This window comes from Streptococcus iniae (assembly GCF_030732225.1).
GTDB lineage: Bacteria > Bacillota > Bacilli > Lactobacillales > Streptococcaceae > Streptococcus > Streptococcus iniae.
On record NZ_CP132230.1, the window covers coordinates 724,386 to 839,728 of the forward strand.

Below are 115,343 nucleotides of genomic sequence, written 5' to 3' on the forward strand. Positions count from 1 at the left end.
TGCCATTTTTGGCGGCCTATGACAATGATAAACCTGTAGGATTTATTGCCTTAAAAGCAACAAGTCCGGCTTGTGCCGAGATTTTTGTCATGGGAATTATTAAAGAATATCATAGACAAGGGATAGGAAAAAAATTGCATCTAGCTTATGAAAAGTTGGCAAGAGGTCTAGGATATAGCTACTCACAAGTCAAAACAATTGCTCTTGGCAAATACGAGACTTACAATCAGTCCAATTATTTTTACCGAGCTATGGGCTATGAGGCATTGGAAATTTTTCCAGAATTATGGCATGTTAACAATCCCTGTCAGATTTATATTAAATATTTAGGCAACCATAGATGTAAAAGATTCAGATTTAAAGCACGATGATGTTTGCAAGATATTGTTGTAAAACTCACGGTATTATTTGGGATTATTATAGTGGAAAAGACTGTTTATGTACGGATCTCCATAAGTTGGACATAATATCTAACGATTGGGGTGCAGTTCATTACAGTTTTTTTATTGTTAAAAGATGCTCAAGCACTTTCGTAGTTTAAACATTAAATTGATGCTATACTTAATGTAAGTGCTTACAAATAAAAAAAGGAGATGAACCATGGATGTTGATTTCTTAAAAACTCGAGCCAGATTTAGTTCACAGCAAGTTGCTATAAGGGACCCATTAAAAGGTAAAGAATGGACTTACGAGGACTTGAACCAACGTGCTGTTAATTTGGCTCATTATTTATTAGCCTATGGCATTAGTAAAGGTGACCGTGTTGCCTTATTTTGTCCTAACGACATTGCTTATTTTGACCTATTATTTGCATGTACTAAAATTGGGGCAGTATTAGTTCCTATCAATTGGCGTTTGAAACCTATTGAGATAAAGAAAATACTTGAAGACTGTCACCCAAAGATTGTTTTCTTTGCCAGCAATCATAAAGATCGATTGGAAAAATTAGTTCCAGATAGTCAAATGGTTGATGTCGATGATATGGAATATGATCTTATTTGTGAAACAAAAATAGAAAAAGAACTTCCCTTTGTTAAGGTTGATAAATACAGTCCAGCTTTTATCATGTATACCAGTGGCTCTACTGGAATGCCAAAGGGGGTTATGATTAGTCACAATGGCATGATTCAAAATGCCATGAATGGTATTGTCAATTGGAATTTTAAAATGTCTGATCGTACCTTGGTTAGTGCACCTATGTTTCATATCGCAGCCTTGTGTGGTTTTGCAATTCCATTTATTTTAAACGGGTCACAATTGATTATTGAACGTTATTTCAATCCTAGAGAAGCCATCGAACTCATTAGTGATTACAAGATTACACATCTCTTTATGGTGCCAACAATGTATTATACTCTTTTGACCCATGAAAGTTTTTACCCCCAAGCTTTGGAATCTGTCAAAGTGTTTATTTCAGGAGGAGCTCCTGCTTCTGACTTTGTGCAAAAAGCCTTTAAAAAAATGGGGCATACCATTATCAATTCCTATGGTTTAACAGAAGTTGGACCAAATAATTTTAGAATTTTACCAGAAGAGGTTGCTGATCATCCCAAAAGTATCGGCAAACCAATCATGTTTGTGAGAGCTCGTATTGTAGATAAAGAATTTCAAGATGTCAAACGAGGTGATATTGGAGAACTTATTTTATCTGGTGAGCATGTTTGTTTAGGGTATTGGGAAAATTCTGCCGAAACGCAAAAAGCCTTTCACGGAAACTATTTTTGTACGGGTGATTTAGCTCGACAAGATCAAGAAGGATTTTATTATATCGTTAACCGCAAAAAAGAGTTGATTATTACAGGTGGTGAAAATGTCTTACCATCAGAGGTTGAAGCAGTGCTTAATAGACATCCTTTAATAAAAGACTCTATTGTTGTGGGCTTTGATAATGCTGAATTTGGTGAATCCGTTGGAGCTGCTATTCAATTAGAGGCTGATTTTGCTGATTACTCTAAAGAACTCAATCGTTATTGTCTGGAACATTTAGCTGGCTATAAGGCACCAAAAGCTTATCTTGTATTGGAAGACTTTCCAAGAAATGCAATCGGCAAAATTGATAAAGGCCAAATACAAAAATGGTTAACGGATTATGTCAAACGGCATGGTCAAGACATTATTTAAGTTCAAAAAAGTTGCTTAAAAAGCAACTTTTTTTGAGATTTTCACAAAGATTATTTTTCTATAAACGCCTTCAATAAAGGGTTTTAAAAGTTTTTTGCAAACTATTAAGTTACATAATACTTACTATTATCAAGCTTAATTTGTATTTTAGAGCTGGCTAACTTATAATGACATTGTAAGCGCTTAACTAATATTTTTAAGCACAGCCATTAAAAAAAGAAAAGGAGACATGCCATGTCTACAAAACAAGAAATGCTCAAAGAACTTTACCCTGAAGATGTTATGGGCTATTCCCAAGAATTAACTGAAGGAGAAGTTAAAAAATTAGCTCAAATTCGTGAACTTTTGGAAACAAAATACCGTCCACTTGTCAATGATTGTTGGATGAATGCAGAAGTTCCAGAAGGCTTCTTTCAAGATATGGGGAAAATGAATTATTTAAATGATCCACTCTTATTTGAAGGACGTCCAGGTGCCAAACGTCGCAGTGAAATGTACTTCGCCTTTATGTGTTATGAATTATCACGTTTTGACATTTCAATGAATACTTTTATAGGTGTTCATATCGGTCTTGGACATAACACTTTCTTATTTGGTGGGAGTGAAGAACAGGTTAACTATTATGTTCCAAAACTACAATCACATGAATTAATGACTTGTTTTGCATTAACAGAGCCAGAACATGGATCAGACGTTGCAGGTGGTCTTGCAACCACAGCAAAATTCGACGGGGAAAACTGGGTTATCAATGGTGAAAAACGTTGGATTGGTGGCGGTGCTGTAGCAGATGTTGTTCCAGTATTTGCACGTGACCTTGATACAAATGATGTCAAATGTTTCATTGTTGAAAAAGGTCAAGAAGGCTTCACAGCAGATGTGATTGAAAATAAAATTGCACTTCGCATCGTCCCAAATGCTAATCTTCATTTTAAAGATGTTAAGGTCCCAGAATCAAAACGTCTTCAAAAAATCAATGGCTTTAAAGACGTTGCTAAAATTCTTTATTCCACACGTGCTGGTGTAGCTGCGATGGCAGCAGGCGGTATGGGTGGTGCTTTACAAGCAACATTAAAATATGTCACCCAACGTAAACAGTTTGGCAAAGAAATTTCACAATACCAACTAATACAAGAAAAACTGGCAGTAATGCAGGCAAATACCATGTCAGGACTTGGCTATGCGACTCAATTAGCTCGTATGCAAGAATCAGGACAATACAGTGAAATTGCAACATCAATGGCTAAAATGTTTAATGCAACTCGCCTTCGTGAAACAGTTGCACTAGGACGTGGTGTCTGTGGTGGTAATGGAATTACTGTAGATTATGATATCGCTCGTTTCTTCTGTGATGCTGAAGCCATCTACACTTATGAAGGAACTCACGAAATCAATGCCTTGGTAATTGGACGTGCCTTAACTGGAAAACAAGCCTTTATCTAAGCAAAATAAGTCAAGTAAAGTTTGGGATATCTTATTCCAGCTTTACTTTTATATGTAAAAACTAGTAAAGAGGAGTAATCAATGACTGATAAGCAAGAATATAAAAAGAAAGTACTTGATATGCAAGAAGCTGTTAAACTGATTGCATCCAATGACCGTGTTATGGTCAGCCCTGCAGCTCAAATGCCAATTGAATTCCTAACACTTTTAGCTCAAAGATATGAAGAACTCGAAAATGTTAAGGTGTCCTCATCTTTCCCATTAGCTCCCTTACCATTTTTAATGGATCCAAGAGTTGCTGAAAAAATACATTTCACAGGATTTTTCATGGGGCCAGTGGATCGTAAGGTTTATCCTTTAGGCTTTGAATCCATGATGTCAGTGAATTTTTCAAATATCGGTAAGGCTATCAAAGAAGTTATTAAACCTAATGTCTACGTGACAACAGTTTCTCCAATGGATGATGATGGCTATTTTAATTTTGGACCAATGGGAACTTCAATTGGACGGGAATGTACAGAGTTTTGTGAGAAAATCATTGTTCAAGTGTCTCAGAAAGTTCCACGTGTCAATGGTGAGAACACACGCATTCATCTATCAGAAATTGATTATATCATTGAAAAAGATTTTGAAATGATGCCATTACCAGAGCCAAAACCTAAAGATGTGGATCAAGAAATTGCAAAATTAATTGTTCCTAAAATCAAAGATGGATCCACCATCCAAATTGGTTTCGGTGGCCTGTCAGGGGCAGTATCCTATGGGCTTAAATCTAAGAAGAACTTGTCTGTTCATACGGAAATGATCACAGAATCCATGAAATACTTAGCAGAAGTAGGAGCAATAACTGGTAAAATCAAGGGAGGTTTCGCCTTTGGATCCAATGAGCTCTACAATTGGACAGGAGATAACCCACAAGTTGAGGTTGATTTAGTATCTCACGTTAATCAGGCATTTGAAGTAGGAAAGTATGATGATTTTGTTTCCATTAATGCTTGTCTAATGGTTGACCTTACAGGTCAAGTGGTCTCAGAAGGTTCAGGTCATCGCATCGTTAGTTCAGTTGGAGGGGCTAGTGATTTTGTCCGTGGAGCTGGTGCTTCAAATGGTGGACAAAGCTTCATTTGTGTTGCCTCAACAAGAATCGATGAAGAAACCGGCCAAGTCTATTCAAATATTGTCTCGGAATTTGAGCCAGGAACACCTATTTCTGTTCCTAGAGCTGATGTGATGACCATTGTTACAGAATATGGTATCGCAGACCTTTACAATAAAACAATGGAAGAGCGTGCTATGGCCTTGATTGAGGTTGCTCATCCAGATTTTCGTGCAGAGCTCAGGGATAAAGCAGCAAAAGCTGGTATCTTACGACAATTCCAAGATAAATTTCACAATTAAAAGGAGGAAAAAGAATGACTATTTCTAAAGCAAGCGTCTTAGGCGCTGGAGTAATGGGTAGCCAAATTGCTGCTTTGTTAGTTAATGCAGGGCTGCAAGTTGAATTGCTCGATATTGTTATTGATGACAATGATAAAAATAAATTATCAAAAGGCGCATACGACCGTATCACACACCCTAAAAAAGGCCTCCTATATGATCCGTCATTTGCTTCAAATTTAAGCTATAGTAATTTTACAGATGCTCTTGAAAAAGAAAGTGATTCTGACTTATTTATTGAGGCAGTAGCAGAAAAAATCGATATCAAACATGACCTTTGGTCAAAAGTAGCAAAAATCGCTAAAAAAGATGCCATTCTTGCTACCAATACTTCTGGCATTCCAATTGAATTTATTGCCAAGGTATTGGATGACACAACTCGTCAACGCTTTATTGGCATGCACTTCTTTAACCCACCACGTTTTATGAAATTGGTTGAATTGATTCCAAACACAAAAACTTCCCAAGAAACGATTGATCGTTTGACAGAATTCACAGTCAACTGCTTAGGTAAAGGAATTGTTCCTGCTAATGATGTTCCAGGTTTTATTGCTAACCGTATCGGAACTTACACGTCAAATGATGTCATGTTACGTGCTCAGAAATCTGGTTTATCTATTCAAGAAGTGGACACTTTAACAGGAGAATACATTGGTCGACCAAAACTTGGAACCTTTAAACTTGGTGACATGGTTGGCTTAGATATTGCTTACAATGTTATTCGTGGTATGTTGCAAGACCCATCGGAACAAGATTTCTTCAAAGTTCCCGAAACACTTGAAAAAATGGTTGCTGCTAAAATGCTTGGAAATAAAACCAAACAAGGTTTCTATAAAAAAGAAGGCCGGGAGCGTTTTGTCATTGACCCTGAAAGCTTAACCTATAAACCTCTGGAAAAAATTCATCTTCCTATTCAAGAAAAATTGGGCCGTAAGTTGAAAGAGAATTTAAAAGTTATCTTTGATGCTGAAGACAAAGAGGGGATTTTCCTTTGGGAAACCTTGCGTAATGTCTTTTATTATTCAGCAGTTAATGTCCCAAAAGCAGCCAATGATTATAAAAACATTGACCGAGCAATTGTTTGGGGCTATAACTGGAAATTAGGACCTTTCCAACTTTGGGATTTAATGGGCTTTGAACAGGTTAAAGAACGTATGCAAAGGGAACTTGGTCAATTGCCGCAATGGATTGAAAAACGCACAGAAAACTTCTATCAAAGAGGTGAAACAATCAATCATATCAGCCCTATAGAAACTAAGATTGAAAGAGAAATTTGGAATAAGCCAGATACTAATCTTTCTGTCATAAATGGGCAACAGTTGCTTCTTAGAATGCAGACACCTGCTAATTCTATTACTCCGGGATTCTCACAAGATTTGGCTGATGCTGTTGATAGGCTTGAAAACGAAAATTACACTAGCATGGTTCTTTATTCAAATGGTGCAAACTTCTGTGTTGGTGCAAACTTAATGGGCATGAAACAAGCCATTGAAGAAAATAAGGTTACTGAATTTATTGCACCTGGAGTAGATGTCCTTCAAAATGCAGTGAAACGTGTGCGTTACTCATCAAAACCCATTGTAACGGCTGCTCAAGGTCGTGCATTAGGTGGAGGGGCAGAGCTTCTTTTAGCATCACCATTTGTTGTAGCTGCTGCTGAAACCTATATGGGTCTTGTTGAGGTAGGTGTTGGCTTGATTCCATCTGGTGGTGGCGTTGCAGAATTGACTGAGCGTATTCTTAAGGTGACTGAGACACCTGCAAACCGTTTTGCACGACTTGCCAAATTGGTTCAACAAATTTCTTCTGCCTATGTCTCAATGAATGCCTATGAGGCAAAAGCTGAAGGCTTCCTTCGTGAACGAGATGTTATTGTTCAAAATGAAGAATTACGGGTGTATGCAGCACTTGAATTAGCTCAATTTTATTCAGAATATGGTTATCAAGCAGCTAAAAAATATACCTACATTGCACCAGGACGAGACTTCAAGGCAGTAGTAGAGTCCAACTTGGATGCCATGAGACTAGGCCACTTTATCAGTGATTATGATATGGAAATTGGAATGGCTGTGGCTGATATAGTAGCAGGTGGTGATCTTCCGCGTAATACTTATATTAATCATGATTACCTACTTGGTTTAGAAAAGAAAAACTTTTTAACATTAAGTGCTAATCAAAAAACATATGAACGTATTACTCATATGCTTGCTACAAAACGCCCACTTCGTAATTAAACAGTGTGGTATAGAATGGAATTGAGAAGGAGAAAATAATATGCATGAAGCTTATATTGTAGCCTACGGCCGTTCTGCAATTGGCAAGGGCAATGCTAAGGGAGCATATGCTCATAGTCGTCCAGATGATGTTGCAGCGGACGTTTTAAAAGGTGTCATTGCCCGTGTTGAAGGTGATTTTGATCCCAAATATATTGAAGATGTTATCGTTGGTTGTTCATTCCCAGAAGCTATGCAAGGAATTAACTTTGCAAGAACAATCGCCTTGAGAGCAGGCCTACCACATAGTGTAGCAGGTCAAACCGTTAACCGTTTTTGTTCCTCAGGACTTCAAACCATTGCAACAGCAGCAAATGCTATTATGGCAGGACAAGCTAATTGTATGGTAGCAGGTGGAGTTGAGTTTATGTCTGCTGTTCCAATGGGTGGAGGTGAACCAACTGTGAATCCAACACTCCAAAAACAAGATGTCGGTGCGTCCTATCCAATGGGACTTACAGCTGAAAACGTTGCTGAAAAATATCATATTAGCCGTGAAGATCAAGATTATTTTGGTGCACAAAGTCATCAAAAGGCCCATCTTGCTCAAATCAATGGCAAATTTGAAAACGAAATTGTCCCCGTTGAAATCGAGCAAGTTAAATACACTGCTAAGGGACCAGAAGTGTACAAAGAAGAATTTAAGACTGACCAAGGTATTCGTCCAGAGTCTACACCTGAATCTTTAGGAAAACTAAGAACAGTCTTTAAAGCAGACGGCTCAGTGACAGCAGCAACTTCATCACAAATTTCTGATGGAGCAGCCTTTGTGGTTTTAATGTCTAAAGAAATGATTGAGCAATTGCATATTAAACCAATTGCACGTTTTGTAGGTTTTAAAGCAGTAGGTGTTGACCCTAAAGTTATGGGTATTGGACCAGCCTATGCTATTCCAGAAGTTTTAGAAAGTGCTAATCTTGACTTAAAAGATATTGATTTGATTGAACTTAATGAAGCATTTGCTGCACAAGCTTTAGCATCAGCGCGTGAGCTTGGCATCAATATGGACATTACTAACGTAAATGGGGGCGCAATTGCACTAGGACACCCATTAGGAGCAACTGGAGCAATTTTAACATCGCGTCTACTTTCTGAAATGAGCAAACGTCCAGAAACAAGATATGGTTTAGTGTCAATGTGTATTGGTGTAGGTATGGGTGCTGCTGGTATCTATGAGTATGTTGGCGATCGTTAAATTAAGATTAAAATCCTATGGTAGTTATTATTAAAAGCCTTTCTAGTTTTTTAGAGAGGCTTTTAATGTTCAGAAAAAAAGAATTTATTTCCTTGAAGGCTGTTCTACTTTCCACTATAATTAGGGAAAAGACCCAAAGTTTAGAATAAGAGGACACAATGAAACTAGATATTCCCCAGATGAATTATTTAATAGCCATCGTTGATGCAGATTTTAACCTTTCAGATGCAGCCAAACAGATTTATGTGACCCAATCAACGCTAAGTCAGTTTATTTCTAACTTTGAAAAAAGTGAAAATGTCCAATTGTTTAACCGAAAAAATGGTCGACTAACCAGCTTAACGCCAATTGGGAAACACATGTATAAAGAAGTCTTAGCAATTGTGACAAAATTTGATGCCATTGATAACATGATAACTAATGAAGGAAAAAAACGTAAAGGCATGATTCGGATTGGTATTCCAACAACCTTATTACGAATCTTGTTTACCAGATTTTTCCCCAATTTTTTAATGCAAAATCCTGACATTCAAATCGAAATAGTTGAAGAAGATACCAAAAAATTAAGGCAAATGCTTTTGGACAATGAATTGCATTTTGCAATGATTGAAGAACCAACAAAATTAGATGAGAAAAAATTTGAACAACACCTGGTTCTCTTATCTGAGATTGCAGCATTTATGAGACCACAAAGTCCACTAGCTAAAAAAAATAAGCTAAGCTGGTCGGACTTAGATGATCAATTTATTACCATTTTAAATGAGGACTTTGCTTCAAATGCACAAATTGTTGAAAAATTGGAAAGTGTTCATTCAAAGGCCAAGCTGTTAATGACCTCATCGAGTTGGGATTATCTGGTAGAATCAAGTGCTATCAACGATGTGATTGCAATCTTGCCAACAGCTCGCTTTAACCGTTACATCGAGCGCCTTAATTACATAGGTATTGTCGAAAAACGCTTTGAGGATCCCATACCCGTAAAACCGATGCTTTGTCGTCCTATTAAAACTAAATATAGCGTAGCTGAACATTATGTTTTTGAAACCATGCTTAAAGGCTTTTACCATTTGACAGACACCAAATAAGGTATCAGACAGTAAGAATTCACAAAATTTAAGAGCTTTCAAGCATGGAAGATAGTAAGAGATGCCATTTGTAGTATAATAAAACATAGCAAAAGCTAAAATAGTCAGTTAAAAGGTAGGAAGATGAAAGAATTTAAAATGAAAGAAATTAAGGTTTTTGAAAACTATCAAGCTGTAACCTTAGAAACAGGACATGTTATTGTGACAACAGAAGTGGTTGAAGATTCCCTCAACTACCATCAAACAGCACACGGAGGTTACCTCTTTACCTTAGCAGATCAGATTTCTGGCGCTGTCTGTGTGTCAACGGGCTATGACGCAGTAACGCAACAAGCCAATATTAATTACCTTAAGCCTGCTCTTATAGGAGAAGTCTTAACCATTGATGGCAAATGCATTCATAATGGGAAATCAACCAAGGTTAATGAAGTGATTATTCGAAACCAAAAAGGCCAAGATGTGATTAAAGCGACCTTCACCATGTTTGTCCTTGGAAAAAGAGAAGCCTAACAGTTAGTCCAACTAACTGTTTTTTTAAGCCTTTCATCTGACATTTTCTCTAAGAAGTGGTAAACTAGTAAATAAGAATGATTATAATTAAGAAACATGTATTAGAGGGAATGAAAGGAGACGACCATGTCGTTATTAGTATTTGATCATGTCTGTTTCACATCAGATGGAAAAGATATTATTAAAGATGTCACTTTTGCTGTTGAAAAAGGAGATTTTATTTCCATTGTTGGTCCATCAGGAGGAGGAAAGAGTACCCTACTCAAACTAGCTAGTCATCTCTTGAGTCCAAGTCAAGGAAAAATAGTATTTGAGGGGAAAGACAGTGCATCTGTTGATCCTATCATATTACGTCAAGCTATTTCTTATTGTTTTCAAACACCCTATCTTTTTGGAAAAGTTGTTAAAGATGATATTGCTTATCCCTTTAGTATTAGACATCAAGCTTATGATGATAAGCGCGTCAAGGAACTTTTTGAGCTCTTTCAAATGGACTTAGCTTACTTAGAACAGGATGTTAAAAAACTTTCAGGTGGTGAAAAACAACGCATTGCCTTAATTCGTCAACTCTTATTTATGCCTCAAATATTACTTCTAGATGAGGTCACATCAGCTTTAGATGCTCAAAATAAAGTCTTAGTTGAAGAAGTTATTAAAACCTTACATGACCAAGGGATTACAATTCTTTGGATAACGCATGATGAAGCACAGAGTCGTAAATATGCTAATAAAATCCTGACCCTTGTTTCGGGGCAGTTGGAATCAATGGAGGTCATCAAATGAGTGGTGCAGATAATATTTCCCTTACATCTTTGCTAATTGCATCGTCCTTAGTTCTCATCACCCTTTTCTTTTCTTATTGGCAAAAGCTCAAACTTGAAAAAGAAATTGTGATTAGTGCCATTAGAGCAGTCCTTCAATTATTAGTGGTTGGTTTTGTTCTGGATTATATCTTTGGCTATAACAATCCTATTTTTACAGCTCTATTATTACTTTTTATGATTGTTAATGCCTCGCAAAATGCCTCTAAAAGAGGTCAGGGGATTAAAAATGGTTTTAAAATTTCCTTTATTGCCATTTCCTTAGGAGCTTTTACAACTCTTGCTATTTTAATTGCTTCGGGTATCCTAAGCTTTGTTCCGGGGCAAATGATTCCAGTTGGTGGCATGATAATTAGCAATTCAATGGTTGCTATTGGTCTTTGCTATAAGCAACTCTTGTCTGATTTTCAAGGGAAACAAGAAGAAGTAGAGACAAAATTAGCATTAGGAGCAGATATTTTACCAGCTTCCATTGATATTATTAGAGACGTTATTAAAACAGGCATGATTCCAACCATTGATTCAGCAAAAACCTTAGGGATTGTTTCTCTTCCAGGGATGATGACGGGGTTAATTCTAGCAGGGACCTCTCCTATTCAAGCGGTTAAATATCAAATGATGGTCACCTTTATGCTTTTAGCTACAACGTCGATTGCATCATTTGTAGCAACTTACCTTTCCTATAAGGGCTTCTTTAATCAGCGCAAGCAATTAGTCGTCAAAAGAAGCTAATAGAGTAAAAAAATCGGAATTCATAGGAATCCCGGTTTTCTTTTATTTATGATAAAGTTTATTTTGTTGATAAACAGGATCGAAAGTCACATTCACGCCTAATTTCCGCAGAACATTTTTGTCTTCGTCTGTAAGGGTCACTGTTGAATGGGCTTCGCTGCCATTTAGTTTTCCAAGTTCTTTCATGGCTAAGTCAGCTTCAGGACTATTCATTGCAGTAATAGCTAGCGCAATCAGAATCTCGTTAGAGTGTAAACGCGGGTTTTGACTGCCCAAATGCTCAACCTTAAGACCTTGGATAGGTTTAACATATTCTGGTTCAATTAAGTGAGTTTGTTTATCAATATGAGCTAATTTTTTAATGGCATTGATAACCACTGCAGCAGTTGGACCAAACAATTCTGATGTTTTTCCAGTTACGATTTGGCCATCTGGTAATTCTAGGGCAAGTGCAGGTGCGCCTGTTTTTTCAGCTTTTTCACGAGCCACAACCGTTACTTTTCGGTCTTCTGGACTCACACCAATATCATTCATTAAAAGTTCAATTTTCTTAACAGCAGAAGCTGAGACACGTTCAGCCTTAAAATCAACCAAAGTTTGGTAGTATCGTCTAATAATTTCTTGTTTTGAAGCTTCAATGGCTGCTTTTTCATCAACAATAGAGTAGCCCACCATATTAACCCCCATATCCGTTGGTGAGGCATATGGTGATTGTTTTAAGATGCGTTCAAAAGTACGATTTAAAACGGGGAACACTTCAATATCACGGTTGTAGTTAACAGCAGTTTTACCATAAGTTTCCAAGTGGAAAGGGTCAATCATGTTAACATCGTCCAAGTCAGCAGTTGCAGCTTCATAGGCAAGGTTAACAGGGTGGTGCAGTGGTAGATTCCATACGGGGAAGGTTTCAAATTTAGCATAACCAGATGTGATACCATTGATTTGGTCATGGTAAATTTGTGACATGCAAGTCGCAAGTTTACCAGAACCAGGTCCAGGGGCAGTTACCACAATTAAATTTCGACTTGTTTTGATGTAATCATTTTTCCCCATACCTTCTGCTGAAATGATATGATTGATATCAGTTGGATAGCCCTTAATTGGGTAGTGGAGGTAAGAAGCAATATCGTTTTTATCTAATTGCTTGCGGAAAAGGTCGGCTGCAGCTTGGTTATTGTATTGTGTGATAACCACTGAACCAACATAGATATCTAAAGCATTGAAAGTATCAATTAAACGAAAAACTTCTTGATCGTAGGAAATACCAAGGTCCCCACGTGCTTTAGAGTGTTCAATATTATTAGCGTTAATGGTAATGACAATTTCAACTTGATCTTTGAGTTCTTTTAATAATTTGATTTTATTATCAGGTTCATAACCAGGAAGCACACGGGCAGCGTGGTAATCTTCCAACATTTTGCCTCCAAATTCCATATAGAGTTTGCCATCAAATTGACTAATACGCTCTAGAATATGGTCACGTTGTAATGTTAAATATTTTTCAGAATCAAATGCTTTTTGTGTCATGTCTTTTTTCACCTCTGATAAGCATTATACCAAAGATGTAGAGTCTTGTGAAAGGTTTTAAGTAAAATAAGATGAATTTCTAGTTCAAATTGTTCTTGACAATCTCAAGCAGGTATTTTATACTAGGTACAATTAAATACTGCTTTAAACATGTCCCGTGAGTCATGAAAGTCCTTAAAGAAGAGATACCCTAGGTAGACTCTCATTTTTTGCAGACCTGAACTGACTCCGTGACCATGTGCCGGAGTCTTTTTTGGCCTTAAAGGGTGTTCAATTAATTAAGGTAGTCAGAGAGCTACTATTAAAAGGAGAGACTTATGTCAAACATGTCTTTAGACAAGAACAACCGTCGTGCTCTTGTCAGTGCAATTGTCGCTTCCGGAACGGATGATTTGAATGTTATGTTCTTGGCATTTTCCATGTCATCTATTATCACTGAATTGGGCATAACAGGAGCTCAAGGTGGATGGATCGCAACCATTACAAACTTAGGAATGTTACTTGGAGGCTTGGTTTTTGGTCTTTTGGCTGATAGGCACCATAAGTTCACTGTTTTTAAGTGGACAATTGTAGTATTCTCGTTAGCAACGGGCTTGATTTACTTTACCAAATCTTTGGAATATTTGTATTTGATGCGTTTTATTGCTGGAATAGGAGTTGGTGGTGAATATGGTGTTGCTATTGCTATAATGGCTGGGATTGTTCCTTCTGAAAAAATGGGTCGCATTTCCTCTCTTAATGGCATAGCAGGACAAATTGGCTCCATCAGTTCAGCCTTACTGGCAGGATGGTTAGCTCCAACCCTAGGTTGGAAAGGGCTCTTCTTATTTGGATTAGCCCCAATCTTATTGGTTATTTGGATGAGTCTTTTTATTGATGATAGCAAGATTTGGGATCATGGTGTCTTAGATGGTGATGAGACAAGCCAGCCTGTCAAAATAAGTCAACTCTTTAAAACGCCAGCGCTGACAGCACAAACTTTAGCCCTTATGGTGATGACAACTGTTCAAATTGCTGGTTATTTCGGTATGATGAACTGGTTGCCAACAATTATTCAAACCAGTTTAAACATTTCAGTAAAAGATTCATCACTGTGGATGGTATCCACCATCTTAGGGATGTGTCTGGGAATGTTAACTTTTGGTCAAATCTTAGACAAATTTGGGCCAAGGTTAGTTTACTCAGTTTTCCTTCTTTCATCATCAGTTTGTGTTTACCTCTTTCAATTTGCCAATTCAATGCCTAGCATGTTAATTGGTGGAGCGATTGTTGGCTTCTTTGTAAATGGTATGTTTGCTGGTTATGGAGCTATGATTACACGCCTTTATCCACACCATATTAGGGCAACGGCAAATAATCTTATTTTAAATGTCGGACGAGCAGTGGGTGGTTTTTCATCAGTAATTATTGGCAAAATATTGGATATATCTGGAATTCCCATGGTAATGCTTTTTCTTGCCTCACTCTACCTCATCAGTTTTATAGCTATGCTAACTATCAAAAGCTTGTCATCACAGTATTATCAAAAATTACAATAAGCAAAAAAGGACAATCAAATGACTGATAGATGTGTTCGTGCTAGTATTAGTCAAATGGAAGAAAAATGGAATACAGAAATTGCTAACCATCCTAATAATCCTAATTGGATCAATTGGAAGGCAGAATTTATTGAGGCACAAGTTAATGGCGAGCCTTGTTATTATTACGGTATTTTAAATGGTAAGATTATAACAGAAGCTACTGCAGCTTTTAGCCCTAAAGGAATTCAAAATGCTGATGGACTTATTTCAAATCATAGGGCTTATGTAATGGCCTTTCGAACAGTGGCAGAAGAAGAAGGCAAGGGCTATTTTTCACAACTTTTTCAATTTATCTTATCTGATTTGAAAAAGCGAGGTTATCAAGAAGTCACTCTTGGTGTTGAGCCAAGAGAAAAACGAAACAATGCCATATATAAAAAATGGGGTTTCAACAAACACATTAAAACAGCAATTGAGTATTATGGAAATGACTTAAAAAATGGTGTTGAGGTCAATTATTATTTGAAAGGAATAGAAAGTTGATGACAGAATAACAGGACTGTCTCACTAACAAAATCACCAAAAAGTCCTTAGTGTAAACTGAGGACTTTTAAAGGTTATTCATAAATCTTTCTTTTATGACTTTGACACGTCTATGACTAGCTTTACCTATAAGTTCATGATTAACATAGGCTTCTAAAAGGAAGTCATATTTTCGACCTTCCTCTTTGAATTCTGTGATAATAACTGTTACCTTTTCTCCAATTTTTGAAGCTTTGCAGTGCTCAAGCGACATCTCAACACCAACAGTTGTTGCACAATCCTCATTAATAGTTTCTTGAGCAAAGTGATAAGCTGTATTTTCCATAAAACATATCAGAGCTGGTGAAGCAAGGACCTGTAACTCTCCTGACCCCATTTCCTTGGCAGAATGTTTAGATTCTGTATCAAATAGTTGTGAATACTGTTGCATATCAAATCTCCTTTTGCAACTATTATAATACATAAGATTATTCCAGTCATGAAGGAAGCGTGATTTATGCTATACTAAACTAAAGAGAAATAGATAAGTATCAGGAGTAAGGGATGCGTTTAGATAAATTTTTAGTGGATGCTGGAGTAGGTAGTCGTAGTCAGGTTAAAGAACTTTTGAAGAAAAAGAAAATCACTGTTAATGGCAAAGTTATCACTTCTGCAAAAGAACAAATTAAGGAAAAGGAAGATCATGTGGTCTACAAAGACCAAACAATTATGTATGAGGATTTTCTTTATTATATGCTCAATAAACCAGCAGGAGTCATCTCAGCTACTGAAGATAAAGAGCATCAAACAGTAGTAGACCTACTAGATCAAAGAGCAGTCCAAAAGAAAGTTTTTCCAGTTGGTCGTCTTGATAAAGATACCCATGGTTTATTGCTTTTGACAAATAATGGTGGTCTTGCTCATGAGCTTTTATCTCCTAAAAAACATGTGGATAAGGTTTATATAGCTAAAGTTTCTGGGATAATGACATCAAAAGACCAAGAAGCATTCGCTAATGGTATAGAGTTATCAGACCATCATTGTCTTCCAGCAAAGTTAGAGATATTAAGTTCTAACAGTGATCAACACGTTTCTGAGGTGAAAATTACTATCAAAGAAGGGAAATTTCACCAAATCAAACGAATGGTAAAAGCCTGTGGAAAAGAAGTCACAGACTTACAGCGGCTTAGCATGGGACCAGTGACCTTGGACCCTAAACTTGCTTTAGGGCATTTTAGACGATTAACAGAAGATGAAGTCGCAGCCTTATGCCAAAATCAAGCAAAAAACTGAGAACTTAAATTCTCAGTTTTTTAGAGCCATTTTTTTAATTTGACAAATAAAATGGAAGAAATAAAGAGGGTTATGGCAAAGCCAATTACAAAAGGATAACCCCAAACACTATTAAGTTCAGGCATATACTTAAAATTCATACCATACCAGCCAACTAAGATGGTTAAGGGCATGCAAGAAGTGGTTACGATGGTTAAAGTTGCCATAATCTTATTTTGTTTCATTTCCAGTTGAGATTTGGACAACTCTCTGATTTGAATAATGGTTTCTCTCAAGGTTAAAACAGTTGACTCTAAACGAGAAACTCTCTGGGAAAACAAGTGGAAAAAACGCAATTGATCCTCTTGAAAAAAATTATTATCATTCTCATAAAATTCTTGAGAAAGATCAATCAACTGCCCATAGTGTAGGTTGAGCTTAGTTAATTTCCGACGCAGTTGGTTTAAAGAAGGGTCACTTTGAAAAGCCTTACCATTTAAAATATCCTCCTCAAGTTGATCCAAAACTTTATCGTAGGATTCTAACAATTCTAAATCACCTTTTATTAAATACTCTAAAAAATCATATAAAAAACGTTCTAGACTAGGATGTTTCCACTTTTTGGTTTTTTGGATAGCTTTAACAATATGCCCGGCGTCATTATGCTGATCAATGAAAATGATGCCTCTTTGATCTAAAACAAATGAAAAATCACTGGCTTCGCCTAAGAGATCGTCTTTCTTAGGAATTTTAAAAGTCCCGGTGAGAGAATCCAAATTCACTTCGGCCTTTGTTGAACTGGCATGATGAACATTAAAATCGATATCAATGCCCATTCCAAAATCATGCTGTAAGGCTAACCATTCTTCAGGATTTAAGACCGCAACAAAAGGCTCTTTATTTTTTAGGCAATGGTCAAAAGTAGTTGGTGTTAATTTTTCGGATAGTTGATAATACATAGGCTCATTATAATATAAAATAGTCAGAAAGTGTAATAAATAGTCAATGATTGAAGTAATACTTCAAAAAAATGAAACAAGTGAAGAAATTGATGAGGAGAAAGCATATTTAGGTTTGAGCATTTTGCATGTTAAAGTAAACACCTTTTAAAGCCATCAATTGATCATGATTTCCTTGTTCAACAATGCCGCCATTAACCATGACTAAAATTAAATCGGCTGTTTTAATAGTTGAGAGGCGATGGGCGATGATAAAACTTGTTTTATCTGCCATTAGTTTGTTAAAAGCCTTCTGAATAAGAAGTTCAGTCCGGGTATCAATGGATGAAGTGGCTTCGTCTAAGATAAGGATTGAAGGATCTTTTAGGAATACTCTTGCAATGGTTAATAATTGTCGCTGTCCTTGTGAAAGATTGCTGCCACCATCAGTAAGAACAGTATCATAGCCATCGGGCAACTGCTTGATAAAGAAGTCTGCTTTAGCCGCTTTAGCCGCTTTGATAACTTCTTGTCTAGTGGCTTTTGGTTTTCCGTAAGCAATATTATCATGAATGCTTGCTTCTTTTAACCAAGTTTCCTGAAGAACCATCCCTATACCCTCTCTTAAACTTGCGCGTCTATAACTTGTAATTGGGTGACCATCAAGTAATATACTTCCGGATTGAGGGTCATAAAAACCTAGTAAGAGGTTTATAAGTGTGGACTTACCAGCACCAGTTGGTCCAACAATGGCCACTTTAGAGCCTGCAGGAACAGAAATGTTAACATCAGTCATTAATGGCTGATCAGCCTGGTAAGAAAAACTTAGGGCTTTAAAAGCCATATCACCTTTTAAGTCTGTCCAATCAACGTCATTTTGTCCTGTCTCACTTAAATCAGACTTTTCTAAAATATCATAAAGTCGATCCCCACAAGCTAAGGCACTTTGTAATTCTGCTAAAACAGAAGAAATGTCATTAAAAGGTTTAGTATATTGAGTGATATAGTTAAGGAAGGTAACTAAGGTACCAATGCTGAGCTGTCCTGACATAATACGCCAAGCTCCAACTCCAGTTAGGAGGGCATAAATGAGGGCGTTAACAAAACGCGTTGACGGGTTAACAGTTGAACTGTAGAAAGTTGCTGCTTGTGACGCATTAGCATAGGATTGGTTAGAAGTTTTAAAGTGATGAAGAGCTTGCTCTTGGGCATTAAAAGCTTGAATGAGACTCTCTTGAGCAATGTACTCTTCAATCAATTGTGTCTGTTGCCCACGGGTCCTTGTTTGTTGGCCAAAATAGGTATAAGAGCGGCTAGAAATTGCACCAGCAAGCACAAGTGATAGTGGTGTTAGAATCAATACTAGCCCCATCATGACTAAATTAATCCTAGCCATACTTAGCAATGTCAAAAAAATGGTCAAGAGGCCAAGTAGAAACTGGTTAAAACTTAAAAGTAAACCATTTGCCAGTTGCTCACAATCTGTTGTAACACGACTAACCAAATCTCCAATTGAAATGCAATTTAAATCGGATATGGACAAGTGATGAATTTTTTGAAAAACACGAAGCCGTAAATCAGCGATATATCTGTATACCAATCGATTATAAAGTATGGGATTAATCCATTGAATCAAACTATTGATACTTATGATAATGAACATGGTCCAAAGAAGTCGAATGAGACTCTTATCAATGCCGGATTCCAAAAGGAGATTGATAGCTCTTCCAATTAAAATAGGGAGATAAACAGTCAGGATAACTTGTGCTAGAGTCAAGAGACTAGATGCTAATAATAAGTGAGGAAATGCCAATAAATCCTTAATCATCTGCTTATGACTGTGATTATCTTTAAGTTTCATCAAGTCCTCCTTTCTGAGACAAGTAGATTTCTTTATAGGTGGGACACTTTACGAGTAAGTCTTTGTGTTTACCAAAACCAACTTGTTTTCCTTGGTCTAGAACTAAAATATAATCTAAATTTTCTAAACTACGTGTTCTTTGAGAAACAAGAATAAGATTGGTGTCTCTTAAATTTTTAATTTCATTTAAAAGCTTACTTTCTGTTAGATAGTCAAGTGCTGATGTTGCATCATCTAATAGTAAAAATGCTTTCTTTGTCACCAATGCCCTTGCAATTGTTAGCCGTTGGCTTTGCCCTCCTGAAAAATTGCGGCCAAAGGCTTGCACTTCTTGATGTAAACCTAAGTTATCTTCTTTGATAAAGTCTTTTGCACGTGCCATGCCAATAGCATTCCAAAGAGTTTCATCAGTTAGGTCCTTGTTTTGTCCTAAAGTCAGATTACTACGGACAGTCCCTTTGAACAGTTCAGCTTTTTGAGGAACAACAGCTATCCAAGACCGCCATTGCCTAATAGACTTTGGAGAAGTAGCTTCTTGATAAATGGCAAGTTCTTCTTTAGGTCTTGTGTATAGTCCTTGAATTAATTGAAGAAGGGTTGATTTTCCAGAGCCGGTGCCACCAATAATGCCAAGACTTTCTCCTTTTTTGATTGAAAAAGTTAAATCACATAGCGCAGGCTCAGAAGAATTAGGATATGTAAAATAAAGATGATTGACATTGAGAACCAAATCAGATGTGATTGGGTGATGTGGCTCTAAAGGGGCATCGATATCTTCAGAACGTTCATCAAAAATGGTTTGGACACGGCGTGCTGCAATAATAGCTTGGTTGAGGTTGCTGACTAAAAGTGTCACCTTCAGTAATTCTCCCAAAATTTGCAATAGGTAATTAATGAGTGCAATAAGAAGTCCCTGACTAAGAAAGCCCTCTTGAATCTGTAAGTGGCCATGCCAAATAACGAGAACTAAGCTAGCATTAACAAGAAAATAAGTCACCGGTGGCACTAAACTGGATAAATAGCCCGCTTCTTGTTGACGTTTATAATAGAATTGATTTTCCTCTTTAAAGTGATTTTGCTCAGCCAGAGATTGGCCAAAGGCGCGAATAACTCTTATCCCAAGAATATTTTCCCTTGTTAGAGCAACCAGTCGATCCATTTGACGTTTTACATGTAGATAAAGAGGATTTAGAAAATAAGTGAGTACTGCAACAAATAGAAATAAGGATAGTACTAATCCCAAAAAAATCAAAGTAATTGGGGGGCTTATCCGGTATGCCATGATAATAGCACCCAAAACAATAATTGGAGCCCGTAAAAAGAGGCGCAAAAAGAGATTGATACCATTTTGTATTTGGAAACAATCAGAAGAAAGCCTTGTGATTAAACTAGAGGTTGTTAGGCGGTCTCTAGTTTCTTTTGGGAGTGATAAAACTTTAGCAAAAAGTGCCTCCGTTAAATCCTTGGTATAACCAATTGCAGCTTTAGATGAAAAAAATTGCGCTGAAATAGCAACCACAACTCCTAAAATGGCAAAAACAAAAAGTAAAGCAATCATAGCATACAATTGCGTTTTAGCTCCTCTAGGTAAAATCTGATCGACAATCATAGCAATAATCATAGGCACTAAAAGTTCAAAAATAGCCTCCAAGAGTTTAAAAGTAGGGCCTAGAATGGTTTCTTTTAGATAGGGTTTGAAATAAGAGGTTAAAGGTTTCATAAGCACTTTCTATTGGAATGGTTAAAGAGAAATGATGAGATGACTTTTATAAAAAATAACCGTGCAGCTGGAAGCAGACGGCTACTATTGATTACTTGTTTGCACTGGTAGTTAGGATTTAACGATCTTGAAAGTAATAACTGAATTTGCTACTTCATTTTAGCAAAAAAGGATGTGTCTTTCAAGAATTTGGTAAAACTAAGAAGTAGTGAAAGTCCATATTTATGAAGGTTTTAATAGCAAGTTAGGAAAAGAAAAAAGATTTGATGCTCATTTCGAGTTCAAATCTTTTACATCTCTTTGATGATTTACAAAGCCCATTCTCCACCACGGAAAATTGGAACAACTTTACCATCTGTAGTAATACCGTCGATATCCATATGTTCTGAACCAATCATAAAGTCTACATGAGCCGTTGAACGGTTTAGACCGGCAGCTTTTAATTCGTCATTAGTCATTTCTGTGCCACCTTTAATACTGAATGCATATGCAGCACCAATAGCTAAATGATTAGAAGCATTTTCGTCAAATAAGGTATTAAAGAAAGTTAACCCTGAAAGTGAAATGGGTGTTTTGTGAGGAACAAGTGCCACTTCACCAAGAGCGCGTGCTCCATCATTTTCTTCAACCAAACGTTTAATGGTTTCTTCCCCTTTTTCAGCAGTGACTTCTGTAATTTGACCATCTTTAAAGGTAAATCGCATGCCTTCAATAACAACACCTGCATAAGATAATGGTTTTGTAGAAGTGACATAGCCGTCTGCACGACGGTAATCTGGTGCAGTAAAGACTTCTTCAGTTGGCATGTTTGCAATGAATGCTTCCCCTTGGGCGTTAAGGCTACCAGCAGCTTCCCAAAGGTGATTTTTAGGCATTCCAAGTGTTAAGTCAGTCCCTGGGGCCATATAGTGAAGGGCGTCAAATTGGTATTCATTTAATAAGTTAGCTTTTGTGACCAAACGTTCTTGATGGTCATCCCAAGCCTTTATTGGATCTTCTTCATAGATGCGGTTCATTTTAAAGATGGCATCCCAAAGGGCATCCACTTGTTCTTCTTCAGTAGCTAGATCAGGGAAAACCATTGCTGCCCATTCAGGACTTGATGCTGAAACAAGGTTCCAGCTGACTTTATTAGCTTGTGTGGCAGCACGCTGTTCTTCAAGGGCAATAGCAGTTGCTTTTGTGGAAGCAGAAAGACGATTGGAATCAACTCCTGCAAAAGCATTAGGGTCTGAAGAACGAACAAAAAGGCGACTTGCTTTTTTACCTAAGAGATAATGTGATTTTTCAACAACATAGCTAGGAACATTGATTAAACGTTCTTCATCAGCATGGAGTAATTTCTCACGAGTAATGTGATCATCAATGTAATCAACAAGCACCTCACAAGCTCCTGCTTCGTAGGCTTTTTTCGTTAATAAACGAGCAAATTGGTGGTGTTCAACAGAGATAGCAATAATCAAAGTATGCCCTTTTTGAACATTAACACCTTTTTGAATTAAAAGGTTTGCATATTTTTCTAAATGTTGGTCAAAATTTGGTAAAACCATCACAAGCTCCTTATATCCTATTATTATTTTAAAACTAATGTAGCATAAATAGATAGAAATCACAAGGTTATAGGTTACAAAGAAGTTCTTCCACCTTGCGAACAATGATTTTCTGATTTGCTAATTACCTTGTTTCATGGTAATATATAGAAAGAAAAAATCTAAAGTCGAGGTATTAAGAGTGGCGTTTGGAGAAAATGGACCACGTAAGAAAACAGCATTTGAGAAAATCACAATGTTTGTTGTCATCTTAATGGTTCTTGTAACTGTTGGTGGCTTAATTGCGGGTGCCCTATCAGTATTGATGTAAAAAGACGCTGAAAGGCGTTTTTTTGAAATAAGTGAAAGTTTGAGAAAAAAGAATGAGTATGTTTTTAGATACTGCCAAAATCAGTGTACAAGCTGGTCGTGGTGGTGATGGTATGGTAGCCTTTAGGCGTGAAAAGTATGTACCAAATGGCGGTCCTTGGGGCGGCGATGGTGGTAAAGGTGGTTCAGTTGTTTTTAAAGTAGACGAAGGTCTTAGAACATTGATGGATTTCCGCTATAACCGTAAATTTAGAGCCAAAGCTGGTGAAAAGGGAATGACAAAAGGGATGCATGGACGTGGTTCAGATGACCTCATTGTTTTAATTCCTCAAGGAACAACAGTTAAAGATGCAGAAACGGGTAAAGTTCTTACAGACCTTGTTGAAAATGGCCAAGAATTTGTGGTGGCACAAGGAGGTCGTGGAGGTCGTGGGAATATTCGTTTTGCGACACCTCGCAATCCAGCTCCTGAAATTGCTGAAAATGGTGAGCCTGGTGAAGAGCGCGAATTGCTATTAGAATTAAAAATTCTTGCTGACGTCGGCTTAGTAGGTTTCCCATCTGTTGGGAAATCAACATTATTAAGTGTCGTTTCAGCTGCAAAACCTAAAATTGGTGCCTACCACTTTACAACAATTGTTCCAAATCTTGGAATGGTTAGAACAAAATCAGGTGATAGTTTTGCTATGGCAGATCTTCCAGGTCTGATTGAAGGTGCTAGTCAAGGTGTTGGACTTGGAACTCAGTTTCTACGTCACATCGAAAGAACACGAGTTATTTTGCATGTCATTGACATGTCAGCGTCTGAAGGTCGTGATCCATTTGATGATTACAAGTCAATAAATCATGAATTGGAGACCTATAACCTTCGTCTGATGGAACGTCCACAAATCATTGTCGCAAACAAAATGGATATGCCTGAGTCAGAAGAAAACTTGAAAGCTTTCAAAGCAAAATTAGCTAAAGAATATGATGAATTTGATGAACTACCAATGGTTTTCCCAATTTCTACATTGGCCCATCAAGGTCTAGAGAATCTCATGGAAGCAACTGCTGAATTGTTGAAAAATACAGATGAGTTCCTTCTTTATGAAGACAGTGACTTTATGGATGACGAAGAGGCATATTACGGTTTTGCAGGTGAAGAAAAAGCCTTTGATATTAGCCGTGATGATGCTGCTGCTTGGGTACTTTCAGGAGATAAATTAGAGCGTCTCTTTGTTATGACTAATATGGAACGTGATGAATCTATTATGAAGTTTGCTCGTCAATTGCGAGGCATGGGTGTAGATGAAGCCCTTCGAGCACGTGGTGCTAAAGATGGTGATATCGTTAGAATCGGTAACTATGAATTTGAGTTTGTTGATTAAGTGCAAAAAATCATTAGTGGAGGTTGCTTATGGGAGATAAACCAATATCTTTTAGAGATGAAAATGGAAATTTTGTTTCAGCAGCAGATGTTTGGAACGCTGAGAAACTAGAAGAGCTTTTCAATCTCTTAAATCCCAATAGACGGCTTCGTCTAGAACGTGAAAAATTAAATCAAAAATAAAGAAAACCATGGACATTTTTCCATGGTTTTTTGGCTTATGATGTAAGTTAGTAAAGCAGGTTTCCAAGTCGATTTTTCAAGGCTTTTTCTTGAAGGGATTGAAGGCGTAACCAGTTGAAGAAGGTGTAAATATCATTAATCAGGAAAATAGCAAAACAAATAACAATAGCATAATGGTTTGCATTTTCTTGTGCTTCAAAAAGCCATAAGATAATCAGTACAATATCATTTAAACAAAAACCAAGTGCGAAAAATGGGCTTCGTTTGTAAGTTAGAAAGGTTCCAGCAAATGAGGTTGCAATAGACAGAGTCGAAATAGTTAAATAGGGTGTGTGAAAAATGCCTAGAATAAAGTAGAAGATAAAGGTCATTAAAAGCATTGAAATCACTAATAAACAAATATCTCTCATTTTTAAACGACTAATCAGGACTTGAGACTTTCGTCCTTCAAAAGGATGGGTTAACCAAGAAAAAAGTGAAAAAATTGCCATGGGAAGTGTCATTAATAAGTACGTAAAAAGTTCCCCGTAATAATGACTTTGGTAAGAAAGGTAACTATAAATGACAGAAAAAATAATAATTAAACCCTGTCCAATAGGATTGCCCTTAGCCGAAAAAATTAAGGATGTGGCTCCGATTAATGAAGCTGTCAGTGCAAGTGGATCCTGACTACCAAAAATCAGGTGGCTTGCAAAAATAGTCATCAATGAACTCAGCCAAATAACCCACTCTGTTTTTGTAAAATACCGTAATAAACTCATGATATAATTCAAACATAGGTTTAATTATCTGTCAATAGAAACTTTTATTAAGTGATCCTGTTTTAATTGGTAAAGCTCAAAAATGTCGGATTCAATTAAGAGACGATCATGTGAAATACAAATAATTGCCCCTTTAAACTGACTTAATAGTCTCCTAACGATAGGTTGACTTGTTGGTGAAAAATGACGACTAGGCTCGTCTAAAAGTAGAACATTACTTTTATCTAAAACCATCTTTGCCAGAAAGAGCTTGGCTTTTTGACCACCAGATAATTGATGGCAGGAATGATTGATTTCATCTGCTGTGAAATCCAAACTAGCGAGGTAAGTCTTAACTTTTTGAGTGTCATGATTGCCTAAAAAATCAAGTGGTGTTAAATTTAAATCCAGTTGGTCTTCATAATGCTGTGGCATATAGGACACGGTTAGGCCAGTTTTTGCCTTTAGTTCAGTGTGTATTTTTTGCATCAACCTGCTTTTGCACAAGCCATTTTTCCCGATAATGAGGATTTTGTCTTGTCCTTTGATTTGTAGAGAGATGGTTTGCCCTGTATCTAATTTTTGATTTTCCCAATCTAAAATGATTTTTTGTTTAGCCAATGGAGAGATGTCTGAGAAAAAAATAGCCATATTATCCATAGTATCTGGTTTTTGGGTTATTAACTGTAAGTCCTTTTCGAGTCTTTTTTCGTATGATTTAACTGCCTTCATTTTTTTGGCTAAGAGACGACCAGCTGTTGAATCTTTTGTTTGACGTAATTGGGATTGAACACTATCATGGATTTTCTTGAATTTGGCCTCTCTTTTTTGCAATTCTTCATGTTCCTTCTTTGCCAACATTCTTTGATGTTGGTCTTTTTGTTGTCGTTTTGCCAGATAGTCTTCATAAGAACCAAAATAAAATCGAGCTTGAGGCAACTGTCTTTTTCTGACTAACTCTAAATGTAAAATTGAAGTTGCTACTTTTTGAATAAAATGTTGGTCGTGTGAAATAAAGATAATGGTTTGAGGGCTTGATTTAATAAAACTCTCAAGCCAGTCAAGTGATAGGGAATCTAAATCAGCAGTAGGCTCATCTAATAAAAGCAGTTGAGGATGATATGCCAAGGCTTTCATTAGTTGAATTTTTAAGCGTTCTCCACCAGAGAGGTTTTTGAGGTGAAGGTGCTCTTTTTCCAATAAATCACAGTCAAAATTTAGCTGATTGGCGACTTGGAAAAAATAATTGTAATCAAAATATGCGATATTAGCATCATGATAAATGTAGTCACTTAAGTGTTGTTCTAATTGCAAATGATCCATAGACTGAGGAATATAGGCAATGCCTCTAAAATCTGAAATCAACTCTCCATGAAAACTGCAATAGTCCTCAATAAGAGATGGATCTGCAAGGTATTTTAAGAGTGTTGATTTACCAGTTCCTTCTTCACCAATTATTGCCAATTTTCCAGCATCATTTAAGCTAATAGAAAGGTTATTAATCAAGCTTTTTAAATCGTTTTTGTGTGTAATCTTTAGGTTTTTTACTTGTAACATATTGCCTCCTTTTTGCTGTGCTATATAAATCAGTATTAACAGTTAAAAAGTGACAGAAAAAAACTTTCCACCCTACAAGTAGAAAGTTTTAGATTAGCACAAATAGACACAAATGGAATGACCACCTGCGAGTGTTATAAGAGCGCACTAAAAAACTAAACTTGATAGGGAATATCACTTTTTAGTTTTTTAGTTTTTCATGGCTCCTATACCTCCGATATATGATAGCTACAGTTTAGCAAAAGCCATTTGTTTTGTCAAAAAAAAGCAGATAAGTTACTATCTGCTTTGGGCTTAGACATTTAAGACTTTGTCTAGAAATTCAATCAAACGTGGGTGTTTGGGATTGTCAAAAATGTCTTCAGGTGTTCCATCTTCTAAGAATTGACCACCATCAGTAAAGATAACACGGTTTGCTACTTGACGAGCAAATCCCATTTCGTGGGTAACAATAAGCATTGTCATCCCTTGTTTAGCAAGGTCACGCATAACATTAAGAACATCGCCAACCATTTCAGGGTCAAGGGCAGAAGTAGGTTCATCAAAGAGCATAATATCAGGATTCATTGCCAAACTTCTAGCAATGGCTACCCTTTGTTTTTGTCCACCAGATAAACTACCTGGATAAGCGTCTGCTTTATCTGACAATCCAACTTTCTCTAACAGTTCCATGCCATGTTTTTTAGCAGATTCTTTTGAGGCTTTGCCTAATTCCACAGGACTAAACATAATGTTTTCTAATACAGTCATGTGTGGGAAAAGATTGAAATGTTGGAAAACCATTCCGATGTTTTCACGAGCCTTGTCAATGTTTGTTTTGGGGTTTGATAATTCATAACCGTCAACAACTACTTTACCACTTGTAACAGTTTCAAGTAAGTTAAGGGTGCGAAGGAAAGTTGATTTACCAGAACCAGATGGTCCAATGATACAAACAACATCACCCTCATAGAATTTAGCATCAATTCCTTTTAATACTTCGTTTTGACCATAATATTTATGTAAATCTTGGACATCAATTTTTAATTCAGCCATCTTAATTCATCCTCTTTTCTAAACGTTTAGCAAGCTTTGTCAAGAGTGTAATCATGATAAGGTATATAATTGCTAAAATAGCATACATACGGAATGATTGGTAGTTTCTTGCAATAATGATTTTACCTGTTTGGAACAATTCAACTAAACCAATAGCTGATACAATGGTTGTATCTTTTAGTGAGATAACAAACTGATTGATAAAGTTTGGTAACATCACTTTGATTGCTTGTGGCAAAATAACTTTTCGCATTGTTGTTGGGTAAGGAACCCCCAAGCTTCGGCTAGCTTCCATTTGTCCTGCTGGAACAGCCTCAATTCCTCCACGAACAATCTCAGCAATATATGCGCCACCGTTTAGTGATAAAGCAATAGTAGCAGCTAAGAAATCATTAATAGGAGACTGGTGACCGGACATGCTTTCAATCAGGTTAGGAACTCCCCAGAAAATGAATGCTGCAACAATCATTAATGGAATACCACGGACAACATCAACGAAGATAGAAGATATGATACGAAGTGTTTTACTTGGTGAAACAGCCATCATTCCAAATAGGATACCAATAACCATTGCAATAGCAAAAGAAATAAGAGTTAGGCTTAATGTTGTTCCAAGTCCTTGCCATAATTGCTTGTAGTTGTTTGAAAGCAAACCACCAATGGTTGATTCATCAGCCTTTTTAGCTTTACTTGCATCTTCAGATTTTAAATAGTTATTGAGAATTTGCTCGTATTTTCCAGATTTTTTAAGGGAAGCTAAACCATTATTAAACATTTGAATCAGTTCAGGATTGCTCCCTTTTTTAACTGCAAAACCATATTCACCAGAAGGTTCACCTTTGATTGGTGTTTCAAATTTGCGTCCTTGTTGGATAGAGTATTTTAAAATAGCTTCATCATCCATTAAAGCAACAATTGAGCCAGAATTTAAGCTGTCATACATTGATGAGGCTTCGTCGAATGCTTTTAATTTAAAATCGTATTTTTCTTTATGTTTGTCTAAAAAGTCGTAGGATGCTGTTCCTTTTTTTGCCCCTACGGTTTTCCCTTTAAGGTCTTCGTAAGATGAGATTGAGCTACCAGATTTAACACCAAGTAGAATGTTAGAGGTATAGTATGAATCTGAAAAGTCGAAAATTTCTTTACGAGCATCTGTTACGGACATACCGGCAATAACAGCATCAGCTTGTCCTGATTGAACGGCATTTAAAGCAGCATCAAATCCAGGGTTAACAACTTCAATTATAAAACCTTGATTTTTAGCAATGGCCTTGATTAATTCCATATCAATGCCGACATAGTTCCCTTTATCATTTTGGAATTCAAAAGGTGCAAATGATGAATCAGATGCGATTTTATACTTGGCTTTAACAGGAGTAGCTTTAGCATTTGCATCACCAGATGATGAGAGTTTTGATGTTGCTGAAGCATTCCCCAACCATTTTGTCATGATTTCTTGGTAAGTGCCATCAGCTTTCATATCACCTAAAGCACTATTGAACTCTTCAATAAGATGGTCATAGCCACTGTCTTTTTTAACTGCGAATCCAAAACTACCAATGGCTTCACCTGGCATATTAATGGCAAGGTCTTGGTTTTGTTGGATAGCAAACTGAATAACAGGCTCATCATCCATAACGGCATTGATGGAGCCGGCAGCAAGGCTATTATACATAAGATCGCCAGTATCAAAAGTTTTGACTTTGTACTTGTATTTGTCTTTATAGTTATCAAGAAAGCCTTGGGCAGCTGTACCATTTTTGACACCAATTGTTTTACCATTTAATTGGCTGTATTTTTTAATGGGATGTGCTTTTTTAGTGGCTACGACAATTTTTGTATCATAGTAAGGATCGGAAAAATGAAAGACTTTTTTACGATCTTCTGTGATAGTAGTTCCTGCCATTAATGCGTTAGCTTGTCCAGATTGAACAGCGTTTACAGCTGCATCGAAACCTGGGAAAGCCATTTTATAGTCCCAATTTTGACGTTTTGCAACTTCGTTAATAATATCAACATCAATTCCTTTATAGACTTGATCGGAATCTTTATACTCAAATGGAGCATAGGCTGTATCAGATACGATAGATATTGTATCTGCACTTGCAATACCAGTAACCATAAAAGTAACTGAGAGAACTGCAAGCAATAATCCTCTTAATTTTTTCTTCATACTTATCTCCTTAAAAAAATATTCTTAATTATATCAGAATTGCCTAGAGATAGCAAGAAAAACATTCTGTTCATGTTAGAAAACCTAACATGAACAAGTGAGGTTATTCGCCAATTTTTTCCTGTCCTATGATACAATAGTGTAAAGGAAATGAGAAACTATTGAGGAAAAAAGATGATTGATAAACAAGAGAACAGAGCATTTAAACTCGTTTCAAAATACCAACCGTCAGGAGATCAACCCCAAGCGATTGCAGAATTAGTTGATAACATTGAAGGTGGAGAGAAGTCACAAATTTTATTAGGGGCAACTGGTACAGGGAAAACATATACCATGAGTCAAGTTATTAGTAAGGTTAACAAGCCAACTCTGGTTATTGCCCATAATAAAACCTTAGCGGGACAACTCTATGGAGAATTTAAAGAATTTTTCCCAGATAATGCTGTTGAATACTTTGTTTCTTACTATGATTATTACCAACCCGAAGCTTATGTGCCATCTAGCGACACCTATATTGAAAAAGACAGTTCAGTGAATGATGAAATTGATAAATTGCGACATTCCGCAACATCGTCACTTTTAGAGCGTAATGATGTCATTGTCGTTGCTTCTGTTTCTTGTATTTATGGTTTGGGCTCTCCAAAGGAATACGCAGATTCTGCAGTTAGTTTAAGACCTGGTCAAGAGATATCGCGTGACACCTTATTGAACCAATTGGTTGACATTCAATTCGAACGTAATGATATTGATTTTCAGCGTGGCCGTTTTCGTGTGCGAGGCGATGTTGTAGAAGTTTTTCCAGCCTCAAGAGACGAGCATGCTTTTAGGGTTGAATTCTTTGGGGATGAAATCGATCGTATCAGAGAAATTGAAAGTCTCACAGGGAAGGTTTTAGGGCAAGTTGACCATTTGGTTCTGTTTCCTGCTACTCACTTTGTCACTAATGATGAGCATATGGAAGCTTCAATTGCAAAAATCCAAGCAGAACTTGATGAGCAACTTCAATTATTTGAATCAGAAGGTAAACTCTTAGAAGCGCAGCGATTAAAACAACGAACAGAATATGATATTGAAATGCTTCGTGAAATGGGTTATACCAATGGTGTTGAAAACTATTCCCGTCATATGGATGGTCGTTCTGAAGGAGAACCACCCTATACACTCTTAGACTTTTTCCCAGAAGATTTTTTGATAATGATTGATGAAAGTCATATGACAATGGGACAAATTAAAGGCATGTATAATGGTGACCAAGCCCGTAAAAAGATGTTGGTTGATTATGGGTTTAGGTTGCCGTCTGCATTGGATAATAGACCGTTACGACGTGAAGAATTTGAAAGCCATGTTCATCAAATTGTTTATGTTTCAGCAACTCCTGGTGACTATGAGATGGAGCAAACAGATACAATCATTGAACAAATTATTCGCCCAACAGGACTTTTAGATCCCATTGTGGAAGTGCGTCCAACTATGGGGCAAATGGATGATCTTCTTGGGGAAATCAATCTACGCTCTGAAAAAGGAGAGCGGGTCTTTATCACCACTCTGACTAAAAAAATGGCAGAAGATTTAACAGATTACTTAAAAGAAATGGGCGTAAAAGTGAAATACATGCATAGTGACATCAAAACCTTAGAACGGACAGAAATCATTAGAGATCTTCGTCTTGGCGTTTTTGATGTGCTGATTGGAATTAATCTTTTACGTGAAGGGATAGACGTCCCTGAGGTTAGCTTGGTGGCAATTCTTGATGCAGATAAGGAAGGTTTCTTAAGAAATACCAGAGGTTTAATTCAGACAATTGGTCGCGCAGCTAGAAATGCTGAGGGACGAGTTATCATGTATGCCGACAAGATGACAGATTCAATGAAGGCAGCTATTGATGAAACGGCTCGCCGTCGTCAAACGCAAATGGCCTATAATGAAGCCCATGGTATTGTTCCACAAACCATTAAAAAAGAGATTAGAGATCTTATCACGATTACAAAAGCTAAGGATACGGATAGTCTAGAAGAAGCAGCTGACTTCTCAGCAATGAATGCAAGTGAACGAAAAGAAGCTGTTAAGAAACTTCAGAAACAAATGCATGAAGCAGCTGAAATGCTTGATTTTGAGTTGGCGGCTGAGATTCGAGATATGATTTTGGAATTAAAAACGATGAACTAAAAAAAGTTTGTCGTTGATGGCCAACTTTTTCATTTCCTTAAGTTAACTTTAAGAAAAAAGGGTAAAAATGGGACACGGAAATAATAGAAGGACAATTTAATGTTATTGAAATATTTCATTTCTTTAATATCCCAAAATTAGCTTGCTCTAAAGATTAAAATAAGGTAAAATTTTCCTAGTGCATTATTGAAATAGTACAAGAGGTAGAAATGTTTAAAAACAAGTTGAATGGAAAAGCCATTTCCATTTTTATTGGTAAAGTAGTCTTATTTTATGTCATTTTAATGCTACTCGTTTATTTTTTTGGTTACCTAGGTCATGGTCAAAGTAACTTTATTTACAATGAATTCTAGAGGTTTAAATAATGATAAATAATATGATCGAAACAATAGAGTATTTTGCAAGTACTCAATCTGACTTTCCGGTTTATGATTGCCTTGGTCAACAAAAAACCTACGGTCAATTAAAAGAAGATTCAGATAGCATTGCTGCTTATATTGAAAGTCTCAATCTAGCTGAAAAATCGCCTGTCCTTGTCTTTGGAGGACAAACGTATGATATGTTAGCTACTTTTGTTGCATTGACTAAAACAGGGCATGCTTATATCCCTGTGGATGTTCATTCTGCAACAGATCGCATTATGTCAATTATTGAAGTGGGACAACCTAGTTTAATCATTGCTATTGAGGAATTGCCTCTAGAAGTAGCATCTGTTAAACAAGTCTCATTTAATGCTATTGAAAATGCAAAAAAAGCGAAAAAAGCATTTCAAATGACAAGCCCTGTTCTAGGTGATGATAATTACTACATTATTTTCACGTCAGGAACAACAGGAAAACCAAAAGGGGTTCAGATTTCACATGATAATCTCCTTAGTTTTACAAATTGGATGATTGAAGATCCAGAATTTGCTATTCCAAATCAACCACAAATGTTGGCTCAGCCACCTTATTCTTTTGATTTATCCGTAATGTATTGGGCACCAACCTTAGCTTTGGGTGGTACTTTATTTGCTCTACCTAAAGATATCATTTCAGATTTTAAAATTTTATTTACAACGATTGCCCAACTGCCAATTGGTATTTGGACTTCGACGCCATCATTTGCTGATATGGCAATGCTTAGTGATGATTTTTGTCAAGAAAAAATGCCATCTTTGACCCATTTTTATTTTGATGGGGAAGAATTAACCGTATCAACTGCAAGAAAATTAAAAGAGCGGTTCCCAGATGCTAGAATTGTTAATGCATACGGCCCAACAGAGGCCACAGTTGCTTTATCAGCTATTGCAATTACAGATGATATGATCACTACTTTAACCCGTTTACCAATTGGATATCCTAAACCAGATTCACCAACTTTTGTTATTGACAGTGATGGAAATCAATTGGAATCGGGTCAACAAGGCGAAATCATTGTGACTGGTCCAGCAGTTTCAAAAGGGTATATTAATAATCCAGAAAAAACAGCCGAAGCATTCTTCACCTTTAATAGACTTCCGGCTTATCATACTGGTGACGTTGGTTCACTAACAAGTGATAATGTTCTTCTGTATGGTGGACGCTTAGATTTTCAGATCAAATATGCTGGTTATCGTATCGAGTTAGAAGATGTTTCTCAACAGTTGAATCAATCCCATTTTGTAGAATCTTCAGTTGCTGTTCCTCGTTACAATAAGGAACACAAGGTTCAGAATTTATTAGCCTTTGTTATTTTAAAAGAAGGTGTTAAGGAACAATTTAATAGAGAACTTGACATTACAAAAGCTATCAAAGAGTCCGTTAAAGATAATATGATGTCTTATATGATGCCATCTAAATTTATTTATCGTGACCAATTGCCATTAACGCCAAATGGAAAAATCGATATTAAACAATTAATCAGTGAGGTAAATGATAGATGAGGCTTATCTTTGAGCATATTCCTTACATGGAATCTTACGGTAATCCCATTTATTTCGTTTATTTATTATTAGCTTTACTTCCTATTGTTATTGGTATTTTTAAGCAAAAGAGATTTGCACTTTATGAAACGCTGGTTAGTTTCTTGTTTATTCTCTTTATGTTTGGTGGTGATAATTACCATCAATTAATTGCCTTTACAAGCTATTTAATCTGGCAAATTGCTATTGTTTTTGCTTATCAAAATTACCGAAAACACAAGAATCAAACAGCTATATTTTACAGCAGTATTTTGGTAACCTTGCTGCCTCTTATTTTAGTCAAAATAGCACCTTTTACTTCTGAAAACCCTAATCAGTCTTTGTTTAGTTTTTTAGGGATTTCCTATCTCACCTTTAAAAGTGTGGCTATGATTATTGAGATGCGAGATGGGACATTAACGGAGTTTTCTTTAAAAGACTTTGTTCGGTTTATGATTTTTCTACCAACCTTCTCAAGTGGTCCAATTGATCGTTTTAGACGTTTTCAATCAGATTATTTACATCTTCCTAACAAAAAAGATTATATGGATATGCTAAATAAAGCTGTCATGTATATCATGCTTGGTTTCTTATATAAGCATATTATTTCTTATTGTTTAGGCAGTTTATTGTTGCCGATTTTGGAGAGTAAGGCAACCCTTGCTGGTGGGTTATTTAACAAGCCAACTATCTATGTAATGTATGTATATGGATTGAACTTATTCTTTGATTTCGCTGGCTACTCAATGTTTGCCATTGCTATTTCTTACATGATGGGAATAAAAACACCGGAAAATTTCAAGAAACCCTTTTTATCTCCTAATTTGAAAGAATTCTGGAACAGATGGCATATGAGTTTGTCTTTCTGGTTTAGAGATTTTGTCTTTATGCGTCTGGTTCATTTTTTAATCAAGCATAAGGTCTTTAAAAATAGAAATACAACATCAAGTTTTGCTTATTTAGTGAATATGCTTTTGATGGGTTTCTGGCACGGTTTAACATGGTATTATATTGCCTATGGGCTTTTCCACGGTATTGGTTTAATTATTAACGATGCTTGGCTCAGAAAGAAAAAAGAAATTAACCGAAACCGTAAGAAGAAGGGCTTATCTCCCTTGTTTCAAAGTAAATTTTTCCATGTCATATCAATTGTGATAACCTTTCATATTGTTATGTTCTCTCTCTTGTTATTCTCAGGTTTCCTAAATAAACTCTGGTTTAACAATACACTTAACTAGAAGGAAGTATAAAATGAATACTAATATTGAAGAAACAGTAATTGACCTATTTGATCGTTTATTTATGGAAGATGTCTCAGACATCAAAGATGAGGATTTATTTGACGCAGGTGTTCTTGACAGTTTAGGCACAGTAGAATTAATTGTTGAACTTGAATCATTATTTAACATTAAAGTTCCAATTTCTGAGTTTGGTCGTGATGATTGGAATACTGTAACAAAAATAGTGGAAGGAATTAAGGAGTTACAGAATGCGTAAACGCCTTTGGGTGATTTTAGGCCCAGTAGTGATTGCCATTTGTTTGGTTAGTTTAACAGTTTTTTCCTTCCCTTTGGAGCTTAAACATTCTTTAAAAGAGGAAAAAGCAAATGCTGTTGCCATTTCAGACACATCTTTTAAAAATGGTTTAATCAAGCGACAAGCCTTATCAGATCCAAAACACCGTTTTGTTCCATTTTTTGGTTCTAGTGAATGGAATCGTATGGATAGCATGCATCCTTCTGTTTTGGCTGAAAAATACAACCGTTCTTACCGTCCTTATTTGATTGGAAAAAGAGGATCAGCTTCTTTATCACAATATTACGGGATGCAGCAAATTTCAAAACAACTTCATCAAAAGAAAGCAGTATTTGTGATTTCGCCACAATGGTTTACGCCGGAGGGAACCAATCCTGGAGCTGTTCAAAGTTATTTATCAAATAGTCAAGTGATTGCTTTTCTCTTACAGTCTAAAAATAATGAAGAATCAAAAATTGCAGCTAAACGCATGCTTGCCATTAATCCTGGAGTAGCCAAAGCAAATTTACTGAAGAAAATCAGTAATGGCATTGCTTTAAGTAAGCTTGATAGAGGTCTGCTTAAATTGGAAGAGAATATTTCTTTGCGTGAAGAATCCTTATTCAGTTTTTTAGGGAAGTCGGACAACTTTGAAAACCGTATTATGCCAAGAGTTCTTGGTTTACCCAAGCAATTTTCATATGATAGGCTACATGAGTTGGCAACCAAAAGAGGAGAAATTGCAACCTCAAACAATAAGTTTAGGATAAAAAATAGCTTTTATTCTGCACGAATTGCTCCTCAATTTCACCTTTACAAAAATTTTCAGAGTAATAATACCTATATTGAGTCACCAGAATATAACGATTTTCAATTAGTTTTGTCAGAATTTGCAAAGCAAAAAACAGAAGTTCTTTTTGTTATCACACCAGTTAATAAAGCTTGGGCCCAATACACTGGTTTGAATCAGAAAAAATATCAAGAAGCTGTTGATAAAATGAAGTACCAATTGGAACTTCAAGGTTTCAATAATATTGCTGATTTCTCAAAAAATGGTGGAGATCCCTATTTTATGGAGGATACTATTCATATAGGCTGGAATGGTTGGCTTGCCTTTGATAAAGCTGTTTACCCATTTTTAACAGAAGATTATAAAGCACCCCATTATGAAATAAGTGACTATTTCTTATCTGATGAGTGGGCAACAACATCATTTCATCTCAAGAAAAAATAAATGCGTTATAAGGACAGAAAACATCACTTTCTGTCTTTTTTTATCTCTTTTTTCAGAAAAGTGATTGACAATTGTAAGCGATTACGTTAAAATAAAGTCAACTTAAACGTTTAAGTCGACTTTGGGGTTTTGATGAAGTCGACTTGATATGTTTTATTTTAAAAACTATCACGATGTTTTCACACTTGAAAGAGATGTGAGACATCCATTTTTTGGAGGAATTATTATGTCGCTAAATTGGAAAAAGCTGTCTGTTTTGGGTCTAGTATCTCTAACCTCTCTAATGAGTTTAACAGCTTGTGGCTCTGCTTCAAAAGAAGCGCAAAAACCAGATGGTAAAACAATTGTTGTGTCAGTTGATGAAGGTTATGCTGATTATATTAATAGCATAAAAGGAGACTTTGAAAAAGAAAATAAGGTTACTGTTAAGGTTAAAAAAGAAGGAATGATTGACACCCTAGATAAGCTTTCAACAGATGGTCCAACAGGTTCAGCACCAGATGTATTTTTGGCACCCTATGACCGTGTAGGCGGATTAGGCTCAGAAGGTCAAATTGCGGAAGTATCCTTAGGAAACGCTAAAGACTTTGATGAGACTGTTAAAAATCTTGTTTCTATTAATGGTAAAGTTTTTGGAGCTCCTGATGTTGTTGAAACACTAGTTACGTATTACAACAAAGATTTAGTGGCAAATGCGCCAAAAACATTTGCAGAGTTAGAAGAATTGCATAAAGACCCGAAATTTGCATTTTCATCTGAATCTGGAAAATCTGTTGGATTTCTTGCCAAATGGACAGATTTTTATTATGGTTATGGTTTAATTGCAGGACATGGAGCATATGTTTTTGGTGAAAATGGAACAAAAGCTAAGGATATTGGTATTGGAAATGAAGGTTCCATTGCTGGACTAAATTATGCTAAACAATGGTATGCTTCGTGGCCACAAGGTATGCAAGATGCTAAAAAAGCTGGTGATTTTATTACTGAACAATTTACAAGTAAAAAAGCTGGTGTCATCATTGATGGTCCATGGGCTGCGAAATCTTTCAAAGATGCCGGGGTTAATTTTGGAGTGGCAGAAATTCCGACATTAACCAATGGTAAGAAATATCAAGCCTTCGCTGGAGGAAAAGCATGGGTTATTTCAAATTATTCTAAAGGAAAAACAAATGCTCAAAAATTCTTAGATTATGTCACAAATGCTAAAAATCAAAAACTTTTTTATGACAAAACTCAAGAGATTCCTGCAAATTTGAGTGCTCGTACTTACGCATCTGAACAAGGCAATGAATTAACAAAAGCTGTTGTTAGCCAATTTGCGAATGCTCAACCAATGCCAAATATTCCTCAAATGGCTGAAGTTTGGGAACCAGGTGCAAACATGTTCTTTAATGTCGCTTCAGGTAAAAAAGATGCTTCTAGTGCAGCAAAAGAAGCCGAAAAAACAATTAAGGAAGCTATTGAGCAAAAATATGCGGAATAAAAATTAAAGGAGGGCGAAACACGAGTGTTTCGTATCTTCCTTTCTTTTTTTGAAATAATTAAAGGAGGAATGAATGAATAGTGCTGGAATATTGCATGTTCCTGATTCAAGGTATTGTTTTGCTCTATCAAAAAATGAACTTGTTATTCGTTTAAGGGTAGCTAAAGAGGACGCTGATATCAGAGTAAAATTGGTTTATGGTCCAAAGTATAGTTATCATGAATTTCAAAAAGAAGAAGAGATGGTTGTTGCTTTTAGAGATCAAACACATGTTTATTTTGAAACAAGATTACTGTTAGATGATGTTAGATTAGCCTATATTTTTACAATTGAAAAAATGGGAAAGACATACTATTTTAGTGAAGATGGTCTTACGGCTAATTATGATTTTAGCAATGGTTTTTATAATTTTTTCCAAATGCCATATATTAATGCTATTGATGTTCATAAGGTCATTTCATGGACAAAAAAAGCAGTGTTTTATCAAATTTTTGTTGATCGTTTTAACCGTGGTGATTTTAACAAAAAAGATGATTATATTAATATGGAATGGCTTGGAAAACCAACCCCTCAGAGTTTTGCAGGGGGGGATATCAAAGGGATTACTAATAAACTTGCCTATCTAAATCAGCTTGGAATTAATGTGATTTATTTAACGCCTATTTTTAACTCTGTTAGTAATCATAAGTATGATATTAGTGATTACTATGCCGTTGATAAACAATTTGGCACTAAGTATGATTTAAGAGAATTAATTTCTGAAGCACATAAGATGGGAATAAAAGTCATATTGGATGCTGTTTTTAATCATGCCAGTAGTGAGTGTGATGCATTTCAAGATGTCCTAAAAAATGGGAAATCATCGCAGTTTTTTAATTGGTTTATGCCCCATGAGGATGTTGTTTCAATGGCACTGGTTAATTATGAAACCTTTGCTGGTTGCAATTATATGCCTAAATGGAACACTTCTAATAAAGAGGTTCAAGATTATTTGATTGCTGTTGGGCTTTATTGGCTTAAAGAATTTCAGATTGATGGTTGGCGGCTTGATGTTTCAGATGAGGTCTCGCATGATTTTTGGCGGCGTTTTCGTAAGGCGATTAAAGCTGAAAATTCTGATGCAATTTTGATTGGTGAAAATTGGCATGATGCCTATCCCTATTTGTCAGGAGATCAATATGATGGCATTATGAATTATGCCTTTACAAAGGCTTGTTTAGATTATTTTGCATTTGAGACCATTAATTCACAAGTCCTAGCTGAAAAGTTAAGTCATATTTTAATGCGAAACACCTGGCAAGTAAATCAGATGAATTTGAATTTATTAGATTCTCATGATACTCATCGCTTTTTTACACAGGTTAATGGGTCAAAAGATAAACTTCTGGCTGCTCTAGCTTTATTAGTCACATTTATGGGAATTCCATGTATTTATTATGGAACAGAATTGGCTATGGAGGGCTCCTATGATCCGGATTCTCGCCGTGGTTTTGATTGGAATGAAGAAAACTGGGATAAGGCATTATTAGATAAGGTCAAAGAAATTATAGCCTTAAGAAAGCTTGATGTGATTCAAGAAGGAAGCATTAGTATTGGAAGTGTCGATGACTGCTTTAAGATGACTAGAAGTTTAAATAAGAAAAGTATCACACTTATGATTAATAATGGTCAAACTGCTTATGATATTGTTAATTGTAACCAGATCATAACTGCTAATAGACTAAATGTTCAAACACAAGAATTACTTCCTGGAGGCTTTGTTGTATTAGGATAAGTTAGTTAGAAGGATAATAATATGAAGAAAACAAATCGAAAATCTCAAAAATGGTTAGCGACCTCTCTTATATTACTAGGTTTAGCTTCAGCACCATTAACCGTTTCAGCAACAGAAAATGCATCTGTGACAACAAAAGCAGATTTTTCAACGGATACAATTTATCAGATTATCACAGATCGATTTAAGGATGGTAATCCGTCTAATAATGGAAGTTCAGACGTTTTTGATAAAAATGATCTTAAAAAGTATCATGGTGGGGATTGGCAAGGAATTATAGAAAAGATTAATGATAACTATTTGACAGACATGGGGATTACTGCTATTTGGATTTCATCTCCTGTAGAGAATATTGACAGTATTGATCCGTCCAATGGCAGTGCTGCTTATCATGGTTATTGGGCCAAAGATTTCTTTAAAACAAATAAACATTTCGGCACAGAGGATGATTTTAAGCAACTCATTGAAGTTGCTCATGCTAAAAACATTAAAGTTGTTATTGATTTTGCTCCTAATCATACTTCTACAGCAGAAAGTGGAGATACGGTATTTCCAGAAGATGGTGCTCTTTATAAGAATGGTAATAAATTAGGGGGCTTTAAAGACGATAAGAACAAGCTTTTCAATCATGAAGGGTGGACAAATTTTCAAACATCTGAAAATTCTATTTATCATTCCATGTATGGACTAGCTGATTTAAACAATAGCAATCCAACAGTTGATACTTACATGAAAGAAGCAATTGATAAGTGGTTAGATATGGGAATAGACGGTATCCGAGTAGATGCTGTAAAACATATGTCACAAGGTTGGCAAAAAAATTGGTTAAGTCATATTTATGAAAAACATAATGTTTTTACTTTTGGAGAATGGTTTTCAGGGCATACAAATGATGACTTTGATATGACTACATTTGCCAACAACAGTGGAATGGGTCTACTAGACTTTAGATTTGCTAATGCTGTTAGAAGCCTTTATACAGGATTTTCAGCCTTTACGATGACTGATTTTTATAAAGTGCTTGAAAATAGAGATTCGGTTACCAATGAGGTAAACGATCAAGTGACCTTTATCGATAATCATGATATGGAACGGTTTGCGACAAAAGTAAATAATAATCAAACAGCAATAAATCAAGCTTATGCCTTATTACTGACTTCTAGGGGAGTTCCAAATATTTATTATGGCTCAGAGCAATATGCAACAGGTGATAAAGATCCTAATAATAGAGGGGATATGCCTTCTTTTGATAAAACAGTTGCATACCAAATCATTAGCAAATTAGCCCCTCTAAGGAAAACAAACCCAGCCTTAAGTTATGGGACAACTGAACAAAGGTGGATAAACGATGATGTTTTAGTTTTTGAGAGAAAATTTGGAAATAATGTTGCTTTAGTAGCGATTAACAGAAATCAAACGAACGTTTTTACAATTGACAATATGAAAACATCACTTCCAGCAGGTAAACATGAAGATGTCTTAGGTAAACTGATGAAGGGAAATTCTCTAACAGTTTCTCAAAGTGGAGATGTAGAAACTTTCGAGTTACAGCCAGGAGAGGTTGCGGTTTGGAGTTCAATGAAATCAAGTGAGCACCCTCAATTAGGAGATGTTGATCCGTCAATGGGAATTTCAGGAAATGAGTTGACTTTAGTAGGGCAAGGGTTTGGAAGTAGCAAGGGTCAAGTTAATTTTGGAGCAATACAAGCAGAAGTGCTTTCATGGTCTGATACAATGATAAAAATTAAAATACCAGAAATGGCAGCTGGCTATTATGATATTTCAGTAAAGGCTGCGAATGGTCAAACAAGTAATGTTTATAAAGCTTTTGAGGTTCTTACAGGAAAACAAGTTCCAATACGCTTGATGGTTAATCATTTTGAGACAAGTCCTGGTGAACAACTCTATCTTTTAGGAGATGTCTTTGAACTGGGTGCTAATGATAGTAAAAATGCTATAGGACCAATTTTTAATGATACTGCGTCCATTGCAAAATACCCAAATTGGTTTTACGATGTTAATTTGCCAATCAATAAAGACATTCATATCAAACTTGTGAAGAAAAATAGTAATGGAGAAATTTCTTGGACAAGCCCAGAAACCTACACTATAAGAACAAACTCTGAAGCACAAACGATTACCGTTAAAAATTAACTGGTCATCTGTTATAAAATTAAGTACAATTAGGGAGGATAAAGGCAATCTATGGAAAGAGAGACAGTAAATGGGAACTGAAAGAAATCAAAAAAATCCAAACAAAGCAATGTTGCTTTCTATTATTCCAGGCCTTGGTCAACTGTATAATCAACAAAGAGTGAAAGGTCTTATTCTACTAATTGTTTTTTTGGCAGAAGTGCTTGAATTGTATTTTTTAGGCATTCCTGCATTGATTGGTTTGTACACTCTTGGTAAGATTCCAATGCAAGATCACTCTTTGTTTTTACTAATCAAAGGGGCAATGCAGTTACTTATTATGGTTTTATTTGTCTTTATACATCTGTTAGCAATGAGAGATGCTAAAAGTGTTGCTAGAGACAGTAATAAAGGTAAGGTTATTCCAGTGACAGTTAGGGAAATGCTAGAGTCGATTTATGAAAAAGGCTTTCCTTATTTGCTGGTTATTCCAGCTTATTTAGCGATGGGGTTTGCAATTATTTTCCCAGTTCTTGTGACCTTATTGATTGCATTTACAAATTATGATTTTAGGCATGTTCCGCCTTACAGACTACTCGATTGGGTGGGAGCAAAAAACTTTTTAAACATTTTAGAATTAAGCACCTTTAAAGCAGCTTTTACGTCTGTTTTATCTTGGACAATCATCTGGACATTCCTAGCAACCAGCTTACAAATTGTTATTGGTCTTGCTACAGCTGTGATTGCAAACCAATCATTTATTAAAGGGAAACGCATTTTTGGAGTTATTTTTCTACTTCCTTGGGCTGTTCCTGCATTTATTTCTATTATGAGTTTTGGGAATTTCTTTAATGACTCCATTGGCGCAATGAACCTTCAAGTCCTACCCTTCTTAGAAAAAATCATTCCTTTTGTTGAATTTGGAATAGTCCCTTGGAAAACGGATCCTTTCTGGACAAAAGTAGCTGTCATTATGGTTCAAGGATGGTTAGGCTTTCCCTACATTTATATCCTTGTTTCTGGGATTTTACAAGCTATTCCACAAGATTTGTATGAGGCAGCAACGGTTGATGGTGCAACAGCTTTGCAGAAATTTCGTACTATTACCTTACCAATGATTTTGGCAGTAGCAGCACCAACTTTAATTTCACAGTACACCTTTAATTTTAATAATTTTTCTATTATTTACCTCTTTAATAATGGAGGACCAGGAACGGTAGGTGGTGGTGCAGGAACAAGTGATATTTTGATTTCTTGGATTTACAAATTAACAACACAAACCTCTCCTCAATTTTCAATGGCATCCGCAGTAACCTTAATCATTTCGTTGATTGTTATTTCAGTATCGCTTATAACCTTTAAAAAATGTAATGCTTTTGAAATGGAGGACAGATAATGCGAAAAATAATTGGTAAGGGGTCGATGAAGAAAAAACGCCTACTGACACAAATACTAACCTACTTCTATCTTTTAGTGTTAGCTACTGTTATCTTATTTCCGATTTTAGTAACGGTCAGCTCGGCTTTTAGGCCTGGAAACACGACAGCTTTTAATTTTAATATCAAGGGGCCTTGGACCTTAGCAAACTTTAACACATTGTTTCATGAGACGCTTTACTTGCGTTGGTATTGGAATACTTTAGTGGTTGCCTTTTTCACAATGGTGATTCAGGTAACAGTGATTACCTTAACGGGATATGCTTATAGTCGTTATCAGTTTGTTGGCCGTAAGAAAAGCTTGGTCTTTTTCTTAGTCGTTCAAATGGTACCTACTATGGCAGCATTGACAGCCTATTTTGTGATGGCTTGGTTATTTAATGCTTTAAATCACTATTGGTTCTTAATCTTAATTTATGTCGGCGGAGGCATTCCAATGAATGCATGGCTGATGAAAGGGTATTTTGATACCGTACCATATGATTTAGATGAATCCGCTAAGTTAGATGGTTCTGGACATTTGAGAACTTTCTATCAAATCGTCTTGCCCTTAGTGAGGCCAATGATTGCTGTTCAGGCACTATGGGCTTTTATGGGACCATTTGGAGATTTTATGTTAGCTAAATTTTTGTTAAGGTCACAAGAACATTATACTGTAGCTGTTGGTTTACAATCTTTTATTACAAATGATGCTAGAAATCCTAAGGTTACTTTGTTTGCTGCGGGTGCTATTTTAATTGCTATACCTATTTCAATTCTCTTCTTCTTTTTACAAAAGAACTTTGTATCTGGATTGACAAGTGGTGGAACTAAGGGATAATAAAACAAGGAGTCTTATTAATGACAACAAAGAAACACTTTCCAATTTCTTATTTTGCTTATAGCATGACTCCTAAGGCTATCTTTTCACATCTTGATAGCTTTAGATGGTGGCAAAATTTCCTCCTAATTGTTTTTTTGAACGCCTTAATTATGATTCCTGTTACCCTCCACTATGCGCAACTTAAGACTTACTCAGTAGAGAAAATTGTGAATAGGGCTTTAGATCCTATTACAGATAAAACCTTTCTTGCATTCAGTCAAGGTGAGATTACTGCTAATCGTTACCAAGGCAATTCACAGCTCATTAGGGATGGACAAGTGGCGTTAGCCGTTCTACCAAGCCCTCAAGAAAAAGAAAGATTAAAAGCAAAAAAATTAAGGCATATTATCCTTACAGAAAAAAGGTGGATCTTTGTTACGCCAGAGGGTAAAATGATGACAGCTCAAGTCAGTGGAAAGGAAATGTCCTTGAAGCAATTTAAAGACGTAAAGGCTGTTAAACAGTTTATTAATGATCAGTGGTATCAGAGTAATAAAGCCAGTCTTCTTGCTTATCTTTTACTCAGTTTTTCACTTTTAATTTATTTTGCTACGTTTTTGGTTATTGGTTTAGGCACACTGTTTTTATCCTTGAGCAGAAAATCAAGATTATTTGATATAAAAAGTTATTCAGAATGTTTTGGGCTAATGGTTAACTGTTTTGCTTTACCAACCCTAGTTTCAGTCGGAATCAGTTTATTTGCTTCAAATCCCCTTTTTGTGATGCATACACAGGTGTTTGGGACTTTATTAATGTTAACCTTGGTATTTTATAAAACACACTTTAGAGATGATATCAGGGCTTATTAAGGTTTCCCTCATGGGATTTTTAGAAAAAACAATTGCTTCCTAATAAATTGGAAGCAATTGTTTTTCATTGTGTTGGTTTTTTAGGGTTTTATTGGCTAAATTAAAGTAAAATATCATGATTTTTATCAGGTTGCCTTTTTTTAGCCCATTCAATAGCTCTTAAAATGAACGCACATTTTTCTTTACTTAATTTAGGAAGAAACAGTTTATTTTGGTGATGTTCAAAGACTTTGTCTAATGAGTCATCAATGATTAGGATGTTTTCAGTTAAATCAGCAAGTGTATGGTCAATTGTTTCAAGAAAAACAGTTGACGGAAAGAATTCTAAGAGTCTATGTCTGAGGTTATCATCATTGATTGGAAGACTGATAAAAGTATAAGGTTTTCCTTTGAAAAAGGTGTCTGCTTTTTGCTTTAACTGCAAATAGTCAGTAGTGATTTGGAAAAACAATGGGTCATTGATAAGACTATTTAAGGCAATCAGAGGCTTAAAATTCAATTGACCAATTTTGTAAAAGGTATCTTTATCGCAGTCTAAAGTTAAAATAAGATCGGCCCAATCAAATTTCTCAATGGTATTTTCTGTTAGACAAACCAATTGGTAATCATGTTTGTGAAGAAAAGAAGAAAGTACTTCAATAGTGTACATCTGTTCGGCTCTAACTAATAATGAAGAACTGTTTTTATAATAAAGAACAATACTATTGGATTGTTGTGTCACAAGTGAACGTGCAGCCTGATTGGGAGTATAGTTGAGTAAGTTACTAATATGAAGTACTTTATCTCTTGTTTCATCGCTAATTTTTTGATCGTTTCGATTGTTTAAAACATAAGAAACAGTAGCAACTGAAACACCTGCTTCTCTGGCAATGTCTTTGATTGTAACTTTAGATTTCATACTTTTGTTATATACAAAATATCTATAAAAGTCAAGGCTTAACCCAAGTCTAGTCCATTCATTTCAAGTCTTTTCACAAAGAAAGAGAAAATTGTAGCCATTTCTTGTAAGGAAATCAAAAAACCATCCTTCTAAAAAGTAGAAGAATGGTTGCCCTTTAAGGGGAAGTTCTATTTTACAGATCCTCCAGTAATACCTTCAACATAATATTTTTGCATGAAGATAAAGAGAATAGTGATTGGAATAGCAATTAGGACAGATCCTGCTGCAAAAGCTCTAAACCATTCATTGATGGTATCAACTTGTAGCATTGAGAAAAGACCAATAGCAACAGTGTATTTGCTTGTTGCATCACCAAGGATAACTTGGGCAAAGATGAAGTCAATCCAAGGGCCCATAAAGGCTAATAGGGCTGTGTAAACGATGATTGGTTTTGATAGTGGTAAAGTGATTTTGAAGAAAATCTCCATTCGACTGGCACCATCAATCATGGCTGACTCATCAAGTGAATAAGGAATGGTATCAAAGAATCCTTTAGCAATGTAAAATCCAAGAGCAGCACCAGCAGAATAAACAAGAACAAGTGCTGTAAGGGTTTGAGTTAAGCCAAGAGCTTTTAAGATATAATAAACAGCAATCATACTCATAAAACCAGGGAACATGTTTAGAACAAGTGCCAGTTTTAAGAAACCATTACGGTGTTTAAATTTGATACGACTTAAGGAGTAAGCCATTGCAACTGTTATAAAGGTTGAAATGATACAAGTGAATGTCGCTACCATAAAAGTGTTAACAAACCATCTTCCAAAAGGAAAAGATTCATTTGTAAAGAGCATGATGTAATTCTCTAGAGTAAGTGTTTTGGGTAAGAAATAATTAACATAGGCAGTACCTTCACCACGGAAACTTGTCAGGATTACCCAAACAATTGGAAAGAGCCAAACAATTGAAAGAAGAATAAGAGTGGCATAGACTAAGCCTAATTGAAATCTGCGTTTGTTTTTCATTATTTAGCCGTTCCTTCCTTGTAAGATGCTGTTCTGGTATAGGCAAGTAAACTAAAGACTGCTGATACCACGAAGATGAGGATACCAATTACTGAGGCTAGGTTATAGTCTGCTGCAGTAACTGTTAATTTATAGAGCCAGGTAACCAAAAGATCGGTTGATCCTGCTTGATAATAATGGGAGTTTGTAGGGCCACCACCAGTTAGAAGGAAAATCACGTTAAAGTTGTTGATGTTTCCAATAAACTGTTGAATTAGGTTTGGTGTCATAATCAAAAGAATTTGTGGGAAAGTAATGGATTTGAAAACTTGGAACTTACTTGCGCCGTCAATTTCAGCAGCTTCAATTTGTTCACTGGGTAAATTCATGATAATTCCAGTTGCAATCAACATTGTAAAAGGAATACCAATCCACATGTTAACAAAAATAATTGAGAATTTAGCCCAAATAGGATCTGATAAGAATGGTAATGAATGGCTAATGATTCCTATTTTTTGTAAGAGAGCATTAACTGGGCCTTCATCATTGAGCAAGTTTCGCATAATTAGAAGGGAAATAAATTGCGGCACAGCAATGGTAATAACGAAAATAGTTCGCCACATTTTTTTCAATTGCAATCCTTTGGTATTAATCAAAAGAGCTAAGATTATTCCGAAGAAGAAGTTGGTTACAGTTGCAAAGACTGCCCAAATAAGAGTCCAAGAAAGAACAGGGAAAAATGTTCCAGCCATACGACCTGAAAAGATATTTCCAAAGTTTGCTAATCCAACCCAATCAAATAATGATTTTGGAGGCAGATGGTTATGGTCATAATTTGTGAAAGCTAAACAAATCATGTAAACCAAAGGTAAAATGGTAAAAAGAAGAACACCAATTAAGGGAACAGCCATTAAAGTCATATGGAAACGGCCATTGGTAAGTGTTAAAACGTCTTCTTTGAAACTTGGGATGTGACTACCTTCATTTTTGAGTTGGTAAAGAGTAGCAGCACTCTTTAAATTACACCAGTAAATATAGGCGAAAACCAAGCAAAAAATGAGAGCAGCAAGTCCAAAAATCAACATCAACATTGAATTATCGCCGTCAACAGCAACTTGTAATTTAATGCCATCAATTTCTTTGGTAACCATTCCTTGTGTTTGTGTTCCTAAGGTAATAAGCCCATGAACAGCTGGAATAATTTGTGTGAAAAATGCTATTAGAAAAACAATTTGGCTTAGCAAAAAGAGTGAGCCTTTGATCAATTGTTTGTTAGCAAAGTTTGCAAAGCCCATGATGATAGCAGATAATTTAATATCAAAGCCACCATTTTTTAGGGCATCTGACACAGTCACGTTAGTGTTAGTCATTGAATTTCTCCTTTTTATAGCTAAGTGTTACTTAAATCTTCAAAACTGTTAAAGATTTAAGTAGCACTATGCTAGAAGTCACAAAACAAGTAGGAGTGGACCAAGAACCACAAGAATTAGTGGAGCTCGGTTCCACTCCTAAGATAATGAGTAGATAACGCTAGTGAGATCAAACTCAAGTCTGTTTTGGACCTTTTAATATAGTGCTAGAACAAGTTATTTTGTAGCAGCGATGTCTTTGTCAAATTGTTGTAATTTAGCTAAGTAGTCGCCTTCTTTAATTTTACCATTATATGTGTCACTTAGGATAGCAGCACTTTCAGTCCAGAATGTTGCCATTTGGCTAAGTTTTGGCATAACAACAGTGTAATCTTTTGAAGATCCCATAGTGATAACTGTTTTAGCAAGTTCATTTGATTGAACTTCTTCAGAAGCTTGGATATCTTTATTAGCTGGAACGATGTTACGTGTTTTAAACTGATTTTTTTGGCTTTCAGCATTTGTAAGGTATGATGCTAATTTGTAGCTTGCTGCGATACGTTTTGTATCACCTTTAGCTGGTGCTTGGTTAACAGCGTATAATTTAACACCTAAGAAAGCTTTTTGTTGAACAGTTTCACCACCGATGGTTACTTTAGGATAAGCAGCAACGCCAAGTTTGTCTTTACCAATTGCTTCTTGAGCAGCAGCATAGTCCCAAGGGCCAGTTTCAAATGCAGCAACAGCACCTTCAGCAAATTTAGACATTACATTGTTGTCATCTAAGTTAACAAAACCTTTATTGTTTGCTTGATCAGCAACCCATTTAAGAACTGCTGCACCTTTTTCGTTGCCCCAGTTTGTTCCTTTAACATCTTCACCTTTTTCACCAAAAAGTGTGTTTCCAACTGACATGAATAAAGGACCAGTTGCATATGAGTTGGCTTGTTTAAATTTACCACCAAAAGTAGCTTTGCTTGTGATTGCTTCGTATGATGTAATATCGTCAGCACTTAATTTTTCTTTATTGTAGAAGAGAACTTGTGATTCAATTCCAAATGGGAATGCGTAAGTTTTTCCTTTATATTGTGCACCGACAACAGCTTGTTCAGTTGCTGTAGCAGCGATGTCTTTTGTGTATTCTTCTGGAACTTCTTGAATGGTACCAGATTCTACAAGTTGACCAAGTTGGTCATGAGGAAGAGAGAATACGTCAGCAGCTGTGCTTGCATCTTTTTTGATTTTTTCTTGTGCTTTTGGATCTTCTGATTCAACAACTTTTACTTTGAAACCAGAATCTTTTTCAAATTTAGCAACAGCATCAGCATAAGACTTTTTAGCTCCTGTTGGAACCCAAAGTTTGATAGTTTTAGCGTCTGTACCTGATGCTGATTCTGTTTTTTCTTTAGAACCAGATGCACATCCAACTAAAAGTGTACTAGCAAGTGTTAAACTTGCTCCGCTAACGATAATTTTTTGCCATGACTTCATAGCTATTTCCTCCTAAGAAATATTTTATACCTCTATTATGCAACCGTTTGCAGAGAATGTCAATACTTTTTTTAAAAATTTTTGTTTAAAACATGATTTTTTTAGTTTTGAAAAAAATAATGATTGAAATAGAAAGAACTTTGCTTTTTGATTAGATAATTGTATAATGGAAAAAAACATGGAAGAGTTAGAGTATCAAAGCGTATAGCTTATAGGAAAGGCATATATGGTAACCATAAAAGATGTTGCTCAAAAAGCAGGAGTTAATCCCTCAACAGTTAGTAGAGTTTTAAAAGATAATCACTCCATTTCTCAAAAAACCAAAGATAAAGTTCGCAAGGCCATGAGTGATTTAGGTTATGTTCCTAATGTTGCTGCGCAAATGCTTGCTAGTGGTTTGACAAATAATATCGGTTTGGTTTTTCCACCAATCACCTTTAAAGATAGATTGAGTGAACCTTTCTTTATGCAAATTCTCTCTACTATTACGCATGAAGCAAAGGTAAATCATTACACTGTGTCAATTGCGACAGCCATGACAGTAGAAGCTTTGGAAGAACAAGTTAAACTCATGCATCTTCAAAAACGGGTAGACGGTTTTATTATTTTGTATTCTGAGCAAAACGATCCCGTTCGTAAATATTTGATGGCTAATAATATTCCCTTTGTTATTGTAGGGGCTCCTGAAGGTGATGAAAATAATATTACTTACATCGATAACGATAATCAGTTAATGGCTAAAACAGCTGTTGATTATTTACATAGTAAGGGACATGAAAAAATCTTATTTATTACGGATGATTTAGAGTCTGAAGTTGCTTCAGAACGTTACATTGGCTACTTTAAAGGCTGTATGAAAATAGGTCTAGAAACAACACCGATGTTACTGTTTGATCGCAGTGACCCTCTCAACGTTGATGCTTTAACAAAAACAATGTTCACATCAAAACCATCAGCATTAATTGTCATCGGTGACATCTTATCCGTTCGCCTGATTCAGTTGCTTTCTTACGTTGGGATTTCAGTTCCGGATGATATTTCTGTGATTACTTTTAATAACTCAACCTACTGTAAATTGGTGCATCCTTACCTGACAACTTTTGATATTAATGTGGATAATCTAGGTAAAACTAGTTTTAAACAATTAATGGAAATTATTAAGGATGATAACCATTCCCTAAGTCAAAAAATTCTAGTTCCATTTACCTTAAAGGTCCGTGAAAGTGTACGAGACATGCACAAATAGCATTGATAAAATAGCATTTTGAAAAGAATGTTATTTTTTTATTGACTTACGCAAACGGTTGCGCTATAATTTCATCATAGATAAATCAAGCAAGGAGAAAATTATGACGAAACGCGCAAGTGGTATTTTGATGCACATCAGTTCATTACCGGGCAAATTTGGTATTGGAACTTTTGGAGAAGCAGCATACAATTTCATTGATTTTTTAAAAGAAAGTAAGCAGACTTATTGGCAGATTTTACCACTAACAACAACAAGTTTTGGTGATTCTCCCTACCAATCATTTTCAGCTATTGCAGGGAATACTCATTTTATTGATTTTGATTTACTTGTCAAAGAGGGTTACCTTGTTGAGAGTGATTTTGCAACTTGTGATTTTGGATCAAATCCAGAATCCGTTGATTATGCTTTGATTTTTAATGCCAGACGCCCTATTTTAGAAAAAGCTGTTGCTAATTTTTTAAAGAGTAGCGATGGTAAAGACAAGCTTGCTGCTTTTGAAAAAGAAGCTTCATGGGTTTCTGATTTTGCAGAATTTATGGCTATCAAAGAGTATTTTGACAATAAAGCTTTGCAAGAATGGGATGATAAAGCAATTATCAAACGTGATCAAGCTTCCCTTGTAGCTTACCGAGAAAAATTGCAGTCTGTTATTTCTTACCATAAAGTTTGCCAATATTTCTTTTATCAACAATGGTTAGCTCTAAAAGCTTATGCTAATGAAAATAATATTTCTATTATTGGGGACATGCCAATCTATGTATCAGCTGATAGTGTTGAAGTATGGACAATGCCTGAACTGTTCAAAGTTGATGAAGAATTGAAACCTCAATACATTGCGGGTGTTCCTGCAGATGGGTTTAGTGAGGATGGTCAACTTTGGGGCAATCCCATTTACAAGTGGGAAAATCATCAAGCATCTGATTTTGACTGGTGGGTATTCCGTATTCAAGAGAGTTGCAAAATATATGACAAAGTCCGTATCGATCATTTTAAAGGCTTCTCTGATTTTTGGGAAATTCCTGGCGGTGATAAAACAGCTAGAAATGGCCGTTGGGCGTCAGCACCTGGCTTTGAACTCTTTGAAACAGTTCGTGAAAAATTAGGTGATTTGCCAATTATTGCTGAGAACCTCGGGTATATTGATGAAAAAGCAGAGCAGTTACTGGCTGCCACAGGCTTTCCTGGAATGAAAATTTTAGAATTCGGCCTATATGATGTGACTAGTCAAAGCATTGACTTGCCACATAACTTTGATACAAATAGCATCGTTTATTGTGGTACACATGATAACGAAGTTGTTAATGGTTGGTATGAAAACTTGACTGTTCAACAGGCACGTTTTGTTGATAAGTATTTGCATCGTGCTGAAGGTGAACGCATTACAGAAGCGATGTTAAGAACTATTTTTGCCTCTGTTGGGAATATTGCAATCCTATGCATGCAAGATTTACTGGATAAGGATGCAGATAGCCGTATGAACATGCCTAATACTGTTGGTGGAAACTGGCAATGGCGTATGTTAGCGGATGATTTAACAGAAGCTGACAAAGATTATTTAATTGGCTTGACAGAACTCTACGGTCGAGCAAATACAAGTCTGAAGAATTAAAGAATAAGGGGATATTATGACGACGTTTACAACTTACACTGAAAAGCAACTTGGAAAAACACTTTCACAAGCTTCAAATCAAGAAATTTACCTTTCATTGCTAAATTTTGTTAAAGAAGAAGCTCGCCAAATGTCAAAAAACACTGCCAAACGCAAGGTTTACTACATTTCTGCGGAGTTCTTAATTGGAAAATTACTGTCAAATAATCTCATTAATCTTGGGATTTATAAAGGCATCAAAGAAGAACTTGCCGCAGCAGGCAAATCTCTTGCAGAAGTAGAAGATGTGGAATTAGAACCTTCTCTTGGAAATGGTGGGCTTGGCCGTTTAGCATCATGCTTTATTGACTCTATTTCAACACTTGGAATTAACGGGGAAGGCGTTGGCTTAAACTACCATTGTGGTCTTTTCAAGCAAGTCTTCAATCATAACGAACAAGAAGCAGAGCCAAACTTCTGGATTGAAGACCAGTCATGGTTGGTGCCAACAGATGTAACTTATGATGTGCCCTTCAAAAACTTTACCTTGAAATCACGTCTTGATCGCATTGATGTTTTGGGCTATAAACGTGAAAGCAAAAACTATTTGAACCTTTTTGATATTGAAGGGGTTGACTATGGCCTGATTAAAGATGGTATTTCATTTGATAAAACGGACATTGCTAAAAACTTGACACTCTTTTTGTACCCAGATGATTCCGATAAAAATGGAGAATTGCTCCGTATTTACCAACAATATTTCATGGTTTCAAATGCTGCGCAATTATTAATTGATGAAGCTATAGAACGTGGTTCAAACCTTCATGATTTGGCTGACTATGCTTACGTTCAAATTAATGATACGCACCCATCAATGGTTATTCCAGAATTAATTCGTCTCTTAACAGAAAAACATGACATTGCCTTTGAAGAAGCTGTTACCATTGTATCAAGCATGGTTGGATACACTAATCACACCATCTTAGCAGAAGCTCTTGAAAAATGGCCATTAGAATTCTTAAATGAAGTCGTTCCTCATCTTGTTACAATCATTGAAAAATTAGATGAACTGATCAGAGCAAAAGTATCCGATGCTAGTCTTCAAATTATTGATGAAACAGGTCGTGTTCATATGGCACATATGGATATTCACTTTGCGACATCTGTTAACGGGGTAGCTGCGCTTCATACAGAAATCTTAAAAAACAGTGAGTTAAAAGACTTCTATGAATTGTATCCTGACAAATTTAACAACAAGACAAATGGGATTACTTTCCGTCGCTGGTTAGAATTTGCTAACCAAGATCTTGCTGATTATATCAAAGACCTAATTGGTGATGACTATTTAACAGATGCTACAAAACTTGAAAAATTAATGGCTTTTGCTGATGATAAAGAAGTTCACACCAAACTTGCTGATATTAAACATGCTAATAAATTAAGTTTAAAACGCTATTTGAAAGATAATAAAGGGATTGAATTAGACGAGAACTCTATTATTGATACACAAATCAAACGTTTCCACGAGTACAAGCGTCAACAAATGAATGCCCTGTATGTGATTCACAAATATTTAGAAATCAAAAAAGGGAACCTTCCTAAACGTAAAATTACCGTGATATTTGGAGGAAAAGCTGCTCCAGCATACATCATTGCACAAGACATCATTCATTTAATTCTTTGCTTATCAGAATTAATCAATAATGACCCTGAAGTGAGTCCCTATTTGAATGTGCATTTAGTTGAAAATTACAATGTGACTGTAGCAGAACATCTTATTCCTGCAACAGATATTTCAGAACAAATTTCACTGGCTTCAAAAGAAGCTTCAGGGACTGGTAATATGAAATTCATGCTTAATGGTGCTTTGACACTAGGAACAATGGATGGTGCCAATGTTGAAATTGCAGAGCTAGCCGGCATGGACAACATCTACACATTTGGTAAAGATTCAGATACCATTATTGATTTGTATGCCAATGCATCTTATGTATCAAAAGAGTATTACCAAGGGGACTCAGCCATTAAAGCTGCAGTAGATTTCATTGTCAGTCAAGAAGTGCTAGCATTAGGAAATGCGGAAAGACTTGAAAGATTACATCATGAATTAATCAGTAAAGACTGGTTTATGACCCTAATTGACCTTGCTGAATACATTACTGTTAAAGAGAAAATGTTAGCAGATTATGAAGATCAAGAGCTTTGGATGACAAAAGTTATCAAGAACATTGCAAAAGCAGGCTTCTTCTCATCTGATCGTACCATTGAACAATACAACCAAGATATTTGGAAGTCCCTTTAATTAATACATAAAAAAACACCGGAAATTAAAGATTTCCAGTGTTTTTTTCTTTAAGCGACTAACAGTTTTGTAATAATAATATCGTGGTTAGGGTAATTTTCCTGAAGGTATTGGCTTACTTCAGCGTATAATTTTTTAATTTCTTGGCGTTTTTCAGGCTTATCATAACCAACATAGTGAAACTGACACTCAATGGTTAAAAATAACTCATGAAAAAGCTTATTCATGTTCTCTAATTTACTTAGGAGTAAGTGATCTTCTTTAATGAAATCGGGAATAACAGTATCTTGTCCAAATTGAGCATCAGCTATTGTCAAGGGATAAGTTCCGTATTCTAAACACAATTCGTAAGTCATTTTTTTCTCCTATTTGATTTTGCCTTTTCTAAGATTAGTTATTTATTTCTTATAGTAAGGTTATTCTGACACAAAAGATAAGTCAAGTCAATTAATTGAAACTTGCCTTGAACTTAGTTCTTGTGATTTTATGCGCAAGCAAATTTATTGCAAGCTGAGAAATAGTGAGGCTATAATAGTTCTATTAAAGTGAATTTTATTATAGGAGATACTATGTCTGAAAAAATTAGAGTCCTACTCTATTATAAATATGTTGCCATTGAAAATGCCCAAGAATATGCAGAAAAAACCCTTGCTTTTTGTAAATCTATTGGTTTAAAAGGAAGAATTCTGATTGCTGATGAAGGTATTAATGGAACTGTTTCTGGTGATTATGAAACAACTCAAAAGTACATGGACTGGGTTCACAGTGATGAACGTTTTTCTGACCTTTGGTTTAAAATGGATGAAGAAGACGAGCAAGCTTTCAAGAAAATGTTTGTTCGCTACAAAAAAGAAATTGTTCATTTAGGACTTGAAGATAATGATTTTGATAATGATATCAATCCTCTTGAAGTAACGGGTGAGTATTTAAATCCTAAACAATTCAAAGAAGCCTTGCTTGATGAAGATACCGTTGTTTTGGACACGCGAAATGATTATGAATATGACCTTGGTCACTTCCGTGGTGCCATTCGTCCAGATATCCGTAATTTCCGTGATTTACCACAATGGGTACGTGATAATAAAGATAAATTCATGGAAAAACGTGTTGTTGTCTACTGTACAGGTGGTGTTCGCTGTGAAAAATTCTCAGGCTGGATGGTCCGTGAAGGGTTTAAGGATGTTGGCCAATTACATGGTGGTATTGCAACTTATGGTAAAGATCCAGAAGTTCAAGGTGAACTTTGGGATGGTGCTATGTATGTTTTTGATGAACGTATTGCTGTGCCAATTAACCATGTTAACCCTGTAGTCATCAGTAAAGATTACTTTGATGGGCAACCATGTGAGCGTTATGTGAATTGTGCTAACCCATTTTGTAACGATCAAATTTTTGCTTCAGAAGAAAATGAAGCTAAATACCTTCGTGGCTGTTCACCAGAATGCCGTGCTCATGAGCGCAATCGATACGTTTCAGAAAATGGCCTAACACGTCAAGAATGGGCGGATCGCCTTGCTGCACTTGGAGAAGTTTTACCTGAAATGGCGGCTGTTTAAGTAATGAAGATCTAGTTTGACTAGGTCTTTTTATGATTTTCTATGGTATAATAGACTTTGTTTTTAATGGATAAAAGATAAGAATAAGGTGATTAAAGTGACACAACGAAAAACTATTTTTGAGTTAAAAGGTATGGATTGCCCAAGTGAGGAGCAACTAGTAAGGATTGTCCTAGGAAATTTCGAGAAGGTCCAGACTATTAAGGTAAATCTTGCTAAAAACCAAGTAGCAGTTACCCACCAAGAAGATAGCCAAAAACTGTTAGAAGCCCTTGATGACTTGAAATTACAAACACAACTAGTAGAAGACTTTACTGTAGAAGAGGCTGAAGCAACTGACACTAAGCAAATGCTGCAGAAGTTCATTTTAGGTCAAGTTTTGATTATTAATATAGCCTTTTTTATTTTAGAGGAACTGGCCGGTTACTACTTGCATTCCTTAGGGCTAGCTGCAGATGGTCTTGATATGTTGGCTGACAGTTTTGTTTATGGCTTGGCCTTATTTGCTGTTGGAAAGTCACTCTTATTTAAAAAGAAAGTATCAGCACTAGCTGGCTATTTCCAACTGATTTTAGCCTTATTAGGTTTTCTACAAGTTATTTACAGATGTCTCAATCACGATTACCTTCCAAATCCCTTGGGGATGTTTGTGATTGCTCTAATGGCTTTACTGGCTAACCTAATCTCTTATTACATGGTCTTAAAAGTAGATCAAACTGAAGTTCATATCAAGGCAAGTAAGCTATTTACGTCAAATGATATTGTGATAAATATTGGCGTGATGCTTAGCAGCTTACTAGTGTATTTCTTTCAATCTCCCATTCCGGATTTAATAATTGGTAGCTTGATTTTTGCTTTAGTTTTAAAAGGCGCTTTAAAAATCATCGCTTTGTCTAAGTAAGGGAGGCAGTTATGATGCGACACTATCAAAATCCTCCGCTAGTTTTTTCAGGATTAATCTTAGGAACAATGGCTTTAGGAAATCTTCTTGCTGGCTTTTTACCAGCTGTAAAATGGCTGACAATTCCTTTAGCTCTGATCATGTATAGCTTACTAATTATGGGAATTATTCGTCATCCCAAAGAGGCTTTAAATCAATTAAAATTGCCGATTGTTGCCTCTGTTTTTCCAACCTTCTTTATGGTGGGAATGCTCTTTGCCTCATTTTTAATACAAAGTGGTTGGGCACTTGTAGGAACTGTTTTTTGGTGGATGAATCTGATTTCAAATCTCATTTTAATTGCCTATTACCTTAACCGTTTTGTCTTTGCTTTTAAATGGGAAAATGTTTACCCTTCTTGGACAGTGCTCTTTGTAGGGGTTGCCATGTCATCACTAACAGCACCTGCCAGCAAGGCTTTCACATTGGGGCAAGTTGTCTTTTGGATTTGCCTTGTGATGACTATTATTATCTTCCCGATTCTTTTAAAAAAAACCTATCAGATAGGATTACCAGATGCCTTTTTGCCAAATATTTCGACCTTTTGTGCACCTTTATCCTTATTACTTGCAGGATACCTGTCAACATTTCCCCATCCCAAAACAAGTATGGTAGTTTTCCTACTATTTTCGTCTCAAACTCTTTACGTTTTTGTCATATGGCAGCTGCCTAAACTTTTGAAGCGACCTTTTACCCCAGGCTTTTCAGCCTTTACATTTCCTTATGTTATTAGTGCAACTTCCCTGAAAATGGCGCTGAGCTTCTTAGGCATAAAAGGTCTTGTGAGCTTGTTAGTCTATCCTGAATTAGCCATAGCTTTAGTGCTAGTGACTTATGTGCTAGTTCTCTATATAAGGTTTTTACAATCACAAAAAACAGTTGGTTCTTAACAAAACCAACTGTTTTTATGTGACTAACGAGCTACACGGCGACGTGCGGCTTTTTTACGATTTTCTTCAATGAAAGCTTCTTTTTCTTCTTCTGGTTCAATAATGGTTTTTTGAACTGCAAAGATAGCTCCTGCAACAGTGGCAGCAGTGGCTAAAACACCTGTAGCTAAACCTTTAGCAAATTGATATTTCTTAGTCATACTCTTACTCCGTTTCTATGGCGGGACATTTTTAATGACTCTGCCTCTTGTGTTATAATATATGGTAACGAAAAAAGAGTTAAATATCAAGAAAAAGATGTCAGTAAGACCCTTTTAATAGAAAGAGCATAATGAAAACAAAAATTATAGTAGTCGTAGGGCCAACAGCTGTTGGAAAAACAAGTCTGGGGATAACGTTAGCACAAGCTTTTAATGGAGAAATTATTTCTGGGGATAGTCAACAAGTTTATAAAGGACTTGATATTGGGACCGCAAAAGCAAGTCCTAAAGAGCAAGCAGCTGCCAAACATCACTTAATTGATATTAGGGAAATTGATGACAACTACTCTGCCTTTGATTTTGTTAATGATGCCACTCAAGCAATTGAGCAGATAGTTGCTAAAAGAAAAGTTCCCATTATTGTTGGGGGCACAGGACTCTATTTACAGAGTTTACTAGAAGGTTATCATTTAGGTGGAAAACTGGATCAAGAAGCTTTATTGGATTACCGTAAACGTCTGGAAGAGCGAGAAAGTGCTGATTTGTATCAAGCAGTGGCTGATAAGGGGATTGTCATTGATCAAATCAATCGTAGAAGAGCTATCAGAGCTTTAGAGTTGGCTGAATTTGGTCATTCTATGGAAAATAAAGAGACTGCCTATAACCCCTTATTAATTGGTTTAAATGATGAGCGTCAACTGATTTATGAACGCATTAATGCTCGCGTTGATGTGATGCTTGAAAGTGGGATTTTAGATGAAGCTAAAATGCTCTTTGAGAACTATCCAGAGGCTCAGGCTAGCCGTGCTATCGGCTATAAGGAGTTTTTCCCCTATTTTAAGGGAGAAATCAGTTTAGAAGAAGCCAGTCAGCAACTAAAGCAAAATACAAGACGCTTTGCCAAGAGACAGCTGACTTGGTTTCGAAATCGAATGGCAACTCCTTTTTACAAGATTACGGATAAAGACTACCCTGAATTTATCTTAGAAAAGGTAGATAATTTCCTTAAAAGTTAAGGGGTCGATTACCAAATACAACTAGAATTTATGGTATAATAGCAGTTACGGAATTTGGAGGACAAGCAATGGTATTGACAGAAACAAAACGAGAAAAAGAACGTGTGATTGTTCTAGGAGTTGAACTGCAAAATACTGAAAATTTTGCCATGTCAATGGAAGAATTGGCTAGTCTTGCTAAAACTGCAGGAGCTGAAGTGATTAGTAGCTACAGCCAAAAACGTGATAAATATGATAGTAAGACCTTTATTGGCTCTGGAAAATTAGCAGAGTTAAAGGAGATTGTTGATGCTGAAGAAATTGACACGGTTATTGTCAATAATCGTTTGACCCCACGTCAAAATTCTAATTTAGAAGCTGAAATGGGTGTAAAAGTTATTGATAGGATGCAATTGATTTTGGATATTTTTGCCATGAGGGCTAAAAGCCATGAAGGCAAATTGCAAGTTCATCTGGCACAACTAAAATACATGTTACCACGTCTTGTTGGGCAAGGGGTTATGTTGAGTAGGCAAGCTGGCGGAATTGGTAGTAGAGGTCCTGGTGAGAGTCAATTGGAGTTAAACCGTCGCTCTATTCGTCATCAGATTACAGACATTGAACGCCAACTGGCTATCGTTGAGAAAAATAGACAGACTATTCGTGATAAGAGACTTGCTTCAGACACCTTTAAAATTGGTTTGATTGGTTACACAAATGCTGGTAAATCAACTATCATGAATGTGTTAACTGAAAATTCACATTATGAAGCAAATGAATTGTTTGCGACACTTGATGCAACGACCAAACAAATTTATTTACAAAATCAATTTCAAGCGACTTTAACGGATACTGTAGGCTTTATCCAAGATTTACCAACAGAACTTGTAGCAGCTTTTAAATCAACTCTAGAAGAAAGCAAACATGTTGATTTACTCTTACATGTTATTGATGCTAGTGACCCCAACCATGCTGAGCACGAAAAAGTTGTAACAACTATTTTAAGGGATTTAGACATGTTACAAATCCCAAGATTAGCTATTTATAACAAGATGGATCAAGTTGATTACTTAAGAGCAACGGCTTTTCCTAATGTTAGAGTTTCTGCTAAAGATCCCAAGAGTCGTGATACTTTAAGGCGCTTATTGATTGATCAAATCAGAGATATTTTTGAGCCTTTTTCGGTAAAAGTAAGTCAAGAAAAATTGTATAAGCTCTATGAATTACATAAGATTGCATTACTTGATCATTACTCATTTGAAGACGAAATAGAAGAAATTTCGGGTTATATTGCTGCCAAAAACAAATGGAGATTAGAAGAATTATATGACTGATTATTGTGAGTTAGCTTTAGCCTATGGAGGCTTTACCAGTTTAGATGTTAAGTATTTAGAAAATCTTTTAAAACAACCCTTAAACCATGAGCAAAAGCTGGCCCTTATCACACCACCACCAAGTGTTATTAATGCCTATTTTGCAGAGATTTACCAGAAACAAGGCCCTCAAGCAGCTACAGATTATTATTATAAGCTGTCTCAAGAACTTGCTCTTTATCAGAATCAACCAAGTTTTGCCGAAGAAAAACCATTTGTTAGACTTAATCTGTCAGGAAAATCTTATGGCTTTTCTTATCAAGAAGGTGCAGAACTTGCTCTTGTGTTTTCTGAAGAAGAACAAGCTATTAAGCCTGATGTTTGTTTTGAGTTAGCACAAATTTTTCCACACTACTTGGTTTTTGTTGATCATCAACACATTAAGATGTCTGCTAATCCTTTTGAGTCATCCAAACAAAACAAATTAAGCTTACCTGATAATTTATTAACAGAAGGATTCCGTATTGATGAGCATCTAATATTGCTAAAAAGCTTTAACCTTGAAGAGTTAAAAGAAGTGAGCCAGCAATTTAAGGGGCAATTTTTCTATGGATTTGAGCAAAGAGAATTTACATTATATATTAAAGAATAGAACCTAACAGAAAGAATAGAGTGTATGGAATTACAATTTTTAGGGACGGGTGCTGGTCAGCCCGCCAAGCAACGGAATGTATCTAGTTTAGTTTTAAAACTCCTGGATGAAATTAATGAAGTTTGGATGTTTGATTGTGGTGAGGGGACTCAACGTCAAATTTTAGAAACGACAATCAAACCTCGCAAAATTAAGAAGATTTTCATTACCCATTTGCATGGGGATCATATTTTTGGCTTACCAGGTTTTCTAGCAAGCCGCTCCTTTCAAGCAAGTGAAGAGCAGACTGATATTGACATTTATGGGCCTGTTGGTGTGAAACGGTTTGTGGAAACAAGTCTTCAAGTATCAGGGTCACGTTTGCCTTACAAAGTTCATTTTAATGAATTAAGAGAAGATGCCTTAGGGAAAATTTTAGAAACAGATAAGTTTGAAGTTTATGCTGAAAAACTAGCCCATACCATTTTTTGTATTGGCTATCGTATTGTTCAAAAAGATTTAGAAGGTACCTTGGATGCCGAAGCCTTAAAAGCAGCAGGTGTTCCCTTTGGTCCTTTATTTGGTAAAGTGAAAAACGGACAAGATGTTACTTTAGACGATGGGACTGTTATCAAGGCAGCAGACTATATCTCTCAACCTAAAAAGGGTAAAATTATTACTATTTTAGGTGATACAAGGAAGTCACTTGCCAGTCAACGACTAGCTGAAAACGCAGATGTTTTAGTTCATGAGTCAACATATGGTAAAGGTGATGAACGTCTAGCTAAAAATCATGGGCATGCAACCAACATGCAGGCTGCTCAAATTGCTAAGGAAGCATCTGTTAAATTGTTGCTTTTAAACCATGTTTCAGCACGTTTTCTAGGGCGTGATTGCCGTCAGATGGAAAAAGATGCAGCAAGTATTTTTGAGAATGTTAAGATGGTTAGAGATTTAGAGGAAGTGAGCATTTAATGTCACCAAGAACAATTGTTATTACGGGTGCTTCAGGTGGTTTGGCTCAAGAAATCATTGGACAGCTTCCTAAAGAAGATAAAATTATTTTAATTGGTAGAAGTAAAGAGAAACTTGAGAAACGTTATGCTAAAGCCTCACATATTTCTGCTATTGGAATGGATATCAAAGACAGTAAGGCTATAGAGTCAGTTTTACAAACACTTTTTTCAGAACATGGTAGCATTGATGTATTTATCAATAATGCTGGTTTTGGACTTTTTAAAGATTATAACGATTTTACCAGTGACGAAATTGAAGAAATGTTTGAGGTTAATACCTTGGCCAGCATTCATTTTTCTAGACTTGTGGCGCAACATATGGCAGAACAAGGACATGGGCATATTCTTAATATTGTTTCTATGGCAGGATTAATTGCTTCAGCACGTTCAACGATTTATTCCGCTACTAAGTTTGCCATGATTGGGTTCTCTAATGCCTTAAGGCTTGAATTAGCTGATAAGGGTGTTTTTGTGACAACTGTTAATCCAGGCCCAATTGCGACTCATTTTTTTGATCTGGCTGACCCGTCAGGAGATTACTTAAAGAGTGTTGGTAAACTAACCTTGCAACCAGAAGCAGTTGCCAAAAAAATTGTCTCAATTTTAGGGAAAAATAAACGTGAACTCAATCTCCCTTGGCTTTTAGCCGTGGCACACAAATGTTATACTCTTTTTCCAAAAACGTCTGATTATCTTGCCAGAAAGGTTTTTAATTTCAAATGATAAGAAGTAAATACAAATGGAAAATACAAGAAGAGGAGCCAGATGCTGGCTTCTTTAAGCTTGCCAAAGCACAAGGTTTAACGAAAGAAGCCGCTGAAATTGTCTTTGAAAGAGGCATAAAAGATGAGAACAGTCTGTCTCAATTTTTAAAGGCCGATTTGTCCTCATTACATAATCCTTATTTGCTTTACCAAATGGATAAGGCTGTTGGCCGAATTCGTCAAGCTATTGAAAATGCTGAAACTATTTTGGTTTATGGTGATTATGATGCAGACGGCATGACGGCAGCTTCTATCATGAAAGAAACCCTTGAGATGATGGGGTCAGAACCGTTAGTGTATCTGCCAAATCGTTTTACTGATGGTTACGGCCCCAACAAAAGTGTCTATAAATATTTTATGGATCAAGAGGCAGTTAGTCTTATTATTACTGTAGATAATGGTGTTGCTGGTCACGAAGCTATTGACTATGCCCAAGAAAATGGTGTGGATGTTATTGTAACAGACCATCATCATTTGCCTGATGATTTGCCAAATGCCTATGCCATTATTCATCCAGAGCATCCAGAAGGACAGTATCCTTTTCAAAAACTTGCAGGTTGTGGTGTTGCTTTTAAGTTGGCGACTGCTTTATTAGAAAGTATTCCAACAGAATTTTTAGATTTGGTTGCTATTGGGACTATCGCAGATATGGTGAGTTTACGTGATGAAAACCGTGTTTTGGTCAAAAATGGTCTACAGGTTCTAAAAGCTAGCGAGCGTGTTGGTCTCCAAGAATTAATGGCACTTTCTAATGTTGATTTTGATCAGTTTAATGAGGATGTTATCGGTTTCAAATTAGCCCCGCAATTAAATGCATTAGGGAGGCTTGATGATCCAAACCCAGCTTTAGAACTCTTGACAGGTTTTGATGAAGAAGAAGCTCAGCAAATAGCAGTCATGATCAATGAAAAAAACGAAGAACGTAAAGAATTGGTTCAAGCTATCTTTGATCAAGCTAAAGAAATGATCAATCTTGATAGACCTATTCAGGTTTTGGCTAAAGAAGGTTGGCATCCAGGAGTTCTAGGGATTGTAGCTGGACGTATCATGGAAGAAATCAGTCAAACCGTTATTGTTTTAGCTATTGACAATGGAATCGCTAAAGGCTCTGCCAGAAGTATCGAAGCTATTAATATGGTTGAAGCACTTAACAGAGATAAAGGTCTTTTAACGGCATTTGGTGGGCATCCTGGCGCTGCTGGCATGACATTACCTGCCAAAAATCTTGAAGCTTTGTCGGAATCTTTATCTGCTTATATTGCTGAAAATAACATCGATTGCCAACAAAAAAATAGTTTACATATTGATCAGGAATTAGATTTGAGTCAGCTCAGTCTTGAGACCTTGAAATCTCTCAATCAATTGGCACCATTTGGTATGGACAACACAAAGCCACTTTTTTTAGTAAAAGACTTTACATTAGTTCAAGCTAGAACTTTAGGTGCTGATAATAAACATTTGAAATTGCGCATTCAAAAAGCATCTGTGGAGACAGATGTCTTAGCCTTTAATCAAGGTCATCTTAGCCAAGAGTTTCAACAAGTTAAAGGTCTTGAGTTAGTTGTTACCTTATCAGTCAATACTTGGAATGGAAATACTAGCCTTCAATTAATGTTAGTGGATGCACGTGTTCATGGTTTGCAACTTTTTGATGTTAGGGCAAAAAATGCGACAGTTCCTCAACATGTTCCTAATATTTTTGACAAGAGTGATAGTAGGCAGGTATTAATTGATCATATTCCAGATAACTTGGATGACCTAAAAGAATTGATTCAAACCAATGACTTTGACGCTGTTTATTTTAAAAATAGAATTGAAAAACCCTACTATTTATCAGGTTTTGGCACAAAAGAGCAGTTTGCAAGATTGTATAAAACCATCTATCAATTTCCAGAATTTGACATCCGTTTCAAACTAAATGAACTCAGCCAATACTTAAAAATTGATAAGCTTTTAGTGATTAAAATGATTCAAATTTTTGAAGAATTAGGCTTTGTTTCAATTGAAGATGGGGTTATGACGGTCATCAAAAATGCTGAGAAAAAAGCAATTGACAGTAGTCAAATTTATCAAGATTTAAAAGAGTTGGTTAAAATGCAAGAAATCATGGCACTAGCAACACCAGAAGAAATCTTTGCCTATCTTAAGGAGCAATAAGATTTCCTTTTTGATTTAAAGATAATATGAAGTCATAATTTACGCAAAGCGCTTTTCGTGATATAATGAAGAGTATTTAATTTTGGCAAAAAGCCACTAGAAAGAAAAAAGAATTATGGATTTAACAAAGTATATCGCATCAATTGAAGACTACCCTAAAGAAGGAATCACTTTCCGTGATATCTCTCCTTTAATGGCTGATGGTAAAGCATATAGTTATGCAATCCGTGAAATCGCACAATATGCTTGTGATAAAGAGATTGACATGATTGTTGGACCAGAGGCACGCGGCTTCATTATTGGTTGTCCAGTTGCCGTAGAATTGGGAATTGGTTTTGCACCAGTGCGTAAACCAGGCAAATTACCACGTGAAGTGGTTTCTGCTGACTACGAAAAAGAATACGGTTTTGATACCTTAACAATGCATGCTGATGCTATTAAACCAGGACAACGTGTGATGATTGTTGATGATTTACTTGCAACAGGTGGTACTGTTAAAGCAACTATCGAAATGATTCAAAAATTAGGTGGTGTAGTAGCAGGCTGTGCCTTTCTTGTTGAATTAGATGGCCTAAATGGTCGTGATGCACTTGGGGATATTGACTATAAAGTATTAATGAATTTCCCAGGCTAATCCCAAGACAATCAAGTAATAGAAGAGATTTGTCCAAGCGAGAAATCTTAATAGAGGGTCTATGAGTTTTTTTGAAGAATATAAGTCAGGCAATCTGGTATTTCCCAGTGCCTTGCTTTTTCATTTTAAAGATATTTTTACAAACACAGATGATTTTTTAGTCTGGCAATTTTATTATCTGCAAAACACAACCAAAATAGATGATGTTATGCCTAGCCAAATTGCCAATGCTTTGGGGAAGACAGTTGCCGAAGTTAACAAATCTATTGCAAATTTGACCAGTCAAGACTTGTTAGACATGAAAACCATTGAACTATCCGGTGAAATTGAAACTATTTTTGATGCTAGTCCTGCTTTGGCTAAATTGGATAGTTTAAGGGCATCTAAAAAGCAAACAGAGACAGTCTCAGAAGACTCTGTTAACCAATTTCAGAAAATTGTTGGTGAATTTGAGCGGGAATTAGGACGATTCTTGAGTCCCTTTGAGTTAGAAGACTTAGAAAAAACCATCAAAGACGATAAAACGGACATTGAATTGGTTAGAGAAGCCTTGAAAGAAGCTGTTTTTAATGGTAAAGCTAACTGGAAATATATCCAAGCTATTTTAAGAAATTGGCGTAAAGAAGGTATAAACAATCTTTACCAAATTGAAGAAAGACGCAGAGCAAGAGAAGATGATAAAGCATCAGAACATGCTTTATCAGATGATTTTTTAACAGCAATGAACCTTTGGAGTGACCAATGAGAATTGGAAAAGAGCGGCTTAAGAAAGTGCTTACCATCATTGGTGAGATGTTTCCAGAAGCAAAAGGAGAATTGGTTTGGCAAACACCTTTTCAATTATTAATTGCGGTCATTTTATCTGCTCAAACAACAGATAAGGCTGTTAATAAGGTAACCCCATTACTGTGGGCAAAATACCCAGAGATTGAAGATTTAGCAGCGGCCAATTTAAGCGATGTTGAAAATTGTTTACGGACGATTGGTTTATATAAAAATAAGGCTAAGAACATTATTAAAACGGCTAATTTGATTTTGCAACAATTTCATGGAGAACTTCCTAAAACCCATAAAGAACTTGAAAGTTTACCTGGAGTTGGCCGCAAGACAGCAAATGTTGTCTTAGGTGAAGTTTATGGTATCCCAGGAATTGCTGTAGACACCCATGTGGCTCGCGTTTCAAAACGCTTGGCTATTTCTGCCCAAGATGCTGATGTTTCTGAAATTGAAGCAGATTTAATGAAAAAGATTCCTAAAAAAGATTGGGTTATCACACATCATCGTCTGATTTTCTTTGGACGTTACCATTGTTTGGCTAAAAATCCTAAATGTGACATTTGCCCCTTGCAATCTTATTGTCTTTATTACAAAGAAACTAGTTTACCTAAGAAAGCTTAATCAGGCTTTCTTTTTTTATGAGGCTAAATTTGGTATAATTGATATAAGTATTTTTATAAGTTTAGATATAGAAAGAATGATTAATGGAAATAAATCTATCGCAACGCTTACGAAATGTTGCACATTTTGTGCCAAATGGCAGTAAGTTACTTGATGTCGGCAGTGACCATGCTTATTTGCCAATCTTCCTTTTAGAAAATGGCAAGATTTCCTCAGCTATTGCTGGAGAGGTTGTTAAAGGACCATTTGAATCGGCATTAAAAAATGTGTCAGAATATGGTTTAGCACAAAAAATTGAAGTTAGGTTAGCTAATGGTTTAGCAGCCTTTGAGCCAAGTGATCAGATTAAGGTCATTACTATCTGCGGCATGGGCGGAAGACTTATCGCTGATATTTTAGAGGCAGGTAAAGAGAAATTAACCACTGTTGAACGCCTTATTCTACAGCCTAATAACAGAGAAGATGATTTGCGTAGTTGGCTTCAAACGAATCACTTTCAAATTGTTGCAGAGAGCATCCTGGCTGAAAATGATAAGTATTATGAAATCATTGTTGCAGAACATGGTCAACAAGTTATGGCTGCTAAGGAATTACGTTTTGGTCCTATCCTAGGTCTTGAAAAAACACAGATTTTCAAAGAGAAATGGTCAAGAGAGTTTGATAAGTTAGAGTATGCTTTATCTTGTATCCCAGAGGATAACCTGCTAGACCGCTCAGCTATTAAGCAAAAAATGCAAACCATTAAGGAGGCTATTTCAGATGAAGGCAAGTGAACTAATCGAGGTATATGAAGCCTATTGTCCCCCTCAGTTATCTCTTTCTGGCGATGTGGTTGGTTTACAAATCGGAAGCTTAGATAAGGTTGTCAAAAAAGTAATGGTAACTTTAGATGTTCGTGAAGCAACTGTTCGTGAGGCTATTAGCAACAAGGTTGATTTGATCATTACAAAACATGCTCCAATCTTCAAAGGTCTTAAGGATTTGGTCTCATCTCCTCAAAGGGATATCTTACTTGATTTGGTGAAGCACGATATTGCTGTTTATGTTAGTCATACTAATATTGATATTGTTCCAGATGGTTTGAATGATTGGTTTTGTCAGCTGTTAAACATTAAAAATACCGAGTATCTCTGTGAAACTCAAGAAGGTTTTGGTATTGGTCGTATTGGCGATGTGGACGAGATGACCTTGGAAGCATTAGCTTTAAAAGTGAAAACTATATTTGCTTTAGATGCTGTTAGAATAATTCGCTATAATCAGGCAAATCCAACCATTAGTCGTGTTGCAATTTGTGGTGGCAGTGGAGATGATTTTTACACTAGTGCTCTTGAAAAAGGTGCCCAAGTTTATATTACCGGTGATCTTTATTATCATACAGCACAAGAAATGTTAACAGAAGGGCTTTATGCCATAGATCCAGGACACCATATTGAGGTTCTATTTATTGAAAAAATCGCATCGAAATTAAGAGAATGGAAAAGTGACAGGGGTTGGGACCTTCAAGTTCTTGAAAGTTCAGAATCAACAAACCCTTTTAGCCACTTATAAGAGGAAATGGGAATGAATTGGATTGCCAAGCAAGATCCAGTCTTTATGGCATTTTTAGCTGGTTTGTTTACATGGGGATGCACAATTTTTGGTGCTGCTATTGTTTTTTTCTTTAAAAAGATAAGCCGTAAACTGCTTGATTTAATGATGGGCTTTGCTGCTGGCGTAATGATTGCAGCTTCTTTTTGGTCTCTATTAGCTCCTTCAATTGAATTTGCCAAACCTACATACGGTAACTGGTCATGGATACCTGCAGCAGTTGGCTTTATGGTTGGAGGTTTATTTTTACGTAGTGTTGATGCTCTTGTGCCCCATTTGCATTTAGACAAGGAAGTATCAGAGGTAGAGGGCATTCAGCCAGCTAAAAAATTATCAAAAACAGCCCTTTTATTCTTAGCCATAACCATTCATAATATTCCGGAAGGATTGGCTGTCGGGGTCACTTTTGGTGCTTTAGCACATGGTCAAATGTCTCAAGCGGCACTACTAGGTGCACTAGGTTTAGCTATTGGCATTGGCTTGCAAAATATCCCAGAAGGAGCAACCCTTTCTATTCCAATTCGAGCAGATGGCAAAACGCGCTTAAAGGCTTTCTATTGGGGGGCAATGTCTGCAATTGTTGAGCCAATCGGAGCAGTACTTGGTGCGGCCTTAGTTATGACTATGTTACCGATTTTACCCTATGCCCTTTCTTTTGCCGCAGGGGCAATGATTTTTGTTGTTGTAGAAGAACTCATTCCAGAATCACAAACAAATGGTAATACTGACCTTGCAACTATGGGCTTGATGATGGGCTTTGTTATTATGATGATTATGGATGTCGCTTTAGGATAGGATAAAAATGAAAATTGCAATTATTGGTGGTGGTATTGTTGGATCGACAGCGGCCTACTACCTCAGAAAATATGGTCAGGAAAAGGTAACAATTTTCGACTATGGAAAAGGACAAGCAACAAAAGCTGCGGCTGGTATTATATGTCCTTGGTTTTCCAAACGGCGCAATAAAGCCTGGTACCAATTGGCAAGGCTAGGAGCTGACTTTTACCAAGAATTGGTTTCAGATGTGATAGCAGATGGCTATATCACAGATTTTTATAAGCAGACAGGTGTTTATTTGGTCAAAAAAAAAGAAGCAGCATTAGAGGAACTTTACGAGATCGCAAAAAAACGCCATGTGGACTCCCCTCTAATAGGAGACTTGGACTTTTTGACCATTGACCAGGTAAAGCAGACCTTCCCTGACTTAGAAGGCTTTCAGAAAGTTTTATATGCCTCAGGAGCTGCGCGTGTCGATGGAGCACAATTAGTAAAAACCTTATTAGAAGCCGCTAAATTCCCACTAATCTCAGAAAAAGTGAGTCTAGTCATATCTGAAAATGGTTATGAAATTGCTGGGCAAACCTTTGACAAGGTAATCTTAGCAAGTGGCGCTTGGTTGGGAGAAATTCTTGAACCACTTGCTTATCATGTTGATGTCAGACCTCAAAAAGGCCAACTATGTGATTACTATTTTGACGACCTTGTCACAGATGACTACCCTTTGCTGATGCCAGAAGGGGAAATTGATATTATTCCATTTGCAAATGGAAAACTATCTGTTGGTGCTAGTCATGAAAATGACAAGGGCTATGATTTAACAGAAAGTAGTAGAGTTTTAGACAGTTTAGAAGGTCAAGCAAGGCATTATTTTCCTAAAATGAATCAGGCTAAATCAAAATCATATCGTGTGGGGACACGAGCATATACAAGCGACTTTCTTCCTTTCTTTGGTTTTGTTCCTGGAATGTCAGGAGTATATGCAGCTAGTGGTTTAGGTTCGTCAGGATTGACCATAGGTCCACTAATTGGAAAAGAGTTGGTCAACTTACTATTGGAAAAAGAGACTTCTCTAAAGCTTTCTGATTATAGTCTTGAAAACTATGTTTATCAAGCTAAAAAGTGACAAGGCTTACAAAAAGTGTTAAAATAATAAAGATTTTAATAATAGGAGATTAACGATGAAAGGTATTATTCTTGCAGGAGGATCTGGGACACGTTTGTACCCATTAACCCGCGCAGCATCAAAACAATTGATGCCAATTTACGATAAACCAATGATTTACTATCCACTATCAACTTTAATGTTGGCTGGAATCAAGGAGATTTTAATCATTTCAACCCCTCAAGATCTTCCACGTTTTGAAGATTTATTAGGTGATGGTTCAGAGTTTGGGATTTCCTTATCCTATGCAGAACAACCAAGTCCTGATGGATTGGCTCAAGCTTTTATCATTGGCGAAGATTTCATTGGTGATGATAATGTTGCCTTGATTTTGGGAGATAATATCTACCATGGCAATGGTTTGACTAAAATGTTACAAAATGCTGCTTCTAAAGAAAAAGGAGCAACTGTCTTTGGTTATCAGGTCAAAGATCCAGAACGTTTTGGTGTGGTTGAGTTTGATGAGAACATGAATGCTGTTTCTATCGAAGAAAAGCCTGAAGTGCCAAAATCAAACTTTGCTGTGACTGGTCTTTATTTCTATGATAATGATGTTGTAGAGATTGCTAAAAACATCAAACCATCAGAGCGCGGTGAACTTGAAATTACAGATGTCAACAAAGCTTACCTTGAACGTGGTGACTTGTCAGTTGAATTGATGGGACGAGGTTTTGCCTGGTTAGATACCGGAACACACGAAAGCTTACTTGAAGCAGCGCAGTACATTGAAACAGTGCAACGCTTGCAAAATGCACAAGTGGCTAATCTTGAAGAAATTGCCTATCGCATGGGTTACATCACAAAAGAAGATGTTTACAAGTCCGCCCAACCCCTTAAGAAAAACGAGTATGGCCAATACCTACTTAGATTGATTGGAGAAGCTTAATGTCTCAAGAGTTTTTTGATAAAGAATTAGCTGCCCGTCCTATTGAAGCTATTCCAGGACTTATTGAATTTGATATTCCAGTTCGCGGTGACAACCGTGGTTGGTTTAAAGAAAATTTTCAAAAAGAAAAAATGCTTCCCCTAGGATTTCCAGAATCTTTCTTTAAAGAGGGGAAATTACAAAACAATGTCAGTTTTTCACGAAAAAATGTTTTACGTGGCTTACATGCAGAACCTTGGGATAAATACATTTCAGTAGCAGACGAAGGTAAAGTTCTTGGAACTTGGGTAGATTTACGTGAAGGGGATTCTTTTGGTCAAACTTACCAAACGGTTATTGATGCTTCAAAAGGTATCTTTGTTCCGCGTGGTGTTGCTAATGGTTTCCAAGTTTTATCAGACAAAGTCTCTTATAGCTACTTAGTTAATGATTACTGGGCATTGGAATTAAAACCTAAATATGCTTTTGTAAACTATGCTGATCCAAGCTTAGGTATTAAGTGGGAAAATATTGAAGAAGCAGAAGTGTCAGAAGCTGATAAAAATCATCCAATGTTAAAAGATGTTAAAGCTCTTAAAGCAGAAGATTTATAAAAGAAATTACATTAAGGAAATAAGATGTCAGAATTTAAAAATATTATTGTGACAGGTGGAGCTGGTTTTATCGGTTCAAACTTTGTACACTATGTTTATAATAATCATCCAGACGTTCACATTACTGTTTTGGATAAATTAACTTATGCCGGAAACCGTGCTAATATTGAAGCCATTCTTGGTGATCGTGTTGAGCTTGTTGTTGGAGATATTGCTGATGCAGAATTAGTTGATCAATTGGCTGCTAAAGCTGATGCAATCGTACATTACGCTGCGGAAAGTCACAATGATAATTCATTAAACGATCCAAGTCCATTTATCCATACAAACTTTATTGGAACTTACACTTTACTAGAAGCTGTTCGTAAATATGGAATTCGTTTCCACCATGTATCAACCGATGAAGTTTATGGAGATCTTCCACTACGTGAAGATTTACCAGGACATGGTGAAGGACCAGGTGAAAAGTTCACTTCTGAAACAAAATATAACCCGTCATCACCTTATTCATCGACTAAGGCTGCTTCAGACCTTATTGTTAAAGCCTGGGTTCGCTCATTTGGTGTTCAAGCAACCCTTTCAAACTGTTCAAACAATTATGGCCCATATCAGCACATTGAGAAGTTTATTCCTCGCCAAATAACAAATATTTTAGCAGGTATTAAACCAAAACTTTATGGTGAAGGTAAAAACGTCCGTGACTGGATTCATACTAATGACCACTCAACTGGTGTATGGGCGATTTTAACCAAAGGTCAAATTGGTGAAACTTACCTGATTGGTGCTGATGGTGAAAAAAATAATAAAGAAGTACTTGAATTAATTCTTGAAAAAATGGGTCAACCAAAAGACGCCTACGATCATGTTACTGACCGTGCTGGACATGATTTACGTTATGCCATTGACTCAACTCGCCTACGTGAAGAATTAGGATGGACTCCTGAATTTACAAATTTTGAAGCTGGTATTGAAGATACAATCAAATGGTATCAAGACCATGAAGAGTGGTGGAAAGCTGAAAAAGAAGCTGTTGAAGCAAAATACGCTCAAACACAAAAAATCATTAAATAAAAAGAGCAGATAGCTTACCAACTTGAAGAAAACGTCCATTTTGGGAAATTTTCTTCAAGTTTTTTCTTACTTTTGAACAAGAAAAAACTCTTGGGAACACTGTTATATCAGTATTTCTAAGAGTTTTCTTTATGTAGTAGTAGTTTTCTAAATTCATCAATTTTTCGTTACGGATAGGTTTTGTCTAGATGCTGAAAAGAGTTGGTGGCTACTTTCCAAATAGGCCCTTGACTTTGTCTAAAACACCATTAAAACCTTCACTACCCTCTAACAATTGTTTAGCTTCTTCAAAGTAGTTTCCTAAATCGTCTTTATGATCATCAATAAAATCTTTGGCAGTTGAAAAATCTTTCTTAGCAATCATTTCTTTAATTTCTTCAAATAGTTCTTGTGGCTTCATCTCTCTACCTCTTTTCTTTATTGTCTTCATTTAACCATAATATCAGTCTTTAGGCAAGTTATTAGTCGAAAAGAACACAAGTTGGTTCAGGAACCTCAAGTGTATTGCTTAGTAAGTTTAGTTTTCCAGAATCTTGATCACGTTTAAATAGACTAATAGTGTTAGATTCTTGATGAGCAACGATTAGGTAATTTTGGCTAGGGCTAATATTAAAATCTCTTGGAGTTTGTCCAGCGCTTGCAACATAATCAAGAACTTCTAATTGCCCATCTCGCCTGATTTTAAATAGGGTAATGGAATCATGTCCACGGTTACTACAATAAAGAAAGCGACCATCAGCAGAAATTCGAATGGCTGCGCAAGCGTTAAAATCGGCATAACTATCTGGTAGGGTTGAAACGGTTTGAAGTAATTCAAAGTAACCGTAGCCATTGTAAATTAACACCTCAACAGTAGAATTAAGTTCACACAGTAAATAGGCAATCTTTTCATTAGGGTGAAACACCAATTGGCGACAACCAGCACCTGCTTGAGCTTGGTAATGGGTAATTTTTTCTAAGTGACTGTTGTTATCCACCAATTTAAAAGTTGTTACTGCATCAGCGCCTAAATCACAAGTGACAAGGTATTTATCAGGACTTAAGCCAACAAAATGAGCACGAGATTGTCCTTGATTAGGATGTGACAATTGGAAGCAATCAGTAAGTGATAATTTTCCAAGCTGATTAAAGTGATATAAAGTGATTTCACCTTTGTGATAGTTAGCTCCAAAGGCTAATTGTCTTTGACAATCAACAGCAATATGACAAGGAGCGGGGCCTTCAATAAGGGCGCTACTAATCAAGTCATTTCTTGTATTAAACGATGCTAATCCTGCCTTATCTCCATCTTGTATGAGTGAAAACAGGAAATCATCAGTTTTTGACAAATAGGTTGGGTTTTGAAGTGTAATTATTTTTTTAAAATCAGTGAATTGGCCATTGGTTTCATCAAGGTAAACTTGGTAGATCCCTTTTGACTTTTCTTTTGTATAGGTTCCAAAGTATATTTTTGTCTGCATCTGATACCTCCAAGTAATAAAAATTATAGCATATTCTGCTAAGATTGGTATAATAGAAAAAGAAGACTAGAAGGGAAATGAAAAAATGCCACAGTTAGCTACAATTTGTTATATAGATAATGGTGAAGCGCTTTTATTACTTCATCGCAATAAGAAAGAAAATGATGTTCATGAAGGCAAGTGGATTTCTGTTGGTGGCAAACTTGATCCGGGAGAGACGCCAGAAGAATGTGCTATTCGTGAGATCTATGAAGAGACACACTTAACAGTCAAAGAAATGGCTTTTAAAGGAATCATTACTTTTCCAGAGTTTACCCCAAATTTGGATTGGTATACTTATGTTTTTAAAGTGACAGCATTTGAAGGGGAATTAATAGCGGATCAAGACTGTCGAGAAGGGACGCTAGAATGGGTGCCCTATAATCAGATATTAAACAAACCAACGTGGGAAGGGGATTACGAAATCTTTAAGTGGATTATTGAAGACAGTCCTTTTTTCTCTGCAAAATTTATTTACGGAGAAGACCATCACCTTATCGATAAAAGTGTTACTTTTTACGAATAGTATAGATAGAGAGGTTAGATAGTTTATGTTACAAAAACAAAAAGATTCGTTTTCAGAGAGTTGGTTTTACAAGTGGATTTTAAATAATCAAGCAGTCATTGGTCTTATGATTACTTTTTTGATTTTTTTGACCCTTTACTTATTTACTAAAATATCTTCTCTTTTCACCCCCCTACTCTCTTTTTTGACGGTTTTGATGTTGCCACTAGTTATTTCAACCTTGCTGTATTATTTAACAAAACCATCAGTTGATCGTATAGAAAAGTTTGGTTTAAGCCGTACCAATTCAATTTTTGTTGTCTTTACAGTGATTGTCTTACTCTTAGTTTGGGCTTTTTCAGGTTTTATTCCTACAATTAGTGAACAAATCAGTAGTTTTGTAAAAGATTTGCCAAAATATGTTGAAATTGTTAATAAAGAGGGCAATAAACTCTTAGAAAATGAATGGCTCAATAATTACCGATCTGAATTACAAGATATTCTAGGTATTATTAGCGACAAGGCGCTTGATTATGCGCAAAGTTTTTCTAAAAATGCTATTGATTGGGCAGGAACATTTGCAGGGGCAGTAGCAAGAATTACCGTATCGATTATTATTTCTCCATTTATTCTCTTTTATTTTTTAAGAGATAGTGGCAAAATGAAAGATGGTTTAGTGGAAGTTTTACCAACAAAAATAAGAGTTCCCATGTCACGTATGTTAGGTGATATTAACAATCAACTCTCAGGTTATGTTCAAGGTCAGGTGACGGTTGCTATTATTGTCGGAATTATGTTTTCTGTTATGTTTAGTTTAGTCGGCCTAAAATATTCAGTTACCTTTGGGATTGTTGCTGGTATTCTTAATATGGTTCCGTATTTGGGAAGTTTTCTAGCTATGATTCCTGTTGTCATTATGGGACTGGTTCAAGGGCCCTTGATGTTAGTTAAAGTCCTTATTATTTTCACTATTGAACAAACCATTGAGGGACGTTTTGTGACACCCTTAGTTTTAGGGAATAAACTAAGTATTCATCCCATTACCATCATGTTTTTACTCTTGACAGCTGGTGCAATGTTTGGGGTTTGGGGAGTCTTTTTAGTTATTCCTATCTATGCTTCTGTCAAAGTTGTTGTTAAAGAGCTATTTGACTGGTATAGAGGTGTAAGTAACCTATATGTTGATAAGAAAATTATCATTGAGGAGAAAAATGATGTTGAATAGTGAAAAGATGATTTTGTCCATTGAGCGACAAGACTTAGCACATGCCAAAAAGTATTTTGCCAAAGCATTAAAAAATGATGACGATGATAGTTTGCTTTCGTTAGGTCAGTATCTAGAGAGCATTGGATTTTTACAAGAAGCTAAGGTTATTTATGTGAAGCTTGCTCCAAAATATCCAGAGGTTAATATTAATTTAGCCCAGATTGTGGCAGAAGATGATGCTATCGAAGAGGCTTTCTTATATCTTGATCACATCTCTAAGGATAGCCCAGACTACCTTAATGCTCTATTGGTCATGGCTGATTTATATGATTTAGAGGGATTAACTGACGTGGCTAAAGAAAAGTTACTTGAAGCAAGTCAGATTAGTGATGATCCCTTAATTCTATTTGGCCTTGCGGAAATTGAATTAGATTTAGGTCAGTTTCAGGAAGCTATCACTAATTATTCAAAATTGGATAATCGTGATATTTTAGAACTAACGGGTATTTCTACCTATCAACGTATTGGTCGCGCTTATGCCAGCCTTGGAAAATTTGAAGCAGCAATTGAGTTTTTGGAAAAGGCCATTAGTATTGAATATGATGATGACACTGTTTATGAATTGGCAACACTTTTAGTTGACCAAGAAGAATACCAAAAGGCAAATCTCTATTTTAAACAACTAGAAGCCATGAATCCGGATTTTCAAGGTTATGAGTTTGTTTATGCTAAGAGTTTACACGAGGAGCATAAGACACAAGAAGCTTTAAGATTGACTCAACAGGCCTTACGTAAAAATGCTTTTGATGGGCAATTGTTATTATTAGCTTCTCAATTATCTTATGAATTGCATGATGTTGAAGCTGCAGAGAATTATTTGTTGAGTGCAAAAGAAGTGGCCCTTGATGACGAGGAAGTGATGATGCGTTTATCAACCTTGTATCTTGATTTGGAACGCTATGATGATTTACTAGCTTATGCAGATGGAGACTGGGATAATGTTTTAACCAAGTGGAATATGGCAAAAGCTTATCATGCAAGTGATTTAGAAGAGCAAGCATTGACAATCTATCAAGCAATTGAAGCTGATTTGAAAGATAACCCAGAATTCTTGTCAGAATATGCATACTTGCTTAGAGAATTTGGAATGAGAGATAAGGCTAAAGAAATTGTGATTGCCTACTTAAGTCAAGTTCCTGACGATTTAAACATGCAGGCATTCTTAGAAGAACTATCTGAATAGCAAAAAAATTGAGGGATTTCCCTCAATTTTTTTGCTTTAGTCTTTCTTTCATAGCTTGAATCTTATCTGCCTCAGGTGTTACGCGTAAGGTTTTTTGACCTGTATAGGTAACAAAACCAGGTTTTGAGCCACTTGGTTTATGCAGTTTTTTAGCTTCAATCATATCAACTTGAACTAAATTGGACAATCGTGCTTTTGAGAAATAAGCTGCTAATTCGGCAGCCTCAGTTTTAACGTCATCACTAGGGGTTAGGTTATCTTTGATCATAACATGGCTACCAGGGATATCTTTAGCATGGAACCAAAGTTCCCCTTTTTTAGCCATTTTAAAGGTTAATTCCTCATTTTGTAAGTTATTTCTCCCCACCATGATGATGGTTTTGCCATCACTTGCTAAGTATGATTCAGGTTTTTTACGTTTGTGTCGCTTGTCTTTAACGCGATATTTTACAAATCCAGCCTCTACAAGTTCTTCACGAATGTCTTCAATTTCATCCATACTAGCTTGAGATAAGTTATAATCAACACTTTCAAAATAAGTAATGGTTTGCTTAGTCTCTTCAATTAAATTGTGAAGGTGTTTAACAGCTTCTTTTAATTTTTGATATTTTTTAAAGTAGCGTTGGGCATTTTGATTCGGTGTTAAAGCCGGATCAAGTGAAATCATAATCTTTTGGCCACTGTAGTAATTGTCTAAAGTGACCTCGTCCTTATTATTTGGCACCTGTGATAAGTAGGTGGTTAACAACTCTCCTTTTTGTCGGAAGTCTTCGGCATTATCAGTTGCAGCAAGTTCAGCTTTTTGTTTTCCTAATTTTGTTTTGTTTTTACTGAGTTCGTTTTGGACCCGATGGATCAAATCACTAGCCTGTTGCTTGACGCGATCGCGTTCAGCTTTTTCTTGATAAAAATAATCCAGTAGCTCAGAAAGACTATCAAAAGCTTGTCTTGAATCAGTGAAAGAAACAGCAGAAAAGGATTTTTCAGTGAGGTTTGGCTGAAGGGGTTTTTGAAAGAATGCTCGGAACTGTTTTAGTTTTTGATCAGTTAAGGATTGTGCTAACTGGCTTGCTGTATCTCTTCCAAGGCCTTGAAACTGTTTTTGTAAATTAGCAGGGCTTAACTCTTGTGTTTGCAATATTTCAAATAATTTTTCATCTAAAATAGTAAAGGGGTTTTTAGCAGAGCTACTAGGCGGCTGAATATAGGCAGAGCCAGGCAGGATTGTTCTGTAAGAATTCTGAGAAAAGCCGACATGCTTGATGGATTCAATAATTTTATTTTCAGTTTTATCAATCAAGATGATGTTACTGTGTTTTCCCATGATTTCAACCATCAAGGTTGCTTTGATAGCATCACCAATTTCATTTTTATTTGACACACTGATTTCGATGATACGGTCATTGTCAAGTTGTTGGAAACTTTCAATAACAGCCCCTTGAAGGTATTTACGCATAATCATGGTAAACGTGTTTGGGACTTGAGGATTCTGAAAATCAGATTTAGTAATTTGAAGGCGACCAAAAACTGGATGAGCCGATAAGAGGAGTTTATAGTTTTGGCGATGATTACGAATGGTTAAAATCAATTCCCTTTCATAGGGCTGATTGACCTTTTGAATTCTTCCAAAAAGCAAAGCTTCTTGGAGTTCTTTGGTTAAATGGTGTAAGAAAAAGCCGTCAAATGACATGGTTTCTCCTTTCTTGTTTTCATTCCTTTATTATAACATAAGTCTATTAGTAGCGAAAAAAATCTGACAATTCTCTTGCTTTTTCTGAAATTTAGGATATAATGATAAAAAATAACTTGAAAGGAAGTCCAACATGACACAACAAACACTTAGCATCACTTGGCAAAGCTGGCATAGATAAAGTTGTGTTTATGGAGCCATAGATACGACTTTTAGAGTACTTCTAAAAAGTATCTATGCGCTGATTTTGGACTTGACAAAAAGCGCCTAGTATCTGTTTACTAAGTGCTTTTTTTTTGTTTTTAAATAGGGTATTTCAAAAAGTAAGGAGTTTCAATGAAAAATAAAAGTTTACTAGCAACACTAATTCTCATTACGACTTTAGTTGTTTTCTCATTGGTGTTTGAAAAAACAGACAATCAAGTTCCTTTAGTTGCTAAAAAAGTGGTTAAGGTTGGTATTTTACAACTGGTCACTCACGAAGCCTTAGACCAGATTGAACAAGGGATTGAAGATGAATTGGCTAAATCCCCAAATAAGAACCAAAAAATTGAGATTCATTTAATGAATGCTGAAGCTGACCAAAGTAAATTACAAACCATGAGCAAGCAATTGGTATCCTCAGGTAATGATATTGTAGTAGGCATTGCGACACCTGCGGCTCAAGGATTAGCAACAGCAAGTAAGGATATTCCAGTGGTCATGTCAGCCATTACAGATCCAGTAGGGGCAAAATTGGTCAAAAATCTCAAAAAACCAGAAGCAAATGTTACAGGGCTTTCCAATCAAGTGCCTGTTGCTCAAACAGTTAAATTGATTAAAGACATTTCTCCTCAGACAAAAACAGTTGGTGTCCTCTATGCAAGCAGTGAAGACAATTCCATTTCACAAGTAAAAGCCTTTAAACAAGAAGCAGCCAAAGAAGGCATTACTGTTTTATCTTATGCTGTTCCATCTACCAATGAAGTGCCATCAACCATGGCGATAATGACAAGTAAAGTGGATGCTATTTTTATACCACAGGACAATACCATTGCTTCAGCCTTTTCAGCCGTTATCAGTGCAGCCAATGCAGCAAAGAAACCTGTTTATTCAAGTGTGGATACTATGGTTAAAGACGGTAGTATTGCTTCAGTGTCACAAAATCAATATGATTTAGGTGTTCAAACAGCCAAGCAAATCAAAGCCTTATTAAAAGGAAAGAAAGTTTCTCAAGTGCCTGTCAAAATTGTAGATACTGGAAAACCCATCCTCAATAGGAAAGCAGCAGCTGAACTTGGTATCAAGATTCCAGATGAGGTCTTGAAAAGATCTCAAATCATTGTAAAAGAATAAGAAAGGACGCCAAATGATTATTTCATCAGTATCACAAGGTTTACTATGGGGGATTTTAGGATTAGGAATTTATTTGACCTTTAGAATTTTAAATTTCCCAGACATGACAACAGAAGGTTCTTTTCCTTTAGGCGGAGCAGTAGCTGTTACTCTAATGAATTATGGGCATAACCCTTTCTTAGCCACTTTTTTAGCAGTTTTAGCGGGAGCTATGGCAGGTCTTGTGACCGGCCTCTTATACACGAAAGGTAAAATTCCGACACTTTTGGCAGGGATTCTTGTCATGACGTCTTGCAACTCTTTGATGTTAATGGTTATGGGACGCGCAAATCTGGGCTTGCATGATATCAAGAGGCTGCAGGATTACCTTCCATTTTCGACAGATGTTAACATGCTTTTGATGGGGCTTATGGCAGTAGTTGTTATGATTTTGCTCTTGATTTATTTTCTATACACGGATTTAGGCCAAGCTTATATTGCTACAGGCGATAATCAAGATATGGCTAAAAGTTTTGGAATTAATACTGATCGTATGGAAGTGATGGGTTTGGTTGTTTCAAATGCATTGATTGCTTTGTCTGGCGCATTGGTTAGTCAACAAGACGGCTATGCAGATGTCTCAAAAGGAATTGGTGTTATCGTCATTGGACTTGCAAGTATCATTATTGGGGAGGTGCTCTATTCAACTGGTCTAACCCTTTTGGAACGCTTAATTGCTATTGTTGTTGGCTCAATTCTTTACCAATTTTTAATCTCATCAGTGATTGCCTTAGGATTCAACACCAACTACTTAAAACTTTTCAGTGCAATGGTTCTTGCAATCTGCCTCATGATTCCAGTTCTACGACAAAAATTCTTTAAGGGGGTGACATTATCACGATGACTAAAGTAATTGAATTAATAGATGCTAGTGTTTTTGTGAATAACGGCTTTGACGAAGTCAAAACCATTTTAGATAAGGTTTCTCTGACCATTTATGAGCATGACTTTATCACCATTTTAGGTGGTAATGGTGCTGGCAAATCAACCTTATTTAATGTCATTGCAGGAACCCTGAAATTATCAGAAGGTCACATTAAAATTTTGGGCAAAGATGTGACCTCGTTTGGACCAGAAAGACGAGCAAACTATCTCTCTCGTGTCTTCCAAGATCCTAAAATGGGAACGGCTCCGCGCATGACAGTAGCAGAAAACTTACTGATTGCGGAAAAACGGGGACAAAAGCGAAAACTAGCTTCGCGGTCCATGAAAAATCGTGATGCACAATTCACACAACTCCTTTCCAGAACGGGCAACGGTTTAGAAAACCACTTGCAAACACCAACAGGTCTTTTATCAGGAGGACAACGTCAAGCTTTGAGTCTACTTATGGCAACTTTGAAACGGCCTGACCTTTTACTTTTAGATGAACATACAGCAGCCCTTGACCCCAAAACCAGTCTTGCATTAATGGGACTCACAAATGATTGTGTCAATCAGGAAAAGTTAACGGCCCTTATGATTACACATCACATGGAAGATGCCCTAACTTATGGCAATAGGGTTCTAGTGATGAAGGATGGCAAAATCATTAAAGACCTTAATAAAGAAGAAAAAGCACAATTAGCCATTTCAGATTACTACCAATTATTTGAATAAGCCAAAAACCAGTTCTTTGATAACTGGTTTTTTGATGTTTTAAAAGCAACTTGTGACTTGATAGCAGGAAAATTGAAAGATTTATGGTATACTAATAGGGAGTGTAGCAAAGCTACAAAGCAGTAATTCGACTTACAATGTAAGGACCGTTTGTAATAATAATTATCTAGAGGAGTATCATGAGTGATATTAAAATTATAGCCTTAGGTGGGGTTCGTGAATACGGCAAGAACTTCTATTTGGTTGAAGTCAATGAATCGATGTTTATTTTAGATGCTGGGCTAAAATACCCAGAAAATGAACAACTTGGTGTTGATTTGGTTATTCCAAATCTGGATTATATCATTGAAAATAAGGATAAAGTTCAAGGAGTTTTTCTTAGCCATGGGCACGCAGATGCCATTGGGGCCTTACCTTACCTATTAGCGGAAGTTCCAGTTCCAGTTTTTGGATCAGAACTCACTATTGAATTAGCTAAATTGTTTGTTAAAAGCAATAACAGCACCAAGAAATTTAATAATTTCCATGTTGTGGATAGTGAAACAGAAATTGAATTTAAAGATGGCCTTGTTTCCTTCTTTAAAACAACACACTCTATTCCAGAATCATTAGGTGTTGTTATTGGGACAGATAAAGGAAATATTGTTTACACAGGTGATTTTAAATTTGATCCTGCAGCGCGTGAATTTTATAGAACTGATTTAGGCCGTCTTGCTGAAATTGGTAAAGAAGGTGTTTTGGCCTTACTTTCTGATTCTGCCAATGCCACAAGTAAGATTCAAATTGCTAGTGAATCAGAAGTTGGTGAAGAAATGGACAATGTTATTGGTGATGCTGAAGGCCGTGTCATCATTGCAGCTGTTGCTTCAAACTTAGTACGTATCCAACAAGTTTTTGACTCAGCAGTGACACATGGTCGTCGTGTTGTTTTAACAGGTTCAGATGTTGAAAATGTAGTAAGAACAGCTATCCGTCTAAAAAAATTAACTATTATTGATGAAAAATTATTAATCAAACCAAAAGACATGCACAAGTTTGAAGATCATGAACTGATTATCTTAGAAGCTGGTCGCATGGGTGAGCCAATTAATAGTTTGCAAAAAATGGCAGCTGGTCGTCACCGCTATGTTGAAATTAAAAAAGGGGATTTGGTTTACATTGTTACAACCCCTAATATTTCTAAAGAAGCCATGGTTGCTCGTGTTGAAAACTTGATTTATAAAGCTGGCGGAAGAGTTAAACTCATTACGCAAAATCTTCGTGTATCTGGACATGCTAATGCACGTGATTTACAGTTGATGATTAATCTATTACAGCCTAACTATTTGTTCCCAGTACAAGGGGAATACCGTGATTTAGCAGCGCATGCTCTAGTAGCAGAAGAAGTTGGTATTTTCCCAGAAAATATTCATATTATGAAGCGTGGGGATATCATGATCCTTCATGATCAAGGGTTCTTACATGAAGGTGGGGTTCCAGCTAATGACGTTATGATTGATGGTAACGCTATTGGTGATGTTGGCAATATCGTGCTTCGTGACCGTAAAGTGCTTTCTGAAGATGGTATTTTCATCGTGGTCATCACTGTTAATAAACGTGAGAAGAAAATCGTCTCAAAAGCAAAAGTCAATACGCGTGGGTTTGTTTACGTTAAAAAGAGTCGTGATATCTTAAGAGAAAGTGCGGAACTTGTTAATACAACAGTAGACAACTATTTGCAACAAGATAATTTTGACTGGGGTGAATTGAAATCATCTGTTAGGGATGACTTGTCAAAATTCTTGTTTGAACAAACCAAACGTCGTCCAGCCATTCTTCCAGTTGTTATGGAAGTGCGCTAATTGAAAAAATAAATAAGGACAAGGAAGGAGTTGCGCCAATTTGGCCAACCCTTTCTTCTATCTTCTTGACACAGTAAATGGAGGGAAAGCTATGGCAAGCTTAAAAATTGAATACCATTCTGAAGTGCTTGGAATGGAAAGACAGGTTAATGTGATTTATCCAGACCAAAATCAGTTACGAGCTGAGGAAAAAGAGGATTTAGATATTCCTGTTCTTTACTTGCTTCATGGTATGGGAGGAAATGAGAATTCTTGGCAAAAACGAACTGATATTGAGCGTCTTCTTCGGCATACCAGGCTGATGGTTGTAATGCCATCAACTGATTTAGGATGGTATACAGATACTGCTTATGGTCTATCTTATTACAAGGCTCTTGCAGAGGAGCTACCAACTGTCTTACGTTATTTTTTCCCAAATATGACAAGCAAGAGGGAAAAGACCTTTATTGCAGGACTATCAATGGGAGGCTATGGTGCCTTTAAATTAGCCCTCAAAAGCAATCAGTTCTCATATGCTGCATCATTTTCAGGAGCACTTGCTATTCCAGATAGAGCATTTGATATCCTTAATGAGGAGCAAAAACCTTATTGGACTGGAATTTTTGGGGATTTACAATCTCCGGATGTTAACAAACATTACTTGACCTCAATGGTCTGTGAATCAGATTTAAAAACACACTTTTATGCTTGGTGTGGTTACGAAGATTTTCTGTTTGCTGCCAATGAAAAAGCTGTTGGTGAATTGACAGAATTGGGATTGCATATTACTTATCAAAAAGATCACGGCAGTCATGAGTGGTATTATTGGAATAAGCAATTAGAGGTGCTTTTGGAATGGTTACCAATCACCTATGTTAAAGAAGAAAGATTGTCTTAAAGAAAGGATTCCATGAAGCGATTTCTAAAACTGATTTTTTGGCTACCGAAAATGCTCTTATCCCTTATTTGGCGTATGGTCTGGAGCTTTCTTCAAACACTGGTGATTCTTTTTAGTGTCATTTTTGCTTTGCTTTATTATGCCAATCATAGTGATTCAAAACTGGCAAATGAAGTGTCAAATCTTTCTCACCGTGTCATTTCCATTTATGATTATTTTAAACAAAATGAGGCACAAACAAAGCCGGAAAAAGGGCACTTACATCAAACAGACCAGGTAGCACATGTTAGTGGTATCAGATGGCAAAGCAATCAGGCAACAGTTTATATAGAGGCGACTCATCCTGTTTTTGTTAATGCTTACCGCGCAGCTATTACTAATTGGAATAAAACTGGAACTTTTCAGTTCACAATAGTAGATGATTTTAAAAGGGCAGATATTATTGCTAAAGAGACCAATGATTCAACGATGGAGGCTGCTGGTCTTGCTAAAGTGGAAAGTCAAGAAGTGACTAAAATCATAAGGAATGCTAGTGTTTACCTTAATGCTTATTACCTTTTAGACCCACAATATGATTACTCTTCTGAGAGGATTGTGCATACGGCAGAACATGAATTGGGGCATGCTATTGGCTTAGAGCATGAAGATGAGAAGCCTTCTGTTATGAAATCGTCAGGCTCTTATTTAGGTATTCAAAAAAGAGATATGGAGAAGGTGCAAGCACTCTATCAGTGATTCCATACTGAAAAATAAATCAAAGTGTCCCATTAAGGGCACTTTTTTGCTAAAATAGACTTATGATTATTTTACAAGCTAATAAGATTGAACGTTCTTTTTCAGGTGACGTTCTCTTTCAAAACATTAATTTACAAATAGACAGTAGAGATCGTATTGCATTAGTAGGCCCAAATGGCGCTGGTAAATCGACCTTGCTGAAAATTCTAGTAGGGGAAGAAGAACCTAATCAAGGGGATATTAACAAGAAAAAAGACCTTTCCCTTTCTTATTTAGCACAAGATAGCCGTTTTGAGTCGGAACTAACCATCTATCAGGAAATGCTAAAGGTTTTTTCTGATTTAAGAGAAGATGAAGCTAAGTTACGCCAAATGGAAATGGATATGGCTAATGTGACGGGGGCTGAGCTTGATAAACTGATGAAGGACTATGATCATTTATCAGAAAGTTTTCGCCAACGAAATGGTTTTTCCTATGAATCTGACATTAAGGCAATTTTGAACGGCTTTAAGTTTGATGAGAGTATGTGGGATATGAGCATCTCAGAGCTTTCTGGAGGGCAAAATACGAGATTGGCTTTAGCTAAAATGCTTTTAGAAAGACCCGAATTATTGGTTCTTGATGAGCCGACTAACCACCTAGACATTGAAACGATAGCTTGGCTGGAAAATTACCTAACCAATTATCAAGGAGCCCTTTTAATAGTCAGTCATGACCGCTATTTCTTAGATAAAGTTGCTACGATAACAATGGATTTAAATCAAAATGCTTTGGACCGATATGTGGGAAATTATTCACGTTTTGTTGATTTAAAGGCCGAAAAACTAGCATTAGAAGAGAAAAATTTTGAGAAGCAGCAAAAAGAAATTGCAAAATTAGAAGATTTTGTTCAAAAAAATATTGTTCGTGCATCAACAACCAAACGGGCGCAGGCTAGGCGAAAACAATTGGAAAAAATGGAGCGACTTGGAAAACCAAGTTCAGCGACAAAGTCCGCCCATATGACCTTCTATGCGGAGAAGCCATCAGGAAATCAAGTTCTTCAAATCCGTCAAGCTGCCATAGGTTATGAGGGCAAAGTCTTAGCAGAGCCAATTGATTTTGAACTGACAAAGCTTGATGCCATTGCAATAGTTGGACCAAATGGAATTGGAAAATCTACCTTAGTCAAGTCCATTGTCGGTCAGATTCCTTTTATTGAAGGGCAAGTTAACTATGGTGCCAATCTTGATATGGGTTACTACGACCAGAAACAATCACGCCTCACTGCAGGAAATACTGTTCTTGAAGAATTATGGCAAGACTTTTCAACCCGTCCAGAATTGGAGATACGCAATCGTTTAGGAGCTTTTCTGTTTTCGGGAGACGACGTTAAAAAGACGGTCGGAATGCTTTCTGGTGGTGAAAGAGCCCGGTTACTGTTAGCTAAATTATCACTGGAAAATAATAATTTCCTTATTTTAGATGAGCCAACCAACCATCTTGATATTGATAGCAAAGAAGTCCTTGAAAATGCACTGATTGCCTTTGATGGTAGCCTTTTATTTGTCAGCCATGACCGTTATTTTATTAACCGTGTGGCGACAAAGGTTTTGGAAATTACTGAAGAAGGCTCACAGTTATTTTTAGGTGATTATGATTATTACCTTGAGAAAAAAGCGGAGCTAGAAGAATTAGCAGCTCTTGACAATCAAGACGATCAAGTGTCAGAAGTGATAAGTCCTAATGTTTATCAACAGCAAAAAGAAAATCAAAAAGAAGTGCGTAAATTAAGCAGACGCCTAGCAGAAATTGAAAGTCTTTTAGAAACTATTGAGGAGCAAGTTGAGGCACTCACAGAACAGATGACTATGACAAATGACGCTGTGCAATTAATGGATGCCCAGGCTCAGCTTGAAGATTTGGAAAAAGAACAAGAAAACCTAATGGATGAATGGGAGTCAATTGGGCAAGCACTAGACATTTAGGACCAGTACTTTAGAATTCATAGCATTACTCCAAAATGAAAGAATGTAATAAAAATGAAGATAAGATGAAGAGAGGCTTAGCCTTTCTTTTTCTGTTATATATAACAGTTCTATTATGGTATAACAAAATAGTAAGAGCTTTCACAAAGTTCAATAGTTTGATAAGCCTTGATATAAAAGGAAAAATCTCGAGAGTCAATTTCTTGCATATATTGGCTAAAAAGATTATCATTAAAATGTAATATAATATTTTGGAGGCCAAAATGGTAACAGTTTCGAAAGAAAAACATATGGATATGTTCTTGAAAATGGAACGTATTCGTGAATTTGACTCACGTATTAACAAACTCGTTCGTCGTGGATTTGTACAAGGGATGACCCATTTCTCAGTTGGTGAAGAAGCAGCCAACGTTGGTGCAGTAGCACATTTAACTTATGATGATATCATCTTTTCAAATCACCGTGGACATGGTCAATCAATTGCAAAAGACATGGATCTTAATAAAATGATGGCTGAACTTGCTGGTAAAGCTACAGGAGTCTCAAAAGGGCGTGGTGGCTCAATGCATTTGGCTGACTTTGAAAAAGGTAATTATGGAACTAACGGTATCGTTGGTGGTGGTTATGCCCTTGCAGTTGGTGCAGCATTGACACAACAATACAATGAAACAAATAACATTGTTGTTGCCTTTTCTGGTGATGGTGCAACAAATGAAGGATCATTCCATGAGTCTGTTAATATGGCTGCAACTTGGAAACTTCCAGTGATTTTCTTTATCATCAATAACCGTTATGGTATTTCAATGAATATCAACAATGCAACAAACACTCCTCATTTATACACTCGTGCAGAAGCTTATGGCATTCCAGGTTTCTACTGTGAAGATGGCAATGATTTAATGGCTGTTTATGAAACTATGGATCAAGCAGTAGCTCATGTTCGTGGTGGCAATGGTCCAGCAATTGTCGAAGTAGAATCATACCGTTGGTTTGGTCACTCAACAGCTGACGCTGGTAAATACCGTACTAAAGAAGAAGTTGATGCTTGGAAAGAAAAAGATCCAATGATCAAATACAGAGCTTACCTTACAGCAGAAGGAATTGCAACAGATGAGGAACTTGATGCTATCCAAGCACAAGTTAAACAAGAAGTTGACGATGCTTATGAGTATGCTCAAAACAGTCCTGATCCAGAATTATCAGTAGCATACGAAGATATTTGGGTTGACTAATAATTCACTAGTTTAAAGGACTTATTTAGCCTTAAAACTAATGAAACAAATCAATTTCTATTTTGTAAAAATTAGGAGAAAAAATTAAAATGACAGAAACAAAATTAATGGCTTTGCGTGAAGCTGTGAATCTTGCCATGACTGAAGAAATGCGCAAGGATGACAAAATCTTCCTTATGGGAGAAGACGTTGGTGTTTATGGTGGTGACTTTGGAACATCTGTAGGCATGCTTGAAGAATTTGGACCAAAACGTGTTAAAGACACACCAATTTCAGAAGCTGCTATTTCAGGTGCTGCTATTGGTGCTGCTATTACAGGACTTCGTCCAATTATTGACGTAACATTCATGGACTTCTTAACAATTATGATGGATGCTATTGTTAACAATGGTGCTAAAAATAACTACATGTTTGGTGGTGGTTTAATCACACCAGTTACTTTCCGTGTTGCATCAGGTTCAGGTATTGGATCAGCTGCACAGCATTCTCAATCACTTGAAGCATGGATGACACATATTCCAGGAATCAAAGTAGTTGCTCCAGGTAATGCTAACGATGCTAAAGGACTTTTGAAATCAGCTATTCGTGATAATAATATTGTTATCTTTATGGAGCCAAAAGCACTTTACGGTAAAAAAGAAGAAGTTAACCAAGATCCAGATTTCTACATTCCACTTGGAAAAGGTGAAATTAAACGTGAAGGTTCTGACTTAACAATCGTTGCCTATGGTCGTATGCTTGAACGTGTTTTACAAGCGGCAGAAGAAGTAGCTGCTGATGGTATCAATGTTGAAGTTCTTGACCCTCGTACATTAGTTCCACTTGATAAAGAATTAATCATTGAATCTGTTAAGAAAACTGGTAAGTTAATGTTAGTTAACGACGCCTATAAAACAGGTGGATACACTGGTGAAATTGCAACAATGATTGCTGAAAGCGAAGCATTTGATTATCTTGACCACCCAATCGTACGTTTGGCAAGTGAAGATGTCCCTGTTCCTTATGCGCGCGTTCTTGAGCAAGCTATCTTACCAGATGTTGAAAAAATCAAGGCAGCTATTGTTAAAATGGCTAAAAAAGGAAACTAATATACAGATGAATAAAGTCTCACTCAATGAGGCTTTCTTCACTGTATAATCCTTATAAATGACTAAAATTATCTGCTAAATAAATGCTAATGATTTATGTGTAGTGATGATAATCGGAAAGGAAAATTATGGCTGTTGAAATTATAATGCCAAAACTCGGTGTTGATATGCAAGAAGGTGAAATCATCGAGTGGAAAAAACAAGAAGGTGATGTTGTCAACGAGGGCGATATTCTTCTTGAAATTATGTCTGATAAAACAAATATGGAAATTGAAGCTGAGGAGACGGGTGTTCTTTTAAAAATCGTTCGTCAAGCTGGTGATGCTGTCCCTGTAACGGAAGTTATTGGTTACATTGGAGCTGAAGGAGAGTCTGTAGACACGATTGCTTCAAGTGAAAAAACAACTGAAATTCCAGTTCCTAACTCAGCTGATGCAGCACCGGCTGTTGCGCCAAAAGTAGAGACTGAAGTTCCAGAAGTTGCTGTTGCTAAAACAGCTATCCCTCAAGAAGATGGTGCCAAAGTTCGTGCAACACCTGCTGCAAGACGTGTAGCTGCAGAACTTGGTATTAACTTAAGACAAGTTGCTGGAACAGGTCCATTTGGACGTGTTCACCAAGACGATGTTGAGAACTTCAAAAATGCTCAACCAAAAGCGTCACCACTTGCTCGTAAGATGGCTGAAGCTGAGGGTCTTGATTTGGCTGACATCAAGGGAAGTGGTTATAATGGCAAGGTTATGAAAGAAGATATTCTTGCTGCTATTTTAGCTACAAAACCTGCACAAGAAACAGCTAAACCAGCAGCAGCTAAAGAAGAGCTTAAAGCAGAATTACCTGAAGGCGTTGAAGTTATTAAGATGTCTGCAATGCGTAAAGCAATCTCTAAAGGTATGACTAACTCATACTTAACAGCTCCGTCATTTACATTGAATTACGATATTGACATGACAGAGATGATGGCTTTCCGTAAAAAATTAATTGATCCAATCATGAACAAAACAGGTTTGAAAGTCAGCTTTACTGATTTGATTGGTATGGCAGTTGTCAAAACATTAATGAAACCTGAGCATAAGTTCCTAAATGCATCATTAATTAATGACGCTCAAGAAATCGAACTTCATGAATTTGTTAATATTGGTATCGCCGTTGGTTTAGACGGTGGACTTATTGTACCAGTTGTACACGGTGCAGACAAAATGTCACTTGCTGATTTTGTTGTTGCTTCTAAAGACGTTATCAAAAAAGCACAAAATGGTAAGTTGAAATCAAACGAAATGTCAGGATCAACATTCTCAATTACAAACTTGGGAATGTTTGGAACCAAGACATTTAACCCAATTATTAACCAACCTAATTCTGCAATCCTTGGTGTAGGTGCAACGATTCCAACACCAACAGTTGTTAATGGTGAAATTGTTGCGCGTCCAATCATGGCAATGTGCTTGACCATTGACCACCGTATCGTAGATGGTATGAATGGTGCTAAATTCATGGTTGATCTTAAAAACTTAATGGAAAACCCATTTGAATTATTAATCTGATTATAAAAATAGACTTGAAACCATTGCTGATGGAATAAAGTGTATAATAAGATTATGGATTATGGGGTTAAGATATCCTAAAGTACTGATATAAAAGGAGAAAATAATGGCTGTTGAAATTATTATGCCAAAACTTGGTGTTGACATGCAAGAAGGTGAAATCATCGAGTGGAAAAAACAAGAAGGCGACACTGTCAATGAAGGGGATATCCTTCTTGAAATCATGTCTGATAAAACAAACATGGAAATTGAAGCAGAAGATGCTGGTGTTTTATTAAAAATCGTTCGTCAAGCTGGCGAAGCAGTTCCTGTAACAGAAGTTATTGGATACATTGGTGCAGAAGGCGAGGTTGTTGAAGATGGTTCAGCACCAGCGTCAACTGAAAAAGCAACAGCTGAACTTGAAGCAGCTGGTTTAGAAGTTCCTAAAGCGCCTGCACAAGAAGTTGCAGCAAGTGCTGACAAAGCACCTCTAGCAGATAACGAATTTGATATTGTTGTTGTCGGTGGTGGCCCTGCTGGTTATTATGCTGCCATTCGTGGTGCTCAACTTGGAGGAAAAATTGCCATTGTTGAGAAATCTGAATTTGGTGGAACATGTTTGAATGTTGGATGTATTCCAACTAAAACATACCTTAAAAACGCTGAAATCCTTGATGGTTTGAAAATTGCAGCAGGTCGTGGAATCAACTTAGCTTCAACCAACTATACTATCGACATGGATAAAACTGTTGATTTCAAAAACTCTGTTGTTAAAACATTAACTGGTGGTGTTCAAGGGCTACTTAAAGCTAATAAAGTGACAATCTTTAATGGCTTAGGTCAAGTGAACCCTGATAAAACTGTTACAATCGGCTCTCAAACGATTAAAGGTCGTAATGTTATTCTTGCGACAGGTTCAAAAGTATCACGCATCAACATTCCAGGAATTGATTCAAAACTTGTTTTGACATCTGATGATATCCTTGACTTGCGTGAAATGCCAAAATCACTTGTTGTTATGGGTGGTGGTGTTGTTGGTATCGAACTTGGACTTGTTTGGGCATCATACGGTGTTGATGTTACTGTAGTTGAGATGGCAGACCGTATTATTCCTGCTATGGATAAAGAAATCTCACTAGAACTTCAAAAAATCCTTTCTAAAAAAGGTATGAAAATCAAAACATCAGTTGGTGTTTCTGAGATTGTTGAAGCAAATAACCAATTAACATTAAAATTGAACAATGGTGAAGAATTAGTTGCTGAAAAAGCGCTTCTGTCAATTGGACGTGTTCCACAAATGAATGGTCTTGAAAATCTTAACCTTGAAATGGATCGCAACCGTATCAAAGTTGATGACTATCAAGAAACATCAATCCCTGGTATCTATGCCCCAGGTGATGTCAACGGCACTAAAATGCTTGCACATGCTGCTTATCGTATGGGTGAAGTTGCAGCTGAAAATGCAATGCATGGTAAAGTTCGTAAAGCTAATCTTGAATTCACACCGGCTGCAGTATACACTCATCCAGAGGTAGCAATGGTTGGTATGACTGAAGAAGATGCTCGTGCTAAATATGGTGATGTTCTAATTGGACGTAACAGCTTTACAGGTAATGGCCGTGCGATTGCTTCAAATGAAGCACATGGTTTTGTTAAAGTTATTGCGGATGCTAAATTCCATGAAATCCTTGGTGTACACATCATTGGTCCTGCAGCTGCAGAAATGATCAATGAAGCTGCGACAATTATGGAATCAGAATTGACAGTGGATGAATTGTTACTTTCAATTCATGGTCACCCAACCTTCTCAGAAGTCATGTATGAAGCATTTGCTGACGTATTAGGTGAAGCTATCCATAACCCACCAAAAAGAAAATAACATCAATTGAAAAAAGTTTAGGATTTCCTAAACTTTTTTGATTTTCTAATTTAAGTATTGTTCCTTGAAAGGCTATTGCAGCAAGCATTTTAGCTTGTATTTTAGACTCGATTCCATTACAATAGAAGCTGTAATAAAAACGCTTTAATTAGGAGAAAAAATGAAATACATTGTTAATAAGAGTAATAACCCTGCTTACAATATTGCCTTAGAAGCTTATGCCTTTAAAGAACTTGTCTCTGAAGACGAAATTTTTATTTTGTGGATTAACGAACCTGCAATTATTATTGGGAAACACCAAAATACCATTCAAGAGATTAATAAAGAATACATTGATCAACACGGTATTCATGTCGTGCGTCGTTTGTCAGGTGGTGGTGCTGTTTACCATGATTTAAATAATCTTAACTATACTATTATTTCAAATAAGTCTGAAGAAGGAGCATTCGATTTCAAGACTTTTTCACAACCAGTTATTGAAACTTTAGCTGATTTAGGGGTTAAAGCTGAATTTACTGGTCGAAATGACTTAGAGATTGATGGTAAAAAATTCTGTGGCAATGCACAAGCTTATCATAAAGGTCGCATGATGCACCATGGCTGTCTCTTGTTTGATGTTGACATGTCTGTTCTTGGAGATGCCTTAAAAGTAAGCAAGGACAAGATTGAGTCTAAAGGGATTAAATCTGTTCGTGCCCGTGTAACAAATATTTTAAATGAATTACCAGAAAAAATAACAGTTAATGAATTTTCAGAAAAAATCCTGGAAAAAATGAAAGAGACCTACCCTGATATGACAGAATACGTCTTATCTGAAGATGAATTGGCTAAAATCCAAGAATCAGCAGATAATCAATTTGGAACTTGGGATTGGACTTACGGTAAAGCTCCAGAATATACCATTGAACGTAATGTTCGCTATGCGGCTGGTAAAATCAATACTTTCGCAAATATTGAAAATTCTGTTATTAAAGGTCTCAAAATCTATGGTGACTTCTTTGGGATTAAAGATGTTCAAGACATTGAAGCATTACTTATTGGAAGCAGATATGAATATAAAGATATTTTAGAAAAACTACAAACAATTGATATTGCACAGTATTTCTCACGAATGACAGTAGAAGAAGTTGCAAAAGCAATTGTTGCATAAGACATAAAAAGGGGCTGGGCAAAAAGTCGAAATCTCATTGATTTTTTCAAATTTCCGAAATAAGAAACCGCATGAAATCAACGTTTGTAAACGAAAGATTTCATGCGGTTTTGTTTATATTAGGCTTTTTGCCCAGCCCCTTTTAATTGTCGAAACTGGCCTTACTTTTGACGTCAGCATATTCTTCAGCAACTTCTTTAGCTAAAATGCTGGCGTAACTTGCAAGTGAGCACTCCTGACCATATTTATTTGTAATTGCAGTAGTGACGAGTCGATAAGCTAGGTTAGCATTTCTAGAAAGAAGTGGTCCGTGGAAATAAGAACCAAAGACATTCTTATAGTGTACACCTTCTGTATTATCCTTGTCATTGTTACCATTTCCATATTCAATAATTCCAAGTGGTTTCTCGTCATCAGACAGGAAGGTCATTCCTTGATGATTTTCAAAACCAAAATAAGTTTCATTGAATTCTTGATTATGGATTTTGATATCGCCAATAAAACGGTTCTTGTCTTGATTAAGGGTATAGTGACCCATAACCCCAATACCATCAATTTTCACACCATTTGCTTGAATATAATATTGACCCAAAAGCTGGAAGCCTCCACAAATGGCTAAAATAACCTTGTTTTTGTCGATGTAGTTTGCAATGGCTTCTTTTTTACTTGGCAAGTCCTTAGCCACAATGGATTGTTCATAATCTTGGCCACCGCCAAAGAAAATAATGTCATAGTCGTCTTCCTTAAAATCGTCTCCGATGGAGACAATATCAACAGTGACCATAGCATTGAGTTTTTCAGCAACATATTTCAACATCAATACATTACCGTTGTCACCATAGGTGTTCAGAAGGTTTCCGTAGAGATGGGCAATTCGGATCTGGTAAGAATAAGTTTTATCCTGAGGAGATTGAAGTGAAGTATAAGTCATTAGTTCATCTCCTTTCTAACCAGATGTCTATTTGATAAAAGCTCACGAAATTCCAGCATAGCAGTGTAAGTAGCTAAAATGTAGGCATGATCAGTTTCTTGTTGTTCAATAGCTGCCATGACATCTTCGAGGTTTTTGTTCTCAGTAATTTTTGTTTCATCATATCCTGATACACGTAGGCGTCTAGCAATCTCAGAATGACGAATACCACCAGCATTGATTTCAGTAATTGGCATGTCATTGATCAGTTCAAAATTAGCATCCCAAATCCACGAGGTATCAATACCATCGGCATAATTGGCATTCAGAAGTACCGACAGGCTAAATGGATAGTCTGCGAGTTTAATCATTTCAAGAGCTTGACTAGCACCAACAGGGTTTTTAATTAAAACGAGAGTACAAGATTTATCTCCAATTGTAAAGGTTTCTTGTCGTCCAAAGACAGCACGACTCTGATTAAAACCTGCTTTAATTTTTTCAGGTGTTACTCCAAAGAACTCAGCAACAGAAACAGCTGCTAAGGCATTATAGATGTTGTAGAGACCACCAACATTAATTTTATAATCTTGTCCATCGATGATAAAAGCAGAGCTAGAATTAGTGATTTCAGTTAGTTCCGTCAATTTGTAGTGTAATTGTGGTCTTTCAAAGCCACAGTTTAAACAAGTGTAGTCACCTAGGTTAGCATAAGTGTTAAGACGATACTGTAAGATGTGCTCACATTTTGGGCAAAGGATACCTTCGGTATTGTAGTGGGCCAGTTTTGGTTCATGTTTGTTTGTTTCAAAACCAAAATAATGAATAGGATTGATTAAATCTTTGGAAGCAAAAAGAGGACTATCTCCATTGGCAATAATTGTTGCTTGCGGTGCATTTTTAGCACCGTCAATAATCATTTGATAGGTGGTGTAGATTTCTCCATATCTGTCCATTTGGTCACGGAAAATGTTTGTGAAGACAAAAAGACTAGGTGTGATATACTGAGTGATTTTTGGAAGGCTAGCTTCATCAATTTCAAGCACAGCAATTTTTTTACCTGTTTTGCTTTTTTTAGCTGTGAGGAATGTTGATACAATGCCTGTAATCATGTTGGCACCGCTAGGGTTTGTTAAAACTTCCCCGAAAGCTTCTGATAGAATGCCAACGGTTAAAGCAGTCGTAAGGGTTTTACCATTTGTTCCCGTAACGACAACGATTTCATAGTCTTTTGCTAGGGTATCTAAGATTGCTTTATCAAACTGCAAAGCTAATTTTCCAGGATAGGTTGAGCCTCGCCCCATGCTTTTTAGCAGGGCCTGTGCAGATTTTCCGGCTATAATGCCTGTTAGTGTCTTTAATTTCATGATTCTATTTTATCACAGATTTATAGATTATGAATACAGAAAAACTTACTGAAAAGTGGTATAATGGAAATGTCTTAACGTTCAAAGAATCTAGAAAGAGAGTTGTATGAGTAATCTAAGTCATATTGATGCTAAATTTATCATGAGCTTATTTGATGATCCTTTGGTATTTGCTGTGCATTTATTAGATATTCTAATAGTTGCTTATTTAATTTACCGCTTCATCAGTGCTCTAGCTGGAACAAAAATCATGTCCCTGGTTCAGGGAGTCGTCCTCTTTATTTTGCTACGTTTTGTAGCTGAGTGGGTTGGCTTCACTACTATTACCTATTTGATGAATCAAGTTATCACTTACGGGGTTATTGCGGGGGTTATTATTTTTGCGCCTGAAATTCGAGCCGGTCTTGAAAGATTTGGTCGTAGCACACATGTTTTTGTGCAGCGGCAAGTTCAGAGTGATGAAGAAAAATTAGTAGAAGCCCTATTAAAATCTGTAGCATATATGAGTCCTCGTAAGATTGGGGCTTTGATTGCTATCGAACAAACGCAAACCTTGCAGGAAATTATTAACACTGGGATTCCCTTAAATGCTGAAATTTCAAGTCAACTCTTGATTAATATCTTTATACCAAATACCCCCTTACACGATGGTGCTGTGGTGATAGCAGATAATAAGGTTGCAGTTGCTTCAGCTTATTTACCGTTGTCAGAATCAATGACCATCTCAAAAGAATTTGGAACTCGCCACAGGGCAGCTATTGGTTTATCAGAGAATTCTGATGCGATTACCATTGTTGTGTCTGAGGAAACAGGTGGTATTTCTGTGACAAGAAAAGGGCAATTCATGCATGACCTTAGCCGTTCAGAATTTGAGTCAGTTCTCAGGTCTTATCTTGTTAATCATACAAATGCTAAAAAGGCTTGGTATCAGAAAATTTTGGGAGGACAATAACGGTGAAAAATTTTTTTGTTAGTCGTCTTTGGCTTGGCTTGGTGTCAATCTTATTAGCTGTTCTCTTGTTTCTAACTGCAGCATCAACTAGCACCAACTCTCAAGGCTTTACCACAATCGAAACCTATACGCATAGCTTATCTGATGTTCCAATTGATCTCAAGTATGATAGTGATAAATATTTCATTAGTGAATACTCTTATGGAGCACAGGTTTATCTGACGTCAACCAACCGTATTAAACTAGATTCAGAAGTCAATAGTGATACGCGTAGCTTTAATATTGTAGCTGATTTAACAGAAAGTAAACCAGGTAAGGTAACCGTTCCTTTGAAGGTGACAAATTTACCTAATGGTGTAGCAGCTAAAGTGACTCCTGATAAAATTTCAGTCACAATTGGCAAAAAGAAAACAAAAGTATTTTCAGTGGCTGGCAGTGTAGACCCTAAACAAATCCCTAGGGGGTTTGAAATTGATAAAATGACGACAGAACTTGGTAAAGTGGAAGTAACTAGTGATGAATCAAAAATTGAATTGATTGATCATGTTGTTGCGAAATTGCCAGAGGATGTTAAACTAGACAAAGATTATAATGACACAGTGACCTTGCAAGCTGTTTCTGCTGATGGAACCATTTTAGCAAGTGCCATAAGCCCTGCTAAAACAAGCCTATCAATTAAAGTTAAAAAAATTACAAAGACTGTACCTATTCGAGCAGTTATTGTTGGAACACTTGATTCAAATTTGAGTGAAGTACAACCAAAACTTTCAAAAGAAACAGCAACCATTTCTGGAAGTCGAGATGTTCTGGACACAATCTCAGAAGTGATTGCAGAAGTTGATATCTCAGATGTCACTAAAAACACGACTAAAACGGTCAGCCTTGACTCAGAGCTTGTCTCGATAGAACCATCATCAGTTGTCGTTCAATTAACAACTAAAAAGAAAGAATAGAAAAGAAATCATTGGAGGATGCGTTTAACGCTTATTGAATTATGGGAAAATATTTTGGAACAGATGGCGTTCGTGGAGAAGCCAACGTTGAATTAACACCGGAGTTAGCATTTAAATTAGGCCGTTTTGGTGGCTATGTTTTAAGTCAACATGAAACAGAAAGACCCCGTGTTTTTGTCGCTCGTGATACTCGTATCTCAGGTGAAATGTTAGAGTCAGCTTTAATTGCAGGTCTTTTATCTGTTGGGATTGAGGTTTATAAATTAGGTGTCCTTGCAACACCAGGAGTTTCTTATCTTGTTCGTACAGAAAAAGCTAGTGCTGGTGTCATGATTTCAGCTAGTCACAACCCTGCTTTAGATAATGGTATCAAATTTTTTGGTAACGACGGATTCAAATTAGCAGATGACCAAGAATTGGAAATTGAAGCATTATTAGATGCAGACACAGATAATCTTCCACGCCCTAGTGCAGAAGGCCTTGGCACACTAGTTGACTACCCAGAGGGCCTACGTAAATATGAAAAGTTCTTAGTATCAACTGGTCTAGCACTTGATGGCATGAAAGTTGCTCTTGATACTGCAAATGGTGCAGCATCAGTGTCAGCGCGTGATATTTTCTTAGATTTAGAAGCTGAAATTACTGTGATTGGTGAAGAACCAAATGGTCTTAATATCAATGACGGTATTGGCTCAACACATCCTGAAAAATTGCAAGAGTTAGTTATTGAGTCAGGTTCAGATATTGGATTAGCTTTTGATGGGGATAGTGATCGTTTGATTGCTGTTGATGAGAATGGCCAAATTGTTGATGGAGATAAAATTATGTTCATCATTGGTAAATACTTGTCAGAAAAAGGAATGCTAGCTAAAAACACTATTGTAACAACTGTTATGTCAAACCTTGGTTTCCATAAAGCACTTGATGAACATGGCATTAACAAAGCTATTACGGCTGTTGGTGACCGTTATGTTGTAGAAGAAATGCGTCAGTCAGAATTCAATCTTGGTGGAGAACAATCAGGTCATGTTATTATCATGGACTACAATACTACTGGTGATGGGCAATTGACTGCTATTCAATTAACTAAAGTCATGAAAGAAACAGGCAGAAGCCTATCTGATTTAGCTTCTGATGTAACTATTTACCCACAAAAATTGGTAAACATCCGTGTTGAAAATAGCATGAAAGAAAAAGCTATGGAAGTGCCTGAAATTGCTGCTATCATTGGTAAAATGGAAGAAGAAATGCAAGGCAATGGCCGTATTTTAGTAAGACCAAGTGGAACAGAGCCGCTCTTACGTGTCATGGCAGAAGCACCAACCGACGAAGCAGTTGATTATTATGTTGATACCATTGCTGATGTTGTGCGTTCTGAAATTGGAATTGATTAAAAAGAATTGAGTGTCCTGAATGGGACACTTTTTTGCTATAATAAAATGACTACATCAACTAGGGGAAAGTACATGAACCAAAACCAACAAGATTTTGAACAAGGTTTGGACAGCCCTTGTCATAAGTTATTTACTGAGATGATTCCAGAATTTCAAGAAGGCTACCTTTCTTATGTTTTCCAAACTGAAAAAAAGGATATTCAAAAAAGGCGCATCAAAAATATCAATAAAAGTTTTCACCGCCTTATAACAGAGCCAAGCTTTTACCTTATGCCCTTGAGTCAGGAATCTGCTGAAGAGATTGCCAATAAATGGCATTATCAGCCTCCTTACGATTTTTATGATATGACTGCTGATATAGAAGATTATAAAGAGATACTCTCAGCTGATAAAAGAGGGGATCATTATTTTCAGGTTCTTCGCAATGGGGTTCTTTTTGGCTTTGTTGGCTTCTTTAAAAGACATGATCAACTGGAAATAGTTTTAGGGATGAAGCCAGACTATGTTGGAAAAGGGTACGGTCGAGCATTTTTTCAAGCAATTGAAGACTATGCCAAGCTGCAATTTGCTGCCAAATGTCATGTTCTAAAGGTGGCTGATTTTAATAAGAGGGCCAAACATCTTTATTGTCAAATGGGCTATAAAGGTGTGACGGTCTATAACCAAAAGACCAATGGGAGTGCTTATCCCTTTGTCAGAATGGAAAAATGGTTTTCAGAAAAGGAGTAGGCTGACAAAGCCAATTTACTGTCAAAATGGTATAATAGTTTCATGTTAAAAAAACCAAGTTCAGCTTATATCCATATTCCTTTTTGCACACAGATTTGTTATTATTGTGATTTTTCAAAAGTTTTCATCAAAAACCAGCCTGTTGATGCCTATCTTCAGGCTCTTATTGCTGAATTTCGCTATTATGATGTCAAAAAGCTGCGCACCCTTTATATTGGTGGGGGAACACCGACTTCCATTACAGCTTCTCAATTAGATTATCTCTTGACAGAACTTAGTAGAGAATTGGACTTGCAAATGCTTGAGGAATTTACAATTGAAGCTAATCCTGGAGATTTAAGTCCTGATAAAATTGAAGTTTTGAAGGCTTCAGCAGTTAATCGCATTTCTCTAGGTGTTCAAACTTTTAATGATAAGCATTTAAAACAAATTGGAAGAAGTCATAATGAGGCGCAAATTTATTCAACGATTTCGGCCTTAAAGGAAGCTGGCTTTCATAATATTTCAATTGATTTGATTTATGCGCTACCAGGTCAAACACTTGAGCAAGTCAAAGAAAATGTGGCAAAAGCATTAGCACTTGATATTCCTCACCTTAGCCTTTATAGCCTTATTTTAGAGCATCACACTGTCTTTATGAATAAGATGCGCCGTGGCAAGTTAAACCTGCCAACGGAGGATTTAGAAGCTGAAATGTTTGAATATATTATCAGGGAAATGGAAGCCAATGGTTTTGAACATTACGAGATTTCAAATTTTTCTAAACCAGGATTTTACAGCCAGCATAATCTTATGTATTGGAATAATGATGAATATTATGGTTGTGGGGCTGGGGCATCAGGTTATTTAAATGGCGTTCGTTACCGAAACCGAGTTCCAATTCAACATTACCTTAAGGCTGTGGCTGATGGCGATGCGCGCTTAAGCGAGGAAATCCTCAGTCAAAAAGAAATGATGGAAGAGGAAATGTTTTTAGGCTTGCGCAAAAAAACAGGTGTATCGGTGACAGCTTTTGAAGAAAAGTTTAAATGCTCGTTTCAGGAGCTCTATGGTGCAGTTGTAAGTCAGCTACAAGAAGAAGGTTTGCTCGTTAATGATGATAAGGTCATTCGAATGACAAAAAAAGGTCTCTTTCTAGGAGACAATGTCGCTGAGAAATTTATATTAGAATAGGATAGGATAGAATACAAATGGGATTAAAATACCGAGAACAATTGAGGCTTTCTTTTGATTTGTGTGATGTTAAATGTGATGTTAAATTGCCTTTATTACTTGCCTATTGTATGATTATTTCTGGCAAGCAATCTCAGCAATTAGGACGAAGTGACGCTTATGTTCTAGATACCTATCGTTTTGTTTGGATTATCACAGACCATGAGTTTAGCTTTGAGCGAATTCCAAAATTGCATGAGACCATCACTATAGAAACAGAAGCCTTGTCTTATAATAAGTATTTTTGTTACCGTCAATTCACATTCTTTGACCAAGAGGGTGAAAAAATTGGCTGTTTGGTTACTCATTTTGCTTTGATGGATTTTGATACCCGTAAGGTCGCCCCAATTCCAGAAGAGTTAGTAGCCATTTATCAGTCTGAATTCAGTAAAAAACTGCGCCGTACACCAAGAATGCAGGCACTACAAGAAGCTGTTGAAAAAGACTATAATGTGAGGTATTATGATATCGACTTAAATGGACATGTTAATAATAGCAAGTATTTGGAGTGGATGTATGATGTGATGGGCTTTGCCTTTTTACAATCACATCGACCAAAACACATTCAAGTTAAATACCTCAAAGAAGTTGCCCCAGGTGGCACAGTTAGCTCTCGTTACCATTTAGAGGATTTAAAGTCTTACCATGAAATTACTTCGGAAAACGCCATGAATGCGCAAGCAATTATCACATGGGAAACAATCACAGAATAGGAGAATACATTGAAATACAAAGGATATCTAATTGATTTAGATGGTACTATTTATATGGGGAAAGACCCGATTCCAGCTGGCAAAGCTTTTATCGAGTCTCTACAAGCTAAGGAGCTCCCTTACCTATTAGTAACTAATAATACAACACGAACACCTGAAATGATCCAGGAAATGCTCTTAAAGCAATTTAATATTGAAACTCCACTTAAGAGTATTTATACTGCAACAATGGCTACAGTTGACTATATGAATGACATGAATCGTGGTAAAACCGCTTATGTTATTGGTGAAACAGGACTAAAATCAGCCATTAGTGCAGCAGGTTATCAAGAAGATAAGGAAACCCCTGCTTATGTTGTTGTTGGCTTAGACACTCAATTGACTTATGACATGTTAGCAACTGCGACACTAGCTATTGAAAAAGGGGCACTCTTTATAGGGACAAACCCAGATTTAAATATTCCAACAGAACGTGGTCTATTGCCGGGAGCTGGAACATTAGTGGCACTGTTAGAAGCAGCGACACGAGTTAAACCGGTTTTTATTGGAAAACCAAATGCTATTATTATGAACAAGGCTTTAGAAATTCTTGACATCAAGCGCCAAGATGCTCTGATGGTTGGCGATAATTATTTGACTGACATCATGGCTGGTATTCAAAATGACATCGCGACATTGCTGGTTACAACAGGATTTACAAAGCCAGAAGAAGTTGCTACATTGCCCATCCAACCAGATTATGTCCTTAAAAGCCTTGATGAGTGGGATTTTAAATGAGAGAAAAATGTCGTGTAATTGGCTTATGGCTTTGGCTTTTATCTTTTGCTGTTCTTGCAACAATTTACCTAGCTTGGCTTAGCTACCCATTAGAAATTGATTTTTTAGGGATTGATAAAGTTGTCTACATGACAAAGGCATCTATTCTCTGTCATTTTAATGGACTCATGTCATATCTGACCAATCCTTTTCATCAGACCTTAACCTTTGCAAGTTTCTTGTCTTCTAAAGATGGTCTCGCTCATTTTCAAGATGTGAAAATCTTATTTCATGTGACACAGGCTATTTTTGTCTTATTAGCATTCCCAAGTCTTAAATTTTTAAAAACAACTATTCAAAAACAACTGATGCCGCTCTACCAAAATGCCTTTCTCAGCGCAGCCGTCTGCCCAGTTTTAATTGCAAGTTTTGCTTTCATGATAGGCTTTGAACAGTTTTTCATTCTTTTTCATAAAATCCTTTTTGCAGGCAAGAGCAACTGGACCTTTAATCCCCTAACAGACCCAGTTATTTGGATCTTACCCGAAAGCTTCTTTAGGCACTGTTTTATAGCCTTTTTCATCCTCTATGAATTGGCCTTCTGGACCCTCTATAGCATCAGTAAAAAACAGGAAAATAACAAAAAGCAAACGACTTGAAAACGTTTGCTTTTTTGGTTTTTGAAGAGTAGAATGGAAGTATAAAATATAATATGAATGAAATATGGAAAATAAAAAAACACCGAATCGGTGTTCACTTTTTCAAGTTGATTACGGACAAGCCTTATTTTAACTTGCTGTGTTGTTTTGAATGGTTCCAACAAAATAATAATATAATATCTCTATTAAAATGTCAAGGAAAAACAAAACAAAATAGCTCTAAAACCATAATACAATTAGCTTATATTTTAGCAGAAATCTTAAAATAAATCCATTTGAATATTTTAAAAACAATGTTATAATAATTGTATTATGAGGAATCGAGATTTAAAATTGAGAAAATAAATTTATTCAAGAGTATATTAGAAATAATAAAGCTACTTATTGACATTTTTAAAGAGATTTTTAGGTAGTGTAAAATATCTTGTGTAAACACAAAAAAGGAATAAATCCTGTATAGTAGAGTTACGACACTTCACTAGAAAGAGATTTATTCCCATGACTCAGTTTACCACAGAATTACTTAACTTCCTAGCGCAAAAACAAGATATTGATGAATTCTTTCGATCCTCTTTAGAAATAGCTATGAATGATCTCTTGCAGGTTGAACTATCAGCTTTCCTTGGATATGAGCCATATAAAAAAGAAGGTTACAATACAGGTAATAGCCGTAATGGGACCTACTCTCGACAGTTTGAAACGAAGTATGGCTTAGTCAATTTAATCATTCCAAGAGATCGAAACGGCGAGTTTTCACCAGTTTTATTACCATCTTATGCTAGACGAGATGACCACTTGGAAGAGATGGTGATTAAACTCTATCAAACTGGCGTTACGACACGCGAAATCAGTGACATTATTGAGCGCATGTATGGTCACCACTACAGTCCAGCAACGGTGTCAAATATCACAAAAGTGACTCAAGAAAGTGTCACTGCCTTTCATGAGCGTTCCTTTCAAACTAACTACTCAGTCTTGTATCTAGACGGAACTTACTTACCCTTGCGACGAGGTACGGTCAGTAAAGAATGTATTCACATTGCACTTGGTATCACGCCTGAAGGGTATAAATCAGTTCTTGGCTATGAGATTGCCCCTAATGAAAATAATGTCTCTTGGTCAGATCTTCTTAAGAGGCTACAAAATCAAGGACTTAAGCAAGTTTCTCTAGTTGTTACAGACGGGCTTAACGGTGTGGATCAAATCATCCAACAAGCCTATCCAATGGCTAAACAGCAACGGTGTCTGGTTCACATTGGTCGCAATATCTCCAGTAAGGTCAAACGAGTAGATAGGGCACCTATTCTAAATCAGTTCAAGCAGATTTATCGTGCCACAAATTTACAGGAGGCTATTAAATTATTGGAACAATTTGTTTCTGAGTGGAAACCTCGTTACAAAAAGGTTATGACATCACTTGAAACAACTGAAAATCTCCTAACTTTCTATCAATTTCCACATCACATTTGGTCTAGTATTTACTCTACAAACTTGATTGAATCACTCAATAAAGAAATCAAGCGACAAAGCAAGAAGAGGGTGGTTTTTCCAAATGAAGAAGCCTTAGAACGATGCCTTGTAAGTATTTTCGAAGACTATAACATTAAGTTCGGAGCTCGTATTCATAAAGGATTCGGAGTATGTTTTGACACACTTGATAGCTTATTTGACTAATATTCAAAAACTCTACTCTTGTGTTTACACAAAATTATTGACAGTATCGATTTTTATTTTATGAAATTATTAATTAATTGATATACATAAATAATGCACTTTAAAAAAGTGCTGGCAAAAAGGAGAAAATACATGCGTAAACCTTATTCAATTGGACTTGATATTGGTACAAATAGTGTAGGATGGGCCGTTATAACAGATGATTACAAGGTTCCTTCAAAAAAAATGAGAATTCAAGGCACTACAGATAGAACTTCAATAAAGAAAAATTTGATTGGTGCATTATTATTTGATAATGGTGAAACTGCGGAAGCCACTCGTTTAAAGAGAACAACAAGAAGAAGGTATACAAGACGAAAATATCGTATCAAGGAGTTACAAAAGATATTTTCAAGTGAAATGAACGAGCTAGACATTGCATTTTTTCCACGTTTATCAGAATCATTTTTGGTTTCAGATGATAAAGAGTTTGAAAATCATCCTATTTTTGGGAATTTGAAAGATGAAATTACTTATCATAATGACTATCCAACTATTTATCATCTAAGGCAGACATTAGCCGATAGTGATCAAAAAGCTGATCTTAGATTAATCTATTTAGCTTTAGCCCATATTATTAAATTTAGAGGTCACTTTTTGATTGAAGGAAATTTAGATTCAGAAAATACAGACGTTCATGTGTTGTTTTTAAATTTAGTAAATATCTATAATAATTTATTTGAGGAGGATATTGTTGAAACAGCTTCTATTGATGCAGAAAAAATACTAACATCTAAAACAAGCAAATCAAGAAGACTAGAAAATCTAATTGCGGAAATTCCTAATCAAAAAAGAAATATGCTTTTTGGAAATCTTGTCTCGCTTGCGTTAGGGTTAACACCAAATTTTAAAACTAATTTTGAACTATTAGAAGATGCTAAACTTCAAATTTCTAAGGACAGTTATGAAGAAGACTTGGACAATCTTTTAGCTCAAATTGGCGACCAATATGCCGACTTATTCATCGCTGCTAAAAAGTTATCTGATGCAATTTTACTTTCAGATATTATAACTGTAAAGGGGGCAAGTACAAAAGCTCCTTTATCAGCATCAATGGTACAACGTTATGAAGAACATCAGCAGGATTTGGCTCTCTTGAAAAATTTAGTTAAGAAACAAATTCCAGAAAAATATAAGGAAATCTTTGATAATAAAGAGAAAAATGGCTACGCTGGTTATATTGATGGTAAAACAAGTCAGGAAGAGTTCTATAAGTATATTAAGCCTATCTTGTTAAAATTAGATGGTACAGAAAAACTAATTTCTAAACTTGAGCGGGAAGACTTCTTAAGAAAACAAAGAACATTTGATAATGGTTCAATTCCACATCAAATTCATCTGAATGAACTTAAGGCAATCATTAGACGCCAAGAAAAATTCTACCCTTTCTTAAAAGAAAATCAGAAAAAAATAGAGAAATTATTCACTTTTAAAATTCCATACTATGTCGGCCCGTTAGCAAATGGTCAGAGTTCCTTTGCTTGGTTAAAACGTCAATCAAATGAATCAATTACTCCTTGGAATTTTGAAGAAGTAGTGGATCAAGAGGCTTCAGCTAGAGCATTTATTGAAAGAATGACCAACTTTGATACCTATCTGCCTGAAGAAAAAGTTCTTCCTAAACATAGTCCCCTTTATGAAATGTTTATGGTATACAATGAGTTGACTAAGGTTAAATATCAGACGGAAGGCATGAAAAGACCTGTGTTTTTATCATCTGAAGATAAAGAAGAAATTGTTAATTTACTTTTTAAAAAAGAAAGGAAAGTAACTGTAAAACAATTGAAAGAGGAATACTTTAGTAAAATGAAATGTTTCCATACAGTAACAATTTTGGGAGTTGAAGATCGATTTAATGCTTCGTTAGGAACTTATCATGACCTATTAAAGATTTTTAAAGACAAAGCATTTTTGGATGATGAAGCAAATCAGGATATACTAGAGGAAATTGTATGGACTTTAACACTTTTTGAAGATCAAGCAATGATTGAAAGACGTTTAGTGAAATATGCTGATGTTTTTGAAAAATCTGTTCTTAAAAAATTGAAAAAACGTCATTATACTGGATGGGGACGCTTATCTCAAAAGTTAATAAATGGTATCAAAGATAAACAAACTGGTAAAACTATACTTGGATTTTTAAAAGACGATGGAGTTGCAAACCGAAACTTCATGCAATTAATTAATGATTCTTCACTAGATTTTGCAAAGATAATAAAGAATGAGCAAGAAAAGACAATTAAGAACGAAAGTCTTGAAGAAACAATTGCAAATTTAGCAGGAAGTCCTGCAATAAAAAAGGGTATTTTACAAAGTATAAAAATTGTTGATGAGATTGTTAAAATTATGGGACAAAATCCAGATAATATCGTTATCGAGATGGCTCGAGAAAATCAATCAACAATGCAAGGGATTAAAAATTCTCGTCAACGATTACGAAAACTTGAAGAAGTTCATAAAAATACAGGAAGTAAGATTTTAAAGGAATACAATGTAAGCAATACACAACTCCAAAGTGATAGGTTATATCTATATCTTTTACAAGATGGTAAAGATATGTATACTGGGAAAGAATTAGATTATGACAATTTAAGTCAATATGATATTGATCATATTATTCCGCAAAGCTTTATAAAAGACAATTCAATTGATAATACCGTCTTAACCACTCAAGCTTCTAATAGAGGTAAGTCAGATAATGTACCAAATATAGAAACAGTTAATAAAATGAAGTCGTTTTGGTATAAACAATTGAAAAGTGGTGCAATTTCACAACGAAAATTTGATCATTTAACTAAAGCAGAACGTGGTGCCTTAAGTGATTTTGATAAAGCAGGATTCATCAAACGTCAACTTGTTGAAACTAGACAAATTACAAAACATGTTGCTCAAATATTAGATAGTCGGTTTAACAGCAATCTAACTGAGGATAGCAAAAGCAATCGCAATGTTAAAATTATTACTTTGAAATCTAAAATGGTATCAGATTTTCGTAAAGATTTTGGATTTTACAAGCTTCGTGAAGTTAATGATTATCATCATGCTCAGGATGCCTACCTCAATGCAGTTGTAGGAACAGCACTATTGAAAAAGTATCCTAAATTAGAAGCGGAGTTTGTTTATGGTGACTATAAACATTATGATTTAGCCAAATTGATGATTCAACCGGACTCCTCTTTAGGGAAAGCTACAACAAGAATGTTTTTCTACTCCAATCTCATGAATTTCTTTAAAAAAGAAATTAAGCTTGCAGATGATACCATATTTACGAGACCACAAATCGAAGTTAATACTGAAACTGGGGAGATAGTGTGGGATAAAGTAAAAGATATGCAAACTATTCGGAAAGTGATGTCATATCCTCAGGTTAATATTGTAATGAAAACAGAAGTTCAAACAGGTGGGTTTTCTAAAGAATCTATTTGGCCAAAAGGTGATTCTGATAAATTGATTGCTCGTAAAAAGTCATGGGATCCTAAAAAATATGGTGGTTTTGATAGCCCAATAATTGCTTATTCTGTATTAGTAGTTGCTAAAATTGCAAAAGGAAAAACTCAAAAACTAAAAACTATCAAAGAACTTGTGGGAATAAAAATAATGGAACAAGATGAATTTGAAAAAGATCCTATTGCCTTTCTTGAAAAGAAAGGTTATCAGGATATTCAAACTAGTTCTATTATTAAACTGCCAAAATATAGTTTATTTGAATTAGAAAATGGTAGGAAACGGCTTCTAGCTAGTGCAAAGGAATTGCAAAAAGGTAATGAACTGGCCTTACCTAATAAATATGTTAAATTCTTATATCTTGCATCTCACTATACAAAATTTACTGGAAAAGAGGAAGATAGAGAGAAAAAGAGAAGCTATGTTGAAAGTCATTTGTATTATTTTGATGAAATAATGCAAATTATTGTGGAATACTCTAATCGTTATATTTTGGCAGATAGTAATCTAATAAAAATACAAAATCTTTATAAAGAAAAAGACAACTTTAGTATAGAAGAACAAGCAATTAATATGTTAAACCTTTTCACATTTACCGATTTGGGTGCACCGTCAGCTTTTAAATTTTTTAATGGTGATATTGATAGGAAACGTTATTCATCAACAAATGAAATTATAAATAGTACATTAATCTATCAATCACCAACCGGACTTTATGAAACACGTATTGATTTAAGTAAACTTGGAGGGAAATAATGGGTTGGCGAACTGTTATTGTCAATACACATTCTAAATTATCATATAAAAGTAACCATCTTATTTATAAGGATGCGTCTCGGACGGAAATGATTCATCTGTCCGAGATTGACATCTTGTTACTAGAAACTACAGATATTGTGCTATCAACGATGTTAATAAAAAGACTAATTGATGAAAATATTTTAGTTATTTTTTGCGATGATAAGAGATTACCAACTGCATTGTTAGCTCCCTATTATGGAAGACATGATTCTAGTTTACAATTATCTAAGCAAATTTCATGGCCAGAAGATTTAAGAGCAGAAGTATGGACAAAAATTATTGCTCAAAAGATTTTAAATCAAAGCATGTATTTAGGTTCTTGTGGTTTTTATGAAAAATCTCAGTCAATAATTGATCTTTATAATGGTCTAGAAATTTTTGATCCAACTAATAGAGAAGGACACTCAGCAAGAATATATTTTAATACTTTATTTGGAAATGATTTTAGTCGTGAACAGGACAATGTTATTAATGCAGGTTTAGATTATGGCTATACACTTTTGTTAAGTATGTTTGCTCGTGAATTGGTTGTTTGTGGCTGTATGACTCAATTTGGGTTGAAGCATTCTAATCAGTTTAACCACTTTAATTTTGCTAGTGATATTATGGAACCTTTTCGAATAATAGTTGATAAGATTGTCTATGAGAATCGAAATAAAAGTTTTATACAGATTAAACGCTATCTGTTTTCAATTTTTTCAGAAACATATTTATATAATAATAAAGAAATGTACTTATCAAATATTGTAAGTGATTATACAAAAAAAGTAGTCAAATCTTTGAATAATGAGGGGAAAGGAGTTCCTGAATTTAGGGTATGAGTTACAGATATATGCGTATGATACTAATGTTTGATATGCCGACTGATACATCAGAAGAACGAAAAGCATATCGTAAATTTAGAACATTTTTACTGAGTGAAGGTTTTATTATGCATCAATTTTCGGTATATAGTAAATTACTGTTGAATAATTCTGCAAATACTGCGATGATTGATCGGTTGCAAGAAAATAATCCGAAAAGTGGAAACATAACACTTTTAACAGTTACGGAGAAACAATTTGCACGAATGATTTACTTAAATGGTAATAGAGATACTTGTATTGCAAATTCTGATGATAGGATTGTGTTTTTAGGAGAGGAATACAAGGATGAAACTTAATTTTCCAGTTTTTGATGAACCGATTACAATTGAAAAAGGAACAATTTTAGTTATTGAAAATAGAACAGTTTTTTCATCGTGTGCCAAGCATTTTTGTCAATATTCTGAAGAAGATGATTTAAAACTTTTTGATGAAAAATTTAAATCTATAAAAGAATCAGAAGTGATGCTTGTGACTGATATTTTAGGGTATGATGTAAATGCTCCGTCATTGTTGAAACTGGTTCATTCTGATTTGGAAACTCAATTAAGTGATAAACCAGAAGTAAAATCAATGATCGAAAAACTTGCTGCAACTATTACCGAATTAATTGCTTATGAATGTTTAGAAAATGAGTTGGATTTAGAATACGATGAAATCACAGTTTTAGAGCTAATTAAGGCCTTAGGTGTAAAAATTGGATACTGTCAATAATTTTGTGTAAACACAAGAGTAGAGTTTTTGAATATTAGTCAAATAAGCTATCAAGTGTGTCAAAACATACTCCGAATCCTTTATGAATACGAGCTCCGAACTTAATGTTATAGTCTTCGAAAATACTTACAAGGCATCGTTCTAAGGCTTCTTCATTTGGAAAAACCACCCTCTTCTTGCTTTGTCGCTTGATTTCTTTATTGAGTGATTCAATCAAGTTTGTAGAGTAAATACTAGACCAAATGTGATGTGGAAATTGATAGAAAGTTAGGAGATTTTCAGTTGTTTCAAGTGATGTCATAACCTTTTTGTAACGAGGTTTCCACTCAGAAACAAATTGTTCCAATAATTTAATAGCCTCCTGTAAATTTGTGGCACGATAAATCTGCTTGAACTGATTTAGAATAGGTGCCCTATCTACTCGTTTGACCTTACTGGAGATATTGCGACCAATGTGAACCAGACACCGTTGCTGTTTAGCCATTGGATAGGCTTGTTGGATGATTTGATCCACACCGTTAAGCCCGTCTGTAACAACTAGAGAAACTTGCTTAAGTCCTTGATTTTGTAGCCTCTTAAGAAGATCTGACCAAGAGACATTATTTTCATTAGGGGCAATCTCATAGCCAAGAACTGATTTATACCCTTCAGGCGTGATACCAAGTGCAATGTGAATACATTCTTTACTGACCGTACCTCGTCGCAAGGGTAAGTAAGTTCCGTCTAGATACAAGACTGAGTAGTTAGTTTGAAAGGAACGCTCATGAAAGGCAGTGACACTTTCTTGAGTCACTTTTGTGATATTTGACACCGTTGCTGGACTGTAGTGGTGACCATACATGCGCTCAATAATGTCACTGATTTCGCGTGTCGTAACGCCAGTTTGATAGAGTTTAATCACCATCTCTTCCAAGTGGTCATCTCGTCTAGCATAAGATGGTAATAAAACTGGTGAAAACTCGCCGTTTCGATCTCTTGGAATGATTAAATTGACTAAGCCATACTTCGTTTCAAACTGTCGAGAGTAGGTCCCATTACGGCTATTACCTGTATTGTAACCTTCTTTTTTATATGGCTCATATCCAAGGAAAGCTGATAGTTCAACCTGCAAGAGATCATTCATAGCTATTTCTAAAGAGGATCGAAAGAATTCATCAATATCTTGTTTTTGCGCTAGGAAGTTAAGTAATTCTGTGGTAAACTGAGTCATGGGAATAAATCTCTTTCTAGTGAAGTGTCGTAACTCTACTATACAGGATTTATTCCTTTTTTGTGTTTACACAAGATATTTTACACTACCAAAAATTGAAACTCAAAGCGATACGTTTTTTGAAAAATGTCTGGAAATCGTACAAATATTTAAATATTTAACTAAAAAGAAGTTACTAGTTTTTATTAATAGTGGAGCATACTTTACTAGAGATGAATTTGAGAAACTGTTAGAATATATTAGTTTGTCTAGTCAACCAGTCTTATTTTTGGAACCAAGAAAGATGTATGATTTTCCTCAATATGTTTTAGATGAAGATCTTTTTATGCTAACTGAAAATATGGTATAATAGTATTAAGAAAGACAATAGTAATTAAAAGGATCATCAAGATAGAAGTCTAGCTGAGACAAATAGTGCGATTACGAAATTTTGTAGAAAAAATTTAGCTACGAGGTTTTAGAGCTGTGTTATTTTGAATGGTCCCAAAACAAGCGGAACAGATGACAATATATGATTTTTGTTTTAGAGCTGTGTTATTTTGAATGGTCCCAAAACCCTCACCATCAGGCAAAGACCTTGATACCTGTTTTAGAGCTGTGTTATTTTGAATGGTCCCAAAACCACCAGTAAGTGTCATCTGAGCAGTACCGTGTTTTAGAGCTGTGTTATTTTGAATGGTCCCAAAACTCCTTTTTGAGTAAAAGCTATTGTCTCATTGTTTTAGAGCTGTGTTATTTTGAATGGTCCCAAAACTATACGACTATAAACAGTTGCCAGCTTCATGTTTTAGAGCTGTGTTATTTTGAATGGTCCCAAAACGTTTTAGCTTTTTTAAATTCTTCTTGCTTCGTTTTAGAGCTGTGTTATTTTGAATGGTCCCAAAACGTGGCATTTTTGGAAATAGTTAGACAATTAGTTTTAGAGCTGTGTTATTTTGAATGGTCCCAAAACTTAGTATTAAATATAATATCAACACCTTTAGTTTTAGAGCTGTGTTATTTTGAATGGTCCCAAAACTACAACAGTACCTATAAGTGTGGCTACACCGTTTTAGAGCTGTGTTTTTTTGTGTGTTTCTTTAAGGCAATATTTCCCATTTGAATAACTTACATATTCGGAAACCGCTTTCAAAAATAGTTTTTTTATGCTATACTGATAAAAAAGCTAAGTGAGGGCATTATGGAAAAAACCTTTTTTATGATTAAACCAGATGGTGTTAAGCGGGGGCTGATTGGTCAGGTTCTTGAACGTATTGAGCGTAGGGGTTTTGTGATTGAGAAGTTGGAATTGCGTCAGGCTGATGCAGCAATTCTGAGAAAACATTATGATTTTCTGGTTGATAAACCGTTTTTTCCAGAGATTGAGGCTTACATGACAAGTGGTCCTCTGTTGATTGGTGTTTTGTCAGGCAATCGTGTGGTCTCTTCCTGGCGTATGATGATGGGGGTTACAAATCCTAAAGATGCCCTGCCAGGAACAATTAGAGGAGATTTTGGGCAAGCGCCAGGAGACGATGGTGGCATTCAAAATGTGGTGCACGGTTCAGATTCTATCGACGCTGCAAGACGTGAAATTGATATCTGGTTTGCAAGTCAAGAGTAAAAGCAGTAGCTAAAAAAGATAGGAAATGAATCCTATCTTTTTTAAGTCTTAAGAGTCAAGTCGAGGAAGGAATTTACGTTCCAACGCTAAGCGATCCTGATAAGCCTCCTCTTTTGTTTTTCGTGTAACTCCTCTGTGATGAACTCCTTTGACACAAATACGAGCAACATAACCTTTGTAGTGTTTGTAAACGCCTTTGTAACCACTTGTGTTGTTTTTGTTTTGTCTACCTTCAAACATATCCAGTTGGACACCATCAACAATTTTCTTTTTGGCAGTTAG

At 36.1% G+C, this 115,343-nt stretch carries 101 protein-coding genes, 2 pseudogenes and 1 CRISPR repeat array (2 of these 104 cut by a window edge); of the genes and pseudogenes, 80 read left to right on the plus strand and 23 right to left on the minus strand.

The features are described from left to right. The 10 genes from Q9317_RS03555 to Q9317_RS03600 all read left to right on the plus strand — a co-directional run. On the plus strand, positions 1-371 hold the 3' portion of the coding sequence (locus Q9317_RS03555; RefSeq protein ID WP_003099095.1) for a GNAT family N-acetyltransferase. It extends 133 nt beyond the left edge of the window; 371 of the gene's 504 nt are visible here — the last part of the coding sequence; the start codon falls outside the window, past its left edge; it ends in the stop codon at positions 369-371. Between the two features lie 229 nt (positions 372-600). Continuing rightward, entirely contained in the window at positions 601-2,121 is a 1,521-nt protein-coding gene (gene fadD / locus Q9317_RS03560; protein WP_003099096.1) for a long-chain-fatty-acid--CoA ligase FadD, read from the plus strand. 234 nt (positions 2,122-2,355) lie between these two features. Next, positions 2,356-3,561, plus strand: coding sequence for an acyl-CoA dehydrogenase FadE (gene fadE, locus Q9317_RS03565; protein ID WP_003099097.1), 1,206 nt, complete (start codon positions 2,356-2,358; stop codon positions 3,559-3,561). Positions 3,562-3,642: 81 nt separating this feature from the next. Next, complete coding sequence (locus tag Q9317_RS03570) at positions 3,643-4,959, plus strand: acetyl-CoA hydrolase/transferase family protein (protein WP_003099100.1); 1,317 nt, start codon at positions 3,643-3,645, stop codon at positions 4,957-4,959. 14 nt (positions 4,960-4,973) lie between these two features. Then, entirely contained in the window at positions 4,974-7,232 is a 2,259-nt protein-coding gene (gene fadB / locus Q9317_RS03575; RefSeq protein WP_003099102.1) for a 3-hydroxyacyl-CoA dehydrogenase/crotonase FadB, read from the plus strand. A gap of 40 nt (positions 7,233-7,272) precedes the next feature. Then, positions 7,273-8,466, plus strand: coding sequence for a thiolase family protein (locus Q9317_RS03580; protein ID WP_003099104.1), 1,194 nt, complete (start codon positions 7,273-7,275; stop codon positions 8,464-8,466). Positions 8,467-8,624: 158 nt separating this feature from the next. Next, positions 8,625-9,551, plus strand: a complete 927-nt coding sequence (locus tag Q9317_RS03585) for a LysR family transcriptional regulator (RefSeq protein WP_003099107.1) — start codon at positions 8,625-8,627, stop codon at positions 9,549-9,551. A 123-nt stretch (positions 9,552-9,674) separates the two neighbouring features. After that, positions 9,675-10,061, plus strand: a complete 387-nt coding sequence (locus tag Q9317_RS03590; RefSeq protein WP_003099109.1) for a PaaI family thioesterase — start codon at positions 9,675-9,677, stop codon at positions 10,059-10,061. A gap of 126 nt (positions 10,062-10,187) precedes the next feature. Beyond that, positions 10,188-10,844 (plus strand): ABC transporter ATP-binding protein, encoded by a 657-nt coding sequence (locus Q9317_RS03595; protein WP_003099110.1) that lies wholly within the window; start codon positions 10,188-10,190, stop codon positions 10,842-10,844. Continuing rightward, the gene (locus tag Q9317_RS03600) at positions 10,841-11,614 is read left to right on the plus strand and encodes an ABC transporter permease (protein WP_003099111.1); all 774 of its coding nucleotides are present in this window, start codon (positions 10,841-10,843) and stop codon (positions 11,612-11,614) included. Before Q9317_RS03595 ends, Q9317_RS03600 begins: the two co-directional genes overlap by 4 nt. Positions 11,615-11,656: 42 nt before the next feature. Here the strand turns inward: Q9317_RS03600 and Q9317_RS03605 are convergent, their stop codons facing one another. Further along, positions 11,657-13,141 (minus strand): DUF1846 domain-containing protein, encoded by a 1,485-nt coding sequence (locus Q9317_RS03605; RefSeq protein ID WP_003099114.1) that lies wholly within the window; start codon positions 13,139-13,141, stop codon positions 11,657-11,659. Positions 13,142-13,458: 317 nt separating this feature from the next. Between Q9317_RS03605 and Q9317_RS03610 the strand changes: the two genes are divergently transcribed. Next, a complete protein-coding gene (locus Q9317_RS03610) occupies positions 13,459-14,679 on the plus strand; it encodes an MFS transporter (RefSeq protein WP_003099115.1) in 1,221 nt (406 codons plus the stop codon). 18 nt (positions 14,680-14,697) lie between these two features. Further along, the gene (locus tag Q9317_RS03615) at positions 14,698-15,204 is read left to right on the plus strand and encodes a GNAT family N-acetyltransferase (protein WP_003099116.1); all 507 of its coding nucleotides are present in this window, start codon (positions 14,698-14,700) and stop codon (positions 15,202-15,204) included. 67 nt (positions 15,205-15,271) lie between these two features. On the opposite strand, the gene Q9317_RS03620 is transcribed toward Q9317_RS03615, so the two are convergent. After that, the gene (locus Q9317_RS03620) at positions 15,272-15,634 is read right to left on the minus strand and encodes a thioesterase family protein (protein ID WP_003099117.1); all 363 of its coding nucleotides are present in this window, start codon (positions 15,632-15,634) and stop codon (positions 15,272-15,274) included. Positions 15,635-15,747: 113 nt separating this feature from the next. On the opposite strand from Q9317_RS03620, the gene Q9317_RS03625 reads away from it, so the two are divergent. Then, positions 15,748-16,476 (plus strand): pseudouridine synthase, encoded by a 729-nt coding sequence (locus Q9317_RS03625; RefSeq protein WP_003099118.1) that lies wholly within the window; start codon positions 15,748-15,750, stop codon positions 16,474-16,476. 20 nt (positions 16,477-16,496) lie between these two features. On the opposite strand, the gene Q9317_RS03630 is transcribed toward Q9317_RS03625, so the two are convergent. The 4 genes from Q9317_RS03630 to Q9317_RS03645 form a co-directional block, all read right to left on the minus strand. After that, a complete protein-coding gene (locus Q9317_RS03630) occupies positions 16,497-17,414 on the minus strand; it encodes a magnesium transporter CorA family protein (protein ID WP_003099120.1) in 918 nt (305 codons plus the stop codon). A 109-nt stretch (positions 17,415-17,523) separates the two neighbouring features. Next, positions 17,524-19,254 (minus strand): ABC transporter ATP-binding protein, encoded by a 1,731-nt coding sequence (locus tag Q9317_RS03635; RefSeq protein ID WP_003099121.1) that lies wholly within the window; start codon positions 19,252-19,254, stop codon positions 17,524-17,526. Then, positions 19,244-20,974, minus strand: a complete 1,731-nt coding sequence (locus Q9317_RS03640; protein ID WP_003099124.1) for an ABC transporter ATP-binding protein — start codon at positions 20,972-20,974, stop codon at positions 19,244-19,246. Before Q9317_RS03640 ends, Q9317_RS03635 begins: the two co-directional genes overlap by 11 nt. A gap of 308 nt (positions 20,975-21,282) precedes the next feature. Continuing rightward, a complete protein-coding gene (locus Q9317_RS03645) occupies positions 21,283-22,524 on the minus strand; it encodes an aminopeptidase (protein ID WP_003099125.1) in 1,242 nt (413 codons plus the stop codon). A 181-nt stretch (positions 22,525-22,705) separates the two neighbouring features. Between Q9317_RS03645 and Q9317_RS03650 the strand changes: the two genes are divergently transcribed. Genes Q9317_RS03650 through Q9317_RS03660 form a run of 3 tightly spaced genes read left to right on the plus strand, consistent with a single transcriptional unit; the run spans position 22,706 to position 24,385 of the window. Continuing rightward, on the plus strand, positions 22,706-22,834 hold the full coding sequence (locus Q9317_RS03650) for a DUF4044 domain-containing protein (protein ID WP_003099126.1): 129 nt from the start codon (positions 22,706-22,708) through the stop codon (positions 22,832-22,834). A 52-nt stretch (positions 22,835-22,886) separates the two neighbouring features. Next, the gene (obgE, locus tag Q9317_RS03655) at positions 22,887-24,203 is read left to right on the plus strand and encodes a GTPase ObgE (RefSeq protein WP_003099128.1); all 1,317 of its coding nucleotides are present in this window, start codon (positions 22,887-22,889) and stop codon (positions 24,201-24,203) included. 29 nt (positions 24,204-24,232) lie between these two features. Further along, a complete protein-coding gene (locus Q9317_RS03660) occupies positions 24,233-24,385 on the plus strand; it encodes a hypothetical protein (protein WP_003099130.1) in 153 nt (50 codons plus the stop codon). Positions 24,386-24,432: 47 nt separating this feature from the next. Here the strand turns inward: Q9317_RS03660 and pnuC are convergent, their stop codons facing one another. The 4 genes from pnuC to Q9317_RS03680 all read right to left on the minus strand — a co-directional run bounded on the left by pnuC (position 24,433) and on the right by Q9317_RS03680 (position 29,890). Beyond that, positions 24,433-25,146, minus strand: a complete 714-nt coding sequence (pnuC, locus tag Q9317_RS03665) for a nicotinamide riboside transporter PnuC (protein WP_003099132.1) — start codon at positions 25,144-25,146, stop codon at positions 24,433-24,435. Positions 25,147-25,170: 24 nt separating this feature from the next. Continuing rightward, positions 25,171-26,682 carry an ATP-binding cassette domain-containing protein gene (locus Q9317_RS03670; RefSeq protein WP_003099133.1) on the minus strand — a complete coding sequence of 504 codons (1,512 nt, stop codon included), beginning with the start codon at positions 26,680-26,682 and terminating at the stop codon, positions 25,171-25,173. A 294-nt stretch (positions 26,683-26,976) separates the two neighbouring features. Continuing rightward, on the minus strand, positions 26,977-27,717 hold the full coding sequence (locus Q9317_RS03675) for an amino acid ABC transporter ATP-binding protein (protein WP_003099135.1): 741 nt from the start codon (positions 27,715-27,717) through the stop codon (positions 26,977-26,979). A 1-nt stretch (position 27,718) separates the two neighbouring features. Further along, positions 27,719-29,890, minus strand: a complete 2,172-nt coding sequence (locus Q9317_RS03680) for an ABC transporter substrate-binding protein/permease (protein ID WP_003099137.1) — start codon at positions 29,888-29,890, stop codon at positions 27,719-27,721. 174 nt (positions 29,891-30,064) lie between these two features. On the opposite strand from Q9317_RS03680, the gene uvrB reads away from it, so the two are divergent. From uvrB to Q9317_RS03740, 12 genes are all read left to right on the plus strand, one after another. Further along, complete coding sequence (gene uvrB / locus Q9317_RS03685) at positions 30,065-32,056, plus strand: excinuclease ABC subunit UvrB (protein WP_003099140.1); 1,992 nt, start codon at positions 30,065-30,067, stop codon at positions 32,054-32,056. Between the two features lie 209 nt (positions 32,057-32,265). Beyond that, complete coding sequence (locus tag Q9317_RS03690) at positions 32,266-32,409, plus strand: teichoic acid D-Ala incorporation-associated protein DltX (protein ID WP_003099143.1); 144 nt, start codon at positions 32,266-32,268, stop codon at positions 32,407-32,409. Between the two features lie 11 nt (positions 32,410-32,420). After that, positions 32,421-33,959, plus strand: coding sequence for a D-alanine--poly(phosphoribitol) ligase subunit DltA (dltA, locus tag Q9317_RS03695; RefSeq protein WP_003099148.1), 1,539 nt, complete (start codon positions 32,421-32,423; stop codon positions 33,957-33,959). Further along, a complete protein-coding gene (gene dltB, locus Q9317_RS03700) occupies positions 33,956-35,215 on the plus strand; it encodes a D-alanyl-lipoteichoic acid biosynthesis protein DltB (RefSeq protein WP_003099152.1) in 1,260 nt (419 codons plus the stop codon). The genes dltA and dltB overlap by 4 nt, the downstream gene beginning before the upstream one ends. A 13-nt stretch (positions 35,216-35,228) precedes the next feature. Further along, the gene (dltC, locus tag Q9317_RS03705; RefSeq protein WP_003099154.1) at positions 35,229-35,474 is read left to right on the plus strand and encodes a D-alanine--poly(phosphoribitol) ligase subunit DltC; all 246 of its coding nucleotides are present in this window, start codon (positions 35,229-35,231) and stop codon (positions 35,472-35,474) included. Next, positions 35,467-36,726 carry a D-alanyl-lipoteichoic acid biosynthesis protein DltD gene (gene dltD, locus Q9317_RS03710; protein WP_003099157.1) on the plus strand — a complete coding sequence of 420 codons (1,260 nt, stop codon included), beginning with the start codon at positions 35,467-35,469 and terminating at the stop codon, positions 36,724-36,726. Before dltC ends, dltD begins: the two co-directional genes overlap by 8 nt. A 226-nt stretch (positions 36,727-36,952) precedes the next feature. Then, complete coding sequence (locus tag Q9317_RS03715; RefSeq protein WP_017794599.1) at positions 36,953-38,209, plus strand: extracellular solute-binding protein; 1,257 nt, start codon at positions 36,953-36,955, stop codon at positions 38,207-38,209. A gap of 73 nt (positions 38,210-38,282) precedes the next feature. After that, positions 38,283-39,983, plus strand: coding sequence for a glycoside hydrolase family 13 protein (locus tag Q9317_RS03720; protein ID WP_003099161.1), 1,701 nt, complete (start codon positions 38,283-38,285; stop codon positions 39,981-39,983). Positions 39,984-40,004: 21 nt separating this feature from the next. After that, positions 40,005-42,137, plus strand: coding sequence for an alpha-amylase family glycosyl hydrolase (locus Q9317_RS03725; protein WP_003099163.1), 2,133 nt, complete (start codon positions 40,005-40,007; stop codon positions 42,135-42,137). 70 nt (positions 42,138-42,207) lie between these two features. Beyond that, positions 42,208-43,512 (plus strand): ABC transporter permease subunit, encoded by a 1,305-nt coding sequence (locus Q9317_RS03730; RefSeq protein WP_003099164.1) that lies wholly within the window; start codon positions 42,208-42,210, stop codon positions 43,510-43,512. Beyond that, entirely contained in the window at positions 43,512-44,372 is an 861-nt protein-coding gene (locus Q9317_RS03735) for a sugar ABC transporter permease (protein WP_003099165.1), read from the plus strand. The genes Q9317_RS03730 and Q9317_RS03735 overlap by 1 nt, the downstream gene beginning before the upstream one ends. 20 nt (positions 44,373-44,392) lie before the next feature. After that, positions 44,393-45,223: a DUF1189 family protein gene (locus tag Q9317_RS03740; protein WP_305981578.1), complete on the plus strand. Its 831-nt coding sequence runs from the start codon at positions 44,393-44,395 to the stop codon at positions 45,221-45,223. Between the two features lie 100 nt (positions 45,224-45,323). On the opposite strand, the gene Q9317_RS03745 is transcribed toward Q9317_RS03740, so the two are convergent. The 4 genes from Q9317_RS03745 to Q9317_RS03760 form a co-directional block, all read right to left on the minus strand. After that, a complete protein-coding gene (locus Q9317_RS03745) occupies positions 45,324-46,121 on the minus strand; it encodes a LacI family DNA-binding transcriptional regulator (RefSeq protein WP_003099169.1) in 798 nt (265 codons plus the stop codon). A 170-nt stretch (positions 46,122-46,291) separates the two neighbouring features. After that, positions 46,292-47,128 (minus strand): sugar ABC transporter permease, encoded by an 837-nt coding sequence (locus tag Q9317_RS03750; RefSeq protein WP_003099170.1) that lies wholly within the window; start codon positions 47,126-47,128, stop codon positions 46,292-46,294. Further along, positions 47,128-48,477 (minus strand): carbohydrate ABC transporter permease, encoded by a 1,350-nt coding sequence (locus Q9317_RS03755; RefSeq protein ID WP_016355889.1) that lies wholly within the window; start codon positions 48,475-48,477, stop codon positions 47,128-47,130. Before Q9317_RS03755 ends, Q9317_RS03750 begins: the two co-directional genes overlap by 1 nt. 216 nt (positions 48,478-48,693) lie before the next feature. Continuing rightward, a complete protein-coding gene (locus tag Q9317_RS03760) occupies positions 48,694-49,947 on the minus strand; it encodes an extracellular solute-binding protein (RefSeq protein WP_003099172.1) in 1,254 nt (417 codons plus the stop codon). Positions 49,948-50,173: 226 nt separating this feature from the next. Here Q9317_RS03760 and Q9317_RS03765 point away from each other — a divergent pair, with 226 nt between their 5' ends. The 3 genes from Q9317_RS03765 to glgP all read left to right on the plus strand — a co-directional run bounded on the left by Q9317_RS03765 (position 50,174) and on the right by glgP (position 55,086). Continuing rightward, positions 50,174-51,193, plus strand: a complete 1,020-nt coding sequence (locus Q9317_RS03765) for a LacI family DNA-binding transcriptional regulator (protein WP_003099173.1) — start codon at positions 50,174-50,176, stop codon at positions 51,191-51,193. A gap of 103 nt (positions 51,194-51,296) precedes the next feature. After that, entirely contained in the window at positions 51,297-52,805 is a 1,509-nt protein-coding gene (gene malQ / locus Q9317_RS03770) for a 4-alpha-glucanotransferase (protein WP_003099174.1), read from the plus strand. A gap of 16 nt (positions 52,806-52,821) precedes the next feature. After that, positions 52,822-55,086 (plus strand): glycogen/starch/alpha-glucan family phosphorylase, encoded by a 2,265-nt coding sequence (glgP, locus tag Q9317_RS03775; RefSeq protein ID WP_003099176.1) that lies wholly within the window; start codon positions 52,822-52,824, stop codon positions 55,084-55,086. A gap of 50 nt (positions 55,087-55,136) precedes the next feature. Here glgP and Q9317_RS03780 read toward each other — a convergent pair whose 3' ends face one another. After that, positions 55,137-55,442 carry a hypothetical protein gene (locus tag Q9317_RS03780; RefSeq protein ID WP_003099177.1) on the minus strand — a complete coding sequence of 102 codons (306 nt, stop codon included), beginning with the start codon at positions 55,440-55,442 and terminating at the stop codon, positions 55,137-55,139. 213 nt (positions 55,443-55,655) lie between these two features. Between Q9317_RS03780 and trhO the strand changes: the two genes are divergently transcribed. From trhO to Q9317_RS03795, 3 genes are all read left to right on the plus strand, one after another. After that, complete coding sequence (gene trhO / locus Q9317_RS03785) at positions 55,656-56,642, plus strand: oxygen-dependent tRNA uridine(34) hydroxylase TrhO (RefSeq protein WP_121791502.1); 987 nt, start codon at positions 55,656-55,658, stop codon at positions 56,640-56,642. A 97-nt stretch (positions 56,643-56,739) separates the two neighbouring features. After that, a complete protein-coding gene (locus Q9317_RS03790; RefSeq protein WP_003099181.1) occupies positions 56,740-57,543 on the plus strand; it encodes a cation efflux transmembrane domain-containing protein in 804 nt (267 codons plus the stop codon). A gap of 14 nt (positions 57,544-57,557) precedes the next feature. Next, entirely contained in the window at positions 57,558-58,472 is a 915-nt protein-coding gene (locus Q9317_RS03795; RefSeq protein ID WP_305981615.1) for a TDT family transporter, read from the plus strand. Positions 58,473-58,495: 23 nt separating this feature from the next. Here Q9317_RS03795 and Q9317_RS03800 read toward each other — a convergent pair whose 3' ends face one another. Next, positions 58,496-58,672, minus strand: a complete 177-nt coding sequence (locus Q9317_RS03800; RefSeq protein WP_016355892.1) for a DUF3042 family protein — start codon at positions 58,670-58,672, stop codon at positions 58,496-58,498. Between the two features lie 128 nt (positions 58,673-58,800). On the opposite strand from Q9317_RS03800, the gene miaA reads away from it, so the two are divergent. The 16 genes from miaA to rfbB all read left to right on the plus strand — a co-directional run bounded on the left by miaA (position 58,801) and on the right by rfbB (position 73,659). Beyond that, on the plus strand, positions 58,801-59,688 hold the full coding sequence (gene miaA / locus Q9317_RS03805; RefSeq protein ID WP_031239141.1) for a tRNA (adenosine(37)-N6)-dimethylallyltransferase MiaA: 888 nt from the start codon (positions 58,801-58,803) through the stop codon (positions 59,686-59,688). 74 nt (positions 59,689-59,762) lie between these two features. Continuing rightward, positions 59,763-61,001, plus strand: coding sequence for a GTPase HflX (gene hflX / locus Q9317_RS03810; RefSeq protein ID WP_031239142.1), 1,239 nt, complete (start codon positions 59,763-59,765; stop codon positions 60,999-61,001). Continuing rightward, positions 60,994-61,632, plus strand: a complete 639-nt coding sequence (locus tag Q9317_RS03815; protein WP_003099191.1) for a hypothetical protein — start codon at positions 60,994-60,996, stop codon at positions 61,630-61,632. Before hflX ends, Q9317_RS03815 begins: the two co-directional genes overlap by 8 nt. A gap of 24 nt (positions 61,633-61,656) precedes the next feature. Continuing rightward, entirely contained in the window at positions 61,657-62,586 is a 930-nt protein-coding gene (gene rnz, locus Q9317_RS03820) for a ribonuclease Z (protein ID WP_003099192.1), read from the plus strand. Further along, positions 62,586-63,350: an SDR family NAD(P)-dependent oxidoreductase gene (locus Q9317_RS03825; protein ID WP_003099194.1), complete on the plus strand. Its 765-nt coding sequence runs from the start codon at positions 62,586-62,588 to the stop codon at positions 63,348-63,350. The genes rnz and Q9317_RS03825 overlap by 1 nt, the downstream gene beginning before the upstream one ends. Beyond that, positions 63,347-65,548, plus strand: coding sequence for a single-stranded-DNA-specific exonuclease RecJ (gene recJ, locus Q9317_RS03830; protein ID WP_003099196.1), 2,202 nt, complete (start codon positions 63,347-63,349; stop codon positions 65,546-65,548). Before Q9317_RS03825 ends, recJ begins: the two co-directional genes overlap by 4 nt. A 115-nt stretch (positions 65,549-65,663) precedes the next feature. Then, a complete protein-coding gene (locus Q9317_RS03835; RefSeq protein ID WP_003099199.1) occupies positions 65,664-66,182 on the plus strand; it encodes an adenine phosphoribosyltransferase in 519 nt (172 codons plus the stop codon). Between the two features lie 61 nt (positions 66,183-66,243). Continuing rightward, on the plus strand, positions 66,244-66,927 hold the full coding sequence (locus tag Q9317_RS03840) for a DnaD domain-containing protein (protein WP_003099201.1): 684 nt from the start codon (positions 66,244-66,246) through the stop codon (positions 66,925-66,927). Continuing rightward, a complete protein-coding gene (gene nth, locus Q9317_RS03845; RefSeq protein ID WP_003099202.1) occupies positions 66,924-67,580 on the plus strand; it encodes an endonuclease III in 657 nt (218 codons plus the stop codon). The genes Q9317_RS03840 and nth overlap by 4 nt, the downstream gene beginning before the upstream one ends. 83 nt (positions 67,581-67,663) lie before the next feature. Next, positions 67,664-68,353, plus strand: coding sequence for a tRNA (adenine(22)-N(1))-methyltransferase (locus Q9317_RS03850; protein ID WP_003099203.1), 690 nt, complete (start codon positions 67,664-67,666; stop codon positions 68,351-68,353). Beyond that, positions 68,340-69,128: a Nif3-like dinuclear metal center hexameric protein gene (locus tag Q9317_RS03855; RefSeq protein ID WP_003099205.1), complete on the plus strand. Its 789-nt coding sequence runs from the start codon at positions 68,340-68,342 to the stop codon at positions 69,126-69,128. Before Q9317_RS03850 ends, Q9317_RS03855 begins: the two co-directional genes overlap by 14 nt. 12 nt (positions 69,129-69,140) lie before the next feature. After that, complete coding sequence (locus Q9317_RS03860; protein ID WP_003099206.1) at positions 69,141-69,962, plus strand: ZIP family metal transporter; 822 nt, start codon at positions 69,141-69,143, stop codon at positions 69,960-69,962. 7 nt (positions 69,963-69,969) lie between these two features. Further along, positions 69,970-71,070, plus strand: coding sequence for an NAD(P)/FAD-dependent oxidoreductase (locus Q9317_RS03865; protein ID WP_305981579.1), 1,101 nt, complete (start codon positions 69,970-69,972; stop codon positions 71,068-71,070). A gap of 55 nt (positions 71,071-71,125) precedes the next feature. Beyond that, on the plus strand, positions 71,126-71,995 hold the full coding sequence (gene rfbA / locus Q9317_RS03870; protein ID WP_003099211.1) for a glucose-1-phosphate thymidylyltransferase RfbA: 870 nt from the start codon (positions 71,126-71,128) through the stop codon (positions 71,993-71,995). Beyond that, the gene (locus Q9317_RS03875; protein WP_003099213.1) at positions 71,995-72,588 is read left to right on the plus strand and encodes a dTDP-4-dehydrorhamnose 3,5-epimerase family protein; all 594 of its coding nucleotides are present in this window, start codon (positions 71,995-71,997) and stop codon (positions 72,586-72,588) included. Before rfbA ends, Q9317_RS03875 begins: the two co-directional genes overlap by 1 nt. A gap of 24 nt (positions 72,589-72,612) precedes the next feature. Further along, the gene (gene rfbB, locus Q9317_RS03880; protein ID WP_003099214.1) at positions 72,613-73,659 is read left to right on the plus strand and encodes a dTDP-glucose 4,6-dehydratase; all 1,047 of its coding nucleotides are present in this window, start codon (positions 72,613-72,615) and stop codon (positions 73,657-73,659) included. Between the two features lie 208 nt (positions 73,660-73,867). Here rfbB and Q9317_RS03885 read toward each other — a convergent pair whose 3' ends face one another. Both Q9317_RS03885 and Q9317_RS03890 read right to left on the minus strand, forming a co-directional pair. Further along, a complete protein-coding gene (locus Q9317_RS03885) occupies positions 73,868-74,059 on the minus strand; it encodes a hypothetical protein (protein ID WP_003099216.1) in 192 nt (63 codons plus the stop codon). A gap of 61 nt (positions 74,060-74,120) precedes the next feature. Continuing rightward, on the minus strand, positions 74,121-75,119 hold the full coding sequence (locus Q9317_RS03890) for a lactonase family protein (protein ID WP_003099217.1): 999 nt from the start codon (positions 75,117-75,119) through the stop codon (positions 74,121-74,123). Positions 75,120-75,204: 85 nt separating this feature from the next. On the opposite strand from Q9317_RS03890, the gene Q9317_RS03895 reads away from it, so the two are divergent. The 3 genes from Q9317_RS03895 to Q9317_RS03905 are packed head-to-tail and all read left to right on the plus strand — an operon-like array spanning position 75,205 to position 78,113. Next, positions 75,205-75,684: an NUDIX hydrolase gene (locus Q9317_RS03895; protein WP_016355894.1), complete on the plus strand. Its 480-nt coding sequence runs from the start codon at positions 75,205-75,207 to the stop codon at positions 75,682-75,684. A gap of 25 nt (positions 75,685-75,709) precedes the next feature. Then, positions 75,710-76,888: an AI-2E family transporter gene (locus Q9317_RS03900; protein WP_003099221.1), complete on the plus strand. Its 1,179-nt coding sequence runs from the start codon at positions 75,710-75,712 to the stop codon at positions 76,886-76,888. After that, positions 76,878-78,113 carry a tetratricopeptide repeat protein gene (locus tag Q9317_RS03905; RefSeq protein ID WP_003099223.1) on the plus strand — a complete coding sequence of 412 codons (1,236 nt, stop codon included), beginning with the start codon at positions 76,878-76,880 and terminating at the stop codon, positions 78,111-78,113. Before Q9317_RS03900 ends, Q9317_RS03905 begins: the two co-directional genes overlap by 11 nt. Positions 78,114-78,135: 22 nt before the next feature. Here Q9317_RS03905 and Q9317_RS03910 read toward each other — a convergent pair whose 3' ends face one another. After that, a complete protein-coding gene (locus tag Q9317_RS03910) occupies positions 78,136-79,803 on the minus strand; it encodes an NFACT RNA binding domain-containing protein (protein WP_003099224.1) in 1,668 nt (555 codons plus the stop codon). 336 nt (positions 79,804-80,139) lie between these two features. On the opposite strand from Q9317_RS03910, the gene trpX reads away from it, so the two are divergent. The 12 genes from trpX (at position 80,140) to lplA (ending at position 95,071) form a co-directional block, all read left to right on the plus strand. Continuing rightward, entirely contained in the window at positions 80,140-81,138 is a 999-nt protein-coding gene (gene trpX, locus Q9317_RS03915) for a tryptophan ABC transporter substrate-binding protein (protein ID WP_003099231.1), read from the plus strand. A 13-nt stretch (positions 81,139-81,151) separates the two neighbouring features. After that, the gene (locus Q9317_RS03920; RefSeq protein WP_003099234.1) at positions 81,152-82,021 is read left to right on the plus strand and encodes an ABC transporter permease; all 870 of its coding nucleotides are present in this window, start codon (positions 81,152-81,154) and stop codon (positions 82,019-82,021) included. Next, positions 82,018-82,776 (plus strand): ABC transporter ATP-binding protein, encoded by a 759-nt coding sequence (locus Q9317_RS03925; RefSeq protein ID WP_003099237.1) that lies wholly within the window; start codon positions 82,018-82,020, stop codon positions 82,774-82,776. The genes Q9317_RS03920 and Q9317_RS03925 overlap by 4 nt, the downstream gene beginning before the upstream one ends. A 179-nt stretch (positions 82,777-82,955) precedes the next feature. After that, a complete protein-coding gene (locus tag Q9317_RS03930) occupies positions 82,956-84,617 on the plus strand; it encodes a ribonuclease J (protein ID WP_003099238.1) in 1,662 nt (553 codons plus the stop codon). 91 nt (positions 84,618-84,708) lie between these two features. Then, positions 84,709-85,494, plus strand: a complete 786-nt coding sequence (locus Q9317_RS03935) for an alpha/beta hydrolase (protein WP_031239022.1) — start codon at positions 84,709-84,711, stop codon at positions 85,492-85,494. A 12-nt stretch (positions 85,495-85,506) separates the two neighbouring features. Further along, the gene (locus tag Q9317_RS03940; protein ID WP_003099243.1) at positions 85,507-86,229 is read left to right on the plus strand and encodes a matrixin family metalloprotease; all 723 of its coding nucleotides are present in this window, start codon (positions 85,507-85,509) and stop codon (positions 86,227-86,229) included. A gap of 62 nt (positions 86,230-86,291) precedes the next feature. Beyond that, positions 86,292-88,196 carry an ABC-F family ATP-binding cassette domain-containing protein gene (locus Q9317_RS03945; protein WP_003099245.1) on the plus strand — a complete coding sequence of 635 codons (1,905 nt, stop codon included), beginning with the start codon at positions 86,292-86,294 and terminating at the stop codon, positions 88,194-88,196. A 263-nt stretch (positions 88,197-88,459) separates the two neighbouring features. Further along, the gene (locus Q9317_RS03950) at positions 88,460-89,428 is read left to right on the plus strand and encodes a thiamine pyrophosphate-dependent dehydrogenase E1 component subunit alpha (protein ID WP_003099247.1); all 969 of its coding nucleotides are present in this window, start codon (positions 88,460-88,462) and stop codon (positions 89,426-89,428) included. An 89-nt stretch (positions 89,429-89,517) separates the two neighbouring features. Continuing rightward, a complete protein-coding gene (locus Q9317_RS03955) occupies positions 89,518-90,516 on the plus strand; it encodes an alpha-ketoacid dehydrogenase subunit beta (RefSeq protein ID WP_003099248.1) in 999 nt (332 codons plus the stop codon). A 128-nt stretch (positions 90,517-90,644) separates the two neighbouring features. After that, complete coding sequence (locus Q9317_RS03960) at positions 90,645-92,060, plus strand: dihydrolipoamide acetyltransferase (RefSeq protein ID WP_003099249.1); 1,416 nt, start codon at positions 90,645-90,647, stop codon at positions 92,058-92,060. Positions 92,061-92,166: 106 nt separating this feature from the next. Beyond that, positions 92,167-93,921: a dihydrolipoyl dehydrogenase gene (gene lpdA / locus Q9317_RS03965; protein WP_003099250.1), complete on the plus strand. Its 1,755-nt coding sequence runs from the start codon at positions 92,167-92,169 to the stop codon at positions 93,919-93,921. Positions 93,922-94,081: 160 nt separating this feature from the next. Continuing rightward, positions 94,082-95,071 carry a lipoate--protein ligase gene (gene lplA / locus Q9317_RS03970; RefSeq protein ID WP_003099252.1) on the plus strand — a complete coding sequence of 330 codons (990 nt, stop codon included), beginning with the start codon at positions 94,082-94,084 and terminating at the stop codon, positions 95,069-95,071. A 142-nt stretch (positions 95,072-95,213) separates the two neighbouring features. On the opposite strand, the gene gatD is transcribed toward lplA, so the two are convergent. Beyond that, on the minus strand, positions 95,214-96,002 hold the full coding sequence (gene gatD / locus Q9317_RS03975; protein WP_003099253.1) for a lipid II isoglutaminyl synthase subunit GatD: 789 nt from the start codon (positions 96,000-96,002) through the stop codon (positions 95,214-95,216). After that, a complete protein-coding gene (murT, locus tag Q9317_RS03980; protein ID WP_003099254.1) occupies positions 96,002-97,345 on the minus strand; it encodes a lipid II isoglutaminyl synthase subunit MurT in 1,344 nt (447 codons plus the stop codon). The genes gatD and murT overlap by 1 nt, the downstream gene beginning before the upstream one ends. Before the next feature lie 106 nt (positions 97,346-97,451). Between murT and cdaA the strand changes: the two genes are divergently transcribed. The 13 genes and pseudogenes from cdaA to csn2 (Q9317_RS04045) all read left to right on the plus strand — a co-directional run. Beyond that, positions 97,452-98,297 (plus strand): diadenylate cyclase CdaA, encoded by an 846-nt coding sequence (gene cdaA, locus Q9317_RS03985; protein WP_016355898.1) that lies wholly within the window; start codon positions 97,452-97,454, stop codon positions 98,295-98,297. Between the two features lie 2 nt (positions 98,298-98,299). After that, on the plus strand, positions 98,300-99,250 hold the full coding sequence (locus Q9317_RS03990) for a CdaR family protein (RefSeq protein ID WP_003099256.1): 951 nt from the start codon (positions 98,300-98,302) through the stop codon (positions 99,248-99,250). 41 nt (positions 99,251-99,291) lie between these two features. Then, positions 99,292-100,644, plus strand: a complete 1,353-nt coding sequence (glmM, locus tag Q9317_RS03995; protein WP_016355899.1) for a phosphoglucosamine mutase — start codon at positions 99,292-99,294, stop codon at positions 100,642-100,644. Positions 100,645-100,716: 72 nt separating this feature from the next. Next, a complete protein-coding gene (locus Q9317_RS04000) occupies positions 100,717-101,373 on the plus strand; it encodes a GNAT family N-acetyltransferase (RefSeq protein ID WP_003099258.1) in 657 nt (218 codons plus the stop codon). A 42-nt stretch (positions 101,374-101,415) separates the two neighbouring features. Further along, positions 101,416-102,546 carry a radical SAM family heme chaperone HemW gene (gene hemW / locus Q9317_RS04005; RefSeq protein WP_003099259.1) on the plus strand — a complete coding sequence of 377 codons (1,131 nt, stop codon included), beginning with the start codon at positions 101,416-101,418 and terminating at the stop codon, positions 102,544-102,546. 17 nt (positions 102,547-102,563) lie between these two features. Further along, the gene (locus Q9317_RS04010) at positions 102,564-103,298 is read left to right on the plus strand and encodes an acyl-ACP thioesterase domain-containing protein (RefSeq protein WP_003099260.1); all 735 of its coding nucleotides are present in this window, start codon (positions 102,564-102,566) and stop codon (positions 103,296-103,298) included. Between the two features lie 9 nt (positions 103,299-103,307). After that, positions 103,308-104,075, plus strand: coding sequence for a TIGR01457 family HAD-type hydrolase (locus tag Q9317_RS04015; RefSeq protein WP_003099262.1), 768 nt, complete (start codon positions 103,308-103,310; stop codon positions 104,073-104,075). Then, positions 104,072-104,713, plus strand: a complete 642-nt coding sequence (locus Q9317_RS04020; RefSeq protein ID WP_003099264.1) for a TIGR01906 family membrane protein — start codon at positions 104,072-104,074, stop codon at positions 104,711-104,713. Before Q9317_RS04015 ends, Q9317_RS04020 begins: the two co-directional genes overlap by 4 nt. A gap of 498 nt (positions 104,714-105,211) precedes the next feature. After that, positions 105,212-106,387, plus strand: coding sequence for an IS256 family transposase (locus Q9317_RS04025; RefSeq protein ID WP_003099060.1), 1,176 nt, complete (start codon positions 105,212-105,214; stop codon positions 106,385-106,387). Between the two features lie 132 nt (positions 106,388-106,519). After that, positions 106,520-110,626 (plus strand): type II CRISPR RNA-guided endonuclease Cas9, encoded by a 4,107-nt coding sequence (gene cas9 / locus Q9317_RS04030; RefSeq protein ID WP_003099269.1) that lies wholly within the window; start codon positions 106,520-106,522, stop codon positions 110,624-110,626. Beyond that, on the plus strand, positions 110,626-111,492 hold the full coding sequence (gene cas1, locus Q9317_RS04035; protein ID WP_003099271.1) for a type II CRISPR-associated endonuclease Cas1: 867 nt from the start codon (positions 110,626-110,628) through the stop codon (positions 111,490-111,492). The genes cas9 and cas1 overlap by 1 nt, the downstream gene beginning before the upstream one ends. After that, positions 111,489-111,833, plus strand: a complete 345-nt coding sequence (gene cas2, locus Q9317_RS04040) for a CRISPR-associated endonuclease Cas2 (RefSeq protein WP_017794788.1) — start codon at positions 111,489-111,491, stop codon at positions 111,831-111,833. Before cas1 ends, cas2 begins: the two co-directional genes overlap by 4 nt. Next, positions 111,823-112,233: pseudogene (gene csn2, locus Q9317_RS04045) on the plus strand (type II-A CRISPR-associated protein Csn2); the annotation flags it as partial. The gene cas2 and the pseudogene csn2 (Q9317_RS04045), both read left to right, overlap by 11 nt. 49 nt (positions 112,234-112,282) lie before the next feature. Here csn2 (Q9317_RS04045) and Q9317_RS04050 read toward each other — a convergent pair. Next, positions 112,283-113,458, minus strand: a complete 1,176-nt coding sequence (locus Q9317_RS04050) for an IS256 family transposase (RefSeq protein ID WP_003099060.1) — start codon at positions 113,456-113,458, stop codon at positions 112,283-112,285. Positions 113,459-113,549: 91 nt separating this feature from the next. Between Q9317_RS04050 and csn2 (Q9317_RS04055) the strand changes: the two are divergent. After that, positions 113,550-113,807 (plus strand): annotated as a pseudogene (gene csn2, locus Q9317_RS04055) (type II-A CRISPR-associated protein Csn2); the annotation flags it as partial. Positions 113,808-113,912: 105 nt separating this feature from the next. Next, positions 113,913-114,476: direct repeats of the CRISPR family, unit length 36 nt; unit sequence GTTTTAGAGCTGTGTTATTTTGAATGGTCCCAAAAC. Positions 114,477-114,638: 162 nt separating this feature from the next. Next, the gene (ndk, locus tag Q9317_RS04060; protein ID WP_003099276.1) at positions 114,639-115,061 is read left to right on the plus strand and encodes a nucleoside-diphosphate kinase; all 423 of its coding nucleotides are present in this window, start codon (positions 114,639-114,641) and stop codon (positions 115,059-115,061) included. Positions 115,062-115,109: 48 nt separating this feature from the next. Here ndk and Q9317_RS04065 read toward each other — a convergent pair whose 3' ends face one another. Further along, a protein-coding gene (locus Q9317_RS04065) for a hypothetical protein (protein ID WP_305981580.1) crosses the window boundary here: on the minus strand, positions 115,110-115,343 show its 3' portion. The gene runs 210 nt beyond the window's last position; 234 of the gene's 444 nt are visible here — the last part of the coding sequence; its start codon lies beyond the right edge, outside the window; its stop codon occupies positions 115,110-115,112.

What these genes read in the sequence shown, in the direction of transcription:
- pnuC (WP_003099132.1), bottom strand. Translation starts at nt 25,146, where the DNA reads ATGAGTTTATTACGGTATTTTACAAAAACAGAGTGGGTTATTTGGCTG.
- Q9317_RS03910 (WP_003099224.1), bottom strand. Translation starts at nt 79,803, where the DNA reads ATGTCATTTGACGGCTTTTTCTTACACCATTTAACCAAAGAACTCCAA.
- Q9317_RS03835 (WP_003099199.1), top strand. Translation starts at nt 65,664, where the DNA reads ATGGATTTAACAAAGTATATCGCATCAATTGAAGACTACCCTAAAGAA.
- Q9317_RS03630 (WP_003099120.1), bottom strand. Translation starts at nt 17,414, where the DNA reads ATGTATTATCAACTATCCGAAAAATTAACACCAACTACTTTTGACCAT.
- cas1 (WP_003099271.1), top strand. Translation starts at nt 110,626, where the DNA reads ATGGGTTGGCGAACTGTTATTGTCAATACACATTCTAAATTATCATAT.
- Q9317_RS04000 (WP_003099258.1), top strand. Translation starts at nt 100,717, where the DNA reads ATGAACCAAAACCAACAAGATTTTGAACAAGGTTTGGACAGCCCTTGT.
- glgP (WP_003099176.1), top strand. Translation starts at nt 52,822, where the DNA reads ATGACGACGTTTACAACTTACACTGAAAAGCAACTTGGAAAAACACTT.
- Q9317_RS03780 (WP_003099177.1), bottom strand. Translation starts at nt 55,442, where the DNA reads ATGACTTACGAATTGTGTTTAGAATACGGAACTTATCCCTTGACAATA.
- Q9317_RS03740 (WP_305981578.1), top strand. Translation starts at nt 44,393, where the DNA reads ATGACAACAAAGAAACACTTTCCAATTTCTTATTTTGCTTATAGCATG.
- Q9317_RS03920 (WP_003099234.1), top strand. Translation starts at nt 81,152, where the DNA reads ATGATTATTTCATCAGTATCACAAGGTTTACTATGGGGGATTTTAGGA.
- Q9317_RS03580 (WP_003099104.1), top strand. Translation starts at nt 7,273, where the DNA reads ATGCATGAAGCTTATATTGTAGCCTACGGCCGTTCTGCAATTGGCAAG.
- murT (WP_003099254.1), bottom strand. Translation starts at nt 97,345, where the DNA reads ATGAAATTAAAGACACTAACAGGCATTATAGCCGGAAAATCTGCACAG.
- Q9317_RS03755 (WP_016355889.1), bottom strand. Translation starts at nt 48,477, where the DNA reads ATGACTAACACTAACGTGACTGTGTCAGATGCCCTAAAAAATGGTGGC.
- cas9 (WP_003099269.1), top strand. Translation starts at nt 106,520, where the DNA reads ATGCGTAAACCTTATTCAATTGGACTTGATATTGGTACAAATAGTGTA.
- lplA (WP_003099252.1), top strand. Translation starts at nt 94,082, where the DNA reads ATGAAATACATTGTTAATAAGAGTAATAACCCTGCTTACAATATTGCC.
- Q9317_RS03605 (WP_003099114.1), bottom strand. Translation starts at nt 13,141, where the DNA reads ATGACACAAAAAGCATTTGATTCTGAAAAATATTTAACATTACAACGT.
- hemW (WP_003099259.1), top strand. Translation starts at nt 101,416, where the DNA reads ATGTTAAAAAAACCAAGTTCAGCTTATATCCATATTCCTTTTTGCACA.
- fadE (WP_003099097.1), top strand. Translation starts at nt 2,356, where the DNA reads ATGTCTACAAAACAAGAAATGCTCAAAGAACTTTACCCTGAAGATGTT.
- rfbB (WP_003099214.1), top strand. Translation starts at nt 72,613, where the DNA reads ATGTCAGAATTTAAAAATATTATTGTGACAGGTGGAGCTGGTTTTATC.
- Q9317_RS03660 (WP_003099130.1), top strand. Translation starts at nt 24,233, where the DNA reads ATGGGAGATAAACCAATATCTTTTAGAGATGAAAATGGAAATTTTGTT.
- Q9317_RS03795 (WP_305981615.1), top strand. Translation starts at nt 57,558, where the DNA reads ATGCGACACTATCAAAATCCTCCGCTAGTTTTTTCAGGATTAATCTTA.
- Q9317_RS03960 (WP_003099249.1), top strand. Translation starts at nt 90,645, where the DNA reads ATGGCTGTTGAAATTATAATGCCAAAACTCGGTGTTGATATGCAAGAA.
- Q9317_RS03690 (WP_003099143.1), top strand. Translation starts at nt 32,266, where the DNA reads ATGTTTAAAAACAAGTTGAATGGAAAAGCCATTTCCATTTTTATTGGT.
- Q9317_RS03635 (WP_003099121.1), bottom strand. Translation starts at nt 19,254, where the DNA reads ATGAAACTTAAAGATAATCACAGTCATAAGCAGATGATTAAGGATTTA.
- rfbA (WP_003099211.1), top strand. Translation starts at nt 71,126, where the DNA reads ATGAAAGGTATTATTCTTGCAGGAGGATCTGGGACACGTTTGTACCCA.
- Q9317_RS03745 (WP_003099169.1), bottom strand. Translation starts at nt 46,121, where the DNA reads ATGAAATCTAAAGTTACAATCAAAGACATTGCCAGAGAAGCAGGTGTT.
- Q9317_RS03720 (WP_003099161.1), top strand. Translation starts at nt 38,283, where the DNA reads ATGAATAGTGCTGGAATATTGCATGTTCCTGATTCAAGGTATTGTTTT.
- Q9317_RS03590 (WP_003099109.1), top strand. Translation starts at nt 9,675, where the DNA reads ATGAAAGAATTTAAAATGAAAGAAATTAAGGTTTTTGAAAACTATCAA.
- dltA (WP_003099148.1), top strand. Translation starts at nt 32,421, where the DNA reads ATGATAAATAATATGATCGAAACAATAGAGTATTTTGCAAGTACTCAA.
- Q9317_RS03890 (WP_003099217.1), bottom strand. Translation starts at nt 75,119, where the DNA reads ATGCAGACAAAAATATACTTTGGAACCTATACAAAAGAAAAGTCAAAA.
- Q9317_RS03715 (WP_017794599.1), top strand. Translation starts at nt 36,953, where the DNA reads ATGTCGCTAAATTGGAAAAAGCTGTCTGTTTTGGGTCTAGTATCTCTA.
- rnz (WP_003099192.1), top strand. Translation starts at nt 61,657, where the DNA reads ATGGAATTACAATTTTTAGGGACGGGTGCTGGTCAGCCCGCCAAGCAA.
- dltC (WP_003099154.1), top strand. Translation starts at nt 35,229, where the DNA reads ATGAATACTAATATTGAAGAAACAGTAATTGACCTATTTGATCGTTTA.
- Q9317_RS03840 (WP_003099201.1), top strand. Translation starts at nt 66,244, where the DNA reads ATGAGTTTTTTTGAAGAATATAAGTCAGGCAATCTGGTATTTCCCAGT.
- Q9317_RS03885 (WP_003099216.1), bottom strand. Translation starts at nt 74,059, where the DNA reads ATGAAGCCACAAGAACTATTTGAAGAAATTAAAGAAATGATTGCTAAG.
- Q9317_RS03760 (WP_003099172.1), bottom strand. Translation starts at nt 49,947, where the DNA reads ATGAAGTCATGGCAAAAAATTATCGTTAGCGGAGCAAGTTTAACACTT.
- fadD (WP_003099096.1), top strand. Translation starts at nt 601, where the DNA reads ATGGATGTTGATTTCTTAAAAACTCGAGCCAGATTTAGTTCACAGCAA.
- fadB (WP_003099102.1), top strand. Translation starts at nt 4,974, where the DNA reads ATGACTATTTCTAAAGCAAGCGTCTTAGGCGCTGGAGTAATGGGTAGC.
- dltD (WP_003099157.1), top strand. Translation starts at nt 35,467, where the DNA reads ATGCGTAAACGCCTTTGGGTGATTTTAGGCCCAGTAGTGATTGCCATT.
- lpdA (WP_003099250.1), top strand. Translation starts at nt 92,167, where the DNA reads ATGGCTGTTGAAATTATTATGCCAAAACTTGGTGTTGACATGCAAGAA.
- Q9317_RS03615 (WP_003099116.1), top strand. Translation starts at nt 14,698, where the DNA reads ATGACTGATAGATGTGTTCGTGCTAGTATTAGTCAAATGGAAGAAAAA.
- Q9317_RS03610 (WP_003099115.1), top strand. Translation starts at nt 13,459, where the DNA reads ATGTCAAACATGTCTTTAGACAAGAACAACCGTCGTGCTCTTGTCAGT.
- Q9317_RS03730 (WP_003099164.1), top strand. Translation starts at nt 42,208, where the DNA reads ATGGGAACTGAAAGAAATCAAAAAAATCCAAACAAAGCAATGTTGCTT.
- recJ (WP_003099196.1), top strand. Translation starts at nt 63,347, where the DNA reads ATGATAAGAAGTAAATACAAATGGAAAATACAAGAAGAGGAGCCAGAT.
- glmM (WP_016355899.1), top strand. Translation starts at nt 99,292, where the DNA reads ATGGGAAAATATTTTGGAACAGATGGCGTTCGTGGAGAAGCCAACGTT.
- Q9317_RS03765 (WP_003099173.1), top strand. Translation starts at nt 50,174, where the DNA reads ATGGTAACCATAAAAGATGTTGCTCAAAAAGCAGGAGTTAATCCCTCA.
- Q9317_RS03595 (WP_003099110.1), top strand. Translation starts at nt 10,188, where the DNA reads ATGTCGTTATTAGTATTTGATCATGTCTGTTTCACATCAGATGGAAAA.
- uvrB (WP_003099140.1), top strand. Translation starts at nt 30,065, where the DNA reads ATGATTGATAAACAAGAGAACAGAGCATTTAAACTCGTTTCAAAATAC.
- dltB (WP_003099152.1), top strand. Translation starts at nt 33,956, where the DNA reads ATGAGGCTTATCTTTGAGCATATTCCTTACATGGAATCTTACGGTAAT.
- Q9317_RS03735 (WP_003099165.1), top strand. Translation starts at nt 43,512, where the DNA reads ATGCGAAAAATAATTGGTAAGGGGTCGATGAAGAAAAAACGCCTACTG.
- ndk (WP_003099276.1), top strand. Translation starts at nt 114,639, where the DNA reads ATGGAAAAAACCTTTTTTATGATTAAACCAGATGGTGTTAAGCGGGGG.
- Q9317_RS03945 (WP_003099245.1), top strand. Translation starts at nt 86,292, where the DNA reads ATGATTATTTTACAAGCTAATAAGATTGAACGTTCTTTTTCAGGTGAC.
- Q9317_RS04020 (WP_003099264.1), top strand. Translation starts at nt 104,072, where the DNA reads ATGAGAGAAAAATGTCGTGTAATTGGCTTATGGCTTTGGCTTTTATCT.
- Q9317_RS03620 (WP_003099117.1), bottom strand. Translation starts at nt 15,634, where the DNA reads ATGCAACAGTATTCACAACTATTTGATACAGAATCTAAACATTCTGCC.
- Q9317_RS03815 (WP_003099191.1), top strand. Translation starts at nt 60,994, where the DNA reads ATGACTGATTATTGTGAGTTAGCTTTAGCCTATGGAGGCTTTACCAGT.
- Q9317_RS03825 (WP_003099194.1), top strand. Translation starts at nt 62,586, where the DNA reads ATGTCACCAAGAACAATTGTTATTACGGGTGCTTCAGGTGGTTTGGCT.
- Q9317_RS03865 (WP_305981579.1), top strand. Translation starts at nt 69,970, where the DNA reads ATGAAAATTGCAATTATTGGTGGTGGTATTGTTGGATCGACAGCGGCC.
- nth (WP_003099202.1), top strand. Translation starts at nt 66,924, where the DNA reads ATGAGAATTGGAAAAGAGCGGCTTAAGAAAGTGCTTACCATCATTGGT.
- Q9317_RS03600 (WP_003099111.1), top strand. Translation starts at nt 10,841, where the DNA reads ATGAGTGGTGCAGATAATATTTCCCTTACATCTTTGCTAATTGCATCG.
- Q9317_RS04050 (WP_003099060.1), bottom strand. Translation starts at nt 113,458, where the DNA reads ATGACTCAGTTTACCACAGAATTACTTAACTTCCTAGCGCAAAAACAA.
- Q9317_RS03570 (WP_003099100.1), top strand. Translation starts at nt 3,643, where the DNA reads ATGACTGATAAGCAAGAATATAAAAAGAAAGTACTTGATATGCAAGAA.
- Q9317_RS03725 (WP_003099163.1), top strand. Translation starts at nt 40,005, where the DNA reads ATGAAGAAAACAAATCGAAAATCTCAAAAATGGTTAGCGACCTCTCTT.
- Q9317_RS03855 (WP_003099205.1), top strand. Translation starts at nt 68,340, where the DNA reads ATGAAGGCAAGTGAACTAATCGAGGTATATGAAGCCTATTGTCCCCCT.
- Q9317_RS03950 (WP_003099247.1), top strand. Translation starts at nt 88,460, where the DNA reads ATGGTAACAGTTTCGAAAGAAAAACATATGGATATGTTCTTGAAAATG.
- Q9317_RS03955 (WP_003099248.1), top strand. Translation starts at nt 89,518, where the DNA reads ATGACAGAAACAAAATTAATGGCTTTGCGTGAAGCTGTGAATCTTGCC.
- Q9317_RS03905 (WP_003099223.1), top strand. Translation starts at nt 76,878, where the DNA reads ATGTTGAATAGTGAAAAGATGATTTTGTCCATTGAGCGACAAGACTTA.
- Q9317_RS03675 (WP_003099135.1), bottom strand. Translation starts at nt 27,717, where the DNA reads ATGGCTGAATTAAAAATTGATGTCCAAGATTTACATAAATATTATGGT.
- Q9317_RS03850 (WP_003099203.1), top strand. Translation starts at nt 67,664, where the DNA reads ATGGAAATAAATCTATCGCAACGCTTACGAAATGTTGCACATTTTGTG.
- Q9317_RS03900 (WP_003099221.1), top strand. Translation starts at nt 75,710, where the DNA reads ATGTTACAAAAACAAAAAGATTCGTTTTCAGAGAGTTGGTTTTACAAG.
- malQ (WP_003099174.1), top strand. Translation starts at nt 51,297, where the DNA reads ATGACGAAACGCGCAAGTGGTATTTTGATGCACATCAGTTCATTACCG.
- cdaA (WP_016355898.1), top strand. Translation starts at nt 97,452, where the DNA reads ATGAGTAATCTAAGTCATATTGATGCTAAATTTATCATGAGCTTATTT.
- Q9317_RS03640 (WP_003099124.1), bottom strand. Translation starts at nt 20,974, where the DNA reads ATGAAACCTTTAACCTCTTATTTCAAACCCTATCTAAAAGAAACCATT.
- Q9317_RS03680 (WP_003099137.1), bottom strand. Translation starts at nt 29,890, where the DNA reads ATGAAGAAAAAATTAAGAGGATTATTGCTTGCAGTTCTCTCAGTTACT.
- Q9317_RS03925 (WP_003099237.1), top strand. Translation starts at nt 82,018, where the DNA reads ATGACTAAAGTAATTGAATTAATAGATGCTAGTGTTTTTGTGAATAAC.
- obgE (WP_003099128.1), top strand. Translation starts at nt 22,887, where the DNA reads ATGAGTATGTTTTTAGATACTGCCAAAATCAGTGTACAAGCTGGTCGT.
- Q9317_RS03585 (WP_003099107.1), top strand. Translation starts at nt 8,625, where the DNA reads ATGAAACTAGATATTCCCCAGATGAATTATTTAATAGCCATCGTTGAT.
- gatD (WP_003099253.1), bottom strand. Translation starts at nt 96,002, where the DNA reads ATGACTTATACTTCACTTCAATCTCCTCAGGATAAAACTTATTCTTAC.
- Q9317_RS03625 (WP_003099118.1), top strand. Translation starts at nt 15,748, where the DNA reads ATGCGTTTAGATAAATTTTTAGTGGATGCTGGAGTAGGTAGTCGTAGT.
- Q9317_RS03670 (WP_003099133.1), bottom strand. Translation starts at nt 26,682, where the DNA reads ATGTTACAAGTAAAAAACCTAAAGATTACACACAAAAACGATTTAAAA.
- Q9317_RS03895 (WP_016355894.1), top strand. Translation starts at nt 75,205, where the DNA reads ATGCCACAGTTAGCTACAATTTGTTATATAGATAATGGTGAAGCGCTT.
- trpX (WP_003099231.1), top strand. Translation starts at nt 80,140, where the DNA reads ATGAAAAATAAAAGTTTACTAGCAACACTAATTCTCATTACGACTTTA.
- Q9317_RS03875 (WP_003099213.1), top strand. Translation starts at nt 71,995, where the DNA reads ATGTCTCAAGAGTTTTTTGATAAAGAATTAGCTGCCCGTCCTATTGAA.
- Q9317_RS03645 (WP_003099125.1), bottom strand. Translation starts at nt 22,524, where the DNA reads ATGGTTTTACCAAATTTTGACCAACATTTAGAAAAATATGCAAACCTT.
- Q9317_RS04010 (WP_003099260.1), top strand. Translation starts at nt 102,564, where the DNA reads ATGGGATTAAAATACCGAGAACAATTGAGGCTTTCTTTTGATTTGTGT.
- Q9317_RS03935 (WP_031239022.1), top strand. Translation starts at nt 84,709, where the DNA reads ATGGCAAGCTTAAAAATTGAATACCATTCTGAAGTGCTTGGAATGGAA.
- cas2 (WP_017794788.1), top strand. Translation starts at nt 111,489, where the DNA reads ATGAGTTACAGATATATGCGTATGATACTAATGTTTGATATGCCGACT.
- Q9317_RS03940 (WP_003099243.1), top strand. Translation starts at nt 85,507, where the DNA reads ATGAAGCGATTTCTAAAACTGATTTTTTGGCTACCGAAAATGCTCTTA.
- Q9317_RS03750 (WP_003099170.1), bottom strand. Translation starts at nt 47,128, where the DNA reads ATGAAAAACAAACGCAGATTTCAATTAGGCTTAGTCTATGCCACTCTT.
- Q9317_RS03800 (WP_016355892.1), bottom strand. Translation starts at nt 58,672, where the DNA reads ATGACTAAGAAATATCAATTTGCTAAAGGTTTAGCTACAGGTGTTTTA.
- trhO (WP_121791502.1), top strand. Translation starts at nt 55,656, where the DNA reads ATGTCTGAAAAAATTAGAGTCCTACTCTATTATAAATATGTTGCCATT.
- Q9317_RS03860 (WP_003099206.1), top strand. Translation starts at nt 69,141, where the DNA reads ATGAATTGGATTGCCAAGCAAGATCCAGTCTTTATGGCATTTTTAGCT.
- Q9317_RS03930 (WP_003099238.1), top strand. Translation starts at nt 82,956, where the DNA reads ATGAGTGATATTAAAATTATAGCCTTAGGTGGGGTTCGTGAATACGGC.
- Q9317_RS04025 (WP_003099060.1), top strand. Translation starts at nt 105,212, where the DNA reads ATGACTCAGTTTACCACAGAATTACTTAACTTCCTAGCGCAAAAACAA.